The following is a 112,026-nucleotide window of genomic DNA, read 5'->3' as shown; positions in this document are numbered from 1 at the left end:
ATCCATCACCAGGGCGACCGCTGGATCGCCTATATCGGCCACCACGGCGGCACCGATGACGTGCCGGCGCCCGTCAATCCGATGACGGGCCAGGCGGAGCCGAACGGGACCTCGATCGTCGACGTCACCGATCCCGCGCATCCCAAATATCTCAGGCATCTGCCGGGGCAGGAGGGCAAGTATGAATCCGGTGGCGCGCAGATGGTGCGCGTGTGCGACGGCAAGACCTTGCCGAAGGGTGATCCCAATGCGGTCTACATGCTGCGCACCTTTGGCAGTGAGGCGCATGAGATCTGGAATGTCGCCGATCCCGCCAATCCCGTGCTGATCACGCGCATCGGCGGACTGAAGGACACGCACAAGAACTGGTGGGAGTGCGACACCGGCATTGCCTATCTCGTCTCGGGCGCGCCGGACTGGCGCACGCGGCGCATGACACAGATCTACGATCTCTCCGATCCCGCCCATCCGCAGAAAATCCGCGACTTCGGCCTGCCCGGCCAGGAGCCCGGATCGACCGGCGCGGTGCCGACCGAACTGCACGGGCCGATCTCGACCGGGCCCAACGGCAACCGCGTCTATTTCGGTTACGGCACCAACAAGGGCGGCATTTTGCAGATCGTCGATCGCGAGAAGCTTCTGACCGGGCCGAAGGAGCCGACGCCGGACAATCTGCGCTTTCCCGAGATCTCGCGGATGCCGATGTCCGCGTTCAACGGCGCGCACACCACATTCCCCATGCTCGACATGCCCGTCGCCGAATTCGCCGAGGACAAGGACGGCAAGACCCGCGACATCGTCATGATCGTCGACGAGGCGATCCTGAACGAATGCGGCGAGGCGCGTCAGATGGTGTGGTTCGCCGACGTCACCACCGAAGCGCGGCCGATGATGATCTCGAGCTACACCGTGCCGGAGGCGGGCGGGCAGTTCTGCCAGCGCGGCGGCCGCTTCGGCTCGCATTCCTCGAACGAGAGCATGGCGCCGGTCTACTACAAGAAGATGGCCTTCATCGCCTTCTTCAATGCCGGGGTGCGCGCGCTCGACATTCGCGATCCCTATCATCCCAAGGAAGTCGGCTATTTCATCCCGGCGATCACGCAGGCGACTGACAAGCGCTGCATTCCCGTCGAAGGCGGCGAACGCTGCAAGGTCGCGATCCAGACCAACAATGTCGAGACCGACGACCGTGGCTACATCTACATCGTCGACCGCGCCAACACCGGCCTGCATATCCTGGAGCTGACCGGGCCGGCACGCGCCGTCGCCGGCCTGCCGAAGAACTGACGATGCGGCGCGCGGCGACGATCGCGCTCGTGCTTGCCGCGCTCGGCGTATCCGGCGTCGGGGCCTATCAGCTGGCGCCGTCGCCCGCGCCGGCATCAGCGCATTGGCGCGAACTCGCCTGGCCGTTCCCGCGCGACGGCTGGCCCGCGGGTCGCGCGTTTCGCTGCGAGGGCGGTGGCTGCGACGGCGCCGAGCTCTATATCCGCGCCAAGCGCGGCTTCTGCAATTGCGATCGCGGCGTCGCCGATGACGACGAGGTCGATCGCGTTGCCGATATCGATCTGATCACCCCACGCTTTACGGCGACCGCGCCGGGCGAGGCGGTGCGTGTCGGCGAGATGCACGGACGTGCGCGTCGCTATGATCTCGCGATCTCTGACGGTGCGAGCCACGCCGCGGTCGGCGTTGCGCTCTCGCGCCGCTGCGATCTCTTCGTCGCGGCGGCGCAGGGGCGGGGCGACGCCAGCGCGATGCAGCATGCCGCGCTCGCATTCCTGGAGACACCGCAGATGAAAACGTGGGTGACGGCGGCGCTGGACGGAAAGTAAGTGCCATGCATTAATACCCACAAACGCCCCAAGCCGAGTCCTCCCCATGATGTCCATGCAAGCCTATCTCGCCTTCGTCGCCGCCTGCATTGCGCTGGCGCTGCTGCCGGGACCGATCGTCACCCTCGTCATCGCCAATGGTCTGCGCTACGGCACGCGCTCGGCACTGACCAACATTCTCGGCGTGCAGATAGGGCTGTTGATCGTGATCGGCGTCCTTGCGATCGGCCTCACCACGCTGATGGCGACGATGGGCTATTGGTTCAACTGGGTTCGCTTTGCAGGTGCGGCCTATCTGGTCTGGCTCGGCATCAAGCTGATCCGCTCTCCGGTCGAGGGCGTCTCCGCTGACGAGCCGCCGCCGCCCCCTCGCGGAGGCTTTCTGTTGCAGGGCTTTGTGGTCGCGCTGTCGAACCCGAAGCTGCTGGTGTTCTTCGGCGCGTTCATTCCGCAGTTCATGGACATGAGCAAGGATCACCTGTCGCAGGTCCTGGTGCTCGGAATCACCTTCATGGTGCTTGCCGGCTTGACCGACGGAATCTACGCGCTGCTTGCCGGTCAGGTCCGCGGCTTTTTCTCGGCACGCCGCACCCGCATGGTGTCGCGCGTGTCGGGCGGCTTCATGATCGGCGGCGGCATCTGGCTGGCGCTGATCCGGGCCAAGTGAGCAAGACGTAAAGCAAGCGAGCCTGCCGGTTGAACCTTCGTCCGTGGCGGTGCGTCCAAGGAAGCATTGCCGCCGACGAAGGATATTGCCGTGCCGAATTTGCCCCCGCTCGTCTACGCGATGCTGCTCGCGCCGCTCGCGCTGATCCTGATTGCCGCCATTGTGAAGACCTGGCAGGCCCGTGAGGCACGGAGCTGGCCGCAGGTATCAGGCAAGGTCGTCACGTCAGTCGCGGAGGTGCGCGAGGTCAGGGTGTCCGACGACGAGCGCGAGGACGGCTACCGCATGGAGAGCCGCAACTTCGCCAATGTCGCTTACGAATATTCGGTGAGCGGCCGGAAACTGAGCTGCAACCGCATCTCGATCGGCGAGGACCTCGGCAATTTCCAGGTGGCCGAGAAGCTCGCGAAATACCCCGCCGGCAGCATCGTCATGGTCTACTACAATCCGCGCCATCCCGATCAGGCCGTGCTGGAGCGCGACCTGCCGAAGGGCCTGTGGGGCTGTCTCGGCATCGGCTCGGCGATTGTGGTCGCCATCATCTTCGGCTCGGCGTTCGGCCTCAACCAGAGCTACGCCTGGCTCGCGCATCACATCGGCCGGCCTGATTTGGCGGGCATGGTCGTGGGCTTCGGCGCGTTCGGCCTGGTCATCGCGCTGATGGCCTGGGCGGTGCGGCGGCAGGCCTCGATGGCGACGCGCTGGCCGGTGGTGCCGGGCACGATCAAGCTGTCGGAGATGGAAGAATACCACGAGGCGAGCGAGCCCGGCGAAGCCCGCGGTGCCGAGATGTTCGGCAAGCGCGTGACCTACACCTACAGCTACCAGAATGTCCGCTATACCAATGAATGCGCGCGGGTCGCGGCGGGCACGCCACAGGCCTCCAACAAGATGCTGGAGAAGCTGATGTCGCGCTACCAGGACGGCGCGACCGTGGAGGTCCACGTCAATCCCGACAACCCGGCCGAGGCGACGCTCGATGCCCGCGGCGACGGTCGCATCGCCTATGTGCTGTGGGGCATCGCCGCGATTTTTGCCGCGCTCGCGCTGTTCGTCGCGACACGGGGCGGTTGAGCTAAATCCTGGGCCGCATACTCCGCTGCGCTCCCTCCCCCCTTGCGGGGGAGGGCGGGGGAGAGGGGTAGCCAAGCAAAAGGTTTATGCGTCGTCGAAAGCCGCGCGCGCCGCAATGAGAGAGTCCCCGTGTGGTACCCCTCTCCCTAACCCTCCCCCGCAAGGGGGGAGGGAACACACCGCGTGTCGTGGCGACACCTCACCTTGTCAACAGCTCCGGCTTCAACTCCATCTCGATCTCCGCGAAGATCCTTGCCAGCCGCTCCGCCCATTGCTGCTGGCCGGATTGATCTGCGATCAGGTCCTGGCGGATCTCGATGCCGGTGTTGACGAGGCCGCGAGCCTCGCCGTGCACGGGGATGGTGTAGTCGCTGAGATCGCTCACCGCATAGGGCTCGTTGTCGCCGACGACGAGATCGCCCTCGGCGCGCAGATGCTTCAGCAACATCTGCGGCAGCACGGTGTCGCGGTTGTACAGCGCGCCGATGTGCCAGGGTCGCGCGACGCCTGCGTACACAGGCGTGAAGCTGTGCAGCGATACCAGCACGGTCGGCCGCCTGGCATGTATCCGGCTGTCGATCACCGCGTCGATGCGATGATGATAGGGCTCAAAGATCTCGCGCCGCCGCGCCGCGCGCTCGCTGTCGGAAATGCCCTCGTTGCGCGGGATGGTGGTCGCCTCCGATATCACGGGGATCGAGCTTGCGACGCCGGGCGACCGGTTGCAGTCGATCACGAGGCGCGAATAGCGCTGCGCGACGAGATGCGCGTTAAGCATGTTTGCAAGCCGATCGGCGACGCCGGCGATGCCGATGTCCCAGGCGATGTGCCGCATTAGCTCGCCTTCCGATACACCGAGATCGCCGAGCGCACGCGGCAGAATGCGGCCGTAATGGTCCGATGTGAGCAGGAAGGGCGATGTGCCTTCTGCATTCACCTCATGCACTGGCGGAATATCGCCTTGTCCCAGGAGTTGATCCGTCGCCTCGGCTGTGTTGAAAGCCATCCTGATTGCCTATGGAAAAAGCAGTCGCCCCGGAAATTGGGCAAAGAATCATTCACAATGGGTCTGCCCAAAATCACCATGATCTGCTGACGATGCCGCTGCTGACGATTCACCACAAGACCGAATATCGCTACAATCGTCCCGTGGCCTTCGGCGAACACAGGTTCATGCTGCGCCCAAGCGACGGCCATGATCTGCGCGTGCTTGACTCCAGGCTCATGATCTCGCCGCAGCCGATGTCGCTGCGCTGGATCCACGACGTGTTCGGCAATTCGGTGGCGATTGTTGATTTCGACGCGCGCGCGGACCGTCTGATCTTCGACTGGCACGTCACCGTCGAGCACAATCCGGTGGAAGAGTTCGCGCTGACGCCGGACGATCCCGCTTACTTCTATCCTTTCGTCTATGACGACGCGGAATTGCCGGATCTCGTCCAGTACATCACGCCGCAATATCCCGATCCCGGCGGCAGGATCGCGGAGTGGGTACGCGGTTTTTTCGATGAAGATGCGCCGGCGCCGAGCTTTTTGCTGCTGAGCCGCATCACACACGCCATCCGCAAGCAGTTCAACTACCAAAGGCGTCACGAACCCGGTACGCAGACCCCGTTCGACACCTTGCGGTTGGGCACCGGCACCTGCCGCGACTACGCGCTGTTCATGATCGAGGCGCTGCGCCGTCTCGGCATCGCCGCGCGCTTCGTCTCCGGCTACATCTTCGTGCCCGAAGACATCGCGCAGCACCATGTCGGCGGCGGCTCGACTCATGCCTGGGTGCAGGTCTATCTGCCGAGCGCGGGCTGGATCGAGTTCGATCCCACCAACGGCATCGTCGGCACCCGCGACCTCATCCGCGTCGCGGTCGCCCGCGACCCGCGTCAGGCCATCCCGCTGCACGGCATCTATATCGGCACGCAGGACGCTTTCGATGTCATGGAGGTGAACATCAGCGTGGTCTCGGACGAGGAACGCAGCAGCGCGGAGCTTGAGGCGGAGCCTTTGTAGGCGAGGGTACGCCGACCTCTGCATCGTCGTCCCGGCGAAGGCCGGGACCCATACCGCGGAATCTATCGATGCGGATGGTCGGAGTACCGGACGACGACTCTTCGCCAAACTTCTCCCTGTGGCTATGGGTCCCTGTGTCTTTGAAGTCTGTCAGGATGGGTTGGGCGGGAAGCCGTTGGGTCCTTGGCGCTTGACGCCGTGAGCCGGCTCGGCCTCCCGCCCGTTCCATTACCAACCTGAACAGTTGCACGAGGCTGCGGCAACAGACCTCGCATCACAGGGACAGGCACCGTGATCATACCTCTTCGTTACGTCGGAATCGACGTCTCCAAAAAGCATCTCGATATCTTTGATGAAGCTGACGGTGTGCCCAGGCGCATCGCCAACGCGGCACAGGCCATCACACAGCAGGTGGCGCGTTGGCGATGCGATGCGCTGATCGTCTTCGAGGCCACGGGTACCTATGACCTCGCGCTTCGCGAGGCCCTGGGCCAGGCCGGTGTCCGCTTCGCCCGGATCAATCCGGCTCGAGCTCGCGATTTTGCGCGGGCCAGCGGCCAACTTGCCAAAACCGACCCGATCGATGCACGGATGCTGGCGGCTTTTGGCCGGGTCATGCAGCCGGCAACCGAGCAGGCCGCCAATCCCGCCCGCAACGCCTTGTCGAGGCTTGCAAAACGGCGGGATCAGCTGGTTCTCATGCGCGCGCAGGAGAAGAACCGGCGCAGCGAGGCTGACGACCGCGCCATGGCCGAACGGATCAGCCGCCTTATCGAGGTTCTCGACGGCGAAGTTGCCGAGATCGAAGCCGACATCAAGGCGCTGACCAAGGCCGAGCCGGAGATCGCGGACGATGCAAAGTTGATCCGCTCGCTTCCGGGTGTGGGTCCCGTGGCTTGCATGCAGCTCATCTCGAAGATGCCGGAACTCGGACGTGTTGGTGCAAAACAGATCGCGGCACTCGCGGGCCTTGCCCCCTTCAACGTCGACAGCGGCGTCTTCCGTGGCAAACGCAAGATCGCCGGCGGTCGAAAGCGCGTTCGTGACGCCCTCTACATGGCTGCCCTCAACGCGGTTCGCCGGGCCGATCCGTTCAAGGCCTTCTACGCACGACTGCGACAGGCCGGCAAACCAGCCAAGCTCGCTCTCATTGCCGTCGCCAGGAAGCTCCTAACCGTCCTCAACGCCATGATGCGCGACAGGAAGCCCTACCTTCAGACCGGGCCGACATAACAGTTGCCGGCCTTCGCCGGGACGACAGGGGAAAATGCGGCTCTGTCGCTCCGCATCATTGCCAGCTATAGAGCCCCATGACCTCCGATCGTCTCTTCGTCTACGGCACCCTGATGCGCGGCTTCGATCATCCGATGGCGCGGCTGCTGGCGCAGCATGCGGATTTTCTGGGCGAGGCGAGCTGCCGCGGCCGGCTCGTGCTGGTGAAGCATTATCCGGGATTGCTGCTGTCCGACGCGCCGTCGGAGCTCGTGCACGGCGAGCTCTTCCGCTTGCGCGCCGGCGACGAGCTCTTGCGCGAGCTCGACATGTACGAGGCCTGCGGCGAGGGCTTTCCGGAGCCGACGGAATATCTGCGCCAGCTGATCGACGTGACCGGCGCCGACGGCGCGACCGCGCCGGCCTGGACTTACGTCTACAATTGGCCCGTCACCGATCTGCCGCACATCGAATCCGGCCGCTTCCTCGACCACTAAGCCGACAGCACTTCCTTCACCACGCGCACGTCGACCTCGCGCTCGACATAGCTCCACTCCTCGGTTTGCCTGAGCATGCCGACCAGCTCCTCGAACAGCGAGGCATGGGCGGGCGCGAACTCGAACCAGGTCAGGAAATCGAAGGGCTCGCCGAGGTCGCGGCAGTGATAGAGCTGGCGCGCGATTGCGGGCAGAAAACGAAGACTGCTGGCGATGTGGTGCGACTTGTCTTCAAAGATCTCGCGGCGTTCTTCTTGCGTCAGATCCCACCATGCCTGCGACTTGCGGATCGGGATCAGCGCCGCGCTGGTTGCTTCCAATCGGCCGAGGCCGGCCTGCACGCTCACGAGCTGCTCCTTCTCGGCGCGCTCGGTGTAGCGCAAGCTGCTGGGTACACCGACCAGGCGCCAGGCATTGCGCGAGGGGACCAACGGCAACGCCACGGCCTCGCTGTCGTTGACCGACAGCGCCGGCATGAAGGGCAGGGGCTCGCCCGTCACAGGCGACATCGAGGTCACCCGCCAGCCCCCGCTATGGCCACCCCGAAAGGTCCTGAACATGGCCCATGGAAGCGTGGAACCGGCCGGGGTTCAAGCTTTTCCCGTCATTCCGGGCCCGCGCATCGCGCCGGAAAGGGCTGTGAACAGCGCGTATAATCCTGACAAACCTGACTTTTGGCCGGCCCGCGCCTATATCCCTGATCCTTCGCCCGACTCACTTCGGTTCGCGCTACACACAGCCCATGGCCATCCGCTTCACGCCCCAATTCCTTGACGAGCTGCGCGCCCGGCTTTCGGTCTCCGAGGTCGTGGGCAAGCGCGTCAAGCTGAAGAAGGCCGGACGGGAGTGGAAGGGGCTGTCGCCGTTCCAGCAGGAAAAGACGCCGTCCTTCTACGTCAACGACCAGAAGGGTTTTTATCACGACTTCTCCTCCGGCAAGCACGGCGACATCATCACCTTCGTGATGGAGACCGACGGCCTGCCGTTTGCCGAGGCGGTCGAGCGGCTCGCCGGCATGGCCGGCCTGGCGCTGCCGGCGGTGACGCCGGATGCGGCGCGGCACGAGCAGCGGCGCCGCACGCTGCACGACGTCATGGAGCTCGCGGCGAAATTCTTCTCCGAGACATTGGCCTCGCGTGTCGGTGCGAAGGCGCGCGGCTATCTCGCGGACCGCGCGATCTCGCCGGCGACGCAATTGCAGTTTCGGCTGGGCTATGCGCCGCCGCCGCCGGAGCGTTTTGCGCTGAAGGAGCATCTCGGCAAGCTCGGCGTGTCCGTCGAGGACATGATCGAGACCGGGCTGCTCGTTGCCGGCAACGACATCCCGGTGCCCTACGATCGCTTCCGCGATCGCGTGATGTTTCCGATCACCGACTTGCGCGGCCGCGTCATTGCGTTCGGCGGACGCGCGCTGGAGAAGGACGTCCCGGCCAAATATCTGAACTCGCCGGAGACGCCGCTCTTCCACAAGGGCGACAATCTCTACAATCACCAGACCGCGCGCAAAGCCACCCATGACGGCAGCGCGCTGATCGTGGTCGAAGGCTATGTCGACGTCATCGCCATGGTCACCGCGGGCTTTGCAGGCGCCGTCGCGCCGCTCGGCACTGCGCTGACCGAAAACCAGCTCGCGCTGCTGTGGAAGATGGCGGACGAGCCGATCCTCTGCTTCGACGGCGACCGCGCCGGACAGAAGGCCGCGTATCGCGCCGCCGATCTCGCGCTGCCGTTTCTCGCGCCAGGCAAGAGCCTGCGTTTTGCGCTGCTGCCGGAGGGGCAGGACCCCGACGATCTCGCGCGCTCCGGCGGTCGTGGCGCGATCGAGGAGGTGATCGCGGCCGCGCGTCCACTCGCCGACATGATCTGGTCGCGCGAGCTCGAAGGCGGCAATTTCGCCACGCCCGAGCGCCGCGCGGCGCTGGAAGCGCGCATCAAGGAATTGTCCAACGGCATCCGCGACGAGGTGGTCCGGCGCTATTACCGCGACGAGTTCGTCGAGCGGCTCCAGCGCGCCTTCTCGCCCGATGGAGGTCGCGGCGGCTTCGCCGGCCGGGGCAATTTCCGCCAGGGGGGCGGCGGCCGCCCGTTCCAGCCCCGCGGCGGGGGGCAGGCGAATCGATTCGGCGGTCAGGGATTCGGTGGAGGCCGCCGCGGCCCGCCCGGTCCGACCCCGCTCCCCTCCGGCCCCTACCAGGCGGCGAGCCCCCAGCTTGCGGCCAGCCCGATCATGCGGGGCCAGCGCAGCGCCATTTCGCGCCGCGAAGCCCTGATCCTGCAAAGCCTGATCAACCACCCCTGGCTGCTGGATGATCACCTCGAAGAGGTGGCCGCCCTGGAGTTCGCCCACCCCGAGGCCCACAAGCTCAGGGCCGGCATCATCGCCGCGTTTGCCAACGACCATCACCATTCGCCCGACCCCGGCGAGCAGGCCGAAAAGATGCGGGCCGATATCGAGAAGGGCGGATTTGCGCAGCTTCTTCAAAGGGTTGAGGGTGGCATCACCACCGCGGCGGTGTGGGGCGCCCGCGAGGGCGCGGCCCGCGACGACGTTCTTGCCACCTGGCACCAGCTTGTTGCCTTGCATCGGCAATACCATTCACTACTTAGAGAGCTGAAGGACGCCGAGCTGGCCTTGGGGGAGGACCCCAGCGAGGCCAATTTGGCGTGGCTGCGTGACGTCAAGGCCCGGCTGGCCGAGGTCGACGGTACCGAGGCCCTGATCGAGGGTTTTGGCGAGCTGTCGGGCCGGTTCCAGAAGAGCGTGTGATGAAAGAATCATGCGGACGGCTGAGGCCGGAACCGCTAAAAGACTCGCCAAATCCAAGGTTTGGCGGCAAAAACAGGGTTAATCGAGGCTTAACGGTCTTGTAGCACTTTGGCCCCCAGGCGGCCGCAGGCAGAACAGACGCGTCAGGAATGAATCCGCGCAATAGCTGTTGGCACTTCACCTGCATCCGCTGCGACAAAGAGGCTCACGAAGCGTTAGGCAAATCCGGCGAGAGAAAGGTCGGGGTGGCGAGATGTGTGCGCGCCGCCCTTTCCGTGTCGAGATCTGACGAAGCGAGAGCGTCGAACAACAGGTTCAAGTGAATTCACGCGGGCGGGCCGGTGTGCCCACTGCATGAAGCGCGTTTAGGAGCAATGGATGGCCACCAAGGCAAAGACGCTGCAGGCGAAGGACAAGGAAAAAGACGACAAGGCAGCGGACGCGCCGGAGAAGGACTCCCAGGACGCGCCGTCTCCCTTGCTCGATCTGTCCGACGCGGCAGTGAAGAAGATGATCAAGCAGGCCAAGAAGCGCGGCTTCGTGACCTTCGATCAGCTCAATGAAGTTTTGCCGTCCGACCAGACCTCGCCCGAGCAGATCGAGGACATCATGTCCATGCTCTCGGACATGGGCATCAACGTCACCGAAGCCGACGATAGCGAAGGCGAGGAAGACAAGGACGAGGGCGGCGAGGACGAGACCGACAACGAGCTCGTCGAGGTCACCCAGAAAGCCGTCACCGAGGTCAAGAAGAGCGAGCCGGGCGAACGCACCGACGACCCCGTCCGCATGTATCTGCGCGAAATGGGCACCGTCGAGCTGCTCTCGCGCGAAGGCGAAATCGCCATCGCCAAGCGCATCGAGGCCGGCCGCGAGGCGATGATCGCGGGCCTCTGCGAAAGCCCGCTGACCTTCCAGGCCATCATCATCTGGCGCGACGAGCTCAACGAAGGAAAGATCTTCCTTCGCGACATCATCGATCTCGAAGCAACCTATGCCGGCCCCGATGCCAAGGCGGGCATGAACACCGCGATGATCGCCGGTCCCAATGGCGAGAACGGCGAAGCGTCGGCCGAAGGTGGCCAGCCTGCCGCCGACGGGGCGCCCGCGCATGTCGCGCCGCCCGCAGCGCCCCCGTCGCCGACCCCGTTCCGCGCCGCGCAGCCCGCCCCCGGCGCTGCGCCGGGTGGCGAGGACAAGGATCCGGGCGAAGCCGCCGCCGAAGCCGACATGGACGAGGACGACGAGTTCGAGAACCAGATGTCGCTTGCGGCGATCGAGGCCGAGCTCAAGCCGAAGGTCGTCGAGATCTTCGACAAGATCGCCGACAGCTACAAGAAGCTGCGCAAGCTTCAGGAGCAGGACATCCAGAACCAGCTCCAGAACGAGTCGCTCTCGCCGCACCAGGAGCGCAAGTACAAGAAGCTGAAGGACGAGATCATCGTCGAGGTGAAGTCGCTGCGCCTGAACCAGGCCCGTATCGACTCGCTGGTCGAGCAGCTCTACGACATCAACAAGCGCCTCGTCTCGCATGAGGGCCGCCTGATGCGCCTCGCCGACAGCCACGGCGTCGCCCGCGAAGATTTTCTGCGCAACTACACCGGTTCTGAATTGGACCCGCGCTGGCTCAACCGGGTGTCAAAACTCTCGGCCAAGGGCTGGAAGAACTTCGTCCATCACGAGAAGGACCGGATCAAGGATCTGCGTCACGAGGTGCATCAGCTCGCCGCGCTGACCGGCCTCGAGATCGTCGAGTTCCGCAAGATCGTGCACTCCGTGCAGAAGGGCGAGCGCGAAGCCCGCCAGGCCAAGAAGGAGATGGTGGAAGCCAACCTCCGTCTCGTGATCTCGATCGCCAAGAAATACACCAACCGCGGCCTGCAATTCCTCGACCTGATCCAGGAAGGCAATATCGGCCTGATGAAGGCCGTCGATAAGTTCGAATACCGCCGCGGCTACAAGTTCTCGACCTACGCGACGTGGTGGATCCGGCAGGCGATCACCCGCTCGATCGCCGACCAGGCGCGCACCATCCGCATCCCCGTGCACATGATCGAGACGATCAACAAGATCGTGCGCACGAGCCGCCAGATGCTCAACGAGATCGGCCGCGAGCCGACCCCGGAAGAACTGGCCGAGAAGCTCGGCATGCCCCTGGAGAAGGTCCGCAAGGTCCTGAAGATCGCTAAGGAGCCGCTCTCGCTCGAAACGCCGGTCGGTGACGAAGAGGATTCACACCTCGGCGATTTCATCGAGGACAAGAACGCGATCCTGCCGATCGACGCCGCGATCCAGTCGAACCTGCGCGAAACCACCACGCGCGTGCTCGCCTCGCTCACCCCGCGCGAAGAGCGCGTACTCCGCATGCGCTTCGGCATCGGCATGAACACCGACCACACGCTGGAAGAAGTCGGCCAGCAGTTCTCGGTGACGCGCGAACGTATTCGCCAGATCGAGGCGAAGGCGCTGCGCAAGCTGAAGCATCCGTCGCGGTCAAGGAAGCTGCGGAGCTTCTTGGATAATTGATAAGTAAAACGAAAGGCCGCCAAATTGGGCGGCCTTTTTCTTGTACTTTGTACTTCGGCGAGTTGAATTATGCGGCCTTCTTGATCCGCGTGTTGATCCAATCCCAGGCTTCCTGCGACAGCCAGCCGTTGTAGTCGGACGTCACGCCGATGATCAGCATGCTGTCGTTCTGGTCGACATGGGACTTCAGCAGTTCCCAAATGGCCGCGGAACTGCGGTTCGTGTCGACCAGCCAAGTCGAGCCGAGATAGTGCCACCAGGCTCCACAAGACTTGATGGCATCGTACAGGCCAGAATAGTCGCGTCCAGGCTTCTTCAAGTCGTAGTTGATTGCGTAGATCATGCTAGGTTTTCCTGATTTGGGTGCCGGCGTCGATCGCCGGATACCCAAAAAGGCTCCTGTTTCAACAGGATCAGACAAGCCGAAAAAAATTTCCAGATCTTGTCCGAGCGGACGCTGCTCTGGAGCACTAGGCTCCAAAGGACGGTTTTATGGCGATAACCAGCGTATCCGCACCCGACGGTATGCTGCCGGTGGCGGAAGTCACCGAGCGTCTGGCGCACCTGTCCGATGCAGACCTTCTGCGCATCAGGCGGGCTTCGCAGTATTTGTGTTATGGAGGAGCGCGGCCAGCTGACGAACTGCGGCAAGAGGCCTTCCGACGCGCTCTCGATGGAACGAGGAAATGCCGTTGCAATCTGGGCATCGTTCAGTTCCTCATTGGTGCGATGCGAAGCATCGCCTCATCGGATCGTAAGACACAAAGTAAGAGGCCAGCTCTCTCAGTGGTGTCGCGGGTCGGCGAGGGCGCCGCGCTGGAAATTCGAGACCCCCGCCTCAGCCCGGAAGATTTGGCGCTCAAGCAAGAAATGACCGCTGTAATTCGGAATGCGGTACGTCTCTTGTTCGAAGGCGATGTGGTTGGTCAAACATTAGTCGACGGACTAATGGAGGGGATGGAAGGTCAAGAATTGCGAGAGCTTGTTGGTTTGGATGAGGTGGCCTTCGCATCAAAGCGTCGCTCCGTTCGTCGTCGCATCGACAGGGCGTTTCCAAAAGGGTGGGTCCAATGACCACCAAGACCCAAAGCGAACATCTCGACCTTCTCGTTGAGGAGTTCTTGTCGGAGCTTGAGATGCTTTCCGACGCTGAAGTCGTGTCTGAAGCAGCAGAAGATTTCGACGATCTCGATGCTGTCGTTCAGGCTCTGCGAGCAGAGGTTCAATCCGCTAAAGCCCATGTTGCAAAGGCAACGTTGGCGGCCGCACGCTCTGCTGCTGCAAGTCATAAGGAAACTGCGGCTGAAACTAAAATGGATATTGAGCGAGCCAAGAAACTGTTTGATGAATTTATATCGGCAGAGTCTGGCAGGTCTCGCTTTACTATGGCCGCGCGAAAAGGAAATGCTGGTTCTCAGGCTGACGTTATGAGTGCGCTCTCTGATTTTTGTCAGCTCCTTAGCTGTTCTCACGCTGTTCCTCGTCTAAGCTTCGGAGACGCACCAAAAGCTGAGCATCTTTTGAAGTCTCTAGGTGTATCTGAGCCGGAAGAAATAGATGTGGAAGCCATCGCTTGGCACCTGGGCGCAACCGTTCGATACGCTCCACTAGAAGGTTGTGAAGCAAGGATTATTGGGGCTGATGATTCAGCAGTTATAACTGTAAACAGCGCTTCGTCTGCCCAACGGCAGCGTTTCTCGGTTTGTCATGAGCTCGGTCATTGGATTTACCACCGTCGTCGTATGCTTTTTTGCCAAGGCGACGAGATCGAGAGGCCTAGCCCAGAAGCGGCAAATATGGAGCGCGCAGCGGACCGCTTTGCGTCCGAACTCCTCATGCCGGACTTCTTATTTAGGCCTATTTCCGGTGAATTTGGGCGCCCTACAATGGCTGCAGTACGCAAGTTGGCCGGACGATTTAACGTAAGCCAAACGGCGGCTGCGATTAGATTGGTCGAGACAAATCATGCACCGATATTGCTAATCTGCCATGGCCAGAATGGACGGAAGTGGTTCGCCCGGTCGTCAGCTGTGACTAGTGACTGGTTTCCCAAGAGCGAACTCAGTCCTGAAAGCTCTGCTTTTACGATGATTTATGGGAAGGCCCCTGATGCGATGCCCGCCAAATCAGTTAGCGCTTCTACCTGGTTTGCTAGAGCTGATGCATCAAGGTACGAGGTTGTCGAAGAATCTATAAGGGTTGCTAGCCGCGAGGTTTTGACCCTCTTGGTTTTTAAGAATCCCGGTGAGTTGTCGCGGCAGCTCGCCTAGGTGGACCGTTTCTCGGTCGATCTGCTCCAGTACTGGCGAAGCTGTTCGAAATCGGATGGCAATTGAGGTTGTGCGCCACCCACGTTCCCGCAGACGTATCTGGATTGCTTCGTTGCGCTCGCAATGATGTGGATGGAGCCGAAGCCAAATTCTTTTCCGTCCCAATCCGTTCGATCCGCTCGATCTCCAGCCCCGGCCTCCCGCTCTTTTCCGCGATCTCGCGGTCCTGCTCCCTAATGAAGTTGCGCGCGGGTTATTCGCAGTCAAGGCCGCCGAGCAATTTGGCGGGCCTAGGTCGGTCGCTTTCCTTGCGCCTAAATATCGGCAACCTTTAGAAGGTTTATCCGGCTTTCTCTCGGACTATACTTCCGACGCGAAAGGCGTATCGATGTCACCCCACTTCACCGTCTGGTACAACACCCGCTGCCCCGTCTGCGACGCCGGCATCGACTGGCAGCGCAACAAGCTGCTGGCTCTGGTGCGGGCGGGCACGGTTGAGTTCAAGGACATCAACGAACAGCCCGATGCGCTGGCGCGCTTTGGCGCCTCGCTCGATGACATCAGGCGGCGCCTGCATGCGACCGATGAGGCCGGGCAGCTCATCGTCGGCGCGGATGTCGCGATTGCGCTGTGGCGGCTAACGCCAGGGGAGGGATGGCTTGCGGCGCTGTTCGGCAACCGCGTGGCGCTGCCGTTCACCCGGTTCTTCTATGACCGGTTTGCCGATCTGTTGTTTGCCTGGAATAGGTGGTGCGGGCGCTGGTGAGCGCCGCGCCACCTATTTCTTCTTCGCCCCTCTGGGAGTTGAGGTCACTTCGCAAACAACCCGGACCGTCAGGGATTGCGCCGCGAGAACGAGATGGCATAGGCGCCGTTGCGGACATCGACCATCGGATCGTCGGACTGCTCGATCCCGTCGGTGAGTTGGCCCGGCAGGAACAGAAGCTTCTTCTGCGCCTCGTCGCTATCAGCCACGGCCTTGTCGATCGTCAGCGTGCCGAGTTCGACCAGCTTGCGATCGTCAGGCCAGGGCTTTGACGGGTCCTTGGTGGAATCGCCGGCCGCGGCCAGTTGCGCCTTGAAGTGGAAAACCACCGGTCCCTGCTTCAGGCGGGCGGGCAGTTCCTCCATCAGGAAGTCCGGCGCCTTCTTCGCAGCCTCCGCCTTGTCGAGGTGCACGATCTTCTCGGGGATCATCTGATAGCGGATGGCCTGTCGCTGGCCCGCTTTGTTGACGAACACGAACGCGTTGATGCCGAAATAGGCCTCATTGGCAAAACTGTCCGGCGTGGCGACCGTGGCCAAGGCGGCCGGGACGGTGGGATGGCTTGCCACGAACTGCTCGACCTTGGTCGGCTTGGCCGCGTCCGGCGGGCTCTGCGCGATCGCGGCGAGCAGGTCGCGAAACTCCTCGCTGGTCGACACGGGAAAGAATTTCAGCGAATTGATCACGATGTCCATGTCGCTGCCGTCGGGCAGGTGAAATTTCACCGCCAGGCCGTGCGGGTTGGCGTCGCCGGAGCCGTCAGGCAGCTTGGGCACGCCGGTGGAGTCCGAGAACCGCACAGTCACGGGAACCTCGGCGCCGCCGAAAAGCACAGCCTTGCTCAAGCCGGCGGCGTCCGCCGAGGCCTTGAATTTTCCTTCGGCCACGACGCCCTTGGCGTGATTAGCGCGAAAGCCGGCGTGGACGCCGAACACCTTGTTCATCTGGTCGACGAGCTGTTGCTCGACGGGCGCGTCCTCCGCACGCGGGGGGGCGGGGAAGGCCAGGCCGAACACGAACAGCGCGGCAACGAGCTTGCGGTTCATCATCGGGCGTTTCTCCTCTCATGATGCCTGCAACATAACAGCAAAAGTTGACGCATGAGCGACTTTCGCGAGGACCGCGACCGTGGGGCGGCAGGTCCGTAACGGGCCAAGATCGGCAATGCTCTTGACGGGTTCGTCGCCGTCGAGGGCTCAACGTGGCTCGGCATTCTCTGGTGCGGGCGCGAACAGGTTCGTCGACGCGGCTTCCTGAACGATCACTGCCGCGTCTTCCGGCAGCAGAAACCCGCGCGCCATCAGATCCTGGGCAGCGATCCGGATCCGGTTCACGTAATCGTCGCGGCCGTGATAGCGCTCTTCGATCGACAGGCGGGCGTCACCGGTACGCTCTCGTTCCGCTTTCGTCGCTGCGAATGGTGAGAAGGACCCGATCAGCATGCAGGTGAATGTCTGCGGCTGGTTCTGGGCGCCATTGGTGCCGGTCGGCACCGCGACATCCGGCAGCCGCACGCCGCCGAGCGCATTGCCGTCCTGATCGCGCTTCGGCACTTGTATCACTGCGGCGGACAGCCGAGCAGGGGCGCGCAGTGCAGGGGGCTCGCCGTCCGCGGTTTCGAGCGACATCAGTTCGCTCGCGGGCGGCTCGGTGCCGCGGCTGACCCAGGCATCAAGGTGCAGCAGGAGGGCCCGCGACAGCGGCGACCAATCGAGGCGGCCCGGCGCCAGTGTGCAGGCCGGTGCCTTGGGGGCCGGTACATGCGGGCCTCCCGCGATATCGTACATCCGCACATTGGCGGGCAGTGGCTGATCCGCGATTCCGGACGCGCCCGTTCGGCCGAGCGAAGCGCGCAGTGAATAGTAGTCCGTGGTGGAGTTCACGAGGATCATCCTTGGAGGCACCTCGCCGCGCGTCTCGACCTTGGCCGTGATCTCCCCGATCGTGAGCGGTCCGTCATTCACGCCGGGAAAATCCGGGTTGTCGAATGTGGGCGCCCCCTCGGCGCTCGACATTGGTCCAAGGCCGGTCTGCAGGATCGGAAGAAGGCCGGCGGCCGAGACGAACACATGCATTCCGTCGAAGACGCGCCGGTTGCCGATCATGTTGAAGCCGTTCAGGAGGAAGGTCTTCAGGAATCGTCCATCCTGGGACCTGCCGCTCGCGAGCACGCGATTGATCGCTCCCCTGAGCGGGTTGGGCGTTCCATCCTGGTCAGAAGCCGCATGCGCGAAGAAATCCGCGGCATCGCGGACGATCGCAAAGCCCACGCCCTCGACGAAGCGTGTCTTGCCATCGGCGTCAGCGAACGAAGGCAGGTCCGCACCCTGTCCAAGCTCCCAGAAAACCTCCGCAACCGCGAAGCCATGGTCCTGGAGAAAGCCGGTGCCCTGCTCCAGCGTGCCCGGGAGAAACCGCACATCGCGTGGCGAGTTGTAGATCGCCTCGGCCCAGACTTGCCCGCGGTTGGGTACGTCCACCAGCAACGCGCCGTTTTCCCCGCGCGGAGCCGCCGGCATCATGAGAATGATCTTCGCCGCGTAGTCGACGCGCCCACGTTCATTGCGCGGCGCCTTGTCGATCCCGGGGATGGCCTCTTGTGGCGACAGGTCGCCGCGGATCTTGCCCTGCCAGATCACATAGTCGCCGGCGCGAAATGTGCCGTAAGGCTGCTTCGACGTGAACTCGATCCGAGTCACTTCTGCGCTCGCTGGCCGCGTCGTCGAGGCCAGGCCGAACAAGCAAAATAGGAACATCACAATTCGCACGCTTCGACCGTGCGGCATGGGAATTCTCCATAGGGGATAGCGGCTGGTTTCGAGCACTTTGTGATCACGACATGCCGTATCAGAACGGACATGATGGACCGGCAACTTTTTCACCGGTCCATCGTCCATCGAGAAGGCCTTCTCACTCCATCCAATAGTCGATGTCCGTCTGATTGGCATTGATGGCGGCCTTCGGCTCGGACGGGCCATGACTGCTGATGATGCCACGTATTCCGGCGAGGCTACCCGTGCCGCCGGTAATGACGCCCGATGTCATGTTCGTAAGCTTCCCATCTCCACTGCTTTGAGCGACCAGAGATGTCCTGACAAAAAACTTCTCTCCGTTCTCCAGTATCCAAACGTTGTAGATGAGAGCTGGACCGTTGTTGTCGATGTAATCAGACATGCCGCGTGTCCACTGCTCCTTCAACCTCGAACCGTTGATGAGGGGGGCATCGTCACCATAGGTCCGCCGAATTTCGAAGAGCCGAGCTTGATGTCCGGGAATGTCGCCAACGTCGATGACGTGTTGTTGGGTGTATACGGTCTGAGTTGCCGGCGTATCATAGCTGACGTGGTGCTTTTGCTGCGCAACGGCCGCCGGCGCGGTTAGCGCCATTGCGAGAGTAATCGTCATTCCAAGCGCGATATTGCGATACATCCGTGACCTCTCATGCTGGAATCCCCCCAACGTGAAGATATCGGCGGACGTTGCTGAAAATTCCCTCATCAACCGGTCGTGACCGGGCCCCAACCAAAGCTGATTTCACCGCGCTTTTCCGAGGTGTCATAAATTAGATTGATCGCCGGCTTTGCTGCGAGCGATTTCGCCCATCAATCTTTTTTGGCTGCGCCTTAACGAGGCCGCGTCCTGGTTTGTGGACCGGCGAGGAGGTCCGTCAATGCAGGCCTATTGAGGGGGGCCAGAGCCTCTACAAACGAAAACGGCGGACCGAGGCCCGCCGTTTTTGTCTGTGCAGTCGCTGCGCGCGTCTCACGGGCGCAGCTTATTTCTTCTTCGCCCCGACCCGCTCGATCCGCTTGATCTCGAGCGCGGGGCGGCCGCCCTTCTCCGCGATCTCGCGGTCCTGCTCCATGATGAAGTTGCGCGCGGGTTCGTCGCCGTCGAGGCCGCCGAGCAATTCGCTGGGCACGCGGCGGTTGGAGCGTTGGGAATCGTCTTCATAGAAGACGTTGAAAAAGGCGAATTCGCCTTTGGGATTGGTTCCGGGTTTTTTGGCCATGGCGGCTTGTCGTCGATCAGGGCGCCGCAGTCAAATGACTTCGACAGCCGCCGGCATCAATCCGGCCGCCTTCTGCACAATCATTTGGTGATTTGTTGGCCCGATCGGAGCGCCAGGCGTCCGGAAGGTCCGATGCGACCCCGACCTCAATAAACGGCGGGCCGATAAGCCCGCCGTTTATTTTTGGTCGTCAGCGTCGCCCGGGGCTGGCAGGGCAACAACCTGAGATAGAAGGCTATCGCTTGCGCTCTGCGATGGCAAGATAAATCGTCACCGTGCTGATGTCGCAGCGAGCGCATCAGATATGCGGCGCATGTCGCTGCGGGTTCCCGCAATTCCGCAAAGCAGATGCTTGGATCATCGAAGCAGTTTGTTCATCTGGCGGTGCTCTCGCAGTGCAACGAGAGCGAGCATGCGTTGTAAGAAGTCATTGAGCTGCGAACTCGTGCCTGTTGCATGCACGTGATCTCATCCAGCGCATGCCGGCCAATGTCGTTCGTGCATTGCACACATCACATTGGTTGTGTGCTCTCTCCGTGGGATCACGGCGCTACGAGTTCCACGCGCCGGTTCAGCGCGCGGCCGGCGTCCGTTGCGTCGGAGCCGACCGGCGCCAGCAATCCGACGCCGGCGGTGCGCAGCCGCGCTTGCGCAATCCGGAAACTCTTCACCAGTTCCGCCGCGACCGCCTCCGCACGCCGCTTCGACAGATCGAGATTGTACTCATAGGCGCCCTGGCTGTCGGTGTGGCCGACGATGAAGACGTTGAGCTGAGGCTGGCCGGTCAGCAGCTTTGCGATCTGCTCCAGCGTCGGGCGGCTCTCCGGCTTCAGCACCGCCTTGTCGGTGTCGAAATAGATGCCGTAGAGCGCGATGTGGCCGGTTTCGCCAAGACCTTTCGCCATCGCCGCAGCGTCGACCATCTTGTTGGCGATGGCGCCCAGCTCGGCGATCGTGACCTGCGCGGTGATGTCCTGGTTGTTCTGGCTGACGATGACGCTCGCATAGGTCTCGCGGCCGCCTTCGGTCTTGCGCCCGGCAAAATAGCGATAGTTGAAGCCGTCGACCCACATCTGCGGGACCGGCAGCGTGTCGATGGACTCGGTGAAGGGAATGGCGCCGCAGGCGTCGGTGTCGCAGGCCAGCAGGGTCTCGTAGCCGGCTTTCGCCAGCTGCGTCTCGAAATTGCGGGAGACTTCGAGGATCGAGGGGCCGGGATTGGTGCGGTAGGCGATGCGGACAATGCGGCCCTCGAGCCGTCGCGCGTCGGTCGGCTGACCATCCCTGAAGGCGGCGGCCTGCATCCGCGTCGCGTCAAAATCCTTCACGACATAACCGGTGATGACGCTGCTGGTGAAGCGGCCGATGCCGGGATAGTCGCGGCTGCCGGCGACATCGCGCGTCTGCGCCGAGGCGGCCACGACATGGAGCGAGAGCAATGCGAGGACAGCAAGCATCCGGCGGGGAAGGGGCATGGTCATCTCGATCGGTTGGGGGACGGGGCGAGCGCTGCCCTTTAGTCGCGCGCTCGGCCTGTTCGGTTCTGGCGGGATCGGTTCAACCGGAGCAATCCGCCGACGGGGTGCGTGGCGCGAGCAGGCACTCACGCCGGAGTCTCCGATGCTGACACCATACGCCTGTTTTGCCCGACGGGTCAACTTGAATTCGGAAAAATCGTATTCGATCGTCGCGCGCCTACGGTGCATGGGATTGTTTTGCGATTTTCGTCTCAGTGCAGCTGGCCGCGGTCCCCAAGATGACCGGCTGCGTGCCGCTTTGACGCGAATCCAGTTCCCGGGCATGATCGCCCGCCGCCTTCCGCGCATGGTTCCTGAGGATTTCCCCGCATGTTGAGATACGCGCTCGCCGTCGCTTCGATCGTTTGCCTGGCCGGCGGTTCGGCCGAGGCCGCGCGCTGCGGCGGCGACTTCAACAGCTTCGTCGCCGGCATGACGGCGGAGGCGCAGGCCGCGGGCGTGTCGGCGGGCGTGACCAGCGCGGCGTTCGGCGGCATCACCCAGGATGGCGCCGTGCTCGCCTTCGACCGGCGCCAGCGCTACACGTTCAACAAGAGTTTTGAGCAGTACGTCTCGACCCGCGTCGGGCCCGGCCGCATCAATGGCGGTCGCGCACTGCTGCAGCGTCACGCCGCGCTGCTCTCGCGCATCGAGCAGCAGTTCGGCGTGCCCCGACAGATCCTGGTCGCGATCTGGGGCCTGGAGAGCGATTTCGGCAAGGGCGACATGGGCAAGCTGCCGGTGATCCGCACGCTTGCCACGCTCGCGCATGATTGCCGCCGCACCGAGCTGTTCCAGGGCGAACTGCTCGCCGCGCTCAAGATCGTGCAGCGCGGCGACCTGCCGCTGCGCGACCTGATCGGCGCCTATGCCGGCGAGATCGGCCAGACCCAGTTCCTGCCGTCGTCCTACATCAAGTATGGCGTCGATTTCGACGGCGACGGCCATGTCGACCTCCGCCACAGCGTCGCCGACGTGCTCGCCTCGACCGCGAACCTGCTCCACTCCAACGGCTTCAAGATGGGCCAGCCCTATGACGAAGGCTCGGCCAATTTCGACGCGATGCGCGAGTGGAACAGGGCGGTGATCTACCGCAAGACGATCGGGTATTTTGCAGATCGGCTGGTGGGGCAGTAGTTTCGCGAAAGTTCACTCCGCCGTCGTCCTGGCGAAAGCCAGGACCCATTACCCCAGGGAGGAGTTTGGCGACGACTAGCCGTCACGGATTTTCACTGAACAACTACCAACTTTCGCCAAACTGAACTCGGTGGCTATGGGTCCTGGCTTTCGCCAGGACGACGGCGGAGGGCCATCGCGCTCACCTCACTTCCCCTTCGCCATCTTCTCCAGCTTCCGCTGCAGCGGCGCCCAATACGTTGCCGGGCGGAAGCGCTGCAGGATGTCCATGAACCTGGCATCGTTGCCGATCAGGATGCGCGGCTCGTTTCGCTCGATGCCCTTGATGATGCGCAGCGCCGCGTCCTTCGGCGTCGTCCGGGCCGCGGTCTCGAACCGGTCGATCATCTGGGCGCGGCGGGCGTTGTCGGTGACGCCAACGCCGGTGCGCGATGAGCGCGCGATGGAAGTGGCGACGCCGCCGGGATGCACCACCGACAGTTTGACGGCACTCCCCGCGACCGCGAGCTCATGCCGCACGCTCTCGGAAAATCCGCGCACCGCGAATTTCGCCGCCGCATAGGCCGATTGTCCGGGCGGCGCGATGATGCCGAAGATCGAGGAGACGTTGACGATATGCGCTTCTGCCCGCGTCTTCAGATGCGGCAGGAAGGCGCGGGTACCGTGCACCACGCCCCAGAAATTGATGTCGAACAGCCAGTCCATCTGCGCCTGGTCGATCTCCTCGAACGTCCCCATCAGTGCCACGCCGGCATTGTTGACGAGGATGCCGAGCGCGGGATGCGCTGCGATGACCTCGCGCGCGAATTGCGCGATGTCAGCGGGGTTGCTGACATCGACGCGATGCACGCTGATCTTGCGCTGTCCGCCGATCTCGGCGGCGAGCGATTTCAGCCCAGCCTCGTCGCGATCGGCGAGCGCGAGGTCGCAGCCGCGTTGTGCAAGCTCGATGGCGAGCGCACGGCCAATGCCGCTCGCCGCGCCCGTGATGGCGGCCGCGCCGCGAATCGCCGTCATGATGCCTCCCGTCAACCCCGAACCAGGGAACTACGATTTACATTTTTTCAGATAGGAACCGAAACCTAAATCAGGTTCCATCTTTAACATACGATACTTGAACGGCGGCAAGCAGCATTGGGAGCCACCGATGGGACAATCCAAACCGTTTACGGCCACAGCCCTCATCGTCGAAGACGACGCCATGCAGCGGGAGATGCTCAGTCTGCTGCTCGAAGAAAGCGGGTATCAGGTCATCCAGTGCGAGAGTGCGGAAGCCGCCGAGCGTGTGCTGGACCAGAGCGCCGGCGCACTCTGCCTGATGCTGACCGACGTGCAGCTCGCCGGCCGCATGAACGGCGTCGAGCTCGCGCACGTCGCCAAGGACCGCAATCCGAAGCTCGATGTCGTCGTCACGTCTGGCCGCCCGCTGAGGCAGCCTTTGCCCGACGGTGCAAAATTCTGGGCCAAGCCCTGGGCGCCGCTCGACGTCCTGCGCGAAGCCGAGATCGCCCAGCTGAACTGAGGCGCGTTCGCGCTTCGGTTTCCTGTCCGGCGGCGCGGCTGACCGTGTCGTGACTTCTCGGCAAACGGCAGGGGTGATAGGGACAAGGCATGTCCTGGTCCTTCCTGCTCACCTCGCTCATCGTCGTCGCCTCGCCCGGCACCGGCGTGCTTTACACCCTGGCTGCGGCGCTGACCCGCGGCTCGCGCGCCAGCGTGGCGGCGGCCTACGGCTGCACGCTCGGGATCGTGCCGCACATGGTCGCGGCGATGCTTGGGCTCGCCGCCGTGCTGCACACCAGCGCGCTCGCCTTTGCCGCGCTGAAATGGTGCGGCGTGGCCTATCTGCTCTACATGTCCTGGCAGGCGCTGCGCGAGACAGGTGCGCTTGCGGTCGACGGCGAGATCAAGGAGCGCTCCAGCGGCCGGGTCATCGTCACCGGCTTCCTCATCAACATCCTGAACCCGAAGCTCTCGATCTTCTTCCTCGCCTTCCTGCCGCAGTTCATCGCGGCGGACGAGGCGTCCGTGCTGGCGCGGATGCTGGAATTGAGCGGCGCCTTCATGGCCATGACCTTTGCGGTGTTCGTCGTCTATGGCCTCTGCGCGGCGTCCGTGCGCGAGCGCGTCATCTCCCGTCCCGGCGTGATGGCCTGGCTGCGCCGCTCCTTTGCCGCAGGCTTTGCCCTGCTTGGCGCCAAGCTCGCCTTCGCCGAGCGGTAGCCAATAAAAAAACGGGCCTTGCGCCCGCCGATTTTAGCCTTATCCGGAGCCCGGGCAGAGCGAGGCTCCACCCGGGCGAAATCAAAAGAAGCTGCGTTACTTCTTCTTCGCAGCCTTCTTGGCCTTCTTCTTCGTCGCCTTCTTAGCCTTCTTCGCTTTCTTAGCCATAGGATCCTCTTAAGGGTTAATGGTGAAACGCGACACGAGGAACGCTCGGCGGAGGGCCAGCCTCGCAACATCCTCGATGACGAACTCAGCAGATTCGCGCGTCCATGCCCCGCGCTGTCACATCTGTGTCATTGCGTTATCCACAGCTCAGATGCATTTTTGGGTGATTTCGGCCCGCGAATCCGCATCGCAGAGCATGCCGACGCGACCGCGATGCACGCCAGCGACGTGCCTAACGATCCGATAATCGGGACGCGTCGTTCATGAATCCAAAACCAAGGGCGCGTTTTGGACGAACGAAGTGAGGTTCCGTTAAGCGCAATCCGCGCATGATCCTCCGCAAGAACACGGGGACGGGTCATGGACGAGTTTCTGCCAGTGACAGGGGGCGGGACGCTGCGCGTATCGCGGGCGCCATGCTGAACGTACCGACACTTTGGATGGTCTTCGTCGTCAATTTCTCGGCGCTCGGCCTGATCTGGGCCTATGTGACGCGCTCCTATCCGAAATTCGAGGCGGCACGATACTGGATGGCGTCGGCCTTCGTCGGCGCCGCCGGCTCGCTGACGGCGCTGGTCCGCCTGTTCGTCGATTCTCCCATCCCGCTTGTGTTCGGGGCCGCCGGCATCATGGCGGCGAGCTGCCTCGCGGCCATGGGCATTCAGCGCTTCTACGACCGGCCGGTGCATCTGCGCCTTATGCTGACGACGGGGATCCTGAGCCTCGCCGGCGTCGTGATCTTCATGGTCGGTTTCGACCAGATGCAGCTGCGCATGCTCTTCTACACGGTGGGGCAAGGCCTGCCGCTGGTGCTGTCGCTGCGCCTGTTGCTGTCGCCGCCCGAAGGCCGCGTCAGCCCGGGGGCGCGGCTGTCGGGCATCGTGATCCTCAGCATCATCGGGATCTTCGTGATACGCGCGATCGGCAACATGCTCGGTTACGATTTCTCGGCGAGGGCGGGCGGCCAGACCCACGCCGTCATGGTGCTGGTGCTGCTCTTCCTGTCGATGACGCTCAATTTCGGCTTCCTGCTGATGGCGATGGACCGCTTGCGCAACGAGGTCGCCGACCTCGCGCTGCTCGACGATCTCACCGGCGTCGCCAACCGCCGCCATCTGTTGCAGCGGTTGTCGGAAGAATGCGCCCGCTCGGAGCGCAGCGGCGAGCCGTTCTCGCTGCTGGTGATCGATCTCGACGGCTTCAAGACCATCAACGACACCTATGGGCATGCCGCGGGCGATGCCTGCCTCCAGCACTTCACCCTGATGGCGCAGACGCGGCTGCGGCCCGGCGACATGCTCGCCCGCACCGGCGGCGACGAGTTCTGCGTCGTGCTGCCGTCCTCCTCCATGCGCGAGGGCGCGCTGATCGCCCGCCGCATCCTCGAGGTCTGCCGCCAGGATGCCGCCGGCTGCGCCGGCAACGACATCCCGATCGCGATCTCGATCGGCGTTGCGGAGTGGGACCGCGGCATCGGCCAATTCCCGGATCGGCTGATCGCCCATGCCGACCACGCCCTCTATGCCGCCAAGAAGAACGGCAAGAACGATTTTGCGGTCTATGATCCCGCCCCGCCACTCTCGCCCGAGCCGGTCGAAGCCGCGCGCAAATTCGCCTGAATCCTGCTAGGCTCGGGGTCCCTTGTTGGATCCCCGTAATGCTGTCCCGCCTTGTCGCGGCAATTCTCGCCGCCGTTCTGATCGCTCCCGCCGCCGCAATGGACGCCGAGCTCACAAGGCTCGCGCGCAGCACCGGCACGCCCGACATTCCCGGGTTGAAGATCGTCTGGCTCGCGCCATGGGGCGATGTCGCCAACGCTCATGGCTGGCGCAACATCATCGTGCACCAGACCGAAGGGCCGACCGGCTCGGCGCGCGGCGGCGCGCAAGAGCAGTCGAAGAACCCGACCCGGCGCGGCGTGATGGTCTGGGTCGAGACCGACGGTACGGTCTACTGGTCGGTCGCGGACAATCTGGTGCCGACCCATACCGACGGCGCCAACCGCAACGACAACAAATACATCGACAACAGCGTGACCTATCATCAGGTCGTGCGCGACAATTCGATCGGCGTCGAGTTCGCCGGCAACTATCCCGATGTCACGATCGGCCCGACGGCGGCACAGGTGGCGGCCTGGAAGATCCTGGTCCAGGTCCTGCGCGCGCGTTACGATATCCCGCTCGACCACGTTTACGCCCACAACTGGATCGACTTCAAAGACGCCCGCTATTGCGAAGGCTGCTGGCTCGCGACGCTGGCGCGGACCTGGGGCGAGTGATCTAGCGGGCACCGGAGGTCGAAAACCTCCGGTGCCCGACAGCATCGTCATCCCTGGGCCGACCGGAGCCTTCCCTGTTCAAGGAAATGCCTTGGGAAGATCGGCCGCAGGCTTCGTGACGATCTGGTGCGCATCGCGCCAGATCACCTCGCGCTGGCGTGAGGTCGTGATCACGCGCACCGGCAGGCCGCCCTCTTCGAGCAGCCAGGCGCAGTAGCGCGCGCGACTGACGGCCTCGCGTGCCCCGGGATCGAACCAGCAGATACCCCAGATCGTATCGCGCCGCTTGAAGTGCCGTGCGATACGTCCGGGCAGCGGCAGATGCTCCGCGAACCAGGTGAACTGGTCCGAGAGTTCGTGCCGGATCCAGTCCGGACAGTTGTTGCGCTGGATGTACCAGGATGCACGAAAGAAGCCGCTCTCCACGCGGCTGTGCGGGTGGATGAGCGGTGTAACGAACCGCAAATACATGACGACACGGCGCGACGCATTGTTGCGTCACGCCCCTCGTAACCAGATGGATGAATGGGAAGCAGCCGCGAAAGCCGCGTTCAGCTCAGGACCGGTTGCCGATCAGAGATGGGCTGCGGTCGGAACGTATCGATCTACAAATCATGCCGCCTCCCTCGAAAGCGCTGAACAAAAAAAGGGCGCGACGCCGCGCCGGGGCGGCAGGACATACACCAGCAGGCGTGCTGCGACAAGCGAGATTGATTGGAGTGATCGTTGCGCGCCGAAATGACAGGCCTACACCGGCTGCGCCATCCAGCCGAAGAGGCGCCGGATCAGTCCCGGCTGCTCCGGCAATTCCGGCGACTCGTCTGCGGCGAGTACGCGTTTGAGGAAGTAGTCCAGAAACACCATGTCGTTCGGCTCGGTGACGGTGAATGTCTCCTCGCCGAAATAGACGCTGTAGTTGAAGAAGAACGGGCCCATGATCGGGATCGTCGCGGTCGAGGCATAGTCCTTGGAGATCACGAACTCACTGGGATCGAGCCCGTGGTCGCGCATCGCCTGCTCGACCAGCGGCAGCTTGCGCATGAACTGGGCGGAGAAGCCGCCGACGGTGGATTGCAGGATGATCGACACGGTGTGTCCGTTCTCTGGATGAGGCCCGACAAGATTGGGTCGGTTGACCCGTCGCGTGCGTTCAAGATGCCTCGCCGGCGTGCCCTGCGACCATGCTGCAGCTCACACACAACAAAAAAGCCGGCGTTGCCGCCGGCTTTTGTCTTGTCTCGATCCGCCAATTCGTGGGTCGCGAAAGCCCTCGCTTAGTGAGCGGCTTCCAGCGCGGCCTGTTCGGCCCTTGCGATCGTGCCCTTGACCGCGGACTGCACCTTCTCGAAGGCGCGGACCTCGATCTGGCGGACGCGCTCGCGCGACACGCCGAACTCGGCAGCAAGGTCTTCCAGCGTCATCGGCTCATCGGCGAGGCGGCGGGCCTCGAAGATGCGGCGTTCGCGCGGGTTGAGCACGCCCATGGCGCCGTTCAGCGCGTCACGGCGTTCGTCATACTCCTCGTGCTCGGCCAGCAGGGCTTCCTGGTTGGGCGAATTGTCGACCAGCCAGTCCTGCCATTCGCCGGCTTCGCCGTCGTCGCGGATCGGAGCATTAAGCGACGCGTCGCCACCGAGGCGGCGATTCATGTCGATCACGTCCTGATCGGTGACGCCGAGACGCTTGGCAATGATCTTCACCTGGTCGGGGCGGAGATCGCCCTCGTCCAGTGCGTTGATCTTGCTCTTCGCCTTGCGCAGGTTGAAGAACAGCTTCTTCTGGTTCGCGGTGGTGCCCATCTTCACGAGCGACCAGGAACGCAGGATGTACTCTTGAATCGACGCCTTGATCCACCACATCGCGTAGGTGGCGAGACGGAAGCCCTTCTCGGGCTCGAAACGCTTCACCGCCTGCATCAGGCCGACATTGCCTTCCGAGACGACCTCGGAGATCGGCAAGCCGTAGCCGCGATAGCCCATGGCGATCTTGGCCACGAGCCGGAGATGGCTGGTGACGAGTTGGTGTGCAGCGTCGCGATCATCGTGTTCGCGCCAACGCTTGGCGAGCATGTACTCCTGCTGGGGTTCCAGCATCGGGAACTTGCGGATTTCGCCGAGGTAGCGGGAAAGGCCGGATTCTCCATTGAGGACCGGCAGAGCAGCGGTACGGGCCATTGTTAAGCCCCTCCAAAGGTTCAGGCCCCCGATAGCGGCGGGCCAGGCAGACGACCGCTTGGTTAAAGCCGGCCGTAGCTGCGATGTTCCACGTTGGTCATTTCCAACGCAGGCGCAATATACCCCATCGGGGGTCAAAAAGGGAAGGATTGCTGACGTCACGTCCCCGTGTGGCAGCTATAACTTTTTGTAAGGTAAGGGTTTTCTCAAAGCCCCTGCGTCATAGCGCCGCTTTCAGAGCGCCTTCCAAGAGAAGCAAATCCTCCGGCAGGCTCGCCTCCCAGTGAAGAAGTTCTCCGGTTCGGGGGTGCTCGAGTACCAGCAAATAAGCATGCAAGGCCTGCCGCCCAAGCGCCGTTAAAGCCGCTTGCGACTCGGGGCCGAGCTGGTTCGCCTTCGTCTTGAAATGTGGGCCATAGACCGCGTCGCCCATCAGGGGGTGGCCGATATGGGCGAGGTGGACGCGGATCTGATGGGTGCGCCCGGTCTCGAGCTCGCAGGCCAGCAGCCCCGCGATCGGCTTGCCGTCGCGGCCAGCAAAACTTTCCAGCAGCTCCCAATGCGTCACCGCCTCGCGGCCGCCCTGGCGCACCGCCATCTTCTCTCGCGCATGGGGGTGACGGTCGATCGGCGCGTCGATTGTGCCGCGATGCCGGCCGGGCAGTCCCCAGGCGAATGCCATATAGCCGCGCCGCATCGGCCCGGTGCGGCCGTGGTCGGCGAATTGGGCGGTCAGCGAAGCATGCGCCAGGTCGTTCTTGGCCACCACCATTAGCCCGGTGGTGTCCTTGTCCAGTCGGTGCACGATGCCGGGCCGGCGCACGCCGCCGATGCCCGACAGCGAGCCTCCGCAATGGGCAATCAGCGCATTCACCAACGTACCCGTCTCGTGCCCGGCGGCGGGGTGCACCACCAGCCCCTTCGGCTTGTTGATGACGACGATGTCGTCGTCCTCGAATACGATATCGAGGGCGATATCCTCGCCCTTCGGCTCCGGCGGGGCCGCCTCCGGCACGTCGATTATGATCGTATCGCCGGATGCGACGTGATAAGCGGGGTCGCGGACCTCGGTGGCCTTCAGGCTCACCGCGCCGGCCAAAATCAGGGCCTTGAGCCTTGATCGCGACAGGTCGGGAAGGCGCGCCGCCAGCACGCGGTCGAGCCGGGCCGAGCCCTCGTCGCCTTCGACCGTGACCTCCAACCGTTGCGCTGAGCCTGAGCTATCCATGACGACGTCTGATACCGCTGTTCCCGAACCGACCCCCGAGCAGGCCGCGCTGTTTGCGCGGGTGCGGCGGATGATGCTGATCGCGGGGTTGACCTCGGCGCTGGCCATCTGCGCCGTCCTGATCGCGGTGGGCTACCGCCTTTTCAGGTCGGAGGGAAGGGCGGCTGAGCCGTTGAGCGACATCACGGCCACCCTGCCGAAGGGCGCAAAAATCGTCTCCACCGGCGTGGCCGGCGACCGCCTCGTGGTCACGCTCGATACCGGCGGTGTCATCGAGATCCGAACCTTCGATGCGCACACCTTGAGGCCGGCCGGAAAGCTGAAATTTGCCAATGAGCCGTAAAACGGCAGTTCAGTCCTTGCGGCCGACAAATTTCGAGGCTATTGGCTAGCCCTCACGCTCCCTTCGTCTAGCGGTTAGGACGCGGCCCTCTCAAGGCTGAAACAGGGGTTCGATTCCCCTAGGGAGCGCCATTTCTCGAAATCACCACCCCTCCGTCTCGATTTGGTTGTTCCTCCCGCGGGGTGAGCCTGTGGCCTTGGCGATCAACATTCGCGCCGACAACAGTTCAGCGGACGAGATCGAGCGGCTGTGGGATCAGGTTGGCGCATTCGAGGCCACGCCGTCGATGCGTGCGCTCGGCTACCGTCCGCATTTTACATTTGCGATCTATGACGGGCCCGCGATCGACGAAGAGACCGCATGGGACGCCATGCAGGCAGCCGTTGCTGGCGAAACGCAACTGCGCATTCGCTTCAAGCGCATTCGGTGGTTCGAAGGCTCTCCGCTTGTGCTCTGGGCGGAGCCGGCGGTCGACGAGGTTCTGGCTCGCATCCATGGCGCTGTCAGCGCGGCAATCGATCCAGCGCATTGTCGTCCTCATTACCGGCCCGGCGCATGGGTCCCGCATTGTACGCTCGGCACGGCCATCGCCGATGAACGGCGCAACGATGCCATCGCCTTTGCGCGGGCGTTCGATCGCACCATCGAAGTGATGTTCGACGTGGTGGATTGCGTTGTGTTTCCGCCCGTGCGGATCGTCGCCGAGCGGAGATTGGCGTCGTAGTTGGTTATCGCGTCACGACCGGGCGATCATTTTTCACCTGTCGCGATCGAGGTGATTCTCATCACAGCTGTCTTCGGCGCATGCGTGCATCCTGTTCGTGATCGCGGGATGGCCCGCGTCACCAACTGGAGACCAATATGAAACGCTCTGACGATACCGGCTTTGAAAACCGCGAGTTGTCCATCGACGAACTCGACGGCATTGCTGCAGCTGGGCTGTGGGGCTGGATCAAGCATGAAGCGGTTGCTGCCGCAAAGTGGGTTGGCTCGGAATTCGCCGCAGCCGAGAACGCGGTGGCCTCTGCTCTGGGCAGCAGCCACATCAACATCACCATTCACAGGCAGAACTGAGAAGCTGCGACCTCCGGGCCCTCGGGTCCGGAGGTTTTGCACGTTGATTCCAAACCTCATTCCCGGATCAGCCGAACCACGTCCTGCCTCAGCAGATAGAACGACACTGCCAGCAGAACGACGTCCTTCATCAGGAAGGGGACGTTGCCCGTCATAGCCGGGAATCCTCCTGCCGCAGCATCCCATCCGTCCGGCATAAACGGAATGATCGTGACCGTCGCGATGAAGGTGCCGGTCGAGCCGAGGGCGCCGACGACGCCGAGCCGTTTGTCCCAGAAGCCCGCGAGCAGCAGCGTCCCGAACGTCCACTCCGAGGCGCCGAGGAAGTAGCTTGCGCCGGCGTGACCGAAGAGAGGATAGAGCCACCAGATCAGCGGTCCGTTGCTGATAAACGGGACCAGTCTTTCGAACTCGTACGGAAACCATTTCTGATAGCCGAAGAAGAGAAACATGATCACCATCGCGGCCCGGACGACGTGGTAGTCGAGATCTTCCGCAAGCAGGCCGGAGTTTCGCAGCGCGCGGACAAACGGATTTTGCATGTTGCCGATCATCGCGGTCATTGTCGTGATCCTTTCATTCAAGATCTGACTGGGGCGGTCGCTTCACGCGATCGCGGGGAAGTCGATCTCGGTGTCGTTGATGCGGTTGAACACGTTGGTGAAGACGGTGGTCGCGAACGCCAGGCTGATCTCCACCAGTTGCTTGTCGGTGTAACCGGCAGCCTTGATGGCAGCGAAGTCGTCGTCGTTGACGGTGCCACTGGATTGCGCGAGCTTGCGAACGAAGCGGGCGAGCGCATCGCGCTTGTCGTCGCCGGTCGCCCGGCGCTCGCGGATATTCTTCAATTCTTCGGGCTTCAGGCCCGCGAGCTTGCCGAGCAGGCTGTGTGCGGCGACGCAGTAATCGCAACCGGCGACTTCTGAGATGACGAGCTTGACGGTTTCCTGGTCGCGCTTCGATAGCGAACCCGAAGCGAGCACGCTGTCGGCGAGCAGGACGGCCTTGAGCGCATCCGGCGCGTGGGCGCCGATCGCGGCAAAGGTGTTTGGCACGCTGCCAATCGCCTTCTTGATCTGACCATAGACTTCAGCGGTCGCGCCGGTGGCGGTTTCGAGATCGGGGACGGAAAGACGGGACATGTTGGCACTCCTTGGTTTGGGCTGGTGAATGATTGCGGAGTGACAATAGGGGTCGAAATTGATACTTCAAATGTCGATAAATCTCGATTACATGCTCAATCGTCTCATGACGAGGTCAACTCGAGGGAAACCGTGACGGATTGGTTGAGCCGGCTGTTCGAGATGATGCCTGTGCGTGGGCGGCTCGACCTGCGCTGCGCTTACGGTGCGCCATGGCGTATCGACCAGGGACCGGGCGAACCGAACGAAATTCCGTATCATGCCGTGTTAGCCGGCTCGGCTGTACTGGAAGATCCGTCGGGCGGGCGGCCGCTGAAGCTCGAGCGCGGCGACATCCTGCTGCTCCCCAGCAATCCCCGACACGTCATGCACGACGGCAGCGGGGCGGCGCCACTGCCGGCGCGCAATCGCACCTCGCTTAATTTCACGATCAGCGAAAATCCCGGCTCGGGGGAACGGCTCGATCTGTTGTGCGGACATTTCGCCATCGCGCCGCCGCACGACCGCCTGCTGCGCAGCTATTTACCGCCGCGCCTCGTCGTCCATGCCAGTGCTGACGCTGGCGACGGAGACACGGCGGGTCAACTTGCCGGCCTTGTCGCCTTGATGCGTCGGGAGTCGGCAGACGATCGTCTCGGCGGCCGCGCGATGTTGAACGCACTGTCGAGCGCGATGTTCGCGCTGGTGCTGCGGCTCGCCAGCCTCACAGATGATGCGCCGCGGGGTCTGCTTGCCTTGGCCGGTCATCCGCGCCTTGCACCGGCGGTGGCCGCCTTGTTCAAAGAGCCGGCGCGCGCATGGTCGTTGCCCGAGCTGGCGCGTCTGTGCGGCATGTCGCGCGCCACGCTCGTGCGGCAATTCCAGGAGAAGCTCGGGCGTTCGGCCGCAGATCTCCTGACCGATATCCGGATGGCGCTCGCAGCGAACGAGCTGAAAAAATCTTCATTGTCGACCGGCGCCGTGGCGGAAGCTGTCGGGTATCAATCCGAAGCGGCATTCCAGCGCGCCTTCAAGAGCCACATGGGCATCACGCCGGCACAGTGGCGCAAAAGCCAGCAACCTGGCCGGGACGTTCCCAAAAGGCCCACAGCCTTATCCGGTTCGGCCGCTCCAGCATGATGCATCGGCGTCCGTGGCGGTGGTCGTTGTCCCGAAAATCTGTCTCTATGCCCCACGAATGCCTCCGGAGCTGCTGCCGGACCTTCGGAGGTTGGGGTGATTTGCTTGGCGGAGTGACGATATGAGCGGATTGGTGATCTCTGGCGGCCGGGTGGTGGATCCGGCGAGCGGAATGGACGCCGTTGGCGATGTGGCAGTGGTGGACGGCAAGATCGCCGCCGTTGGCTCCTCGCTTGGCGGCGCCGAGCGGGTGATCGATGCCACCGGGCTCGTGGTCGCGCCCGGCTTCATCGATCTGCACGCCCACGGCCAGTCGATCCCCGCCGACCGCATGCAGGCGTTCGACGGCGTGACGACGACGCTCGATCTCGAGGCCGGCGTGCTGCCGGTCGGCTCCTGGTACGAGCGCCAGGCCCGAAAGGGCCGGGTGCTGAACTACGGCGCTGCCACCAACTGGGCCTTCGCGCGCATCGGCGCGATGACGGGCTCCAACGCGGAAAGCTCGCTGGAGGCGTTCGGCAACGCCATGCGTGATCGCCGCTGGATGGACAATGTTGCAACCGATGCGGAGGTCGCCGGCATTCTCGAGCGCCTCGGGCGCGGATTGAACGAGGGCGGCATCGGCATCGGCATCTTGAACGCCTATGCGCCGGGCGCCGGCGTGCAGGAGCTGACGGCGGTGTGCCAGCTCGCGGCCAGGCTGGACGTGCCGACCTTCACCCACGTCGCCTATATGTCGCGGATCGACCCCGAAAGCGCGGCGGAGGCCTATATTCGCCTGATCGGCTATGCCGGCGCGACCGGCGCGCACATGCACATCTGCCACTTCAACTCGTCGAGCAAGACCGACATCGAACGCTGTCGCGTGCTGATCGAGAAGGCGCAGGCGCAGGGCCTGCCCATCACGGTCGAGGCTTACCCCTACGGCACCGGTTCGACCGTGCTGGCGGCGGCGTTCTTCAGCGATCCGCAGTTCGTCGAGCGCAATGGCACCGGCTACGATTCCGTGCAGCGCGTGACCGATGGCTATCGCTTCCACGATCGCGAGGAGCTCCTCAAGGCGCAAGCCGAAGATCCGTCCTCGCTGGTGCTCTGGCACATCCTCGATACCGAGCACAATGCGCATCACCGCGATCTGCTCGACATGTCGGTGCTCTATCCCGGCGGTGCGATCGCCTCCGACGCGATGCCGTGGACGACGTCGGACGGCAAGACCTACACCGGCGATGCCTGGCCGCTGCCCGACGATGCCACCTCGCATCCGCGCTCGGCCGGCTGCTTCACGAAGTTCCTTCGCGAATGGGTGCGCGAGCGCAAGACCGTGTCGCTGCTGGAAGGCGTGCGCAAATGCGCGCTGATCCCTGCAGAGATTCTGTCGCAGAGCACGCCCGCGATGCGCGCCAAGGGTCGGCTGGCGCAGGATGCCGATGCCGATATCGTGGTGTTCGACTACGAGAAGCTTTCGGATCGCGCGACATTCACCGCGATGAACCGTCCGTCGGAAGGCGTCCGTCATCTCGTGGTCAGCGGCGAGATGCTGATCACCGACGGCGTGCTCGATGTGGCCGCGCGGCCCGGCCGGCCTGTGCGCCGCCCCGTCGTCGGGGGCTGATCCATGCCGGTCCCCATTCTGCTGGTGACGGGCTTTCTGGGGGCGGGCAAGACCACGGTCGTCAATCATCTGCTGGCGCATGCCGAGGGGCGGCGGATTGCCGCCGTGGTCAACGACTTCGGTGCGATCAACATCGATGCGGAGCTGATCGCGGGCGCGAGCGACGGCGTGGTCAGCCTCAGTAACGGCTGTATCTGCTGCTCCCTCGAAGGCGATCTGCTCCGCACCCTGTCGACGCTGCTGCGGCGTGATCCGAAGCCCGAGTATATCGTGATCGAGACCAGCGGTGTCGCCGACCCCGCCGATATCGTCCGCAATCTCATGGACCCGGTCATCCTGCGCGAGGCGCCGCTGGAGACGGTGCTTTGTGTGATGGACGCGGCCACGCCGCCTTCTGCCCTCGATGACGCCCTGCAGCGCTCGCAGCTGCGCGTCGCCGACATCGTGGCGTTGAGCAAGCTGGATCTGGCGGACGAAGGCGCGGGCGCGCGGATGCGCGAAGCCATCCGGGCGCAGCGTGTGCCCGCATTGGTGGTCGATGCGAAGTACGGCGAGCTTCCATCCGCGCTGCTGTTTCCCGCGAGCGATCGTGCGCCTGCGCCGCGCGAGCCGGGGCCGAAACGACCGGCCGAAGAACGCTTCGAAACGCTGAGCTGGACCTCCGATCGGCCGCTCTCGCTGCCGCGTCTGCAGCAGGCGATCGGCAAGCTCGCGCCGAAGCTTGCGCGCGCAAAGGGGCTGTTCGAGACGGTTGAGCAGCCCGGACGTCTGATGGTGTTTCAGTTCGCCGGCGGCCGCGCGACACTCGCGCCGGGTGAACCGCCGGGCGAAGACGTGCCGCGGGTACGGATCGTCTTCATCGCCGAACTCGGGGTGCTATCGAAAGCTGAGCTCGACGAGACCATGGCGGCGTGTGTTGCAGCCGGGTGAAGTCAGGCGATAGACTTGATCGCTCCCGTTGTCAGCCGTCGCGGGCCCTCTTGCCGCGCCGATCCGAGGCCGAACCATGTCCTCAAATGTTCCATCCGCCCCTGCCGATGCAGCTTCACGCCGCGCTGCCAAGCCGGCCATCGCCTATCCGGCCGGGACGATGACCGGGCCGGATATGGCGACGCTCGAAGCCGCGCGGCAGACGATGGTCAAAACGCGCGAGATCATCGTGCCGCCGCGCGATGCGAGGCCATTTCGCGTGGCGCACGGCCAGTTCTTCCGCATCGTCAGCATCGAAGGCCCTCAGGTCGGCGACCTCAATCTCTGGAACGGGGGCGATCTCGCCGAACGTTTCTTCAGCGGCAAGACGCGGGCGCTTCATGGCACGCATGTCGGCCTCGGTGACCGGCTCTGGAGCACGATGCCTTATCTTCGGCCGATGGCGACCATCAGTCACGATACGCTCGGCTGGTACGGTTTCGACGCGGACGGCGCCGGCATTCACGATGTCATCGGCACGCGCTGCGATCCCTACACCAATCTCCTGTTGAACGGCACGACGTACGATTTCTGCTGTCACTCCAACCTGTCCCGCGCGCTGGCCGCCGAATTGAAGCTCGATCCGGCCGCGGTGGAGCATCATGTCCACGATGTGCTCAATGTCTTCATGTGCACCGGCTTCACGCAGGACACACACCAATATTTCATGAAGGCAAGTCCGGTCCGCCCCGACGACTTCATCGAGTTTTTCGCGGAGATCGACCTGCTCGGAGTGTTGTCGGCCTGTCCCGGTGGGGATTGTAGCGCAACCCATTCCAGCGATGTCGCAGCGTGCCATCCGCTCAAGATCGAAATCTTCGAGCCGGATCGAGCGACGCTCAATGGCTGGGCCTGGCCAGCGCCGAGTGCGTATCACCGTCACCACGGCGTGCATGCGGGAAGCTGAGCTTTAATCTTCCACAGGCAGCCGATCCCCGTGCACATACCACTCCGCACGCGACGTCCAGTGGACGTGACGGTCGGGTGTCGCGCCCAGCGGCTCGTCGAACGCGCCGGCATGAATGATCGCCTCGCGTCCGCTGCGTGTGAGATGCGGCATCGGGCTGCCGCAGGTCCTGCAGAACGCGGTGGCAAAACTCCGCGCGTTGGGCAGATCGTAGCGTGTGACGGATGCCTCGCCGCGCAGCCAGCGCAGTGCGCTCGCCTCGACGATCACCTCGCAAGCATGTGCGGTCCCGGTCGCCTTGCGGCAGCGCGAGCAATGGCAGTTGAGGAAACGATCGAACGGACCCTCGACCTCGAAGGCGACCTCGCCGCACAAGCAGCTTCCCCGGAATGCGGTCATGTCGTCCCCTCCGCCTATGCGCCCGCGTTGATCGGGGCGATGCCTGGCGGAGGCTGGCTCCGCCGCTCATCAGACCCTTCCGGGCGGCAATTCTCAAGAGGGCGGCAGGTCCGGCACGCTCAAGCGAATTGCGCGATGCCGTGGCCGACGGACCAGTTCTCCGCGGGAGCATCGAGCACGTTGACGAAGACGTCTTCGGGGCGGATGCCGGGATTGTCGCCCAGCAGTTCCGCGATCCGGCAGTACAGCGCCTTCTTCTGCTCGGGCGTTCGTGAGGCGAATACGGTGATCTGGATCAGAATGGCGTCGTCGCTGCGCTTGACGCCATAGGCATCGCCACAGCGGAAGTTTGCAGGCGACAACTCGCTGATGGTCATGAACTCGTCACCCTCCGGCACGTTCAACGCCTCGCGCATTGCGCGGTAAAGGCCGTCGAGGATCGCCTGCCGGTAGGCGTCCGGCTTTCCGGCCCGCATGGAGATGTGAAGCAGAGGCATCAGCTGGTCCCTTTGCATGCGGCCGCGACCGGCCAGGACGCATGCAAGCGCCGGCCGTTCGGCCCATTGACGAAACGGGCTATCAATCTCATTTTATTTTTGACACGATGTCCAGAAAGCATGTTTTTGACGTCGTGTCAAATATGCGCCGACAAAGGAGCATGATGTGAGGCCGCGCGAATTCGACCACGACGACGTCCTGCGCATCGCGTTCGATCAGTTCTGGCGCAAGGGCGTGCGCGGCTCCTCGCTGTCCGACATCGCCCGCGATGCCGGCGTTCAGCGCGGCAGCCTCTACAATGCGTTCGGCAGCAAGGAGGCGTTGTTCCTGCAGGCCTATGAGCGTTACGCCGGCGACTATCTCGTCGCCCTGCAGAAGGCGCTCGGCACGGGCTCATTGCGCAAACGGCTCACCGCGTTCTTCGATCTGACCATCGCCAATTTCCGCTCAGGCTCGCCGCCGCGCGGATGTCCGACGACGCGGGGGCTGATGGAGCTCGGCGCCGCCGAAGGCGAGGGGCTCGACGAAGAGGCGCGGCGCGCTTTTGCGAACCTGGTGTCGCGCATCACCGCGCTGGTCGAGGACACCTTGTCGGCGGGCGCCGAGCGCGGCGAGTTCAGCGGCAACCCGGCGGCCGCAGCGCTGCACATCATCACGGTCACGCGCGGTCTTGCGGTGCTGGAGCGTGCGTTCGGTGACGAGCCGCAGCTGCGCAAGATCGCGGCCCACACCATCGATCTCGTGCTCGGCAAGGGCGCTCGCTAGGCCTCAGCAGAATGCGAGCGCGTTGACGGCCTGCGTGGCCGCGCTCTCCTGCTCGATCCCGACCAGCTGGCCGACGGCGGTCTTGAGCTCGCCTGGCTCCCTGCGGCGCGCAACGGCCAGGAGCCGCATCAATTCCGCCTCGTCCTTTGACAGCCGCCGGCACGACGGCGGCATGAAGCAAAGATCGCAGGGACGTCCGCTGCGCAAGATTCTGACCAGCGCGGCCACGCGGGCGACCAGCAGCGGGCTGTCGGAAATGCCGGGTGCCTCGTCGGCGAAGCGATAGGCGGCCTCCCAGCAATCGGACGCGCCGGTCGCATAGGCTGCCCCGATGAACCGGAACAGCGAGAGCGCCGTGCGGCAGAAATCATCGCAGCCTTCCATGCTTCGCGGATTGTCCTGCATCATGACCGACCTCGTCAGTGCAATGTCGGGCTTCCGACGAACCAGCTCTTCATCGCCATCGTCCGTTCGACGTTGGGCGTCCGAAACTGCCGATCCGGCAGGATGAGACCGGCCATGCGGAAGATCGTCGCAAGTCCCCTGACGGGGGCGAGCGCCCAATCCGCGCCGACCGGAAGCAGCCAGCTCTCGAACTGCTCGCGCGCGATATCGATGCGCTCCTCTTGCGCCGCTGCGATCGCGTGCAGAATTCCGTGCTCGCTCTCCGACATCTTCGGGCAAGTGGGGCAATGCACTTCGATGGCGGTATGCGCCGTGCACGCAAAGATCTCGATGATGGCCTCGAGAGAGAGCACGGCATCGCCGACGCGAAAATGGTCGTAGACCTGCTGGATGTCGGCCGCGGTCGGCACGGCGGTCCCGCTTCGCGCCTTCGCGCGAAATCCCCAGATGAAGAGCCGCTCGCCCGCGCTCAGCGCCGGAAGGTCAAGCGTCCTGGTGTCTGTCGATTGATACATGGAGCCTCTGGCAAATGGCTGCGCCTTGCGCCGATCGTTCTGCCAGGGGCGCGTGCAAGTCAACGCCGGGAAGGCCGATATCGAGGTCTTCTAGAAACGCGCACGCATCGGAAGCTCCTTGTCTGGAGCGATTCCAATGCAGTCGCAAACGATCGATGAATTCTAAAGTGCGCTTACACGAACGCGACGTCGATCTTGTTGTCCGACTTGGAGAGCATGCGGCAGGCGCGCGAAAGCCCGTCGCTGGCGATCGCGAGCTTGAACTGCTCGGGGATGTCGGTGGTCGAGATCACCTCGATCGTGGCTTCGTCATCGGCGAGTGCGCGCACCGTGCAGTCGAAGGTCGAGCGGCCTGCGTTGAAGGTGATCTGGCCGGCCTTGAACACCCGCCGGCGCGCGGGAGAGATCGACGGTGCGGCATCGACCCAGGCGATCACGCGATTGCGGCCGGCATTCTTGGCGGAATACATCGCGAGATCGGCGTTGTGCAGGGCGTCGTCGAAATGCTGGCCGGGAAGCAGCGATGCGGCACCGAAGCTGCAGGTCACCGGGACCGGGCCGCAGGGCGTGTCGACGCTCTCGGCCGCGATCGCCAGGCGCACCTTCTCCAGCGTCGTCATGGCGCCGGCAAGATCGGTGTGCGGCAGCAGAACGGCGAACTCCTCGCCGCCGATGCGGCCGATAATGTCGGAGCCGCGCAGATTGTTGCGGCAGGTCGCGATGATCGACGCCAGCACGGCATCGCCGGCGGCGTGACCGTGGCAATCGTTGACCTGCTTGAAGTGATCGACGTCGAGCACGGCGAGCGTCAGCTTGTGGTGGTGCCGGTTGGCGAGCGACGACAGGCGCTGCGCTTCCGTACGGAAGGCGCGGCGCGACAGCGCGCCGGTCAGATTGTCCTGCATGCTGAGATTGCGCAGCAGCAGCTCGTCGACGGCGATCGCTGCGAGATCAACCAGAACCGCGAGCTCCCCCGCCTCGAACTCGCGCGGCTTTGTATCCATCACACAGAGCGTGCCGATGTTGACGCCGGAGATCTTGAGCTGCACGCCGGCATAGAAACGGATGAACGGATGTCCGCGGACGAAGATATTGTCGGTGACGCGGGGATCCTCGTAGGTGTCGGGAATGACGAGGGGGGTATCCTGCGCGATGGCGAGGCTGCACAGCGCCGGGCGGCGATCGGTCTCGCGATCGGCCATGCCGACCTCGGCCTTGAACCATTGCCGGTGTCCGTCGATCAGCGTCAGCGTCGACATCGACACGCCAAAAATCCGCTTGCTCAGCGCCGTCAGGCGATCGAACGCAGCCTCCTTCGGCGTGTCGAGAATGTCGAGCGACGCGAGCGTGTCGAGGCGGCGGGCTTCGATGGTGGGCGTGATTGGCATTGTGTCTGGCTCCGGTGGCGCAGTTATGCGCGGGCCGATTAACGCCAAATTGAGCCGCGGGATGTCGGGAACCCGAATGCTTAAGGCTTTGCTAAGACGGGCGGGATAAAATGGCATATCAGCCCCGCCAATTCTTGCGAGCACCAATGATTTTCTCCCGCATCAGTTTCAAGCTGGTCCTCATTGTCGGCATCAGCCTTCTCGGCATGATCGCGCTCGCGCCAATCGCGCTGTCGACGCTGCGCAGCCAGATGATCGCCGACCGTCAGGCCAAGACGCAGCATATGGTCGATGTCGGCTACGGGATTCTCGCGCATTACCAGAAGCTCGAGAGCGAGGGAAAGCTCACGCGTGAACAGGCGCAGGCCGGCGCCATGGCCGAGATCAAGAGCCTCCGCTACGACAAGGTCGAGTATTTCTGGCTCAACGACATGACCCCCAAAATGATCATGCATCCGATCAAGCCCGAGCTTGACGGCAAGGATCTCGCGGGGATGAAGGATCCCTCCGGCAATGCGCTATTCGTCGGCTTCGTTGACGTCGTCAAGAAGCAGGGCGCGGGTTTCTACAGCTATCTCTGGCCGAAGCCCGGCTTCGACCAGCCGGTCGGGAAGATCTCCTATGTGAAGGGTTTTGCGCCCTGGGGCTGGATCATCGGCACCGGCATCTATCTCGACGACGTCGACGCCGTGTTCCGGCAGGACGCGATGACGTTCGGTTTTGTCTGTCTCGCGGTGTTCGTGCTGGTGCTCGGCGCGTCGTTCGTGATCGGCCGTAGCGTGACCAGGCCGCTCGCGAAAATCACGGGCCTGACCGAGCGCCTCGCTGCCGGCGACAGCGCCTTCGAGGTGCCCTACACCAACCTCAGCAACGAGGTCGGCGGGCTTGCCAAGGCGCTCGCCGTGTTCAAGGACAACGCGTCGGCGGTCGGCCGGATGCATGCCGAGCAGCAGGAGACGAAGCAGCGGGTCGACGACGAGAAGCGCAAGACGATGACCGATCTCGCCGGCAAGTTCGAGGCGAGCGTCCAGGCCGTCGTCCGCGACGTCTTCAACGAGGCGCGGGCGATGCAGCAGGCCGCCCAGGGCATGTCGGAGACCGCTGATAAGGCGACCGACCGCGCGAGCTTCGTCGCCACCGCGTGCCAGCAGGCCTCGAGCAATGTGCAGACGGTGGCCTCCGCCGCCGGCCAGTTGTCATCCTCGATCACCGAGATCAGCCAGCGCGTCGCGCAGGCAGCAAGTGTGGCCGACAAGGCGGCGGCCGACGGCCAGCGCACCAACGACACCGTGCAGGGGCTGGCCGCGGCCGCCCACAAGATCGGCGAGGTCATCGACCTCATCAACCAGATCGCCTCGCAGACCAATCTGCTTGCGCTCAATGCCACCATCGAAGCCGCGCGAGCGGGCGAAGCCGGCAAGGGCTTTGCGGTGGTCGCGAGCGAAGTGAAATCGCTGGCGAGCCAGACCGCGAAGGCGACCGACGAGATCGGTGCGCAGATCTCCGCGATCCAGGCCGAGACCAACCAGGTCGTCGGCAATATCGAGAGCATCCGCGCCACCATCATGGAGGTCAACGAGATCTCCTCGTCGATTGCGGCCGCGGTCGAAGAGCAGGGCGCGGCGACGCAGGCCATCGCCCACAGCGTGCAGGAGGCGGCGTCCGGCACCGACCAAGTCTCGCAGAACATCTCCGGCGTGACCGATGCGACGGCGGAAACAGGCGCGGCTGCAGGGCGCGTGCTACAGTCGAGCGGACGCCTGACCGAAAAGCTGCAATCGCTGGAGAACGAGGTCAGCGCCTTCGTTGCCGGCGTGCGGGCGGCCTAGTATAGCGGGGGATGGGCCAAAACTCCGATCGCCGCGCGCGCATCCTCCTGATCAATCCGAACAGTCTCGAGGCGACCACGGCAATGATGGTCGCGATTGCGACGTCTGTCGCCGGCGATGGTTTCGACATCAAAGGCGCCACGGCGACGCGTGCGCCCTCGATGATCGTGACACCCGAAGCGCTCGACACTGCCGCCCCCGAGGTCGAAGAGATCGCACGCGCGCATCAGGGCGCTTGCAACGGCATCATCGTCTCGGCGTTCGGCGATCCCGGCCTCGTGGGAATCAGGTCGGCGATGAAGCTGCCCGCGGTCGGCATCGGCGAGTCCGCGATGCTGGAAGCTGCCGAAGGCGGCCGCCGCTTCGGCGTCGCGACCACGACGCCGCTGTTGAAAGCAAAGATCGACGCGCTGCCCGACGCGTTGGGATTGCGATCCCGCTATACCGGCACCCGCTTCGCCGACGGCGATCCGCAAGAGTTGATGCGCCATCCTGCCCGGCTGCGTGCGGCGCTCGCCGGAGCGGTCGAGGCCTGCATCGCGCAGGACGGCGCGGAGGCTGTCATCATCGGCGGCGGGCCGCTCGGCGAGGCTGCGCGCGAATTGCAGCCGACGTTCACCGTGCCTGTCATCGCGCCGATCCCGTCGGCCGTCAGGCGCATCATGCGCCTCGTGACGGTGTAGTTTTTCCGCGGCGCGGCATCGGCCGCGACGTGGAAAACTGTTTTCCTTGACATGACCTCTGCCGTGCTCGACCTGTAACCATGTCGATTGGCGGCATCGCGCGTGCCGCAGCGAACAAGAAAAGCACACGGGAAAGACGTCATGAGTGCAGGCCTCACCGAAAAGGACTACCTCGCCACCTTGCGCGGCCTGTGGGAGAAAGCCTGGCCGAAGGGCATGCCGCGCTCGCCGAACTATCTGCACGGCGAAGTTCCCCTGACGGAATATCTGCGCGCCTGGGCGAAGCAGAGCCCGGCGCGGCCTGCGGTGATCTTCTACGGCCATGTCACGACCTATGCGGAGCTCGACCAGCAGAGCGATCGCTTTGCGGCGCTGCTGCAGGCCAAGGGCGTGGGCAAAGGCGATCGTGTCGCCGTCTTCCTGCCGAACTGTCCGCAATTCCACGTCGTGTTCTTCGGCATTCTGAAGCTCGGCGCGGTCCATGTTCCCGTGAGCCCGCTGTCGCGCGCGTTCGAACTGTCCTACGAGCTCAACGACACCAAGGCCGAGGTGATCGTGGCGCTGGACCAGCTCATCCCCGTGGTGGAGCAGGTCCGGGGCGAGGTCAGCCTGCGCGAGGTCATCGTCACCAGCTTTGCCGATGTCGTGCCGGCAACGCCGGCATTTCCGACGCCGGACTCGATCCGTATGCCGCGGATCGCAATCCCGGGCGCGACCGATCTACTGCCCGCGCTCGCCGCACTGCCGGCGCCATCGTCGCTGCCGCCGCCCGGTCTCGATGAAGTCGCCGCACTCAATTACACCGGCGGCACCACCGGCATGCCCAAGGGCTGCGTCCACACCCATCGCGACATGGTCTATACGGCGGCCGCCAATTACGGCATCTCGGTGCTGTCGGACGAGAGCAGCGTCTTCCTGTCGTTCTTTCCCGAGTTCTGGATCGCCGGCGAGAATTTCGGCCTGATCTTCCCGCTGTTCTCCGGCGGGACGCTGATCCTGCTGGCCCGCTGGGACGCCGTCGGCGCGATGGCCGCGATCGACAAATACAAGGTCACGATCACGGCGATGCCGGTCGATGGCGCGGTCGAGCTGATGGATCATCCACGCTGGAGCGAGTTCGATCTGTCGTCGCTGAAGCAGGTCCGCGTCGTCTCCTTCGTCAAGAAGCTCAATGCCGACTATCGCAAGCGCTGGAAGGATCTCACCGGCACGATCCTGATGGAGGCGGCCTGGGGCATGACGGAGACCCACACCTCCAACACGTTCACATCAGGCTTCCAGGACGACGATTTCGATCTCAACAACCAGCCGATCTTCGTCGGTCTGCCGGTGCCCGGCGCCGAGTTCAAGATCACCGATTTCGAGACCGGTGCATTGGTGCCGCTCGGCGCCGAAGGCGAGATCCGCGTGCGGACGCCGTCGCTGCTCAAGAGCTATTGGAACAAGCCGGAGGCAACCGCGGAGTCGCTGATCGATGGCTGGCTGCGCACCGGCGACATCGGCACCATCGACAAGGACGGATTTCTGCACTTCCTCGGCCGCCGCAAGGAGATGCTGAAGGTCAAGGGCATGAGCGTGTTTCCGCCGGAGATCGAGGCGCTGCTCGGCCAACATCCGAAAGTGCTGGGCTCCGGCGTGGTCGGGCGCGACGATCCCGACAAGGGACAGGTGCCGGTGGCCTACATCCAGCTCAAGCCGGAAGCGGTCGGCACGATCTCCGCGGCAGACCTGCGCGCCTGGTGTGCCGAACGCATGGCGGTCTACAAGATCCCGGAGGTGTGCATCATCGAGGCGCTGCCGTTGACGGCCACGGGCAAGGTGAAGAAGCAGGACCTCAACCCGAACCAGCCTGCTTCAGTCTGAGTGAGAGACCGATGTCGTTCAAAAAGCTCCTGATCGCCAATCGCGGCGAGATCGCCATCCGCATCGCGCGCGCAGCGGCCGATGCCGGCATCACGACGGTTGCGATCCACCCCGCCGATGACGCGCTGTCGCTGCATGCGCGCGTGGCCGATGAGGCGGTCGAAATCCCCGGACGCGGCGCGCGGGCCTATCTCGATATCGAGGCCGTGGTGAAAGCGGCCAAGGGCGCCGGCTGCGATGCCGTGCATCCCGGCTATGGCTTCCTGAGCGAGAACGCGGCATTCGCCAAGACCTGCACTGACGCAGGGATCACCTTCGTTGGACCAAAGGTGATGGCGCTCGAACTGTTCGGCGACAAGGTCGCCGCACGACAACTGGCAAAACGCTGCGGTGTGCCGATCATTGCCGGCACCAGCGGACCGTCGTCGCTCGACGAAATCACGGCGTTCTTCATCTCGCTCGGCAGCAACGCGGCGATCGTGATCAAGGCCATGGCCGGCGGTGGCGGCCGCGGCATGCGCGTGGTGGAGAACGCGTCCGATCTCGCGGAAGCCTATGCGCGCTGTCAGTCCGAAGCCAAGGCCGCGTTCGGCTTCGATGGGGTCTATGCCGAGCGGCTGATCCGGCAGGCCCGCCACATCGAGGTGCAGATCATCGGCGACAGGCACGGCGCGATCTCGCATCTCTGGGAGCGTGAATGCACCATCCAGCGCCGGCACCAGAAGCTGGTCGAGGTGGCACCGAGCCCGTCGCTGAGCGAGACTTTGCGTGGCCGCATCATCGAGGCGGCCAGGCAGCTTGCGACAGCGGCGTCGTATGACAATCTCGGCACGTTCGAGTTCCTGGTCGACGGCACCGCCGAGGACAGTTTTGCCTTCATCGAGGCCAACCCGCGGCTCCAGGTCGAGCACACCGTGACGGAGGAAGTGCTCGGCCTCGACCTCGTCCGCGCCCAGCTCGCGGTTGCGGCGGGCGCTTCGCTGGCCTCGCTTGGCCTCGCGCAAGGATCGATCCCGAAGCCGCGCGGCTATGCCATGCAGCTCCGCGTCAACATGGAAACGCTGGACGAGACCGGTGCGACGCATCCGACCGGCGGCGTGCTCGCCGTGTTCGAGCCGCCGTCAGGTCCCGGTGTCCGCGTCGATAGCTTCGGCTATGCCGGCTACAAGACCAGCGCGGCGTTCGACTCCCTGCTGGCCAAGGTCATCGTGCATACGCCGGGTGAAGCCTGGCATGACGTCGTGGCAAAGGCTTCGCGCGCTTTGCGCGAGTTCCGGATCGACGGCGTCGTCACCAACATCGCGTTCCTGCAGGCCGTGCTGGCGCATCCCGACTTCAGGACCAATCGCATCGCGACTGATTTCATCGATCGCAATATTGCGAAGCTGGTCGAGGCGGCGGATGGCGCGGCCAAGCCGCTGTATTTTGCCGCAGCCGAGCGTAGCGGTGCTCACGCCGCCGAGGCGCATGTCGCGCAGATCGTGCCGGAAGGCGCGGTGATGGTCGCGGCACCCCTGCAGGGGACCATCGTCACCATTCAGGTGACGGAAGGCGAGATCGTGCGTCCTGGCCAGCAGCTCGCCGTGATCGAATCCATGAAGATGGAGCATCTGGTCATGGCCGAGCAGGGCGGCCGCGTCATGAGACTTGTCGCCGGCGACGGCGTCACCCTGATGCATGGGGAGCCGATCCTGTATCTGGAGCCGCTCGACGTCGCCGCCGATCACACGGCGGCGGAAGCCGACATCGATCTCGACCACATCCGTCCCGATCTGGCCGAGCTGATCGCGCGCCAGGCCAACACGCTCGATGCGAACCGCCCGGCCTCGGTCGAGCGCCGTCGCAACACCAACCAGCGCACCGCGCGCGAAAACGTTGACCAGCTCGTCGACGACGGCTCCTTCATGGAGTACGGCAGCCTCGCGATCGCGGCGCAGCGCCGCCGCCGCAAGCTCGACGATCTCATCAAGAACACGCCGGCCGACGGCCTCGTGATGGGCGTGGCCACCGTCAATGCCGAAAAGTTCGGCGGCGAGGCCGCGCGCTGCATCGTCGTGGCCTATGACTACACCGTGCTCGCGGGCACGCAGGGCCACATGAACCACAAGAAGATCGACCGCATGCTCACGCTGGCAGAAGACTGGCGCGTGCCGCTGGTGTTTTACGCCGAAGGCGGCGGCGGCCGGCCCGGCGACACCGACCGGCTCGGCATGACCGGCCTCGACGGCCCGTCCTTCGTGCAGTTCGCAAAGCTCTCCGGCCTCGTGCCTGTGATCGGCGTGGTCTCCGGCTATTGCTTCGCCGGCAACGCCGCAATGCTCGGCTGCTGCGATGTCATCATCGCCACCAAGAACGCCTCGATCGGCATGGGCGGCCCCGCGATGATCGAGGGCGGCGGGCTCGGCGTCTATCACCCGGCCGAGGTCGGTCCGGTCTCGTTCCAGTCGCCGAACGGCGTCATCGACATCGTGGTCGAGGACGAGGAGGAGGCGACGCGCGTCGCGCAAAAATACCTGTCCTATTTCCAGGGTGCGATGAGCGATTGGGAAGCTGCGGATCAGCGCCTGCTCCGCCGCGCCATCCCCGAGAATCGTCTTCGCGTCTACGACATCCGCAGCGTGATTGATCTCGTTGTGGACAAGGACAGTGTGCTGGAGCTCCGCCGCGACTACGGCGTCGGCATGATCACCGCGCTGATCCGCATCGAAGGCAAGCCGTTCGGCCTGATCGCCAACAACCCGCGCCATCTCGGCGGCGCCATCGATGCCGACGCCGGCGACAAGGCCGCGCGCTTCCTCCAGCTCTGCGACGCCTTCGATCTGCCGATCGTCTCGCTCTGCGACACGCCCGGCTTCATGGTCGGTCCGGAAGCGGAGAAGACCGCGATCGTGCGCCACGTCTCGCGCATGTTCGTCACCGGTGCGAGCCTCACCGTGCCGCTGTTCGGCATCGTGCTGCGCAAGGGCTATGGGCTGGGCGCGCAGTCGATGATCGGCGGCGGCTTCCACGCCTCGTTCTTCACGGCGGCCTGGCCGACCGGCGAGTTCGGCGGCATGGGCCTGGAGGGCTATGTCCGCCTCGGCTTCCGCAAGGAGATGGAGGCGATCGCGGACCCGGAGGAGCGCGAGACCTATTACCGCAACAAGGTCGCCGAGCTCTACGCCAACGGCAAGGCGGTCTCGATCGCCTCGGTGTTCGAGATCGACAACGTCATCGACCCCGCCGAGACGCGGCGGTGGATCATGGCGGGGCTCCGTTCGGTGCCGAAGCCGCCGGTGCGGACGGCGAAGAAGCGGCCGTGCATCGACACCTGGTGAGGGCAGTGCAGCAATAGCCTGCGTCCCGGTTCCCGATTGACATCCCCGCCTGTGCTGCCAGACTTTGCACAATAATACAGGGTGGAGACGTCCGCGATGGCCAGCCTTTCGGCCTCGAACCATGTCGCCCGTGTCTTGTCCGTCGCCAGCCACGTGGCCGACGTCGACGCCTCTTCGCGCATTGAGAACTCGTGGCGGCGCTGCCTGATCAGCCACAAGCTCGATCCTGCCCGGCAGGGCCCGCCGCAGACACTGACCGAGGCCGAGGTTCGTCACGTCGCTGAGCCGCTGGAAGAGACCATCCGGCTGCTGACGCCGGAGCTCGACGATCTCGCCCGCGTGCTGCGGGACGCCGGCTATTGCGTCAACCTCGCTGACGCGAACGCGACCATGCTGTTCAGCCGCCTGCCGGGCGAGGCCGACGCACGGATGTTCATGGACTGGAAGATCTACACCGGTTCGAATTTCGCCGAGACGTTCGAGGGCACCAACGGGCTCGGCACCTGCCTCGCGGAGCAGAAGCCGATCCTGGTGCATCGCGACGAGCATTTTCGTGCGCAATGGCACATGTTCTCCTGCGCGGTGGCGCCGCTGTTTGATCAGGCCGGGCGCCTCGCCGGCGCGGTCAACATCACCTCTTGTCGGGAAGATCTCGAACGGGCCGCGCATCAGCTTGCGCTCGCGGTGACGATGGAGGCGACGCGGCGGATGGAGGGCGCGATCTTCCGCGATCATTTCCGCAACGCCTGGATCGCGACCGTGCCGGGTGATGGCGGCAGCGGCCTGCTTGCCTACGATGACGATCGTCGCATCGTCGGCGCCTGCCGGTCGGCGCGCGCATTGCTGGGCCTCACCGACGGCCTGATCGCGTCGGGCATCGATCTGGCGCGCTACATCAAGCTTGATCACGCGCGCAACGCGGACGAGATCGTCGAGCTGCGCCGCGCCGATGGCCGTCCGCTGGGGCAAAGCCATGTCGCCCCGCCCCTGCGCGCAAAATCCACCATGCTTCGCCGCGATGCGCCGGTCGATCGCTTCGACGCGCTGCATCGGCTCGCAGGCGGCGATCCGGGCCTCGTCAAAAGCGTGAAGCGGCTGCGGAGCATCGGCGATCACAATCTGCCGGTGCTGCTGCATGGCGAGACCGGCGTCGGCAAGGACGTGTTCGCGCGCGCGATTCATGCCGCGAGCAACCGTGCCCGTAACAACTATGTCGCGCTGAACTGTGCGGCGATGCCGGAGAGCCTGATCGACGCCGAGCTGTTCGGCTACGAGGCCGGCGCCTTCACCGGCGCGCGGCGCGACGGTTCGAAGGGCCTGATCGTGCAGGCTGACGGCGGCACGCTGTTTCTGGACGAGATCGGCGACATGCCGATCGCGCTGCAGACCCGCTTGCTGCGCGTGCTGGAGAACCGCGAAGTCTGGCCGCTCGGCGCGCTCAAGCCGGTGCCGGTGGATATTCGCCTGATCAGCGCCACCCATCGCGATCTCGGCCGCATGGCCGAGGAGGGGGCTTTCCGTGCCGACCTCTATTTTCGCCTGCGCGGCATGGAGGTGCGGCTGCCGGCGCTGCGCGAGCGCGCTGATAGGGATGACATCATCCGCCAGATCGCGCGCGAGGAGGCACCGAATTGCCGCCTCTCGGGCGAAGCCTGGTCGCTGCTCTCGGCCTATTCCTACCCCGGCAACATGCGCCAACTCCGCCACGTGCTCCGGCTTGCCGGCTGTACGGCGGGGGATGGCGTCATCATGGATGCCGACCTCGATCTGCCGCCGTTCGGCGGGAGAACGGCGGGGATTGATCTCGAAGCGGCCGAGCGAGCCACGATCATCGAGGCGCTCCGCAAGCACGGTGGCCGCGTCACTGAAGCCGCCCGCGCGCTAAAACTCAGCCGCGCGACGCTGTATCGCAAGATCAAGCAGCTGAAGATCGAGACGGCGCAGTGATCTTTCTTACCCTCTCCCCTTGCGGGAGAGGGTGGCTCGCCGCGCTAGCGGCGAGACGGGTGAGGGGTATCTCTCCGCGAGTCCAACTCTGATTTGAACGAGTAGAGAGATACCCCTCATCCGGCGCTTCGCGCCATCTTCTCCCGCAAGGGGAGAAGGAAGGGCACCGAGCTCGGCGCTTCCCTCAGGAAAAATCCGTCCAGCTCAAATGCCGCGAATCGAGATCGCCGACTGAAACGGTCTCGCGGATTTCGTGGGGGACGTGGAAGCTGCTGCGCAGATACACGAGCGGCGCGGCGCCGTCGGAATGCGAGACGTAGCGGACTTCGCCGACGAAAATCGAATGCGTCCTGGTCTCGAACTCCTGCGCCAGTACGCAGTCGAACGCCGCGACCGCATCGGTCAGCACCGGTGCGCCCGTGGCACCTCGGGTCCACTGGCCGAACGCAAAGCGATCGTCGCCGTTGACGCCCTTCTGGCCGCTGAAGGTCAGCGCCAGCAGCGCGTGATCCTCGTGCAGGAAGTTGATCGCGAAGGCGCCTTCCTCGCGGATGCGGGCGTGCGCGCTGGCGTTGCGGTTGACGCAGACGATCAGCGACGGCGGATTGTCTGACAATGAGCATGCCGACGTCACCGTCAGCCCGGTGCGCTTGCCGTGCTCGGCGCCGACCGTGACCAGTGCGACCGCACCGGCGCATTGGCGCATCGCCTGCTTGAAATCCTTTGCGTCGACGCTCACGCGGAAATCTCCGAAGTAATGGCGGGTGCGACACGATTGCGCCGCACCCGCATCCGGTCAAGCTGCCTTCTTCGCGGAGCCGAGATGCTTCAGGCGCGGCATCACCTCGTTCTTGAGCAGCGAGAGCGAGTGGTGCCAGGCTTCCGGCTTGTGCTTGTAGTCGAAGCCGAACACGCAGAGCACACCGAACCCGCCGACCTCGTCGTAGATCTTCTCGATCTTTTCGGCCACCGTCGCGGGCGAGCCGACGACCCAGTTCCGCTTGGCGCAATATTCGACGGTGACGTCGCTATCGGGCACGTCGGGCGTGTGCTTCAGATAGTCCTTGAAGCCGAAATGGCCGAGCAGCGGCAGGAAGTATTCGCCCATCATCCGGCCCATCATGTCGCCGGTCGAGAGCCTCCAGGCCTCTTCGTCGGTATCCGCGACGAACACCTCGCGCACCAGGCGCCAGTCCGCGCGGTTCGGCTTGCGTCCGGTCTTGGCGGCGCCGATCTCGACCGAGTCCCAATGGCTGCCGACATAGGCCGGGTTGAGGTTGAGGCTCATCGGGATGAAGCCGCGCTCGCCCGCGAGCTTGAGCGTGTCCGAGTTCTTCGACAGCCCGGCAACGCCGATCGGCGGATGCGGCGCCTGCAACGGCTTGATGTGAGGCTTGAGGAAGTCGAACATCGTGTCCGGCTTGGTCACGGTCCAGAACTTGCCCTTGTAGGTGAAGGGCGCGGGATCGGACCAGAGCTTCAGGATGATCTCCAGCGCCTCGCGGGTCATGTCACGGTTCTGCCCGCTCATGCCGTCGACGTTGAACATCGCCCAGTCGCTCGGCAGGCCCGAGGCCGCCACGCCGAAATTCAGCCGGCCTTCCGAAAGATGGTCCAGCATCGCGACGCGGTTGGCGAGCTCGGCCGGATGGTGATAGGGCAGCAGGAAGCCACCTGGTCCGATGCGCAGGCGCTTGGTCTGCATCAGGGCTTGTGCGATCAGCAGGTCCGGCGTGGGATTGGGTTCCCAGGGCGCGGTATGGTGCTCGCCGATCCAGGCTTCCTGATAGCCGAGCTCGTCGAGCCAGCGCAGGACCTGCAGGTCCCAGTCATGTCCTTCCTTCAGGCCGCACTCCGGCGGATGCGAAGGCATCGTGAAATAGCCGATCTCCATGGGTTTCCTCATCTGATGTTGACGCGTCTTGCTGCGCGTTCGCTGACGTGAACAGGAACAGCTTCAGCAAGCGGTGTGCCAGCGTGGGAGGCGCCCCAGACCCGCGAGAAAACGCTGGTTTAGGGCCGCAATAGCCGATATCCCGGGGCGGATTTGCAAAGCGCCGTCTCATTGTCGCGAGACGCCGTCTTGGCCGTGAGACTCGAGGATACGATTGGAAATGACCGATCCCGCTTTTGTCGCGGTGGACTGGGGCACCAGCAGCTTCCGGCTCTGGCTGGTCGACCGCACGGGCCACGTGCTGGCCGAGCGCCGCAGCGGCGAGGGCATGTTGGCCGCGGCCAAGGCCGGCTTCCCCGGCGTGCTGCAATCGCACCTTGCCGCAGTCGCGGCGCCCGCTGATCTGCCCGTGCTCGTCTGCGGCATGGCCGGTGCCAAAACCGGTTGGGTCGAGGCCGGCTATGTCGATACGCCGGCGCCGTTGTCAGCGGTTCTGAAGCAGGCCGCGCGCGTGCCGGGCGAGGCGCGCGACATCCGCATCCTGCCGGGCATCGCGCAGCGCGACACAGTCGCGCCGGACGTGATGCGCGGCGAGGAGACGCAATTGCTTGGCGCGCTCGGCCTTCATGCCACGGGCGAGGCGCTGGTCTGCATGCCTGGGACCCATTCGAAATGGGTGCGGGTGAAGGATGGCACCGTCGCGCATTTCTCCACCTTCATGACCGGTGAGCTCTTCAGCGTGGTCTCGCGCGAGACGATTCTGTCGCTCGCAGTCGCCGGCGCCGATGACGCCGAGGATGTCGCGAGCTTCAAGGCGGCGGTGAAAGCCGCATACGAGGCGCCGGCTTTCGCGGCCAATCTCCTGTTCACCGCAAGGTCGCGTCAGTTGCTGTTCGGCGGCACGCCGGCTGCGGCGCGTGAGACACTGTCGGGCACGTTGATCGGCGCCGAGCTCGCCGCAGGCCTTTCCGGCACGGTGCCGAAAGCCGGCATCACGCTGATTGCCTCGGGGCGGCTGGCGGATCTGTACCGGCTGGCCTTCGATGCGCTGTCGGTCAACGTGAACCCGATCGATGCCGATGAAGCGGTGCGCCGCGGCCTGTCGATGGCGGCTGCGGCGATCTGGACGAAGTCAGAAGGATCTTTGAGATGAGAGTTCCCTTTCCGCCGATGAAGCGGCCCCTGGTCGCGATCCTGCGCGGCGTCAAGCCGGAGGAGACCGAGGCCATCGTCGGCGTGCTGGTCGAGGCCGGCATGACCGCGATCGAGATTCCCCTGAACTCGCCCGATCCGTTCCGCTCCATCGGGCTCGCCGCCAAGCTCGCGCCATCAGGCGTGCTGATCGGCGCCGGCACGGTGCTCACCGCGGCGGATGTCGATCGCCTCAATGATGTCGGTGGCAAGCTGATGGTCTCGCCGAATGTCGATACCGAGGTGCTGGCGCGTGCGCATCAGCACGGCATGGTGACGCTGCCCGGCGTGTTCTCGCCGACCGAGGCGCTGCTTGCGGCTCGCTCCGGTGCATCCGGCCTCAAATTCTTTCCGGCGAGCGTGCTCGGCGCGTCCGGCATCGCCGCGATCAGCGCGGTGCTCCCCGCAGGCGTGATGATCGCCGCCGTCGGCGGCGTCTCCGACCAGAATTTTGCAGAATACATCAAGGGCGGCGTGACCGCATTCGGGCTCGGCTCCAGCCTCTACAAGCCCGGCATGTCGGCCGCCGATGTCGCCGCGCGTGCGAAGGCGACGATCGAGGCCTATGATCGGGCGATTGCGAAAGACTGATCGAGCAATAAACAAGCCGTGATGTCGTCACGGTCGTGCGTTGTCCTATCTTGCTGCAATAGCGAGATCAGGAGACCGACATGGCGATCAACAACATAGCCGATCTGTTCGTGGCAACGCTCGAACAGGCCGGCGTCAAGCGCATCTACGGCATTGTCGGCGACAGCCTGAACGGTCTCACCGAGGCGCTGCGCCGCCGCGGCACCATCGAATGGGTGCACGTGCGCCACGAGGAGGTCGCGGCCTTCGCGGCCGCTGGCGAAGCCGAGATGACCGGCAGCCTCGCGGTTTGCGCCGGCTCCTGCGGCCCGGGCAATCTGCATCTGATCAACGGCCTGTTCGACGCACATCGCAGCCGCGTGCCGGTGCTGGCGATTGCCGCACAGATCCCGTCGGCCGAGATCGGCGGCGGCTATTTTCAGGAAACCCATCCGCAAAATCTGTTTCGCGAATGCAGCCATTATTGCGAGCTGGTCTCGGATCCGAGCCAGCTGCCTTTCGTGCTGGAGAACGCGATCCGCGCGGCGGTGGGCCTGCGCGGCGTCGCCGTCGTCGCCATGCCCGGCGACGTCGCGTTCCGCAGCCCGCCGAAGCGCGCGCTGTCGACCAATCGCGGGCTTGCGCTCGCAGCGCCCAAGATCGTGCCGCAGGCCGACGAGCTGAAAGCGCTCGCGGATCTGTTGAATAGCGCCGAGCGCATCACGCTGTTCTGCGGCCGCGGCTGTGCCGGCGCGCATGCGCCCCTGATGCAATTGGCCGAAGCGCTGAAGAGCCCGATCGTGCATGCGCTCGGCGGCAAGGAGCACGTCGAATACGATAATCCTTACGACGTCGGCATGACCGGCTTCATCGGCTTCTCCTCAGGCTACGCCGCCATGCACGCCTGCGACGCGCTGGTGATGCTGGGAACGGATTTTCCCTACAAGCAGTTCTTCCCGACCGATGCGAAGGTTGCGCAGATCGATATTCGCCCGGAAAATCTGGGACGGCGCACCAAGATCGATCTCGGTCTCGTCGGCGACGTCAAGCTGACCATCGAGGCGCTGCTGCCGCTGCTCAAGACCAAGACGCAACGAAAGCATCTCGACGACGCCATCGCGCATTACAAGAAGGCGCGCGAAGGCTTGGACTCACTCGCCAAGGGCACGCCGGGAGCCAAGCCGATCCATCCGCAATATCTAGCAAAGGTGATCAGCGACCACGCGAGTGACGATGCCGTCTTCACCGCCGATGTCGGCACGCCGACGGTGTGGGCCGCGCGCTATCTCAACATGAACGGCCGCCGACGGCTGATCGGCTCCTTCGTGCACGGCTCGATGGCCAACGCCATGCCGCAGGCGATCGGCGCGCAGGCCTCGCAGCCCGGCCGCCAGGTGATCTCGCTGTCGGGCGACGGCGGCTTCACCATGCTGATGGGCGATCTGATCACGCTGACGCAGATGAAGCTGCCGGTGAAGATCGTCGTCTTCAACAACGGCGTGCTCGGCTTCGTCGCGCTGGAGATGAAGGCCGCAGGCTTCGTCGACACCAATGTCGATCTGGAAAATCCCGACTTCGCCGCGATGGCGCGCGCGATGGGCATTTTTGCGAAACGCGTCGAGGACCCCGGCGAACTCCCCGGCGCGATGAAGGAGATGCTGGCCCACAATGGCCCGGCGCTGCTCGACGTCGTCACCGCCAAGCAGGAGCTGTCGATGCCGCCGACCATCACGGCCGAACAGGTCAAGGGTTTCAGCCTCTGGGTGCTGCGCGCTGTGATGAGCGGCCGTGGCGACGAGGTCATCGACCTCGCGAAGACCAACCTTCTGTCGCGATGATTTCGGCTGAGGCGGCTCGGTTCACCCCTCCCCGATGGGGAGAGGTGAACAAGGGGACTAGCTGCGCTTGGCCGACGGCACAGGCAACCGCTCATGGCGGCGCTGGAAGCGCTGCCAGTGCAGCACGAGGCCGATCAGCGCCGCCGGCACGAAGCCGAGCGCGATCAGGAAATGCGGCAGTTCCTTCGGCGAGATGAAGGCGATGGCGATGTCGGAGATCAGCCAGAGCGCTGCGAACATCACCGCGAAATCCGTGCGCGGGCAGCGCAGATAATAGAACACGGCGGTGATGACCACGGCGGGCCCGATCGCGATGGCGATCATGACCGCGGTCAGCTCCTTCGGCGTCACCGCGTCGAGCACCATCGAGGCCAACAGCCAGATGGCGGCAAACATGGCGATGATGTCGATCGGATGCCGCAACCCAATACCTCTCGCGGGAACGCGCTATCGTTGTGTCCCGAATCCCGGTCGTCAAGTAAAATACGCCTATTCCTCGTCATTTCCCGGCGTCGGGCGCAGCATGAAATGGCCGAAAGCTGAGGCGATCGGCTTGCCCGGATCGTCCTGCCAGGCCCGCGCCTCGAAGGCGACGATACGCCGTCCCTGTTTCACGATCGAGACATTGGCAATGGTGTCCAGCGCCCGGCCGGATCGCAGGTAATTGACGGTCAGCCCGATCGGCTTCGGCAGCGTCGCGATCCCGAGCTCGCGCCGCACGCCGAGGATCGCGGTGGTCTCGAGGAAAGCGCCGGTCATGCCGCCGTGGATGGCGGGGAGGATCGGGTTGCCGATGATTTTGGGCGAGAACGGCATCGTCAGCGTGCCGTCATCATTGACGCGAATGCCGAGGCAGCGCGCGAACGGGCTGTTGGCGAACGGGCCGTCCGGATCCTCCGGTGCTTCCAGCGTCGGGATGCTGCGCGAGTCCATTCGGCGGTCCGCCAGCATGTTGGTGCGGTTGGCGCCGATCATGAAGCAGCCGGTGGCGGTCGCCACCGGATCGTTCTCGGACTCCTGGTAAGCCGTGGAGCGCACGAAGGCGATCGAGCGCGTGGTGCGATAGCAGACCGAATGCGCCTTGATGGCGAGCCCGGGGGTAGCCGGCTTCTGGTAGTCGATGCGCAGGTCGAGTGTCGCGATTGCGCTGGTGCCGTCGAGCGCGAGCTGAACCGCCATGCCGCAGCTTTCGTCGAGCATCGCGGTGACGACGCCACCGTGCAGCACACCGGTCTCGGTGTCGCCGACGAAGACGGGGCGATAGGGCAGGCTCGACCAGGCTTCGCCCGGCGCGAACCGGTCGAGCTGGAGCCCGCTGATATGGCCGTAATCGGAGCGGCGGCCCTTGATAGCTTCGGCGAGTTCCTCGAAAGGAAGCGTGGTCGATGAGATGGACATGATGACGTTCTAGACCACTGTCGGGGACGGCGCAAAAGCCGGAAATGCGCCCCGCGCGGCAGATCTGCCAGGAACCGGTTTGGCCTCGACAGAGCGCGCCGAAGCAACGATGGTGGGCGCTTCGCCTGTCGACCTGCCCCAAGGAGTGCCCATGGCCGATCCCGAAACGCCCGCCACCAGCCAGGGGCTCGTCACCATTTCCAGTTCGAGCTCGGAGCGGGCGCCGATCATCTATTTCGACGGCGCGTCCTGCTTCGGCCATCACAACGGTGCGATCCAGATCGAGCTCGCCGCGAATTTGCTGATGCCGATTGGTGCCGCCGTCAGGGTCGACGTGGTCCAGACCGCGCATCTGCGTTGCAGCCCGGCCGCGGCGCTGGCGTTGCGCGAAGCGCTCGACAAGGCGCTTGCGATGCTCAAGCTCGGACAGCAGCAGCCGGACGAAGCGATCCCGGCCGTCAAGAACTGAGCAAGAACTGAGCAGGAACCGAGATTGACAGCCATCCGCCTTTACGTCACCTTCCGCGCAGGTTGATACGACCTGCCGGTTGCGCCCTCCGTGGAACGGTGAATGTATCGAGCCCTGATCGGCCCCCCTTTGCCCGAGCGACCGGGTCAGCAACGCAACCACCTGACACACCTGGATCGCTCATGCAGAGGACGAACCGATGCGCGATTTTCGCGATGCCAAGGCTATGGCGCAGACCCTGCGCGACTCCCTGACCACCAAGGCCGTCACTATCAGCCACAGCGAGAGCCTGGAGCTGGTGTCGAAAATGCTCGGCGTTGCCGACTGGAATACGTTGTCGGCGCTGCTTCACGCCGAGCGCCGTGAACCGGCGCCGCCGATTGTAAAGTTCAAGAGTTCGACAGCGGTCTATCCCGCGGTCCCCCTGCGGGACTTCGTGCCGTTCCCGGGCGCGACCTTCCCGCTGTTCGTCGGGCGCGAGAACACTGTGCTCGCCCTCAACCATGCATTCGAGAACGAACGCGAGATGGTTTGCGCAATCCAGCGCGATAGCGGCGTCGACGAGCCGCGATTTGCCGACATCTACGAGGTCGGCGTGCTGGTTCAATTGGTCGAGCTCGAGCGGCTGCAGGACGGTTCGATCAGGGTGCTCACGCGCGCACTCCGTCGCGTTGCGATGCGCAGCTTCGCGGCGCTGTCCGGTGGCTATCGGTCGGAGGCTTCCGAATTGCAGGAGAGTCCGCCCGCTGACGCACCCGATCTGATGCGCCGGACCATTCTGCGTTTCGAGGATTACGCAGCCGCCCACGGCCTGCTGATGCCTGACATCTGGCTGTTCTTCGATCAGACGCGCGATATTGGCCGCATTGCCGATACCATGGCGATGCGCATGAGGTTGCCGGTCAGGGACAAGTACGAACTGCTGGCAATCCTCGATCCCGTCAAGCGGCTGGAAAAGATCGACAGGCTGTTGGACGTGCCGGCTCGCCCGTTCGGTCCGGCCTATGATGCCACGCGACGCCGAGCGCTCGTTCTTGCCGAACAGCGCCGTCATCAGTTTGCGACGCTGGAGCACCTGCTATTGGCGCTGACCGAAGACGGCGATGCCGCGCCTGTTTTACAGGCCAGTAACGCCGATCTCGGCCTGCTCCGGCAGAACCTCACCGACTATATCGACAAGGAGCTCGCGCACACCGTAATCGAGACCGGCACCCCGGTGCCGACCGCCGCATTCCTGCGCGTCGATCGTCGCGCCGCACTTCTCGCCCAGGAGACCGGCAACCCTGAAGTGACGGGCACCAATGCACTCGTCGCTCTGTTTCCGGAGACGCGAAGCCCCGCGGCGCGCATGCTCGCCGACCAGGGCGTGTCACGCTTTCGCGTGGACAAGGCCATCGCTCGAAGCGCTGGCAAAGAAAAAGGCTAGCTCACGCCTTCGTCACATGCACCTTCGCGGTCTTCCCGCCGTTCCACTTGCCGTCGAGCGCGCGCTCGATCTGGGCGGCGAGTTGCAGCAGCAGGCCGTCATTGGCCTGCTTCGCGATCGCCTGGATACCGAGCGGCAGGCCGTGGTCCTGGGCCGCCATCGGCATCGAGATTGCCGGCATGCCGCAGAGATTGGCGAGCGGCGTGAAGGCGAAGAAGCGCCAGAGATTGCCGAACCAGTCGAGCACATCCGGATTGTCGGAGATGGTGAGATATTCCTTGGTGCCGACCTTCGGCGTCGGCAGCGCCGTGATCGGCGTCAGGATCACGTCCCACTGCTCGAAGAAGCTGCCGAAGCCGCGCGAGGTGGTGTTGAAGACCGCCTGCATCTTCGCCCGGTCGGCGAAGCTCGTGTGCAGGCCGGCTTCCCAGATCCGGATGTTCATCGGCTCGATCAGATCTTCCGGCGGACGCTCCAGCCCGCGCGCGGCGAGCATGTTGGAAATCACCACGGAAAAGTTCGAGATGTAGCAGGTGGTCTGCGCCGCGAAGGCGGCGCGGAAATCGAGCTCGGGCAGTGCGTAGTCGACGTGATGGCCGAGGCCCTCGAGGAAGCGGCCGGTCTTCTCCAGTTCGGCGGCGATCTCGGGCGTCGCGGTGTAATCGCCCCAGGTGTGCGACAGCGCGATGCGCAGCTTGGACGGATCGCGCTTGATCATCTCGCCGTAAGGCTGCGCCGTGGTCCAGAACGGCATGAACTCGCCGGGCGCGGGGCCGCGGGCGTGGTCGACGAAAGCGGCGGTATCGCGCACCGTGCGCGACTGGCAGCCCTGGATCGAGACGAGGCCGGTGAGGTCGGACATGTGCGGCGCGAGCGAGAACACGCCGCGCGACACCTTCAGCCCGATATTGCCGTTGACGCCGGCGGGAATGCGGATCGAGCCGCCGCCGTCGGTCGCGTGCGCGATCGGCACCACGCCGGCCGCGACCATCGCCGCACTGCCGGCCGACGAGCCGCAGGTGGTGTAGTCGGTATTCCAGGGATTGCGGGTGACATAGACGGCCGGGTTGTCGGCGGAGCTGCACACGCCGAATTCCGGCGTCGTCGTGCGGCCGATCAGGTTCAAGCCTGCCTGGCGGAATTTGCCGGTCAGGAATGTATCGGCCGTGGCGCGATTGCCGCGCATCAGCAGCGAGCCCATTTCCTGGAGCCGGCCCTTCATGGTCGGACCCAGATCCTTCATCAGGAAAGGCAGGCCGGCGAACGGACCTGCGAGATTGGCGCCGTCCTTGGCGGGATCGGCGATCACGTCATCGAACAGCTCGACCACGCCCGACAGCGTCGGATTGACCTTGGCCACGGCGGCCGCGGCCTGACGTGCCAGTTCCTTTGCCGTCAGCTCGCCGTTGCGGACGCGCGCCGCAAGGCCGACGCCATCGTGCTGCGTCCATTCGTTCCAGCTCATCGGCAAAGTCATGAAGTTCAAATCCCCTTGGGTCGCGGCGCCACCTTTTTCGCAAGGGCCCGCGTGAATCAACTGAGCCGGCGCGAAGGGCAGGGTTGCGCCGGACGGAGAGGTCGGGGCGCTTTAAAGCAGCCTTGCGATCGCCGCAACCGGTCCACCGCCGGCGGGCCCCTGGTGCTCGGCGCCGCCGGAGACGTAGACCGCGCCGGTGCCGGCAAGGCCGGCGATCAACCCGCCGACCGCCGCGCGGGCATGGCGTGTCGAGCTGATATCGGTGTCCTCGAGCATGGTGTGGCGGAAGCCGCGCACGGTGCCATCCGGCGAGGCCTCGGCCTTGGCGAAGATGTTGACGAGCTCGCGGCCGGTGCTGGTTTGCGGCGCGATGTCAAGGCCAACACTTGTCAATGCGGATACCACCGCAGGCGCATCGATCGCGTCGCTCATCACGGCATGCCCGATCTCGAATTCGCTTGCGGAGCCTTCCGAATTGCCGAGCACGATGACCACGTTGTGCATCAGCTCGATCCCTGACGAGGTCGAGGCCACCTTCGAGAACAGATCGTAGCGGTGCAGCACGTCCTGGTCGCGAAGATCGGGAGATATCTCGCCGAGCGCGACTGCAACCCCGAGCGCGGAGGCGCCGCGCGAATAGGCCATCGAGCTGTAGGCGCTGATCGTCGCCGTCTTGCTGCCGCGCGCGCTCGCGGCCTCGACACGCTCGCTGGTCAGCAGCGGGCACTTGATCTGGACGAAATGGACGTCAGCGGCATCGCTGATGCGGGCATCTGCCATCGCGGCCTTCACCGCCTTGGCGGTCTCGGTGATCTGTGCCGAGCGGCCGAGCTCTTCGGGCAGGAAATCGCGGGTCTGCGCCATGCCGATGCTCAGGCGCTTGCCGGAGATGCCTGTGAGCGGCTTCGCAACCTGCTGGCGCGTGAACACCGTGATGTGCGGGCTGAGCACGCCCTCGGTGCCGCCGGACATCACGAACGCGATGCGCTGCTCGACCTCGTGCGGCGTCAGATCGAGCCTTGACGCCAGCGCCGCGCACAGCGCGGCGACGGCATATTCCCGGGTGAAATCGTTGACGCCGCCATTGCCCTCGGTCTTGCCAAGGATCGCCAGGATGGAGGTCGGGTCAATCGCGCCTGAAACGATCAGGCTCATGAGGCCGGAAACGTCGCCGGGGCCCTTGGTGGCGACCTTGAAGACGCCGACCGATGTCGTCCGCATGGAGTGTCCTCGTGGGAAGTTCGATGGTCCGGCAGGCCCAACCAGCCGTGGACGCGGGGTGGATGTCAATCCCCGATGTCGTCCTGGCGAAAGCCAGGACCCATACCGCGTGATCCATCGATTGCGCTCGATATCAGTACCAAACGACGAGTCTTCGCCAAACAACTCCCCTCGGGTGAAACGCGCCGCGAGGGTGCAGAAGGTGTGTCTGCGAGGCCGTAGGATGGGTAGAGCGCAGCGAAACCCATCATGTCTCCGATTGGAAGAAGAGTTGATGGGTTTCGCAAGTGCTCTACCCATCCTACAGGACTTCATGTGTGCCCCGCGACATCCCCACGATTGTGGCGAGACCGCATCGGTCCCACAAAAAAAATCCTCTGTCGACGGTTGCGCGCCGCACCTTGATGAATCAACCTCGGTTGGTCCATAAGCGGCGTCCCGCGGCCGGATTTCGGTTTGCGTCGCGTGCTTGGATATAGAGGGATTCTCGCGTGGCAAATATCAACCAGAAAATTGCGCAGGAGCTTGGGGTACGGGCAGAGCAGGTCGAGGCGACGGTGGCGTTGCTCGACGGCGGCGCCACGGTTCCCTTCATCGCGCGCTACCGCAAGGAAGCGACCGGTGCGCTCGACGACGCGCAATTGCGCACCCTGGAGGAACGCCTGGGCTATCTCCGCGAGCTGGAAGATCGCCGCAAGGCGATCCTCGAATCGGTCCGCGAGCAGGGCAAGCTCGACGCCGCACTCGAAGCCTCCATCCTCGCCGCCGACAGCAAGGCGCGCCTCGAAGACATCTATCTGCCGTTCAAGCCGAAGCGCCGCACCAAGGCCGAGATCGCCAAGGAGGCCGGCCTGGAGCCGCTCGCCAACCAGCTGATCGCGGAGCCTGGCAACGATCCCAAGGTCGTCGCCGAAGGCTTCATCAACGCCGAGAAGGGCGTTGCCGATGCGGTGGCCGCGCTCGACGGCGCCCGTGCCATCCTGGTCGAACGTTTCGACGAAGACGCCGATTTGATCGGCGTGTTGCGCGAGGAGATGTGGACCAACGCGCGCATGGCCTCGAAGGTGCGCGACGGCAAGAAGACCGAGGGCGAAAAATTCGCCGACTATTTTGAGTTCTCCGAGCCGCTGACCAAATTGCCCTCGCACCGCATCCTCGCGATGTTCCGCGGCGAGAAGGAAGAGATCCTCGATCTCCAGATCCAGGCCGAGGCCGAGGTGCCGCCGGCGGGTGTCCCGGGCGCCTATGAATTGAAGATCATGAAGCGGTTCGGCATCGCCGACCTCAAGCGCGCCGGCGATCGCTGGCTGATCGACACCGTGCGCTGGGCCTGGCGCACCAAGATCCAGGTGCATCTCAATATCGATCTGCGCATGCGGCTGTGGAATGCGGCCGAGACCGAGGCCGTCCGCGTGTTCGCCTCGAACCTGCGCGATCTGCTGCTGGCGGCGCCCGCCGGCACCCGCGCCACCATGGGTCTCGATCCCGGCTACCGCACCGGCGTCAAGGTCGCCGTCACCGATGCGACCGGCAAGGTGGTCGATACCGCCGTGATCTATCCGCACGAGCCGCAGCGGCAGTGGAACGAGTCGCTCGCGATCCTCGGCAAGCTCGCGATCAAGCACCGCGTCGAACTGATCGCGATCGGCAACGGCACCGCCTCGCGCGAAACCGACAAGCTCGCGGGCGATCTCGTCAAGGGCCTCGCCGAGCTGAAGATGTCCAAGATCGTGGTGTCGGAAGCCGGCGCGTCGGTCTATTCGGCCTCGGCCTTCGCCTCGGAGGAATTACCCGATCTCGACGTCACCCTGCGCGGTGCGGTTTCGATCGCCCGTCGTCTGCAGGATCCGCTCGCCGAGCTCGTCAAGATCGAGCCCAAGGCGATCGGCGTCGGCCAGTATCAGCACGATCTCGGCCAGGCCAAGCTCGCCAAATCGCTCGATGCCGTGGTCGAAGACTGCGTGAACGCGGTCGGCGTCGACGTCAACACGGCTTCCGCGCCGCTGCTCGCGCGCGTGTCGGGCGTCGGCTCGGGTCTGGCGCAGAGCATTGTCGCGCATCGCGATGCCAACGGTCCGTTCAAGTCGCGCAAGGCGCTGAAGGAAGTGCCACGGCTCGGGCCGAAGGCGTTCGAGCAGTGCGCCGGCTTCCTGCGCATCCTCGGCGGCGAAGACCCGCTCGATGCCTCCGGCGTGCATCCGGAAGCCTATCCGGTGGTGCGCCGGATTCTCGCCGCGACCAAGAGCGACATCAAGGCGCTGATTGGCTCCAGCGAGGTCGTCCGTACGCTGAAGCCGAAGGATTTCGTCGACGAGACCTTCGGTCTGCCGACCGTCACCGACATTCTGCGCGAATTGGAAAAGCCCGGCCGCGATCCGCGTCCGGCGTTCAAGGCCGCGGTGTTCAAGGAGGGCGTCGAGGAGATCAAGCATCTCCAGAAGGGCATGATCCTCGAGGGCACCGTGACCAACGTCGCCGCCTTCGGCGCGTTCGTCGACATCGGCGTGCACCAGGATGGTCTCGTCCACATCTCGGCGATGTCGAAAACCTTCATCAAGGATCCGCGCGAGGTGGTGAAGCCCGGCGACATCGTCAAGGTGAAGGTGCTGGACTTCGAGGTCGCCCGCAAGCGCATCTCGCTGACGCTCCGGCTCGACGACGAGGTCGGCGCCAAGAAGGACGCCCCCGGCATGCAGCGCGACAACACGCGCAACACCAACCGCATGACGTCATCGGCCCCGCGCCAGCAGGAATCTTCCGGCGGTGGCGCGCTCGCCGAAGCGATGCGTCGTGCGGCCGAGAAGAACAACGGCAAGCGGGCTTAGCCTCCCTAACACCCGCGTCAGAATCTGGCGCATTTGTAAGTTGAAGGAGAGGGCTCTTTCTTCTCATCTGATCCTCCCCGCGCGGCGCGTGTTGCCGCGCTGCATGGAGGATTTCCGATGAACAACAGACGTCTCACTCGCCTCGTCGCGGCGACCGTCGTCGCGGCGCTGGCACTTGCATCGCCCGTTCTCGCCCGGGGTGGTGGTGGCGGCGGCGGTCACGGCGGCGGCTTTGGCGGTGGTGGCCATTTCGGTGGTGGAGGGATGCACGTCGGCGGTATGGGCGGCGGCATGCACTTCGGCGGCATGGGCGGTGCTCATTTCAGCGGCGCCCGCTTCGCCGGCTCGCCGATGGCGGCCCACGCTGCCTTTGGGCCGCGCTTTGCCGGTGCCCCATTAGCGACCCGCGCGGCCTTCGGGCCGCGTTTCGCCGGTGCCGGCTGGCACGGCAGGCCGTTCATCGGCCGCCACGCCTTCTTCTTCCGACATCATCGCTTCCACCGGTTCGCCTTCATCGGTGCGCCCTTCTACTACGCCAATTATTACGACGACGGCTGCTGGCGCAGGAGCTTGACGCCCTATGGGTGGCAATGGGTCAATGTGTGCGGGGAAAATTGGTACTAGCATCGCCGTACCGCACCATTGTCGCGATCGCCACCAGGCAGTTCCGCTCAGCCCCGGAACGGGATAGTCTGGTGGCGATCGTCGCTCGGAGTTTGCCATGACCGGAGGCCACCGTCGCATCCTGGTCGTCGAGGACGATCCGGAAACTGCAGGCCAGCTCGTCGAGGAGCTGACGATGTCCGGCTATGACGTCGACCTCGCCGCTACGGGGCGTGAAGCCCTCAGTCACGGCGTTGCGCGCGACTATGCCGTGATCACGATCGACCGCATGCTGCCCGACATCGACGGCATCGCCGTGATGCGGCAGATGCGCGATGACGGCGTTGCCTCGCCCTTCCTGATCATCTCCGCGCTCGGCGAGGTCGATGACCGTGTGCGCGGCTTGCGTGCCGGCGGCGACGATTACCTCGTCAAGCCGTTTTCCTTCGTCGAGTTGCTCGCCCGCCTCGAGGCGCTCGGCCGCCGCAGCGAGACCATCGCCAAGGAAACGATTTTGCGTGTCGGCGATCTCGCGGTGGATCTGATCGCACGCAATGCCAGCCGTCGCGGCCGCAAGATTCCGCTGCTGCCGCGCGAGTTTCAATTGCTCGAATATCTCGTGCGCAACGAAGGCCGCGTCGTCTCCCGCGCGATGCTGCTCCAGCATGTCTGGGACCTGCATTTCGATCCCTCCACCAACATCATCGACGTCTATGTCGGACGCGTCCGTCGCAAGGTCGACGATGCCCAGGCCTATCCATTGATCCACACCATTCGCGGCATTGGATATTGCCTCCGTGCTCCTGGCTGACACGCTTCGTTCCTCGACCTTCCGCCTGGCGCTGATCGCGATCGCGATCTTCGGCCTGATCGTCGCGGCGATCATGGCCTATGTCTATTTCGGCACGCTCGCCTTTGTGCGGAGCCGGGTCGGCGATGTCGGCGACCACTCAGGCTTCGTCGCGATGCTCGAGCTGGCGATGGTCGCAGTTGCGGTGCTGCTGGTCGTGCTGGCCGGTCTCGCCGCCGTGCTGGTGACGCGACGCACGGTCGGGCGGATCGAGGAGATCAACGCCACCAGCCGCGCCATCATGCTGTCCGGCCTCGACCGGCGCATTCCCCTGCGCGGCAGCCATGACGAGTGGGACCGCGTCGCCGAAAACCTCAATCAGATGCTCGATCGCATCGAGACGCTGATGGGCGAAGTCAAGCAGGTCAGCGACAATGTCGCCCATGATCTGCGCACGCCGCTGACGCGCATGCGCGGCCGGCTGGAAAAGGCCTATCACCACGAGCGCAACAGTGAAGCCGATGCCGCGCTGATCGGCGATACCATCGCCGACCTCGATGCGGTGCTCGGCATGTTCGCCTCGATCACACGGATATCGGAGATCGAGACCCGCGCTCGCCGCAGCGCGTTTCGCGCGCTCAATCTTGCGGAGATCGCCGGCGAGGTCGTCGAGCTCTATGACGCCGCCGCCGAACAGGTCGCGACGCGCATGAGCCTTGGCGGTGACCGCGACGTTGCCGTAACCGGCGATCGCGACCTCTTGTTCGATGCCATCGCCAATCTGGTCGACAACGCGATCAAGCATGGCCGCGCCGGCGGACAAGTGACCGTGACCTGCCGTTATGCCGGCACCAGCGCGACGATCGCCATCGCCGATGACGGTCCGGGCATTGCCGCCGACCAGCATGATCACGTCTTCAAACGCTTCTACCGGCTCGAACAGAGCCGCTATACGCCCGGCAACGGTCTGGGCCTGAGCCTGGTCGCGGCGGTATCGCGCCTCCACGGCGCCGAGATCGCGCTGCGTGACAACGCGCCGGGCCTGACCGTCGAACTCAAATTCCCGATCGCGCTATAGCTCGATCACGCCGCGGCGCGCCGCATGCGCGACGGCGTCGGTGCGGCCGGTGGCATCCAGCTTGTCCAGCAGCGAGCCGACATGGAATTTCACGGTGTGCACGGAGATGCTGAGCTGCCGCGCGATCATCTTGTTGGAGGCGCCTTCCGCCATCAGCGCCAGCACGTCGAGCTCGCGCTGCGTCAGTGCGATGTCTTCCGGCATGACGCGCGGATCGCGCGCGACGACGCTCGCCGTGGCGGTCTCGCCGGGTGCAGCAAGGCGAAGCCCCGCGACACTGCCGAGCAGTGTCGCGAGGCGGTCGGCCAGCGCGGGATCGTCGATCTCCAGGGACAGCACGATCTCGGGTGCGTTGTCCTCGCTCACGCCTCCGGCCTTTCGCCGATCGTGACCTTGAAGCTCGCCGGCTCGCCGCCGCGACGGATCGCGACATCGACCACCTGGCCGACGCTCGCCGGGCCCAGCGTCCGCAACAGCGCGCGCACGCCGGACAGCTTCTGGTCATTGACCGCGACGATCACGTCGCCCTGGCGGATGCCGGCTGTGGCGGCGGGACCCGCCTTGTCGACATTCATCACCATCGCGCCGATGCCGTCGTCGAGCCGCAGCGGCTGCAGGCCGAGCCCGAGATACCCGCGCGCGATGCGGCCGCGCGTTTCGAGCTGCGCCGCAACCCGCTCGATCGTCGCCGTGGGAATCACCAGCACGCGCCGCGGTCCGAGCACGGTCATGCCGAAGGCCTCGCCGGAGGCATCGACGGCGAGGCCGCCTTCCTGGCTCGAACGCAGGCGGACATCGAGCTCGATCCGCGTATCGATCTCGCCGCCGCGCAGGGAGCGCCAGCCCTTGCCGGATACCGATACCATCCCGAGCGCCGCGCTCGGCGCATCGCGATTGGTGGCGACCACGACCGATAGCGCGCCGAGGGCGGGGACCGTCGCGGCGAGCCTGACCGGCGCGAGGTTGGTGTCGGCGCGCAGCAACGCGATATCGGTGGTGTGGTCGCGGCCGACGATGGTGGCCAGGGCCGTGCTGCCGTCGGCAAGCACGATCTGGACCTCGCCCTCGTCCGCCAGCGCCTCGTCGGCGGTCACGATCAGGCCGGGCTTCCAGACGAAGCCGGTCGAGCGGGAGCGATGCGAATGCACGGAGACGACGGACGGCGCGATGCGCGCCACGACATCCGCGAGCGCGGACGATAGCGAGGTGAGAGGAGTGAAGTCGGTCATGGAAGGCTCCTGTAAGCTGTCCACAATCTGGGATGTCGCGGGCCATTGCGAAACTGGCCGGGTGGCCAGTCCGCCCTGGGTCCGGCCGACGAACATGTGATTGGGAGCCGCTCACGGGAACGTGTAGCAATCCCCGAATTGCGCGATATGGCCTCAAGGATGTCAGCGAGCCCCGACCGATGACCATCGACCTCACCCGCCGCACCCTGCTTCAACTCGCCGGTGCCAGCTCGCTCGCGATGGCGGCCGCGGCCGCCGCGCGCGCCGAAGGCAATCCGCAAGGCGGCGGGCCGACCTATGCCAGCCGTACGCCGATGCGGGTCGGCATGGTGACGCTGCGGGTGAAGAATCTCGACAAGGTCGCCGACTACTACCGCGACGTCATCGGGCTCACCGTGATGGAGCGCTCCGGCGCCGCCGCGAAGCTCGGCACCGCCGGTATCACGCTGCTGGTGCTGGAAGCCCGTCCCGACGCCGCGATCGAGCCGCGCAACGCCGCCGGCCTCTACCACACCGCCTTCCTGATGCCGACGCGAAAAGACCTGGCGCGCTGGCTGGTGCACGCGGCCTCGCACCGCGTGAAGCTGTCGGGCTTTGCCGATCACCTCGTCAGCGAGTCCGTCTATCTCGACGACCCCGAAGGTAACGGCATCGAGGTCTATGCCGATCGCGATCCCTCGCAATGGCAGTGGAGCGAGGGCAGCGTGCAGATGGCGACCGACGAGCTCAATATCCCCGACCTGCTGTCGCTGACCAACACGCGCGTCAGCGACTATGCGAAGGCGCCGGACGGGATGCGGGTCGGCCACATGCATTTGCGTGTCGGCGATCTCGCGCAGGCCCAGAGCTTTTACCACGGCACGATCGGCCTCGACCCGACCCGCAGTCGCAACGGCGCCGCGTTCCTGTCGTCGGGGCGCTATCACCACCATCTCGGCATGAACGTCTGGCAGAGCCAGGGCGCAGGCCAGCGCGACGATGCCATGACCGGGCTCGCCTGGTTTTCGCTGGTGACGGAGAAGCAGGAGTTGCTCGCCGCGCAGGAAGAGCGCCTGCGCAAGGGCGGCGCCCGGGTGGCGCAGCTGCCGGATGGCGTCGAGGCGGTCGATCCCTGGGGCACACGGGTGCGGCTGCTCAAGGTGTGAGCGGCCGCGCTGACCAGCTTGGTCAATGCCGAAGCATCGGTCGCGCGGCCGCGCCGAGGACGTTGTCCCAGCGGTAGGAATAGCCGACGCCGATGATGTAGTCCGGCGAATTCCGGTTGAGGCCGAAGGCCAGGTGGAAATCGATCTGCTCGGTCCGGTTCAGTAGATAGCCGCCGCCGACATTGAGCAGCGCGGTGCTCGCGCCGCGTGATGGCGTGTCGCTGACATATTCGGCGAACAGCGCCAGCTTCTCGCTGACCTTCCGCTCGATCACGAAGGTTGCTTCGCTGGTCTGGTGGTTGCCCGGATCCGACGGCCGGAAGAAGCTCGTGAACATGCCGCTGATGCCCCAGCCGCCGCCGAGCTCGTAAGACCAGGGGAATTGCAGATAGGGTTGAAGGCCTGCGCCGGTGATCGCGGGCGTGCCGGTCGGCAGGCCGACGCCGAACACCACCGAGAGGTTCGCAGGCTCTGGCAGTCCGCTGACCTGCCACTTCACGCCAGGCGTGACATTGGTGAAACCGGTATCGACCATGCCGGTCAACCGCCCGACATAGCTCGGCACGTCGACCAGCACTTCGAGGCACGGCGCGATGCCGAAGCGAAGACGGCTGTTGCTGCCGTCAAGGCCCTGGCCGGCGCTCTGGCTGGACGTGTTGAGGCCGTTCTCGATCTGGATGCTGCCATCAGGCACGACCAGGCTGGAATTGGTCACGTCAGGACGATCGGTCGCGATCTCCGATTGCGGCGCGGGGCATTCACCGGCCCGAGCCATGCCGGGACATAGCGCCGCGGCGAGGAGGCCGGCGCAACACAACAACGCCCGCCAACGCTGCAGGACAATTTCCCAAACCACAAATACGCTCTTCGAAAGCAGGTCGCTTGCTGGCAATAGGACCCCATGGTAGCACGCGTTGGATCGCGCGCCTGCCAGACAAGACTCGCTTCCCCGGATTTTATTCCCGACATGACCGATTTTCGCGGCGTTTTTCCCTATCTCGTCTCGCCCGTCGGCACTGACGGCGCGGTGCGAACGGACGTGCTCGCAAGGCTCTGCGACGATTTGATTGGCGCCGGCGTGCACGGGCTGACGCCGCTGGGCTCGACCGGCGAGTTCGCCTATCTCAACGCCGCGCAGCGCATGGCGGTGGTGCAGACCACGATCGAGGCTGCGAAGGGCCGCGTGCCCGTGGTGGCCGGCGTTGCGTCGACCTCGACGGCCGATGCGGTGGCGCAGGCGCAGGCCTACCAGAAGCTCGGCGCCAACGGCATCCTGGCGATCCTCGAAGCGTATTTTCCTCTCGCAGACGCCCAGGTCGAATCCTATTTCCGCGGCATCGCTGATGCCGTGGACATTCCCGTCGTGATCTACACCAATCCGCAATTCCAGCGGTCCGACCTCACGCTCGATGTCATCGCGCGCCTCGCCGAGCATCCGCGCATCGGCTACATCAAGGACGCCTCGACCAACACCGGACGCCTGCTGTCGATCATGAACCGCTGCGGCGATCGCTTGCGCGTGTTCTCGGCCTCCGCCCACATCCCGGCCGCGGTGATGTTGATCGGCGGCCTCGGCTGGATGGCGGGCCCGGCCTGCATCATCCCGCGCCAGAGCGTGGCACTCTACGATCTCTGCCAGGCCGGCCGCTGGGACGAGGCCATGGCGCTCCAGCGCAGGCTGTGGCGCATCAACGAGGCCTTCGCCCGCTTCAATCTCGCGGCCTGCATCAAGGCCGGTCTCGCGATCCAGGGCTATGACGTCGGCGACCCCGTCCCGCCGCAGGCAGCTCTCACCGCGGAAGCGCGCAAGATCGTGGAAGCGGCGCTCAAAGAGTTGGCCTAACCCCTCTCGCTATGCCGAAATCGCGGGATTTCCGCCTAAAACCGCAGCTGGTCTCGCCTGCCTCGATCCGCTAAAAGGCGGCCGCACTTTGAGGCTTAGAGGACCCAGCGGAATGAACATTCTTCCCGGCAATTTGCGTTTCGGAGCGGGCCAGCCCGTCAAGCGTTTGGAAGACCAGCGGCTGCTCACCGGGAAGGGGCAATTCATCGACGACAAGCCGGAGGACGGCGCGTTGTGGTTGCACGTGCTGCGCTCGCCGCATGCGCACGCGAAGATCCTCTCGATCGACACCAGCGCCGCGGTATCGATGCCCGGCGTCACCGCCATCTACACCGGCGCCGATCTGATCAAGGACGACGTCGGCACCATTCCGACCCTGAGCATCTTCAAGCGCCCCGACGGCAAGCCGATGACCGTGCCGCCGCGACGGCTGCTCGCCCATGAAATCGTGCGCTACACCGGCGAGGCGGTGGCGGCGGTGGTGGCTTCGTCGCGTGCGGAAGCCCAGAGCGCGGCTGAAGCGATCGTGGTCGAATACGACGTGCAGCCCGCCGTGGTCGACCCCGTCGAGGCAGTCAAACCCGGCGCGCCGCTGGTGTGGCCTGAGGCGCCCGACAACATCGTCGGTGCGATGAGCTATGGCGATGCCGCCAAGGTGGATGAGGCCTTCGCCAAGGCCGCGCACACGGTCGAGCTCGATCTCGTCAGCCAGCGCCTGGTGCCGTCGGCGATGGAGCCGCGCTCGACCATTGCCGAGATCGACAAGAAGACCGGCCGTCTCCTTCTGCATGTTCAATCGCAGACCCCGGCCTCGACCCGCGACGTGCTGGCGGAAGCCGTGCTGAAGCGTCCCAAGGACAGCGTGCGCGTGCTCGTCGGCGACATCGGCGGCGGGTTCGGCCAGAAGACCAACCTCTATCCGGAAGACGGCATCGTCGCCTATGTCGCGACCAAGCTGAACAGGAAGATCCGCTGGCGCGGTGACCGTACCGACGAATTCGTCGGTGGCACCCATGGCCGCGATCTCACCTCGACGGCGTCCTTCGCGCTGGACGAGAAGGGCAAGGTGCTGGCCTATCGCGTCACCTCGATCGGCTGCACCGGCGCCTATTCCTCGGGCGCAGCCAACATCATTCCGCTGGTGCTCGGTCCGTTCGTGCAGACCGGTGTCTACGATTTGCCGCTGGTGCATTTCGAGGTCAAGTCGGTGATGACGCACACCGCACCGGTCGGTGCCTATCGTGGTGCCGGTCGTCCGGAAGCCGTCTTCATCGTCGAGCGACTGTTCGACGCCGCCGCGCGAAAAATCGGCATCGATCCGCGCGCGATCCGCAAAGCCAACTACATCAAGCCGGCGCAGCTGCCCTACACCAACGCCGCCGGCCAGGTTTACGACTCCGGCGCCTTCGCCCACATGCTCGACCGCGCCGTGAAGCTGGCCGACTGGGACGGCTTTGCCGCGCGCAAGAAGGCCGCGAAGAAGAAGGGCCTGCTCTATGGCCGCGGGCTCACCTCCTACATCGAATGGACCGGCGGTCGCGCCCACACTGAAAAGGTCAGCCTGCATGCGACCTCGCAGGGCCGCGTCGTGCTGCATTCCGGCACCATGGCGATGGGGCAGGGGCTGCAGACCACCTACACCCAGATGATCTCCGATACGCTCGGCATTCCCATGGACAAGATCGACGTCGTCCAGGGCGACACCGATCTCGCGATGGGTTTTGGCAGCGTCGGCTCCCGCTCGCTGTTCGTCGGCGGCACGGCGGTCGCCGTCTCCTCCAACGACCTGATCCAGAAGGCGCGCGAGAAGGCGGCGAACGTACTCGAGACCTCGGTCGAGGACATCGAGTACCAGGGCGGCATGCTCACCGTGGTTGGCACCGACCGCCGCATCAGCCTGTTCGATATTGCCGAGAAGGAAACCGGCGCAAAGCTCAGCGTCGATTCCGAAGGCGAGGTCGACGGTCCGAGCTGGCCGAACGGCACGCATATTTGCGAGGTCGAGATTGATCCGGAGACCGGCGTGTCCAAGGTCGTGCGCTACACCACCGTCGACGACGTCGGCGTGGCCGTGAACCCGATGCTGGTGACGGGGCAGATCCATGGCGGCGTCGCGCAGGGCATCGGTCAGGCGCTGTACGAGGGTGTGTCATACGATGCCGACGGCCAGCTCCTGACCGCGAGCTACCAGGATTACTGCATCCCGCGCGCCGATGACGTCCCGCCGATCGTGGTGACGCTGGATGATTCCGCGCCCTGCCGTACCAACCCGCTCGGCGCCAAGGGCTGCGGCGAATCCGGCGCCATCGGCGGCCCGCCCTGCGTCGCCAACGGCGTGATGGATGCGCTGGCCGAACTCGGCATCAGCCAGCTCAACACGCCCCTGACGCCGCAGAAGATCTGGAAGGCGATCAAGGATGCGAAGGCTGCCTAAGTATAGTCTCTGCTGTCAGAGCAACCACAACTGTCGTCCCGGGGCGCGCGCAGCGCGAGCCCGGGACCCATAACCACAGGGCGGAGTTTGACGCGAAGCCGGTCACTCCGAGTTCCTCGTAACCACATCTCCCTGTGGTTATGGGTCCCTGATCTGCGCTTCGCTTGTCCGGGACGACGGCGGAGTGTGGAGCGCCAGTCTCGCTAAATCCCCAGCATCATCTTCGCAATAATATCGCGCTGGATCTCCGACGTGCCGCCGAAGATCGTGTAGGCGCGGCCGTTGAGATATTCGGGCACCACCGTCAGCATGTCCTCCGGCAGCGCCGGCTCGTGGTTGAGCTTGTAGAGCGGGCGCATCGGTTCGACGGCGAGGGCATCGTGGCCGATCACGTCGACGCCGAGCTTCGTCACGGCTTGCCGGATCTCGCTGTTGCGCAGCTTCAGAATCGATGACACCGCGCCGGGATTCTGGCCGGTCTGGAGCGCCGAGAGCACGCGCAGCTCGGTCATCTCCAGCGCGTCGATGTCGATCTCGACCTCGGAGATGCGGGACGCGATATCAGGGCTGTCGATTGCGCGTCCCGTGAGATCGGACTCCGCGAGTTCGGTGATGGCGCGCAGCCCTTCGCGCAGCTTGGCGGATGCGATGCCCGAGCCGCGCTCGAACTCGAGCAGGTATTTGCCGTAGGTCCAGCCCTTGCCTTCGTCGCCGACGCGGTTGGCCACGGGCACGCGCACGTCGTCGAAGAATACCTGGTTGACCTCGTGGTCGCCGCCGATGGTGAGGATGGGGCGCGTCGTAATCCCCGGGGTCTTCATGTCGATCAGAATGAAACTGATGCCGTCCTGCTGCCGCGGGCCGTCGCTGGTGCGCACGAGTGCGAACATGCGGTTGGCGTGGTGTGCATGCGTAGTCCAGATCTTGGTGCCGTTGATGATGTAATCGTCGCCGTCGCGCACCGCGCGGGTCTTCAGCGAGGAGAGATCGGAGCCGGAGCCCGGCTCGGAATAGCCCTGGCACCAATAGTCCTCACCGGAGAGAATGCGCGGCAGGTAAAAATTCTTCTGCTCGGGCGAACCGAAGCCGATGATGACGGGCCCGACCATCTTCACGCCCATCACGTTGACATTGGGCACGCCGGCGCGCGCGCATTCGCTCTCGAAGATCCAGCGCTGCGCTGGCGTCCAGTCCGGGCCGCCGTGATCCATGGGCCAGCCAGGCGCGCCCCAGCCCTGCTTGTGCAGCGCGCGCTGCCAGGCCATGCCGATATCAGGATCGGAGAACACCGACGGCGTCAGCGCGGTGGCGCGTTTCATCTCCTCGGTGAGATTTTTGGCGATGAAACCGCGCACCTCGCTCTGGAAGGCGCGCTCCTCGGCATTGAACGACAGGTCCATGATGCGCTCCCGGTGTCAGGCAGGTTGAGTGGTGCGGCCGAGCTGGGCATGGCGGCCGTAATGATGCGCGCTGCCGCCGAACAGCGTGTCGAAGGCGACGAGCCGCTTGAAATAGGCGCCGACCTCGAGCTCCTCGGTGACGCCCATGCCGCCGTGGAGCTGGATCGACTGCTCGCCGACGAAGCGGGCGCATTTGCCGATCTTCGCCTTCGCAGCCGAAGCGGCGCGGGCCCGTTCGACCGGCGCGCTATCGGCCTTCAGCGCGGCGCGCAGGGCCATGGAGCGGGCTTCGTCCACCTGGATGGCCATGTCGGCGAGGCGATGGCGGATCACCTGGTTGGCGGACAACGGCCGGCCGAATTGCTTCCTGATCTTGGTGTAGTCGAGCGTGGTGTCGAGCAGCGTCTGCATGATGCCGACGGCTTCAGCGCCGAGCGCAGCCATGGTGCGGTCGACGGCCCATTCGATCGCCGGCAGCGCGTCCTTGCCATCGCCGAGCAGGGCATCTGCCGGCAGCTGCACATCGGAGAGCTCGATGTTGCAGGCGCGCCCGCCGCCGAGGCGCGGATAGTCGGAGATCGAAAGCCCCGGCGCCGTCGCCGGCACCAGAAACAGGCCGATCCGCCCCGATGGTCCGTGATGATCGTGCAGATGCGCGGAGACGATGATCTCGTCGGCGGCATGGCCGTCGAGCACGGCGATCTTGCTGCCGGCAAGACGCCAGCCCTGCGCCGTCTTGGTCGCTGATGTCGCGACCTTTGCCAGGTCGAACCGCGCGGCGCGCTCGGAATGCGCAAACGCGAGCTTCAATGAGCCGTCTGCGATCTTGGGCAGGCTCGCCTGCTTCTGCGCGGTGCTGCCGCATCGCTCGATCAGTGCAGCGCCGAGCACGACCGTTGCGACATAGGGCTCGGACACCAGCCCACGGCCGAACGCCTCCATCAAGATGCCGATCTCGACCGGCCCGCCGCCGAGCCCGTCAAACTCTTCAGGGATCGGCAGCGCCAGCCAGCCGAGCTCGGCGAACTGCTTCCACACCGCGGGGCTGAAGCCGAGTGGATCGTTGGCCGTCTTGCGGCGGTGGTCGGCATCGTAGCTCTCGGCCACGAAGCGTTCCGCACTCTCGCGCAGCAGCCGTTGCTCGTCGGTGAGATTGAGATCCATGTCCTTACTCCGCGGCCGCCGGCTTGCGCACGGAGGGGTGCAGTCCGGACGGGTCGACCACCATGCCGAACTCCTGAAGATTGTGGGCGTGACAGAGTTGATGCAGCGCAAAGGCCTGGTCGATCGCGGCGGGCTGGCCCATCACGTCGACGGAGCGGTTCACGGCCTCCTTGGTCAGCTTCAGCGCAAAGGACGGCTTTGACGCGATCCGCCGCGCCAGCTCCATCACGCGCGATGAAAGCTCCGCGCGTGGTACGACCTGGTTCACCATGCCGAGCTGATGCGCCTCCTCGGCGCTCCAGCTGTCGGCCGTGAACAGAAATTCCTTGGCCTTGCGCGGGCCGAGCTCCCAAGGGTGCACGAACCATTCGACGCCGCAGACGCCCATGGTGACGACGGGGTCGCAGAACTGCGCGTCGTCGCTGGCAACGATGAGGTCGCAGGCCCAGGCCAGCATCAAACCACCGGCGATGCACTTGCCATGCACCTCGGCGATGGTCGGCTTCGCCAGGTTACGCCAGCGCCGTGTGATCTGGAGATATATTTCCTGCTCGCGTGCGAAACGGCCATGGGCGTTGGTCTCGGCAAAGCCGCCCCAATTCCCGATCGGCGGAAAATCCGCGCCGGCGGCATTCTTAGCCCCGGGACGCAGATCGTGGCCGGAGGAGAAGTGCGGCCCGTTGCCGGCGAGGATGATCACCTTGACCGCGTCGTCCTGGACCGCCGCGTCGAAGGCGGCGTTGAGGTCGTAGGTCATTTGCAGGTTCTGCGCATTGCGCGCTTCGGGCCGGTTCATGAGGACCCTGGCGATCGCCGGCTCCGGCCGCTCCACGAGGATGGTCTCGAACGAGGACATGGCGCGCTCCCCTGGATTTTTCGTCTTGTTTGCTTGGAGTTGACTATGTCGCCCGGTGATAGGCAAGAGGCTTGCGTCAGCCGGCTGCTTTCGGCGCCGTCCGTCGGGACATCTGGCGTCCTGCGCGCTCAATCTGGTAGTTTGCCCTCGATTCCACCGGGAGAAATTTCCATGCGCAAGATCCTGACCGTGCTGGCGGCACTGGCCTCGCTCAGCCTGACGAATTGCGGCTACAACGCGATCCAGAGCCAGGATGAGCAGATCAAGGCCAACTGGTCCGAGGTGGTGAACCAGTATCAACGCCGCGCCGATCTCGTGCCCAATCTGGTTAATTCGGTGAAGGGCTTTGCGCAGCAGGAAAAGGACGTGCTGCTCGGCGTCACCAATGCCCGCGCCAAGGTCGGCAGCATCCAGGCGACGCCGGAGGTGTTGAACGACCCTGCCGCGCTCCAGAAGTTTCAGGCCGCGCAGGGCGAGCTCTCCAGCGCATTGTCCCGGCTGCTCGTGGTCACGGAAAACTATCCGCAACTCAAGTCGGATGCCCTGTTCAAGGACCTGATGTCGCAGCTCGAGGGAACCGAGAACCGCATCACGGTCGCGCGCAACCGCTACATCAAGGCGGTGCAGGACTACAACGTCACCGTCCGATCGTTCCCGAACAACCTCACGGCGATGATGTTCGGCTACAAGGAGAAGCCGAACTTCTCGGTCGAGAACGAGAAGGAAATCTCGACCGCACCGAAGGTCGATTTCAACGCGCCTGCGCCCGCACCGTCGAAGTAAGCGCGTCCGGCTCCGATGCGCGCGCCACTCACCACTGTCATTCCCCGCGAAAGCGGGGAATCCAGTACGCCGCGGCTTCTCCGCAACCTGCTGGCGTCTCTGGAATACTGGATCGCCCGGTCAAGCTGGACGATGACACTGAGGGTGTGGCGCGCAACGATCGTTGCAACGTTCTTCCTCGCCTTCGCGTTTGCAGCCGCGGCCGACGTCGCGGTGCCGCAGCTCACCGGCCGCGTGGTCGACCGGACCGGTACGCTGTCGAGCAGCGATGTCGCCGCGCTGTCGCAGAAGCTCGCTGATTTCGAAAAGCGGAAGGGCAGCCAGATCGCCGTGCTGATCGTGCCGACGACGGACCCGGAGACGATCGAGCAGTTCTCCATCCGCGTCGCCGAGGCCTGGAAGATCGGCCGCAACAAGGTCGACGACGGCGCGATCCTCGTCGTCGCCAAGAACGACCGGCATCTGCGCATCGAGGTCGGTTACGGCCTCGAAGGCGCGCTCACCGACGTGACCTCGCGGCGGATCATCGACGAGGTCATCACGCCGAAATTCAGGGAGGGCGATTTCGCCGGCGGCATCTCGGCCGGCGCCGAGCGGATGATGCGCGTGGTTGACGGCGAGCCGTTGCCGGCGCCCTCACGCAGCGTGAATTTTGCCAATCTCGACGATATCGGGCCGCTTGTCCCCGTCGCGCTGTTCGGCTCGCTCGTTGTTGGCGGCTTCCTGCGCGCGCTATTGGGGCGGCTGCTGGGCTCGGTCGCGACCGGCAGCGTGATCGGCCTCCTGGCGCTGCTCATCATCGGCTCCGGTGCGTTAGCGCTGCTCGCGGGGATCATCGGCTTCGTGCTGTCCTTCATCGCCGATCTCTTCCCGGCATCGACGGGGTCGTCGCGCGGTGGGACGTGGTCGGGCGGCTCCTCGTCGGGAGGCTGGAGCAGCGGATCGTCGTCGAGCGACAGCGGCAGTTTTGGCGGGGGCGGCGGCAGCTTTGGTGGCGGCGGCGCCTCGGGGAGCTGGTAGTCATGGGCATTGGGCGCATCACCCGGCATCTCTTCCAGCACCATTGGCGTGCGAGGCAGGCGTTTCCGCAAGACGTGCTCAACCGCATCGAGCAGTCGATCAAGAGCAGCGAAACCACGCATTCCGGCCAGGTCCGCTTCGTCGTCGAAGGCGCGCTCGACGGCCGTCCGCTGTTCCGCAACCAGCATGCCCGCGAGCGAGCGCTCGACCTGTTCTCGCATTTGCGGATCTGGGACACGGCGCACAACAACGGCGTGTTGATCTACCTGCTGCTCGCCGACCGCGACGTCGAGATCATCGCCGACCGCGGCATCGACGCGAAGGTCGGCGCCGCCGGCTGGGAGACGATCTGCCGCGCGATGGAAGCGGAGTTCGGAGCCGGCCAGTTCGAGCGTGGCGTGATCGACGGCATCGCGGCAGTGTCGCGGGAGCTGGCGAAGTATTTCCCGCCGGCGGGCCCGCACCCGAACGAGCTGCCGGATGAGCCGGTGGTGATGTGACCCTTTGTCGTCCTGGCGAAAGCCAGGACCACAGGTGTGGCTCAATCATCCAGCTTGTTCAGATCCCGCACCGACTGCATGATCGGCTCGAAATTCGAGCGCGCATCCAGCGCATCGAACAATTGCGCGGTATCCTCCAGCAGGCCGTGCGACCGCGCAATGGCGATGCGCACGTCCTCCTGCGGCGTGTCCGACAGCCTCCCATGCCCTGAAAGAAGGATCTTCGTGTTCAGCCCCTTGATGCGCTCCAGCGACTGGATGTAGTCGGCGATGCTGCCGGAGCCGAACACGCCGCCCATCACGCCGCCGGGCATCAAGGTGTCGGCGGCAAACAGCAGGCCCTTGTCCTGCTCGAACAGCGTGATGCAGGCCGAGGTATGGCCCGGCGTGTACATCACGTTGAGGCGGAAATTGCCGAGGTCGATCAGATTGCCTTCCTCGAGCCAGATGTCGATATTAATCGGCACGTTCGGCTCGTTGAACATCTTGCGCAGCATGGAAAAGTCGTCGCGCAGCATGATCTTGTTGGCGGCAAGCCGATGGGCGGCGACGTAGGTGCGGCGCTCGTTGAAGTGCCAGGCCGCGCCGATATGGTCGAGATGCTCGTGGCTCAGCACCACCATGTCGATTGTCTCCGGCGGGCATCCGACGAAGTTCAGGCATTCGACCATCGCCGGATAGTTCGAGGACAGGCCGACATCGATCAGGATGGTGCGCGCCGAGCCGCGCACCAGATAGGCGTTGGCCGCGCGGTTGGAAAATCGGATCTGGTAGACGTCATCGGCCGCCTGGATCAGCGAGCAGGTGTCGTTCTTCATCAGGGTCGGGAATGCGGTCGGCTTCCGCTTGCTTCATGATTGCGCTGTCCGGTAGGTGACGGCGTTGGAGGCGCGCAGGCGTTTCGACAGCGCATCCATCACCATCAGCGCGAACGCCGGTTGCTGGCTGACGAGATAGACGAAGCGCGCGTGGTTGATCCGCATCACCTTCGTGTTCGGCGCCGATGCGATCGCGGTCGCCGAACGCGCCGAACCGTCGATCACGGCCATCTCGCCGAAGAACTCGCCCTTGCCGAGCTTGATGATGCTGGTCTTGTGCGCGCCGTCGACCTTGGCGATCTCGACCTCGCCGTCGAGCACGACGAACAGCTCTCGGCCGGTCGAGCCCTCCTCGAAGATGACGTCATCGACAGCAAACGCGTTGATGCATTTCTCGATCGTCATGACACCCCCAAACGCCTTCTGGCTGACGGGACGGGCTCATGTTAGCCGCGGAACAATGACGGGCAAACAACCCCTTCGGCTAAGGCGCGCGGCCTACCGCAAGGCAGCATCGGCTGACAATTTGTTGCACGGCGCCACGCCGGTTCCACTTTCCCGACCCAATTCGGCCTCGGACGAGTTCCTAAAATTTCGGTAAGCGGGTCCCGAGGTAAGGAATTCGCAAGCAATGAAAGTTACCAAAAAGTCAACCCAGACTGGAGTATTTGAGCCGTGAGCGAAGCAATGCCCGAATTGGCCGGCCAGGAAGCCGCCGACGCCGCCGCAACCGCGCAGGCCGTCGAGGCTGCCGCCGGCATCGAGGCCCCCTCGATCGCCCCCGACCATGAGGCGCCGCCGAAAGCGGACGCTCCGCAGGTCGAGCCGCCGAAGATCGAGCCGCCGCGGATCGAGGTGCCCAGGATCAGTGCCTCACCGCAGGCCGAGACCAAGCCCGAGCCGAAGCCCGGCAAGCTCATTGTCATGGCGCCCTCGGAGCGGTCCTGGGATCGTGAAGAGTTTGCCCCGCATGTGAAGGCCGACGAGGTGCGTGACACCGGCAGCAAGCGCCGCTTCTCGGCCATGGCCGCCGTCGTGGCGATCGCAGCCTGCGTCGGCGCCGTCAGCGGCGCGCTCGCGACCGCCGGCATGATGCATTTTGCCAGCCCCGCGCCGGCGCAGATTGCCGATACCAGCGCGCTGGATGCGTCCGTCTCCCGGATCGATGCCGACATCGTCGCGCTCAAGGCCAATGTCGAGCACAATTCGAAGACCGGCGTCAGCCAGCTCAATCGGGCCAACGACCGTCTCGACAAGCTCGAGAAGGCGCAGGCCGAACCGATGGCCAAGCTCGTAAAACTGTCCGAGACCGTCGACAAGCTCCGCGCGACGCCGCCGGCAGCCCCCGCGCAGCAGGCCGCAGCCGCGGCGCCCGCGAAGGAGACCACCGGCTCGATCGCACCGGCCCCGACCCAGGTCGCGACGGCCGCTGCCGCCCCGGCTCCCACGCCGGCCGCGCCCAAGACCGAGGTCGGCCGCCTGCCGACGGTCGACGGCTGGAGGCTCCGCGACGTCGCCAATGGCGGCGCGCTGATCGAGGGCCGGGATGGCCTGTACGAGGTCTATGCCGGCGATCCTATCCCCGGAATTGGCCGCGTCGACGCGATCCGCCGCCAGGACGGCCGCTGGGTGGTCGTCACCAGCAAGGGTCTGATCGTCTCGCGCTAAGCGACCGATATCTGAACTTTCAAGGAGGCGCTTCACCACGATGTGAAGCGCCTTTTTGCTTGAATAGGCCTGCTCACGCGGTGTTAGTGAAGGCATGAGCCGCGCCTTGCGAATTCTCGTTGCTGTCCAAATTCTTCTGGCTACCACGCTGTTGTTCGGCGCAGGCATGCCGTCGATAGCTGCGGAGATCGGACAGCTCGCACGCGGCACCGCGATCACCGATCCCGATCTGCTCCGCAAGCTCGACCAGAGCGATGCGCTGTCGATTTCCCGCCTGCTGCAGCCTGAGCGCAACGCGAATGTTCCGCTGACCAGCGATCGGCTGTTCGCCTCGCTGCCGCAGCTGAAAGCGATTCCGCCGGCGATCGATGCGGAGTTCGATCGCTACATCGCGCAGCACAAGCAGGCTTGGCCGAGCGAGACCATCGGCGTCGGCGAAGGTTTCGACGTCCAGTTGTTCGATCGGGCCAATCTGACATCCGCCAACACGCGCTTCGTGCTGGCCGGCATCGTCAACCGCATGGACCGCGCCTATGTCTCGGAGGAATCCTGCGGCGAGATCCGGCTGATCTATCGTCTGGCACGGTTCGAGACAAAACCGGATGGCAGCAACACCGCGACGCGCCTGCCGATGACGTTCAATCTCGTGATGAAGGCGCGCGATGCAGGCCAGACGGATCCGAGCGGCAAGCCCATCACCTGCGCCGAGGTCGCGCGGCGCTGGCTGGACAATGGCGATTGGCAAGGACTGATCGGCAGCCACACTGTTCCCTATGATGCAATGATCGATCGCATCGAGACCAACATCCAGGTCTCGATCGCGCCGAAATCGGCGCTGCACGATTTCCGCTCCGACTATCTGCTCAAGGTGTTCAAATACGACGCGGCCACCAGGACCTTCCAGGAATCGACGCTGGAAAACCAGATCGACCGCGATCGTATCCTTGCCGATGATGCGCTCCGGCGCGACTTCAAGGCCTGGCTCCTTGCGCCAATGAATCTTCGCGAGTTCGATCGCGGCACCGTGCTGATCCCGGAGAAATTTCTCGCCAAGGCTGCCGTGGCGCCGACACCGGCGGGTCTCGACGCCTCGACGATGCAGCCGGAATTCGGCTTGATGCAAGGGGAAGAGAAAGGCGAGGGCAAAGGGGGAGACAAGAGCGATCCCGTCTTCACCGACAATGACGTCGTCGACGCACTGAAGCAGGCCGCGGCACGCGGCATCACCATGGAGAACATCCGCTCGGTCGCGGGCTTCCAGCGCCGCCTCAACGATGTCACCTGCTCGGGCTGCCACCAGACCCGCGGCATCGGCGGCTTCCATTTCCCGGGCGTGGACTGGCTTTCGGATAACGCGTCGAATTCCACCATCGTGCCGGCCTCGCCGCATTTTGTCGGCGACCAGCCCCGCCGCCGCGACATCCTGGCCGCCTTTGCCGCCGGCAAACGCCCTGATTTCTCACGCGGATTTGCCAGCCGGCCGCAGACCCGCGGGGCCCAGGAGCTCGCCGGCACCGAGTATCAGGACGGCTGGGGCGCCCATTGTTCCCTGCAAAATGCGGGATCGGGAACGCCCGATAAGAGTTTTACGTCATGGACCTGTGCTAAAGGTCTCACCTGTCAGGCTGCGGCGGCCTCGAGCCGCATTGGCATGTGCTTCATCAAGACGCGTTAGGGCGTGATCCGGAAAAGTGTGTAGCGGTTTTCCGAGAAGATCACGCACAAGATAAAGCCCTCAACCGATTTGGATGACCCATGACGGATACCAGCGACGCCGACAAGGAGCGCAATCGCGAGATCGCGCGCAATGAGGAAGCCAAACAGGTCACCGGCAGCATCCGCGTCAGCACCTGGGCTGTCGCGGTGGTCGTCATCATCGGCGGGATTTTGTTCACGCTCGGCTGGCTGGCGCTGAAATAGCTCCAGCCCTCACTTCGCGTAGTTCGTCATCCGCTTGCCCGGAAGCAGCTCATACGCCGGTTTCCAGCCCGGCAGCGCGGCCATGCGGCCGAGCCAGGCGTGGACGGCGGGATGGCTCGTCGCGAAATCGAAACCGTGCTCGTCGCTCGGATAGTGCAGATAGGCCATCATCGAGATATCGGCAACGGTTGGCCTGCTGCCGATCGCGAAGGCATTGTGCTGGAGATGTCCGTCCAGAATGCCGAGGAAGTCGTCGAGCCGCCGGCGGAAGTGCTTCAGCACCTGCGGATCGTTTGTCTCGGTGAAGGCCCGCATGAAGCGGTAGGTCGCCATGTAGCCGGTGAGCTTGTGGTTGTCCCAGAACAGCCAGCGCAGCAACTCGAACTTTTCCGCTTCCGTCTCGGCGCCGAAGCGGCCGTATTGTTCTGCAAGCTTGAGCAGGAGAGGCGCGGTCTGCGTCATCTTCACGCCGTCGACCTCGAGCACGGGAATCTCGCCCATCTCGTTGACGGCCTTGCGCCACTCCGCCGTGCGCGTGACGCCGCCGCCGAAATCAGTCCATACCGGCTCGAACGTCTCACCGCAAAGCGTCAGCATCAGCGCCAGCTTGTAGCTGTTGCCGGATTCCGGGAAGTAGTGCAGGCGGTAGCTGGGCATGGGACCTCACGGGACGGCTAGTTGTAGAGACAAGTTATCACCTCAGCGTCGTCCCGGCGCAGGCCGGGACCCATACCGCGTGATTTATCGATCGTGGTCAGTGGGAGTACCGAACGACTAGTGTTCGCCAAACTGCTCCCTGGGGTTATGGGTCCCGGCCTGCGCCGGGACGACAGCGGAGTATGTGGCGCAGGCTTTGCCCCTTACCTCACAGCCCCCTTACCCCACAGCCCCCTTCGCACGCAGCTGCTTGATCGTGGCCTCGTCGTATCCCGCATGACGCAAAATCTCGTCACTGTGCTCGCCGACGCCGGGCGGCTTGCGCGGTTGCACCTTCTTGGTGCCGTCGATCCAGATCGGGCTGTTGATGGTGAGCATGGTGTCGTTCTCGAACGGCACCAGCACCTCGTTGTCGAGCATCTGCTTGTCGTTCGGGATGTCGTCGAGAATGCCGACGATGCCGAACACCAACCCGTTGCCGTCGAGGATTTTTCGCCATTCGGCGAGGTCCCTGGTGGCGAAGGTCTCGTCAAAGATCTTGATCAGCTCGATCGAGCGGGCGTGGCGGTCGGGCTTGGTGGCGAAGCGCGGATCGGTGATCAGGTCCTCGCGGCCGAGGCACTTGGCCAGCGTCGGAAACTGCTTTTCCTCGCTCAGCAGCGACAGGATCAGCCAGCGGCCGTCTTTGCACTGATAGTGGTTGGCGACCGCGTTCAGCGCGCGCTCGCGCGGCCGTCGCTCGGCGAATTTGGCGCCGCTCAGCTTTGCCTGTGCCAGTACGCTCGCCGCCCAGATGCCGTTCGCCATCAGGTTGGAGGCGACATGCGAACCCTTGCCGGTCTTCTCGCGTTGATAAAGCGCGGTGACGATGGCGCTGTACAGCGCCATCGCGCAGGGATGGTCGCCCATGCCGGCGACCGAACGGGCCGGTGTCGTGTCGATGTCGGCGCGGACGAGGTCCATCAGGCCGGAGCGCGCCCAATAGGCGTTGCTGTCGAAGCCGGGCTTGTTGGCTTCCTCGCCCTTCTCGCCATAGCCGGTGAAGGAGGCGTAGATCAGCCGGTCGTTCAGATGGGCGAGGTGGTCATAGGTGATGCCGAGCTTGGTCCGCACCGGCGGCGGCATGTTGGTGATGAAGACGTCGGCCTCCTCGACCAGTCTGTAGAGCACGGCCTGTGCCTCGGGCTTGGAGAGGTCGAGCGCGATGCTCTTCTTGTTGCGGGCCTCCAGAAGCCAGGCGTAATTGTGCTCACTGCTCGGATAGCCGGGAATGTTGGGCAGATTGCGGTAGGGGTCGCCGGCACCGGGCGGCTCGATCTTGATGACGTCGGCGCCGAAATCGGACAGCACGGTCGCAGCCGCGGGCGCCGCGATGAAGCTCGCGCAGTCCAGAACCTTGAGACCTGCAAAAATGCCCTTTTCCATCGCGGCGTTGCTCCCTCGCTCTTGTTGTTTCCCGCTGGCTGGAATTCTTTAATCCCCGTCAGCACAGTCATTTGACCGATGTTCTGGCCGGATGCAACGCCGTCCGGCCACCGCTTTCTCGGGGGCGTCATGCCAGACGGTTATGGCAATCCGCTCGCTCCGGTTGTACAGATTCCTTCATTGCGCGAGCGTCTCGGGCAACTCGCCAGGCTTGGGTGATCCGATGATGTCGATTTCTTTCGTCCGTCTGGCGGCGCCGGTCGTGTTGATCGGCTGGTTCTGCGGGGGCGGTTCGGTCTGGGCTGGCGATCTCGAAGATTGTGGCGGCCCGCCGTCCGAGAAGGTCGAGCCGGCGTGCTCCGCCATCATTGGCGATCAATCGCGCGCCGCGGATGATCGGTTGCGCGCCTATGTGAACAGATCGCGCCTGTTCATGGGACGCTCGAACCTCGATGCGGCGCTGGCCGACGCGGATGCTGCGGTCCAGCTCAACCCGAAATCGGTGCCCGCCCTGCTGTCGCGCGGCTATGCCCGGCAGCGGAAAGGCAATGCCGACGGTGCGCTGGCCGATGCCAACCAGGCCATCGAGCTCGACCCCAAGAACCCGAATGCGTTTGCATTGCGGGGAGGATTGAAAATCGACCAGAAGCAGTGGACCGACGCGGCTGCGGATTTCAGCCAGGCCATCACTCTGCGGCAAGACTACGCGCCAGCCTATGTCGGGCGCGCGCGGGCCTCTATCGAGACGTCGCAACTTGACCAGGCCATGAGCGATCTCAACACCGCGATCTCGATGAATGCGAGCCTGCCCAGCGCCTTCTTCTGGCGTGGACAGGTCTATCGCCGCAAGGGTGACATCGACCACGCCATCGAGGATTTTTCACGCGCGATCGCGCAGACGCCGCAGCCCGATCGGGGCTCCTATTTCGCGCGGGGACAGCTGTTCAACGCCAAGGGCGATTACGCGCGTGCGATCGCGGACTTCGACAAGGTGCTGTCGGTGGCCCCGAACGATCCTGCGGCGCTTCAGCAGAAGCAGTCTGCGATCGCCATGCAGGCCGAGCTTGCGAAGGTGCATGGCGGGCAGCCCGCTGTCGTAGCGCCCAAGGAGGCCGCTGCCGCCCCGCCGCCCGTCGCGCCGCAACCGACCGCTCCAATGGCGATCATCCCGAAGGGAACCTTCCCGGCGCTGCCGCCGTCTTTGACCGAGGCAGCGCAATTGATCACGCAGAAAAAATATGCCGAGGCCCTGCCGCGTCTCAACACGGTGCTCGCGGCCGATCCGAACAACCAGGCCGCGCTCAAGTTCCGGGTCGCTGCGAACCTGTCGCTCTCTCATTTCGCGGAGGCGCGGACCGACATCGATGCGCTGCTCAGGATGAAGCCGAACGATGGACCGTTGCTGGTGTCCCATGCTGTCGCTTCGATCGGAATGAAGCAGTTCGACCAGGCGACAGCCGACGCCAATCAGGCGCTCAGCGTCAATCCGAACGATGCGGCTGCCTATATCTGCCGCGGCATGGCATACCGCCTGACCGGAAAGTTTCAGGACGCTCTTGCCGATTTCGACCGCTCGATCTCGCTCAACGACAAGGACTACATGGCCTACGCCGAGCGCGGTCAGGCCTATATGGGCCTCAACCAGATGGACAAGGCGGTCGTCGATTTCGACCATTCGCTGGTCCTCAACCCCGTCAACGACACCGCGCGCGCCGCACGAGGCCTCGTGCTGCTGCTGAAGGGGAATAGCGCGGAGGGCCTGGTCGACGTCAAGAACGCGCTCGACCGCAATCCCAACAACCAGGTTGCCGAGCTCGGCCAGGGCCTGGCAATGCTGCTCTCCGGGCAATTCGACCGTGCGATCGTGGCGCTCGACCAGATTGTCGGCAAGCAGCCGGCGCTGGATGCATTCGTGCGGACGCTGCGTGCGCGCGCCTATCTCGGCAAGAAGGATGCCGCCGGTGCCATGACCGACCTCAATCTGGTGCTGGGGACGCGCCCCGACGATGCAGACGCGCTCAGCCTGCGCGGCATCGCCTTCACGTCGATGAAGCAATACGACAAGGCTTTGGACGATCTCGGCAAGGCGATTGCGCAGAAGCCGACGATCGAGCGCTATTTCGCGCGCGCGGGCGTCTACGAGGCCAAGGGCGATGTGGACAAGGCCACCGGCGATTATCGCAGCGCCACCCAGATGAATCCGGCCAACGTGTTCGATATCGCGGCGCAGGCCCAGTCCAAGCTGAAGATCCAGCAACTCTCGAAGCGCATCCCTTGCGGCAGCTCCGGGCGCGGCAGCAAAGACGATACCTGCCTCTAGCCGGAAAACGCGACGGAGCGAGATGGTATGGCTTCGTCAGGCCGCGACGGACACGCGGCTGGTGAACAAGCCGATGTTGGAGTCGCCCCAGGCTTTCAACGCCGTCAGCACAGGCGTCATGCTTCTTCCCAATTCCGAAAGACTGTATTCCACCTTCGGCGGTACCTGCGGATAGACCGTTCGTACAATCAATCCGTCCATTTCGAGTTCGCGGAGTTGATTTGTAAGAGTCCTGTGCGTGACGGCAGGAATTCGCCGCTTGATTTCGTTGAAGCGAACCGTCCCTTCCAGAAGGTGGAAGAGGATGACGCATTTCCATTTTCCATCGATGAGGCTGATGGCGGCTTCGACCGTGCAGCCCGGGGCGCAATCGAAGCGCGAGTGCCGAGGTTTGGCCATGACGGTATCCCTTTCGATACTAGTGGCAATTCTTGTGCGTATCGCAAGATCTGAGGCTACCGGGTAACTGTGGTCCGGACAAGTCGGCGACTGCCGCATGCGAGCGGAAGCCGCAGTCCTCGAAATATCCAAGCCTTCATCAACAACAAAGATGCCCAAGGGAGAGAAACACATGAGACGTGTGAGGCGAGATCTGATCTGTGCATCGATAGCCGTTGTGTGTCTCGGTGGAGCGGCCCAGGCCCAGGAGCAGGGCGGTAAGGCGGAGATCTTCGCCAGGCTGCCTCAGTCCGTCGGCAACATTGCGTTCACGCCGGACAATCAGCTGATCTTCAGTCACCATCCGTTCTATGAGCCCGATCTGAGAGTGGCCCGGCTCACGTCGCCGACGACTTTCGAGCCCTTTCCGAATGCCGAGTGGAACGCGCCAAGGAAGGGAACCGATCAATACCTCGACAACGTGCTCGGCTTGCGATCCGACGAAAGCGGGGTCGTATGGATCATCGATATGGGGTTTCGGACCCCGATTACGCCAAAGCTCGTCGGCTGGAATACGCGAGCGAACAGGCTCGAGCGAATCTACTACATGCCGGAGCCGGTCACGGTGACGGGATCTCAACCGCAAGACATCGTGATCGATCAGAAGCATCGCAAATTCTATATCGCCGATGAAAACATCGGGCCGGGAGGCGACGGCTCTCATGCGGCGATCATCGTGATCGACATGGACACCGGTGCCGCGCGGCGCGTGCTGGATGGCGATCGATCGACCGTTCCCGAAAATATCCCGATCACGGTGGACGGCAACGAGCTGACCGTGCCGGGCAAGGACGGCAAGCAATCCATCATCAAGGTCGGCTGCGACGGCATCACGATGGACGTCAATTCGGAGTGGGTCTACTTCGCTCCGCTGAGCGGCCGGTCGCTTTATCGGATCAAGGCCGCCGATCTCGGCAACGAGAAGCTCGGGTCCGAAGAATTGAGCAAGCGGGTCGAACGCTATTCCGACAAGCCGAATAATGGCGGGCTATCGATCGACTACGCGGGAAATATCTACCTGACCGCCGTTGAAACCAGGTCGATCGGCATCATCGGGGCGGACCGGAAATATCGAACCTATCTCAATGATGCCGACATGGTGTGGCCGGACGGCATTACGGCGTCTCCCGACGGGTACATGTACGTGTCCGCGTCCCAGGTCTCCGCAGCCGCGATGTTTCACAACGGCAAGGCAGAGAACAAGACGCCCTATCTGATCTATCGGTTCAAGCCGGAGGCCGCGGGCTACATCTCCCGTTAGGGTGCGGGCGGGTCGCCGGCCAGCAGGGCGGCATTGCCGCCGGCGGCCGCGGTGTTGATGGTCACGGTCTGCTCGGTGGCAAAGCGCGCGAGATAATGCGGGCCGCCGGCCTTCGGGCCGGTGCCGGACAGGCCGTTGCCGCCGAACGGCTGCACGCCGACCACGGCGCCGATCATGTTGCGGTTGACGTAGATGTTGCCGACCTGGACACGGTCGATGATGGCCTCGACCGTGTCGTCGATGCGGGAATGCACGCCGAGCGTCAGCCCGTAGCCGGTGCGCTCGATCGCTTGCAGCACGCGTTCGAGGGTCTCGGCGCGGTAGCGCACCACATGCAGGATCGGGCCGAACACCTCTTCGGTGAGCTGGCTGGCATTCTTGAGTTCAAAGATATGCGGCGCGACGAAGCAGCCCTCAGGCGCGTGACCTGCAAAGTGCAGCCGCGCCTCTTTCTTCATCCGCGAGATGTGCGCATCGAGCCGCTGCTTGGCCTCGTCGTCGATGACAGGGCCGACATGGGTCGCGACGTCGGCGGGGTCGCCGATCTTCAACTCGCGCGCCGCGCCCGCGATCATCTCGATGATGCGATCGGCGACGTCCTCCTGCACGAACAGCAGCCGCAACGCCGAGCAGCGCTGGCCTGCGGAACGGAACGCGGAGGTGACGACGTCGTCGGCGACCTGTTCGGGCAGCGCAGTGGCATCCGCGATCATGGCGTTGATGCCGCCGGTCTCTGCGATCAGCGGCACGATCGGCCCATCCTTGGCCGCAAGCGTCCGGTTGATGTGGCGCGCAACCTCGGTCGAGCCGGTGAAGACGACGCCGGCAATATCCGGATGTGCGGTCAGCGCGGCGCCGATGCGGCCGTCGCCGGTGACGAGATGCAGCGCGCTTGCGGGGATACCAGCCTCATGCAGAAGGGCGATAGCCTCGCGCGCGATACGCGGCGTTTGCTCCGCGGGCTTTGCGACGACGCTGTTGCCGGCCATCAGTGCAGCCGTGACCTGGCCCAGGAAGATCGCCAACGGAAAATTCCATGGCGAGATCGCCACGAAGACGCCGCGGCCGCGCATGGTAAGCGCATTGCTCTCGCCGGTCGGGCCCGGCATCGCGACCTTGCCGCCGAACAGTTTTCGGCCCTGCGCCGCGTAGTAGCGACAGAAATCGGCGGCTTCGCGCAGCTCGGACAGCGCGTCGTCGAGCGTCTTGCCGCCTTCGCGCTGAAGCAGCCCGATGAAATACGTGCCGCGGCTCTCCAACAGATGCGCGGCCTGCTCCAGCGCCGCCGCGCGTGTCGCCGCAGGCGTCCGGCTCCAGGCCGCAAAGCCCGCGCGGGCTGCGGCGATCGCTGCGCCTACCTGCTCGGGCGTTGCGTCGGCGACCGGCCTGAGATCGGTCGTGCCAGCCTTGACATCGGCGAGCATCCGGTCGAGCGCCGCGCGCTCGCCGAACTCGATCCCGGCTGAGTTATGCCGCTCCGGCGCAAAGAGATCGCCCGGCAGCGGGATTTTGGCGTGATGGGCGTGATCGGGACGAACGATGAGATCGACCGGGCGCTTCAGCAGCGCCGGGACGGGGACGCGGTAATCGGCCGCCTGCGCCACGAAGGAGGAATTGGCGCCGTTCTCGAGCAGCCGGCGCACCAGATAGGCGAGCAGATCGCGATGGCTGCCGACCGGTGCATAGGTGCGGTAGGAGATCTCAGGATGATCCTTGGCGAGCTGCTCGTAGAGCGCCTCGCCCATGCCGTGCAGGCGCTGGAATTCGAAGCTGCCGGCATCGCCGGCGAGCTCCAGCACGGTTGCGACGGTGAGCGCGTTGTGGGTCGCGAACTGCGGGAAGATGCGCGGCCGCAATGCGAGCAGCTTCGCCGCGCAGGCGACGTAATTCAGATCCGTCATCGCCTTGCGCGTGAACACGGGGTAGCCGTCGAGCCCGCGCTCCTGCGCGCGCTTGATCTCGGTGTCCCAATAGGCGCCCTTGACCAGCCGCACCATCAGCTTGCGGTCGTGCGCACGTGCAAGCTCGTGGACGTAGTCGATCACTGCGCTGGCGCGCTTCTGATAGGCCTGGATTGCGAGGCCAAAGCCGTCCCAGCCTTCGAGCGAGGGATCGGCGAGCGTTGCCGCGATGACGTCGAGCGACAGCTCGAGCCGATCGGCTTCCTCGGCATCGACGGTGAAGTTGAGGTCATACGCCCTGGCCCGCCGGGCCAGATCCAGCAATTGCGGCACCAACTCGGCCATCACGCGCGCGCGGCTGATCGCCTCGAAGCGCGGATGCAGCGCCGAGAGCTTCACGGAGATGCCGGGCCGGTCGGGCAGGGGATGGTTGCCCGCCGCCTTGCCGATGGTTTCGATCGCGCTGGCATAGGCGTCGAAATAGCGCTTCGCGTCCGCTGCGGTTCGCGCGCCTTCGCCGAGCATGTCGAAGGAGTAGCGTGGCCTCTCTCCCGAGCGCGGCTTGCCCCGCTCCAGCGCCTGCTCGATGGTCTCGCCGAGCACGAAATGATTGCCCATCAGCCGCATCGCCTGGCGCGTGGCGGTGCGCACGGCCGGCGCGCCCAGCCGCTTCACCAGGCGGCCGATGGTCCCGTCGGGCGTCTCGCCGGGCTGGATCACGCGCGCCGACAGGCCGAGCGCCCAGGCCGAGGCGTTGACCAGGAACGCCGTGGACTTGGTCTCGTGATGGATGAAGTCGCCTTCGCCGAGCTTGTCCTCGATGAACTGGTCGGCGGTGCGCGCGTCCGGCACGCGCAGCAGCGCTTCCGCCAGCACCATCAGTGCCAGCCCTTCCTTGGTCGAGAGCGCGAACTCCCGCAGCATGTCCTCGACGCCGCCGAGCCGGTCGTCACGCTTGCGGATCGCCTCGATCAGCCGGGTGGCGGTGCGGTCAATCCGCGCCTCCTGCGGCGAGCTTAGATGTGCAGACGGAAACAGGCGCGCAGCGATGTCGGCATCGTCGGGCGCGTAGGGGGCGGTGAAGGGCGGCGGAATGTTCGGCATGGCGTGTCCTGTGGCTGAAATCCAGGATAAAGCCCGCATAACCGTAGTTCGATAGACAAATTAGTCGATTTGCCTTAGAAAATGAAGTTCTCTGGAATGGTAGCCGCATAAAATATGGAACTCGATCGAATCGACCGGAAGATCCTCTCGATTTTGCAGGAGGATGGGCGAATCGCCAATGTCGAGCTGGCGGAGCGCATCGGGCTGTCGCCGACCTCGGTCGGCGAGCGGCTCAAGCGCCTGCAGCGCGAGGGCTTTGTCGAGGGCTACGGGGCGCGGCTCAATCCGCACCGGCTTGGGCTCGGCCTGCTGGTGTTCGTCGAGGTGCTGCTCGACAAGACCACGCCGGACAATTTCGAGCGCTTTGCGCGCGCGGTGAAACTCGCGCCCGAAGTGCTCGAGTGTCACATGGTTGCCGGAGGCTTCGACTATCTAGTGAAGGCGCGGCTGGCCGACATGACCGCGTACCGGCGCTTCCTCGGCGAGACGCTGCTGTCGATGCCGGGTGTGCGCGAGACGCGCACCTATGCGGTGATGGAAGAGATCAAGCGCGACGCACCGTTGCCGGTTGGCTGACGAAATGCGGTCGCGATTGTCACTGCTGCGGCGTTGAAATGGCGATCTCTACGGGCAAATAGTTTCCGCGCGCAGTCGCAACGCCTGTCGTCGAATGCACTGATCGTCTTCTAAAATTTTTTTGGCCCAACTCCCGGACAGATCCGGGAGGCAGCGAAGGCTGGCGGGCTTATACTTTGAGGTTCTCTGCGGATGTCTTGCCCCGGTTTGCGATCTCTTCATACTCAACCGTCTGGCCCTCATTGAGGGAGGACAGACCGGCTTTCTGCACTGCCGAGATATGCACGAACACATCCTTGCCGCCCGACGCAGGCTGGATAAATCCATAACCCTTGGTCGGGTTGAACCACTTGACCGTACCTTTAGCCATCACGACTTCTCCGCGGGTCTTCCTCCGAGATCACGAACCGCCAGTCCCCGCCAACCGGCCGGTTCGGTCCTAACAGGATACGCGGAATGTGGCGGGCTTGGTAGATCAAACCATATCGACATTTCGCGGAAATTCGCTCAACTTCGCGGCGTTTTTGCCGGTTTTGCCCGTTTCGCGGTCAATTCTCGCGGACGCACCGCGCCCTCCGTCAATAAGTCGCGGCCAGATAGTCCACGATCTTGCCGACGTCGGCATCGTCGATCGGTGCGCCATAGACCTTGATCATCTTGGTCACCTCGGCCTGCCAGAACGCTTTCTTGTCCTTCATCGGCGGCTGCGTGGCGATGTAGTCGGACGAGTGGCAGGCGGCGCAATTGCCCTGCACGACCTCGAGATTGGGGCCCGGCTTGAAGGCTGCGACCTCATCCGGCGTCTTGTAATTGACCGGCGCGGCCAGCGCCGAACCCACCGCGGCAATGGCGGCAAGCGTGATGGTGAGGAGAACGGTGCGCTGCATGATCATTCTCCTCAGGCCACGCTGACGCGGATGGTTTCGACGACGTTGCGCAAGTATCCCGCCGGGTTCCAGCGCGGCGTCTCCGGCTGCGTCTCGCCGGCATTGCTGGTGGCGCGCACCCTGAGCTCGACCTGGCCCGCGGCAAGCTTCACCGGCAGTTTCCATTCGCGGAATGAGTAGTTGCCGAGATCCTTGCCGAGCTTGGCGGAGGCCCAGGTCTTGCCGCCATCGGTCGAGATCGAGACGTCCTTGATGCCCTTGCCGCCGTCGAAGGCGATGCCGCGCAGCGTCGTGCGCCCCGCCTTCAGCTTGGCGCCATCGGTCACGCTGGTGATGAAGGAGCGGATGGTGAAGCGGTTGATCGGGATCGTCGCCTTCGGCGCGGTGCCGGGCTCGATCGAATTGTTCGGCGTGTCCGGGATGCGATAGGCCGACTTCATCCAGAAGCCGTCATAGATCGTGTCGACGACGGTGATCTCGTTGAGGTGCTTGACCCAGTAGGTGCCGTAATAGCCGGGCACGACCAGGCGCAGCGGGAAGCCGTTGAGGAACGGCAGCTCGTCGCCGTTCATGCCGTAGGCCAGCATCACCTCGCCGTCGGTGGCGTGCGCGAGGTCGAGCGCCTTGGCGAAGTCGGGCGTCTTGTCGCTCACCGGGCCGTCCATGCCTGCGAATACGACCTGCTTCGCACCCGCCTGCACGCCCGCCATCTCCAGCACCGCCTTCAGCGGCACGCCGCGCCAGCGCGCATTGCCCATCGCGCCATTGCCGAGCTGGCCGCCGGCAACGCGCGGCTCGACGAGGCCACGGCTGTTGCCGGAGCACTGGTTGACGGCGACGATCTCGGTCGCCTTCATCTTGCGGATGTCCTTCAGCGACAGCTTCAGCGGCTTGTCGACCTTGCCCTTGACCTCGAGCGTGAACGTGTCGGGATCGAGATCGTAGGGGAGGCCGGCGAGGTGATAGCGCACGAAGAACGCGTTGTTCGGCGTGATCGGGCCGTCGTTGAACACCGCGAACGGCGTCTCGAGTTGCGGCGGCCGGCTCGTCAGCCCGATCATCGGCCGCTTCTGCGGATATTTCACCAGCGGCCGCTCGCCATTGGCGAAGGGCAGCGTCACGGTGTCGAGTGCCAGCGCTCTGGTGGAATTCAGTGTGGCCGCCATAGCGGCAAGGCCCGCTCCTTTGAGCAGGTCGCGTCGATCGAACATTCAGGTCTCCTCCCGGAGCTTTTCGTTGGCTCGCGGTCATCACCGCGAGGCCCGCGCCCATCTGTCGCAACGACTCATGCGAAGTCAATTCGTGCTTTCGCAGCAAGCCCATGCCGTTGCGCTGCAGCAACGCGGTGTTACGCCGCGACGCGTTCGCCGCCGGCGATGAGGGCGGACAAGGTCCTGGTGTCGGTGACGACGCGCACGACCATCGGTTCGTCGCGGCCGCGGATCGCGACCTCCTGCTGCGGCAGCGCATCCTCGTGCAGGCCGGCGGTGCGGCGGACCTCTTCGGAGACGATCGCCTCGCAGGCGAGCGTCTTGGTCATGTCCTGAAGCCTGGCCGCGACGTTGACGGCGTCGCCGAGTGCGGTGAAGACGATGTGGTCGCGATAGCCGATGTCGCCGATGATGACCTCGCCGCCATGCACGCCGATGCCGAAGCGGATCGGCTGGCGCAGATCGTGGCTCAAGAGCTCGTTGAGCTCGTCGACATGGGTCGCGATGCCGGCCACCGCCTTCAATGCTTGGCGGCAGGCGGTGTGCGGATCGCTGGTGAGGCCGAACAGCGCCAGCATGCCGTCGCCGACGAACTGGTTCGGCTGGCCGCCATTCTCGATCACGGCCTGCGACACCGCGCCGAGGAAGCGGTTGACGATGAAGACCGTATCGAACGGCAGCCGCTTCTCGGCGAGCTGTGTCGAGCCGCGCATGTCCACGAACAGGCTGACGAGATAGCGCTCCTGGCCGATTCGGGCGGGCGCGGATGCATGCGCGTTGGCCGACAGCGTGTGCGGCATGAACAGCTGGAAGAAGGAGAGATCGGTGTCAGGCCGCAGCTGGCAGGCAAGCCGGATCGAGGGATCGGCGGTGCCGACGCGCGCCAGCACGAAGGCCTCGCGCTGCGACGGTTCGGGCAGGGCGCCATGGTCGCCGATGATGCGGATGCGGCAGGTCGAGCAGCGCGCACGGCCGCCGCAGACGCTGGCATGCGGCACGTTGTGGCGCAGGCTCGCTTCCAGCACGGAGAGGCCCTTGGGGACCCGCACCGTCTTGCCGTTGCCGTAGGACAGCGCGATCATGCCGCCGCGCCGCTCGCGCCAGCCGCGTACGCCACGCCCGAGCAGCACCAGCCCGAGCAGGCCGAAATAACCCATCGTCAGTCCGCCGGTGATGCGGTCGAGCGTAGCGGCCTGCGCGAATGTGCCGACCTCGCGCTGCGTATAATTCTGCTTGCGCCAGTCAGCATCCTCGCTGTCGGCGGCGACACTCCGGCCACCCTGGTAGATGCCGAGCAGCGCCAGCGTCGGGATCAGCACGGCGGCCGCCAGCAGATACGGCGCCGCGCGGATGAAGAAAGGCTTGAGCCGGAGCCAGAAGAAGATGCCGATGCAGCCGTGCACCCAGGCGACGATCAGCAGGAGCGTCATCGTCCAGAGCCGGGCCGGCGCCACGACGAAGAACAGATACAGCTCCTGCGGATAGAGCTTCTCGTGCCCGTACAGCGTCTGGCCCAGTCGCACGCCGATGACATGCGCCATCACCAGCGCCGGGATGCTCAAGCCGAGCACGAGCTGCAGCGGCTCGATCGTCCGCCAGCGGAACTGGCGGCGTTGGTACAGCGCGTAGACACCGAGCCCCATATGGGTCAGGGCTGCGCCATAGAACACGATCGCGACCGGCAGGAACTGCCAGAACGCCATGTGGTAGGAGACCCCGACCTGCATGGCCTCGACCGAGATGTTGCCGAGCGCATGGTTGAGGAAATGGCTGACCACGTAAGCGAACAGGATGACGCCGCACACCAGCCGCACCTGCCGCGCGCTGGTCGAGCGGACGAGTTCGGGCAATCGTGAAAGGGCGGTGGCGGCCATGATTCGCTTGTACCAGTTCACTGATGAGAACAGCCAGTAGAGAGTTAAATTCCGCGGGTGAATGGCCCCTCCGATCACATGCGCGGCAAGGTTACCTAACGGTAAGTCTCGCGGGTTGGCAAAGTCTCGTAGGGTGGGCAAAGGCGCTCTTGCGCCGTGCCCACGCATCCTCAGGTGGTGGGCACGCTGCGCTTTGCCCACCCTACGAGTCCGCCCGAGACGGCAGACATCGACCGCAACACCGGCCACATTGACTCCCCCTCCCAAGTCGGGGAAAAGCGCGGCCGTGACGATCGCTCCCGACATTACCGTGAAGCCCGACGGCGCGTCGCGCCGGCCGCTTGTCGTGGCCGCGCTGGTGATCGCCGCGATGACGGTGCTGCGCATCGTCTATGCTTCCGCGATCGAGCTGCGCACCGACGAGGCCTATTACTGGACCTGGTCGAAGGAGGCGGCGCTGAGCTTCCTCGATCATCCGCCCGGCATTGCCTGGCTCATCAGGTTCGGCACCGCGATCTTCGGCGACACCGCGCTCGGGGTCCGCTTCGGCGGCATCGTCGCGATGCTGGTGACGCAGCTTCTTCTCGCCGACATCGTGCGCCGCCTCACCCATGATGTGCGTGCGGTCGTGGCGGCGGTGCTGATGCCCGAGGCCGCGCTCTATTACGGCCTGCTGATGGCCAAGGTCGCCCCGGACGTCGCCTTGGTCCCGTTCGCGGTGGCGATGATGTGGTCGCTGGTGCGGCTGGCGCAGAGCGGGGATGGACGCTGGTGGCTCGCGGCCGGCCTGTTCGCCGGCCTGTCGCTGCTGTCGAAATTCACCGCCATCATGTTCGCGCCTGCGGTCGCCGCCTTTCTGCTGGTGCCGGATTGGCGCTGGCGCTGGCTGCGCAGCCCCTATCCTTATCTTGCGGTGCTGATCGCGATCGCCGTGTTCTCCCCGGTGCTGATCTGGAACGCGCAGCACGACTGGGCCTCGTTCCGTTTCCAGGGCGTGCGCGCCACCGCCAATTACGGCATCTCGCTGCGCACCGTCGGCGATTTTATCGGCCTGCAATTCGGCCTCGTCGGTTTCGTCGTGCTGCCTGTGGTGCTGTTGGGCCTCGTGATGACGGCGTGGCGCGGCTATCGCAGGCGCGAGCCGGTCGCGATCCTGCTGTCGACCGCGGTGCTGGTGCCGTTCGCCTATTTCTTCTTCAAGTCACTGACGCTCAGGGTTGGCGACACCTGGCCGATGTTCATGTGGCCGGTCGGCTTCGCCGCCGCCGCGGTGAACCTCGCGATGATGCCGAAAGACGGCTGTTCGGCGCGGTTGATCCGGTCGAGCATCTTCTGGATGAAGACGGCGCTGGTGTCGGGGATCGTCTTCGTCGTGATCGTGTTCCTCTATTACGTCGCGGCGCCCTGGAATCTGCTCGGCAAGATGGATCCGGTCGGCGCCGAGGCCGGCTACGAGCAGGTCGTTGCGCGCGCACAGGCCGCACTGGATGAGACCGGCGCGACCTGGATCGCGACCACGGATTACCGCACCTACGCGATGATGCGCTGGCTGTTCCGCGGCCGCGTGCCCGTGGTCGAAATCAACGAGCGCGGCCGCTTCCAGGATTTTCGTGATCCCGGCATGGACCGGATCAAGGGGCAGGCGGGGATCTATGTCGGTCGCCAGCCCGACGATCATTCGCCGCTCTGGGAGCAGATCCCCGCGACGCACACGCCATTGGGGCAGGTCGAGCGCCGCTGGCGCGGTGTCCTGATCGATACCTACACGATCGACAAGCTCACCGGATGGACCCCGGAGCTCTCTCCGCCAAAGGACTCGCCGCTGTTCCAGTGGCGCGTGCTGGCGGGGGAGTTCGAGAAGCGTGCGCACGCCTAGCGCGGTTCTTACCCTCCCCCTCCAGGGGAGGGTACTACTCCTCGTCCTCTTTTTTCCGCAGCAGATCCGTCGCCAGATCCGACAGCTTCGGCGGCGGCAGGGCTGCGAATGGCAGCGGTCGCGTGACGTCGATCGCCGCCAGCCCGAGCCGCGCGGTCAAGAGCCCGTTGAGCATGCCTTCACCGAGCCGCTGCGACAGCTTGGCCGCGATCCCGTGCCCGAGCATCTGCTGCACCAGGCTGTCGCTCGCGGCGAGACCGCCGGTGATGGCGAGATGGGCGATGACGTGGCGGAGCAGGCGGATCATGCCGAGCGTGCCGGGCCGGCCGCCATAGAGCCGGGCGAGTTGGCGGATCAGGCGCAGCGAAGCCACGAACACGAACAGCACGTCGAACAGCGCGCGCGGCGAAACGGCGGTGACGATCGATACCCGCTGCGCCGCCGACGACACCAGCCGCCGTGCTTCCGCATCCAGCGGCGACATCAACTCGCGCTCGGCGAGCCGGATCATGTCGGCGCCGTCGATGATCTCGCCGGCATGACTTTCGAGCGCGGCACGGGCGCGCGCAAGCTGTGGATTCTGATGCGCGATCGCGATCAGATCCTGCACGATGGCGCGGCTTTCCTTGCGATCGTCGCTGGCGAGCACCTCGGCGGCACGCCGGTGCAGTTTTTCGATCGTGGCCAATCGTGCGAGGCCAAACGCCTCGCGCCCGATCACCACCGCGAGCGCAAGCGTGGTGACGAAGGCGAACGCAAGCCCGACGAAGCCAAGGCTCTCGCTGCGCGCAAACAGATCCTCGACCAAACGCACGACGCCGAGCCCGGTGCCGAGCAGCGTCAACCCGGCGACGCCGGACCAGAACAGCGCGCCCCAGGGAAAGCCGCGCCGTGCGGTGCGCGCCGTTTCGATCGGCACCGGCAATGTCGCCGGATCGGGCTCCGGCGTGATCTGGATCGTGGCGCGACCGAGCCGGCTCGTCTCGTCGGCCTCGGTCACGACGACGCCGGGATCGTCGAGCCGGAATGTCGCCGGCCGCCGCGGCTGGGATCGGTCGTTCATGCGAGCTTGTCTCCGATCAGGAACTGCAAGGCACGGTCGAGGCGGATGTGAGGCAGCGCGGGCTCGTCCGTTCCCTCGCGTTCGAGCTTTGGCGGACGGAAGCGCAGGAAGCGGAAATCGCTTGTCTCGGCAGCTTGCGTCGACAATCCGCGGAAGGCATCGGTGCCGTTGAAGAGCGGTTCGGGGTCCAGCGGCAGGTCGCCCGGAAAAGTCGCAACTTCCGTGTTGCCGTCAAAGAACTCACCGCCGGCGCTTTCGCCTGCGGCCGGCGTTCCCAGGATCGAGGGCAATTTGTCGCGGCCACGGGTGACCTGGGCTTCCCGGGTGGCGCGGACGGCGGCGAGCGCCACCACATCGATTTGCGCGCCGGTATTTTCCGCACGCGCGAGCGCCCGGGTCACCGCGCGGCGCAGCACGGCCTCGAGCCGGTCGTGGCTGGAATGATGCAGATGATCTGCCTTCGTCGCCGCGAACAGGATGCGGTCGATGCGCGGCCTGAACAGGCTGGAGAGGAGCGTGCTGCGGCCGATGTTGAAGCAGTCGAGAATGCCGGCAAGCGCCGCTTCGAGATCGTGCAGCGCCTCGGGTCCGGAGTTGAATGCGGACAGCGCGTCGGCCAGCACGATCTGGCGATCGAGCCGCGCAAAATGATCCCGGAAGAACGGCCGCACCACGACGTCCTTGTAGGCCTCGTAGCGACGCACCATCATCGCCCACAGCGATCCCTCCGGAGCCTGGCCACCGACGGGCACGTCGAGCGGCGCAAAAGTCAGCGCGGGCGTGTCGGCGAGACTGCCGGGCATCAGGAAGCGGCCGGGCGGCAACAGGCTCATGGCAAACCGCTCGTCGCGGCAGGCGCGCAAATATTGAGTGAAGAGCTTTGCGGCGGTCAGCGTGGCCTGCTCGTCCTCGCGCGCTTCGGGCTTGAGCGTTGCCAGATGGGCGTGCCAGTCCGAGGCAAGATGTGCACGCGGCGCTTCGCGCGAGAGCGCCAGGCTTTCCGTCGACCATTGCTCGAAGCTCTTCTGCAGCAGCGGCAGGTCGAGCAGCCATTCGCCGGGATAGTCGACGATGTCGAGCGTCAATGTGCGATCGGCGCCGTTCGGGCGCTGATAGTCGATGACGAGACGCAACTCGCTGATGTCGACGGTCGAGCTCGGCCAGCGACGCTCCTCGATCAGCGCGCGCAGATGACTTTCATAGGAGAAGCGCGGCACGGCGTCGTCCGGCTGCGGTGCCAGATGCGCCCGCGCGATACGGCCGGAGGCATAGGCTTCGAACACCGGAAACCGGCCGCCGCGCGTCAGCCCGTGGATCAGCGCGGTGATGAATACGGTCTTACCGGCACGCGACAGGCCGGTGACGCCAAGCCGCACCGTCGGGTTGAAGAAGTGCTCGCCATAGTCGATCAGCGCGCGGGCCGACAGGCGCGCTTCTTCGATCATATCCTGGAAACTGAATGCCATATGAACGTGATTGATCTCGGGCGGGCGGAACAGTGATGCCGTTCACAAAAGTGGCAATTGCGTGAGGAAAATCAAGCTTCATACTTCCACCGCCTTTGTCGGCAAATCAACCGATTGAACGACGCGCCGGTCCCGAAAGACCCATAGAACAGTGGCCTTGTATTTGCTTTGCGGATTGCCATGACCGTCTTCAGATTGAAACAGCTCGCCTCCCATTCGGTGCATGCCGCGGCCGACGTGGTCGGCTGGCACTACGACCGCGCCGAACTGATCGCCGACGGTGTCATCCACGCCATCGGCGTGCTCTCCGGCATTATCGCTGCGACCGTTCTCGTCGTGCTCGCGGCGGTCTATGCCGATGCCACCGACATCGTCGGGGTCTCGATCTATGTCGCCGGCCTGCTGTCGATGCTGGTGCTGTCGGCGAGCTATAACCTCTGGCCGGTCTCGCCGGTCAAATGGCTGCTGCGGCGGTTCGACCATTCCGCGATCTATCTCCTGATCGCCGCGACCTACACGCCGTTCATCCTGGAGGTGAAGGACAGCGTGTTCGCGTTGGCGCTGCTGGTCTGCGTCTGGTGTGTCGCAATCGTCGGCATCGTGCTGAAGCTTCGCTATCCCGGCCGGTTCGACCGTGTCGCCGTCGGCATCTATCTTGCGATGGGCTGGAGCGGCGTGATGCTTTACGGCCCCGTGGTCAAGGCGCTGCCCGCGCTGGCGCTGGGCTTCGTGCTGGCGGGTGGTATTCTCTACAGCCTCGGCGTGATCTTCCACGCCTGGCGGCGGCTGCGCTTCCAGAATGCGATCTGGCACGGCTTTGTCTTGGCCGGCGCGGCATGCCATTATACCGCGGTGCTCGACCTCGTGTTGAGCTAGCGAAGTTCCGCGCAGCGGCATAAGCAGCGCGGTATCAAGACAAGAGGAGACGTCGCATGCAGGTGACCGGCAAGGTCGTGGTTGTCACGGGCGGCGCAAACGGCATCGGCAAGGCGCTGTGCGAGGCCTTTCACAAGGCGGGCGCGGCCAAGGTCGTGGTCGCGGATATGGATGCCGCCAACGCGCGTGCTGTCGCCGCGACGGTCGATGGCGCAGCCTTCAAATGCGACGTCGCGCAGGAAAAGGAGATCTCTCACGTCATCGAGGAGACCGAGCGGCAGTTCGGTCCGATCGCGCTGTTCTGCTCCAATGCCGGTATCGGCGGCGGCTTCGATCCGATGTCGGTCAATGCCGGCGGCGCCTCCGACGAGCCCTGGCAGCGCTCCTGGGCGATCCACGTGATGGCGCATGTCTATGCGGCGCGGCACCTTATTCCCCGCATGAAGACGCGCGGCGGCGGCTATTTCCTCAACACCATCTCGGCCGCGGGCCTGCTGTCGCAGGTCGGCAGCCCGGCCTATTCCACGACGAAACACGCCGCGGTCGGCTTTGCCGAAAATCTCGCGATCTCGCACAAGGCCCACAATATCAAGGTCTCGATCCTCTGCCCGCAGGGCGTCGACACCAACATGCTGCGCTCGATCCCGAAGGGCCCGCAATCCGGCGACGGCGACCTCACGCCCGAGCAGGTCGCCAAGGACGTGCTCGCCGGCCTCGATCAGGAGACCTTCCTGATCCTGCCGCACCCCCAGGTGCTCGGCTACATGCGCAAGAAGACCGAGAACTACGACCGCTGGATCGGCGGCATGGCCAAGATCCAGGCGAAGATGCGGGAAGAGTTCGGGAAGTAGCCGACAGGTCTGCTTGCTTGAGCCATGCCTGCGCCAAAACGATCAGTGTCGTCCCGGCGAACGCCGGGACCCATAACCCCAGGGAGAAGTTTGGCGAAGACCGCCAGTTACTCTTTCCCACGGTACTGATACCTGCGCTTTATCGATAGATCACGCGGTATGGGTCCCGGCCTTCGCCGGGACGACAGCGGTAGTTAGGCCGTCGTCTCCGCCTCATCCTCCCCCCGGCTTTGCCTGAGCGCCCGCGCATAGAGCGTCATCCCCTCGCGCACCGTGCGCTGCTCCGCCTCCGTCAGTGCGGCCAGCGCGCCGCGCACCTGCTGCCGGCCGAACGCATGCAGCGCCTCCAGCGTGCGCCGGCCCTTCGCGGTCAGCGACAACAGCTTGCTGCGCGCATCAAGCTCGTCCGGCGTCTCCCTGAGCTCACCGCAATCGATCAGCTTGCGGACCAGGCGGCTGACGCTGGATTTTTCCAGCCGCAGGAAATCGCCGAGCTCGCCCGAGGTCAGCGGGCCGCGGATGCCGATCTCCAAAATTGTGTGCACCGCTGACGGCGGATAGTCCGAGGCCGCCACCGTCGCATCCATGAAGCCGAGCTCACGCACCATCAGGCGCGAGGCGGCGCGGATGTCATCGATCAGCGCGAGTTCAGCCATCTTGACTCCCGGCATATAGTTGTATCATACAACTATATGCGCGCAACGGCGCGCGCAAGCGTTTTGGAGTGGGCCATGAGCGGAACTTTGCCAGCCGGCGAGCGCATGAGGGGCAAGGTGTGCCTCGTCACGGGGGGCGGCAGCGGCATCGGTCGCGCCACCGCGCTGCGGATGGCAGCCGAGGGCGCCGAAGCGGTCGTTGTCGCGGGCCGGCGCGAGGCCGAGATCGAGGCCTCCGCAGCCGCGTGCCGTGACCTCGGTGCGCAGGCCATCCCGATCCAGACCGATATCACGCGAGAGGACGACGTCGAGCGTCTGGTGCGCACGGCGGTTGAACGCTGCGGCCGGCTCGATGTCGCCTTCAATAATGCCGGTTTCCAGGAACGCCGTGCGCCGCTGGAGCAGCAGGGTATGGAGATCTACGACAGCGTGTTCGACACCAATGTCCGCGCGCTATTCCTGTGCCTGCGCCATCAACTGCCGGCGATGCTGGCGAATGGCGGCGGCAGCATCGTGGTCAACGCCTCGGTCAGTGGCGTGCGCAATCCCAATCCCGGCTTCTCGCTCTACTCGGCCTCGAAGGCCGCTGCGATCTCGCTGACGCGTTCGGCGGCGATGGAAAATGCCCCGCGCGGCATCCGCATCAACGCCATCGCGCCCGGGCGTGTCATCACCGACATGATGCTGAGCGCCGGCGTCGGCGACGTCGCAAGCGTTGGCGCCGGCTTGCCGCTGCGGCGGATGGGCACGCCGGAGGAGGTGGCGGAGGCCGTGGTGTGGCTGTCGTCGGATGCGTCGTCGTATGTGGTCGGGCATGTGTTGGCGGCGGACGGGGGATTCTTGGCGGCGTGATGGTGGGCGCGAGCCAAAATCTTGCTGTCGTCCTGGCGAATGCCAGGACCCATTACCCCAGGGACCAGTCGTAGCGCGAGATCGTTATGACCAGCCGTCGCCAAATTAAAGGCGGTGGTAATGGGTCCTGGCTTTCGCCAGGACGACGATGTGGAGGAGCGCGTCTTAGTGCTTCTGCCCGTACAGCACCGGCACCGCCGAATCCACGACGACCTCCACAAGGCTGGTGCCCTCGTGCGCCATCCCGCGCTTGAGTGCCTCGCCGAGCTCTGCCGCCTTCGTCACCCGCACCGCGTGGCAGCCCATGCCTTCGGCGAGCCGCACGAAATCGATGCCCGGCAGCTCCAGGCCCGGCACGTTGCGCACCTGCATCACCTGGCTGAACGAGCGCATCGCGCCGTAGCCGGAATTGTTGATGACGACGATGGTCAGCGGCAGCTTGCGCTGGGCCGCGGTCCACAGCGCCTGGATCGAGTACATCGCCGAGCCGTCGCCGATCAGGCAGACCGTGCGGCTGTTCGGCTTGCCGAGTGCCATGCCGACGGCGGCGGGCAGCGAATAGCCGAGGCCACCGCTTGCCATGGTGTAGAAACTGTCCTGGCCACGCATCGGCAGAAACTTCTGCATTGCCGGCCGATGCGAGGGCACTTCCTCGACCAATGATGCGCCATCCGGCATGGCCTGCGACAGCGAGTGCAGCAGGAACTCGACCGGCAGCGGATCGGCGGCCTGCGGTGCCGGCGGCAGCGTGCGGCCCTTTGGCGTGGGACGTTTGCTGTCTGGCAAAAGGTCGAGCAGCAGGCTCAGCGCCGGCTTCATGGTGGCGATGATGCTGGTGCCTGATGGCGTCACCGCGGCGGCATCCGGATCATCGGTGATCTGGAAGATGGTCGCACCGCCGTCGAAAATCGCGGCATGGCCCTCGACATGGAAGGTGAAGACGGGCGCGCCGATCACGACGACGAGATCGTGCTCGCGCAGCGCGTCGGAGAGCTGCGCCGGCGAGGCGTGCAAAAACCCCGCGAATTGCGGATGCCGCTCAGGGAACGAGCAGCGCGCCGAGAACGGGCTGACCCAGACGGCAGCCTTCGCCTTCTCGGCGACGCGCACCATCAGATCGACCGCGCCAGCGCGGTCGACGCCGGGGCCGACGACGAGGGCAGGGTGCTTTGCGGAGCCGAGCGCGGCAACCAGCGCCTTGATTGCTTCGGGCTCAGGCCCGAGCTCGCGGCTGACCTTGCGTGCCTCGACCGGCGCGGTCGCATGCGTCCAGTCGTCGATCGGGATCGAGACGAAGGTCGGCCCGCATGGCGCCTGCATCGCGGTGTAATAGGCCCGCGCGATCGCGGCGGGCACGTCCTCGGGCCGCGCCGGCTCGACGCTGTACTTCACATAGGGCCGGGGAAACTCGGATGCGCGCTCCGCATAGAGGAACGCCTGCAAGGGCAGGATCGAGCGGGCCTGCTGGCCGGCGGTGATCACCAGCGGGGTCTGGTTGCGGTGCGCGGTGTAGATATTACCGAGCGCGTTGCCGACGCCGGCCGCCGAATGCAGGTTGACGAAGCCGGCATTGCGCGTCGCCTGCGCATAGCCGTCGGCCATGCCGACCGCGGAGGCTTCCTGCAGCGCGAGCACGTAGTCGATGTCGTCGGGCCAGTCGCTTAGGAACGGGAGCTCGGTCGAGCCCGGATTGCCGAAGACGCGTTTGATGCCGAAGGAGCGCAGCAGGTCGAGCGTCGCCTGCTTGACGGTGACGGACTTGCTGCCGGTCTTGCCGTTTTTTGTCATCGTTTCCGTCCCTATCGATTCCCCATCCTGAGGAGTGCGAAGGCGCGTCTCGAAGGATGAAGGCCCGGCTGTGGCCTCGCCCTTCGAGACGCCGCTATGCGGCTCCTCAGGGTGAGGGTCTAGATCGTCACGTCGCCGCCCGCAATGACGGCGGCGCCGTCACCACACCGCCGTCCCCTTCATGGTCGGCTGCCCCTCCGCGTTCGCGGTCCACAGCTCCAGGCCCGCCTCGGTCTCGTTGGCGTTGATCGAGAATTCCGTGCCCTCGAACAGCGGCTGCAGCCCGCGATAGGTGAACTTCTTCGGCGCCGTTCCGCCGTGCAGCTTCGCCGCCATCTCGATGATGAGCGCCGCTTGCAACGGGCCGTGGAAGATCAGGCCGGGATAGCCCTCGACCTTGGTGACGTAGTCGCGGTCGTAATGGATACGGTGGCCGTTGAAGGTCAGCGCGGAATAGCGAAACAGCAGCACGGGATCGGAGACATGGGTTTCGCGGTGCTGCGCCGTCGGCGGCGGAGGCGGGGCCTTGCCGCCGGCGGGCGCGCTGCTCGTCATCTCGCGGTAGACGATATCCTGCCGCTCACGGATGGCGGTGCCGCGGGGTGAAGAAATGCTGTGCTCGACCGAGACGAAGCATAGCGTGCCGGTCGAGCCTGATTTCACCTGCACCTCGGCGATGCGCGAGGTCCGGGTCGCTTCATCGCCGACCCGCAAGGGCTGCAAAAACTCGATCTCGCCGCCGGCCCACATCCGGCGCGGCAGCGGCACCGGCGGCAGGAAGCCGCCGCGGGTCGGGTGGCCGTCGGGCCCGAGCATCGACATCGAAAACACCGGCTGTGCCAGGCACCAATGCACCGTGAACGGCGCGGCGTCGCCCGCTTTGGGCTCGCCGACCTCCTGGAACAGCGTCGCGCGCAGGCCTTTCACCAATTGCGCGGTGACGATGTCGGTCGCCGCTTCGCTGCGGCCGATCCATTGCCGCAGATGATCGATGTCGAGCTTTCCGGTCATGACGCCTCGCTCTGTTACTTCTTCGATGGATTTTCGCCGATCGCCGGCACAGCGCCGTACGCGCGGGTCTCGCCGACGATGATCGGCGCCGGCGCGGGATAGCTGACGCGGCCGTTCGGCGTATCCACCTCGATCCGGCGCAGATGCGGATGGTCGGTGAGGTCGGTCATAGTGTTGACCTCGGCGAAGGCAATGTCGGCGTCCGACAGCCGCGTCAGCAACTGGTCGCGCGTCAGGCTGCCAAAACTGTCCGCGACCGTCTTGTCGGTGAAGTCGCGGTTGCGCACGCGCTCGACGCCATTGGCGACGCGCGGATCCTTTGGCAGATCGGGCTGGTCCAGCACCTCGGCGCAGAGCGTCTTCCACTCGCGCTCGCTCTGGATCGAGATCAGAATGTCCTTGCCGTCCCTGGAGGTGAACACGCCATAGGGCGCGATCGAGGGATGGCGCAGGCCCATGCGCTTCGGCGGATTACCGGCCTCCGCGTTGAGCAGCGGCACGGTGCACCAGTCCGCCATCACGTCGAACATCGAGATGCGGATGTCGCAGCCCTTGCCGTTGCGCCCGCGCGCGATCAGCGCCTCGAGAATTGCAGCATGGGCCGTGGCGCCGGTCGCGACGTCGACGATGGACATGCCGACGCGCGAGGCGCCGTCGGGATTGCCGGTGATCGAGGCGAGACCGCTCTCGGCCTGGATCAGCAGGTCATAGGCCTTGCGGTGCGCGTAGGGGCCCTCGTCGCCGTAACCGGTGATGGTGCAGGAGATCAGCTTCGGATAGTCCTTCAGGAGCCGCTCGCGCGAAAAGCCGAGCTTGTCCATCGAGCCCGGCTTGAGGTTCTGCACCAGCACGTCGGCGCTCGCGATCAGCTTCTCCAGCTCGGCGCGTCCCTCCTTGGTGGCGAGATCGACCACCGCCGATTGCTTGCCGCGGTTGAGCCACACGAAATAGCTGCTCTGGCCCTTGGCCGCCGCGTCATAGCCGCGGGCGAAATCGCCCTCCGGCCGCTCGATCTTGATCACTTCCGCGCCGGCGTCCGCCAGACGCGACGAGCAGAACGGCGCCGCCACGGCCTGCTCGACCGCAATCACCCTGATCCCGTCCAACGCTCCCATGATGCGACCTCAGTACGAGCGGGGCATGCCGAGCACGTGCTCGGCGACAAAGGACAGCACCAGGTTGGTCGAGATCGGCGCCACCTGATACAGCCGCGTCTCGCGGAATTTGCGCTCGACGTCATATTCCTCGGCGAAGCCGAAGCCGCCATGGGTCTGGATGCAGGCGTTCGCCGCCTCCCAGGACGCATCGGCCGCCAGCATCTTGGCCATGTTGGCCTCCGCGCCGCAGTCGAGCCCGGCTTCGTATTTGCGCGTCGCCTCCTTCACCATCAGCTCGGCCGCGCGCATCGAGGCGTAAGCCTTGGCGATCGGGAACTGAATGCCCTGGTTCTGGCCGATCGGCCGGCCGAAAACGCTGCGCTCCTTGGCATAGTTGGTGGCCTTGGCGATGAACCACTTCGCGTCGCCGACGCATTCGGCCGCGATCAGGATGCGCTCGGCATTCATGCCGGAGAGGATGTAGCGAAAGCCCTTGCCTTCCTCGCCGATCAGATTCTCCGCCGGCACCTTCATGTCGGTAAAGAACACCTCGGTGGTGGCGTGGTTCATCATGGTGCGGATCGGGCGGATCTCGAGGCCATTGTTCTTGGCCTCGCGCATATCGACGATGAACACCGACAGACCATCGGTGCGCTTCTTGGCCTGCTCCTTCGGCGTGGTGCGCGCCAGCAGCACCATCAGGTCGGAGTGTTCGGCGCGGCTGGTCCAGATCTTCTGGCCGTTGACGATGTAGCTGTCGTTGCCTTCCTTGCGCGCAAAGGTCTTGAGCGAAGAGGTGTCGGTGCCGCTGGTCGGCTCGGTGACGCCGAAGGCCTGCAGCCGCAACTCGCCGCTGGCGATCTTCGGCAGGTACTTTGCCTTCTGCTCGTCATTGCCGTGACGGAGCACGGTGCCCATCGTGTACATCTGGGCATGGCAGCCGCCGCCATTGCAGCCTGCGCGCTGGATCTCCTCGAGGATCGCGGCCGCGGCGGACAGCTTCAGGCCCGCGCCGCCATATTCCTCGGGGATCAGCACCGAGAGGTAACCGGCCTGCGTCAGCGCGTCGACGAAGGCCTTGGGGTAGGCCATCTCGCGATCGAGCTTGCGCCAGTATTCGCCGGGAAACTGCGCGCAGAGCTTTGCGACGGCTTCGCGGATGTCGGCGTGATCTTCGCTGTGGTGTTCTTCAATCATGGCGTTTCCCGTCTGGTACGGCAGTTAAGATAACGCCGGCCGATCCTCTGGCGTTGTGAAAACATCGCCAGCCCCCTATGCTCATTTGCTATAGCGTATGGAGTAGCCTTCCAGGATTGGCAAGCATGGATTTCCGGCAGCTCAGGACCTTCAGTTGCGTGGCGGAGCTCGGCAGCCTGAGCAAGGCGTCCGACACGTTGCGCGTGGCGCAGCCGGCGCTCTCGCGGCAGATCAAGTTGCTCGAGCACGAGCTGCGCACGGAACTGTTCACCCGCAACGGCCGCGGCATGGTGCTGACCGAGGCCGGACGGCTGCTGCTGGCGCGCACCTCCGGCATCGTGCGGCAGATCGACCAGATCCGCGACGACATCCAGTCGGCCAAGGGGCCGCCATCCGGGCAGGTCGTGCTCGGCCTGGTTCCGACCGTGAGCTGCGTGCTGTCGGCGCGGTTTGCGCGGCGCTGCGTCGAAAAATATCCCGGCATCTCGCTGCGCATCGTCGAAAGCTACAGCGGCCATATCGTCGAATGGCTGCATCGCGGCGAGATGGATCTCGCCATCCTGTACGGCCGCTCGGCCGATCTGCATCTCAATGTGCAGAGCCTGGGGCGTGACAACATCGTCGCGGTCGGTCCGCGCGGCTGCGGTCTCGCGCGCAAGAAGACCATCGATATCGGCTGGCTGCTGCGGCAGCGGCTGGTGCTGCCCAGTCATTCGCACGGCCTCCGTGCGCTGATCGAGCACGCGGCCGCCCAGCGCAAGATCAAGCTCAACGTCCAGCTCGAGGCGGATTCGTTCCGCGTGCTGACGAGCCTGGTCGAGGAGGGCCTCGGGTTTGCGCTGCTGCCGCCATCGTCGGTCCACGCCGAGGTCGCGGACGGCCGGCTGGAAATCGCTGCCGTCTCCAAGCCGATGTCACGCGAGCTCATTTTCGCCTCTCCGAT

The 112,026-nt window shown here is 64.7% G+C and carries 106 protein-coding genes and 1 tRNA gene (2 of these 107 only partly in view); 58 read left to right on the top strand and 49 right to left on the bottom strand.

Annotation, left to right across the window (positions count from 1 at the left end; all coding sequences use genetic code 11):
• The 4 genes from QA645_RS36535 to QA645_RS36520 form a co-directional block, all read left to right on the top strand.
• Positions 1-1,287 carry the 3' portion of a hypothetical protein gene (locus QA645_RS36535; protein WP_283046017.1) on the top strand. The gene continues 159 nt to the left of window position 1, outside the view, so 1,287 of the gene's 1,446 nt are visible here — the last part of the coding sequence; its start codon lies beyond the left edge, outside the window; its stop codon occupies positions 1,285-1,287.
• A gap of 2 nt (positions 1,288-1,289) precedes the next feature.
• On the top strand, positions 1,290-1,835 hold the full coding sequence (locus QA645_RS36530) for a hypothetical protein (protein WP_283046016.1): 546 nt from the start codon (positions 1,290-1,292) through the stop codon (positions 1,833-1,835).
• A 49-nt stretch (positions 1,836-1,884) separates the two neighbouring features.
• A complete protein-coding gene (locus QA645_RS36525; RefSeq protein WP_254135539.1) occupies positions 1,885-2,502 on the top strand; it encodes a LysE family translocator in 618 nt (205 codons plus the stop codon).
• A 90-nt stretch (positions 2,503-2,592) separates the two neighbouring features.
• Complete coding sequence (locus QA645_RS36520) at positions 2,593-3,576, top strand: DUF3592 domain-containing protein (protein WP_283046015.1); 984 nt, start codon at positions 2,593-2,595, stop codon at positions 3,574-3,576.
• Between the two features lie 199 nt (positions 3,577-3,775).
• Here the strand turns inward: QA645_RS36520 and QA645_RS36515 are convergent, their stop codons facing one another.
• Positions 3,776-4,582: an N-formylglutamate amidohydrolase gene (locus QA645_RS36515; RefSeq protein WP_283046014.1), complete on the bottom strand. Its 807-nt coding sequence runs from the start codon at positions 4,580-4,582 to the stop codon at positions 3,776-3,778.
• A gap of 92 nt (positions 4,583-4,674) precedes the next feature.
• On the opposite strand from QA645_RS36515, the gene QA645_RS36510 reads away from it, so the two are divergent.
• From QA645_RS36510 to QA645_RS36500, 3 genes are all read left to right on the top strand, one after another.
• Positions 4,675-5,586, top strand: coding sequence for a transglutaminase family protein (locus QA645_RS36510; RefSeq protein WP_283046013.1), 912 nt, complete (start codon positions 4,675-4,677; stop codon positions 5,584-5,586).
• Between the two features lie 291 nt (positions 5,587-5,877).
• A complete protein-coding gene (locus tag QA645_RS36505; RefSeq protein WP_283046012.1) occupies positions 5,878-6,819 on the top strand; it encodes an IS110 family transposase in 942 nt (313 codons plus the stop codon).
• Between the two features lie 77 nt (positions 6,820-6,896).
• On the top strand, positions 6,897-7,295 hold the full coding sequence (locus QA645_RS36500; protein ID WP_254134275.1) for a gamma-glutamylcyclotransferase family protein: 399 nt from the start codon (positions 6,897-6,899) through the stop codon (positions 7,293-7,295).
• On the opposite strand, the gene QA645_RS36495 is transcribed toward QA645_RS36500, so the two are convergent.
• Entirely contained in the window at positions 7,292-7,855 is a 564-nt protein-coding gene (locus tag QA645_RS36495) for a chlorite dismutase family protein (protein WP_283046011.1), read from the bottom strand. The genes QA645_RS36500 and QA645_RS36495 overlap by 4 nt on opposite strands.
• A gap of 188 nt (positions 7,856-8,043) precedes the next feature.
• Between QA645_RS36495 and dnaG the strand changes: the two genes are divergently transcribed.
• Together dnaG and rpoD are read left to right on the top strand one after the other, a co-directional pair.
• Positions 8,044-10,062, top strand: coding sequence for a DNA primase (dnaG, locus tag QA645_RS36490; protein WP_283053490.1), 2,019 nt, complete (start codon positions 8,044-8,046; stop codon positions 10,060-10,062).
• Positions 10,063-10,440: 378 nt separating this feature from the next.
• Positions 10,441-12,588: an RNA polymerase sigma factor RpoD gene (gene rpoD, locus QA645_RS36485; RefSeq protein ID WP_254195528.1), complete on the top strand. Its 2,148-nt coding sequence runs from the start codon at positions 10,441-10,443 to the stop codon at positions 12,586-12,588.
• 67 nt (positions 12,589-12,655) lie between these two features.
• On the opposite strand, the gene QA645_RS36480 is transcribed toward rpoD, so the two are convergent.
• On the bottom strand, positions 12,656-12,931 hold the full coding sequence (locus tag QA645_RS36480; protein ID WP_283046010.1) for a hypothetical protein: 276 nt from the start codon (positions 12,929-12,931) through the stop codon (positions 12,656-12,658).
• Between the two features lie 149 nt (positions 12,932-13,080).
• Between QA645_RS36480 and QA645_RS36475 the strand changes: the two genes are divergently transcribed.
• The 3 genes from QA645_RS36475 (at position 13,081) to QA645_RS36465 (ending at position 15,624) form a co-directional block, all read left to right on the top strand.
• The gene (locus QA645_RS36475) at positions 13,081-13,662 is read left to right on the top strand and encodes a hypothetical protein (RefSeq protein ID WP_283046009.1); all 582 of its coding nucleotides are present in this window, start codon (positions 13,081-13,083) and stop codon (positions 13,660-13,662) included.
• A complete protein-coding gene (locus QA645_RS36470; protein WP_283046008.1) occupies positions 13,659-14,858 on the top strand; it encodes an ImmA/IrrE family metallo-endopeptidase in 1,200 nt (399 codons plus the stop codon). The genes QA645_RS36475 and QA645_RS36470 overlap by 4 nt, the downstream gene beginning before the upstream one ends.
• A 388-nt stretch (positions 14,859-15,246) precedes the next feature.
• A complete protein-coding gene (locus QA645_RS36465) occupies positions 15,247-15,624 on the top strand; it encodes a DCC1-like thiol-disulfide oxidoreductase family protein (RefSeq protein ID WP_283046007.1) in 378 nt (125 codons plus the stop codon).
• A gap of 68 nt (positions 15,625-15,692) precedes the next feature.
• On the opposite strand, the gene QA645_RS36460 is transcribed toward QA645_RS36465, so the two are convergent.
• From QA645_RS36460 to QA645_RS36440, 5 genes are all read right to left on the bottom strand, one after another.
• Positions 15,693-16,673, bottom strand: a complete 981-nt coding sequence (locus tag QA645_RS36460) for a catalase family peroxidase (RefSeq protein ID WP_283046006.1) — start codon at positions 16,671-16,673, stop codon at positions 15,693-15,695.
• Positions 16,674-16,820: 147 nt separating this feature from the next.
• Positions 16,821-18,521 carry an alpha/beta hydrolase domain-containing protein gene (locus tag QA645_RS36455; RefSeq protein ID WP_283046005.1) on the bottom strand — a complete coding sequence of 567 codons (1,701 nt, stop codon included), beginning with the start codon at positions 18,519-18,521 and terminating at the stop codon, positions 16,821-16,823.
• Between the two features lie 13 nt (positions 18,522-18,534).
• Positions 18,535-19,053 (bottom strand): hypothetical protein, encoded by a 519-nt coding sequence (locus QA645_RS36450; protein WP_283046004.1) that lies wholly within the window; start codon positions 19,051-19,053, stop codon positions 18,535-18,537.
• A gap of 346 nt (positions 19,054-19,399) precedes the next feature.
• On the bottom strand, positions 19,400-19,636 hold the full coding sequence (locus QA645_RS36445; RefSeq protein WP_254134265.1) for a hypothetical protein: 237 nt from the start codon (positions 19,634-19,636) through the stop codon (positions 19,400-19,402).
• 542 nt (positions 19,637-20,178) lie between these two features.
• Positions 20,179-21,117, bottom strand: coding sequence for an OmpA family protein (locus tag QA645_RS36440; protein ID WP_283046003.1), 939 nt, complete (start codon positions 21,115-21,117; stop codon positions 20,179-20,181).
• Here QA645_RS36440 and QA645_RS36435 point away from each other — a divergent pair.
• Together QA645_RS36435 and QA645_RS36430 are read left to right on the top strand one after the other, a co-directional pair.
• Entirely contained in the window at positions 21,110-21,490 is a 381-nt protein-coding gene (locus QA645_RS36435; protein ID WP_283046002.1) for a hypothetical protein, read from the top strand. The two genes, QA645_RS36440 and QA645_RS36435, sit on opposite strands and share 8 nt — an antisense overlap.
• Positions 21,484-22,290, top strand: a complete 807-nt coding sequence (locus tag QA645_RS36430) for a lytic murein transglycosylase (RefSeq protein WP_254134263.1) — start codon at positions 21,484-21,486, stop codon at positions 22,288-22,290. The genes QA645_RS36435 and QA645_RS36430 overlap by 7 nt, the downstream gene beginning before the upstream one ends.
• 186 nt (positions 22,291-22,476) lie before the next feature.
• Here QA645_RS36430 and QA645_RS36425 read toward each other — a convergent pair whose 3' ends face one another.
• Positions 22,477-23,307, bottom strand: a complete 831-nt coding sequence (locus QA645_RS36425) for an SDR family NAD(P)-dependent oxidoreductase (RefSeq protein WP_283046001.1) — start codon at positions 23,305-23,307, stop codon at positions 22,477-22,479.
• 130 nt (positions 23,308-23,437) lie between these two features.
• Here QA645_RS36425 and QA645_RS36420 point away from each other — a divergent pair, with 130 nt between their 5' ends.
• The 4 genes from QA645_RS36420 (at position 23,438) to QA645_RS36405 (ending at position 26,959) form a co-directional block, all read left to right on the top strand.
• On the top strand, positions 23,438-23,812 hold the full coding sequence (locus tag QA645_RS36420; RefSeq protein WP_283046000.1) for a response regulator: 375 nt from the start codon (positions 23,438-23,440) through the stop codon (positions 23,810-23,812).
• A gap of 89 nt (positions 23,813-23,901) precedes the next feature.
• On the top strand, positions 23,902-24,513 hold the full coding sequence (locus QA645_RS36415; protein WP_283045999.1) for a LysE family translocator: 612 nt from the start codon (positions 23,902-23,904) through the stop codon (positions 24,511-24,513).
• 584 nt (positions 24,514-25,097) lie between these two features.
• A complete protein-coding gene (locus QA645_RS36410) occupies positions 25,098-26,300 on the top strand; it encodes a GGDEF domain-containing protein (RefSeq protein WP_283045998.1) in 1,203 nt (400 codons plus the stop codon).
• Positions 26,301-26,338: 38 nt separating this feature from the next.
• Entirely contained in the window at positions 26,339-26,959 is a 621-nt protein-coding gene (locus QA645_RS36405; RefSeq protein ID WP_283045997.1) for a peptidoglycan recognition family protein, read from the top strand.
• A 78-nt stretch (positions 26,960-27,037) separates the two neighbouring features.
• Here the strand turns inward: QA645_RS36405 and QA645_RS36400 are convergent, their stop codons facing one another.
• From QA645_RS36400 to QA645_RS36385, 4 genes are all read right to left on the bottom strand, one after another.
• Positions 27,038-27,430, bottom strand: coding sequence for a hypothetical protein (locus QA645_RS36400; RefSeq protein WP_283045996.1), 393 nt, complete (start codon positions 27,428-27,430; stop codon positions 27,038-27,040).
• Positions 27,431-27,706: 276 nt separating this feature from the next.
• Positions 27,707-28,048, bottom strand: a complete 342-nt coding sequence (locus QA645_RS36395; protein ID WP_283045995.1) for a hypothetical protein — start codon at positions 28,046-28,048, stop codon at positions 27,707-27,709.
• A 185-nt stretch (positions 28,049-28,233) separates the two neighbouring features.
• On the bottom strand, positions 28,234-29,133 hold the full coding sequence (gene rpoH, locus QA645_RS36390) for an RNA polymerase sigma factor RpoH (protein ID WP_234683649.1): 900 nt from the start codon (positions 29,131-29,133) through the stop codon (positions 28,234-28,236).
• A 220-nt stretch (positions 29,134-29,353) separates the two neighbouring features.
• Entirely contained in the window at positions 29,354-30,361 is a 1,008-nt protein-coding gene (locus QA645_RS36385) for an RluA family pseudouridine synthase (protein ID WP_254134255.1), read from the bottom strand.
• Between QA645_RS36385 and QA645_RS36380 the strand changes: the two genes are divergently transcribed.
• The 4 genes from QA645_RS36380 (at position 30,360) to QA645_RS36365 (ending at position 31,778) form a co-directional block, all read left to right on the top strand.
• Positions 30,360-30,704 (top strand): hypothetical protein, encoded by a 345-nt coding sequence (locus tag QA645_RS36380; protein ID WP_283045994.1) that lies wholly within the window; start codon positions 30,360-30,362, stop codon positions 30,702-30,704. The genes QA645_RS36385 and QA645_RS36380 overlap by 2 nt on opposite strands.
• A gap of 56 nt (positions 30,705-30,760) precedes the next feature.
• Positions 30,761-30,835, top strand: a tRNA-Glu gene (locus QA645_RS36375).
• Between the two features lie 59 nt (positions 30,836-30,894).
• Positions 30,895-31,428 (top strand): 2'-5' RNA ligase family protein, encoded by a 534-nt coding sequence (locus tag QA645_RS36370; RefSeq protein ID WP_283045993.1) that lies wholly within the window; start codon positions 30,895-30,897, stop codon positions 31,426-31,428.
• Between the two features lie 137 nt (positions 31,429-31,565).
• A complete protein-coding gene (locus tag QA645_RS36365) occupies positions 31,566-31,778 on the top strand; it encodes a hypothetical protein (RefSeq protein ID WP_283045992.1) in 213 nt (70 codons plus the stop codon).
• A 56-nt stretch (positions 31,779-31,834) separates the two neighbouring features.
• On the opposite strand, the gene QA645_RS36360 is transcribed toward QA645_RS36365, so the two are convergent.
• Together QA645_RS36360 and QA645_RS36355 are read right to left on the bottom strand one after the other, a co-directional pair.
• Positions 31,835-32,341 carry a DUF417 family protein gene (locus tag QA645_RS36360; RefSeq protein ID WP_283045991.1) on the bottom strand — a complete coding sequence of 169 codons (507 nt, stop codon included), beginning with the start codon at positions 32,339-32,341 and terminating at the stop codon, positions 31,835-31,837.
• A 42-nt stretch (positions 32,342-32,383) separates the two neighbouring features.
• Positions 32,384-32,920 (bottom strand): peroxidase-related enzyme, encoded by a 537-nt coding sequence (locus tag QA645_RS36355; protein ID WP_283045990.1) that lies wholly within the window; start codon positions 32,918-32,920, stop codon positions 32,384-32,386.
• A gap of 162 nt (positions 32,921-33,082) precedes the next feature.
• On the opposite strand from QA645_RS36355, the gene QA645_RS36350 reads away from it, so the two are divergent.
• The 4 genes from QA645_RS36350 to QA645_RS36335 all read left to right on the top strand — a co-directional run bounded on the left by QA645_RS36350 (position 33,083) and on the right by QA645_RS36335 (position 37,527).
• Positions 33,083-34,039, top strand: a complete 957-nt coding sequence (locus QA645_RS36350) for an AraC family transcriptional regulator (protein WP_283053488.1) — start codon at positions 33,083-33,085, stop codon at positions 34,037-34,039.
• Between the two features lie 121 nt (positions 34,040-34,160).
• Complete coding sequence (locus QA645_RS36345) at positions 34,161-35,651, top strand: amidohydrolase family protein (protein WP_283045989.1); 1,491 nt, start codon at positions 34,161-34,163, stop codon at positions 35,649-35,651.
• A 3-nt stretch (positions 35,652-35,654) separates the two neighbouring features.
• The gene (locus QA645_RS36340; protein ID WP_283045988.1) at positions 35,655-36,581 is read left to right on the top strand and encodes a GTP-binding protein; all 927 of its coding nucleotides are present in this window, start codon (positions 35,655-35,657) and stop codon (positions 36,579-36,581) included.
• Between the two features lie 76 nt (positions 36,582-36,657).
• Entirely contained in the window at positions 36,658-37,527 is an 870-nt protein-coding gene (locus QA645_RS36335; RefSeq protein WP_283045987.1) for a DUF1989 domain-containing protein, read from the top strand.
• A gap of 3 nt (positions 37,528-37,530) precedes the next feature.
• Here QA645_RS36335 and QA645_RS36330 read toward each other — a convergent pair whose 3' ends face one another.
• Positions 37,531-37,926, bottom strand: a complete 396-nt coding sequence (locus QA645_RS36330; protein WP_283045986.1) for a GFA family protein — start codon at positions 37,924-37,926, stop codon at positions 37,531-37,533.
• Positions 37,927-38,045: 119 nt separating this feature from the next.
• Positions 38,046-38,423, bottom strand: a complete 378-nt coding sequence (locus tag QA645_RS36325; protein WP_283045985.1) for a tautomerase family protein — start codon at positions 38,421-38,423, stop codon at positions 38,046-38,048.
• A 166-nt stretch (positions 38,424-38,589) separates the two neighbouring features.
• Here QA645_RS36325 and QA645_RS36320 point away from each other — a divergent pair, with 166 nt between their 5' ends.
• Entirely contained in the window at positions 38,590-39,189 is a 600-nt protein-coding gene (locus tag QA645_RS36320; RefSeq protein WP_283045984.1) for a TetR/AcrR family transcriptional regulator, read from the top strand.
• Positions 39,190-39,192: 3 nt separating this feature from the next.
• Here QA645_RS36320 and QA645_RS36315 read toward each other — a convergent pair whose 3' ends face one another.
• The 3 genes from QA645_RS36315 to QA645_RS36305 form a co-directional block, all read right to left on the bottom strand.
• Positions 39,193-39,597, bottom strand: coding sequence for a hypothetical protein (locus QA645_RS36315; protein ID WP_254134199.1), 405 nt, complete (start codon positions 39,595-39,597; stop codon positions 39,193-39,195).
• An 11-nt stretch (positions 39,598-39,608) separates the two neighbouring features.
• Positions 39,609-40,109, bottom strand: a complete 501-nt coding sequence (locus tag QA645_RS36310) for a hypothetical protein (RefSeq protein WP_283045983.1) — start codon at positions 40,107-40,109, stop codon at positions 39,609-39,611.
• A gap of 173 nt (positions 40,110-40,282) precedes the next feature.
• Positions 40,283-41,497 carry a sensor domain-containing diguanylate cyclase gene (locus QA645_RS36305; RefSeq protein ID WP_283045982.1) on the bottom strand — a complete coding sequence of 405 codons (1,215 nt, stop codon included), beginning with the start codon at positions 41,495-41,497 and terminating at the stop codon, positions 40,283-40,285.
• A 146-nt stretch (positions 41,498-41,643) separates the two neighbouring features.
• Between QA645_RS36305 and QA645_RS36300 the strand changes: the two genes are divergently transcribed.
• The 5 genes from QA645_RS36300 to QA645_RS36280 all read left to right on the top strand — a co-directional run bounded on the left by QA645_RS36300 (position 41,644) and on the right by QA645_RS36280 (position 51,136).
• Positions 41,644-43,326: a cache domain-containing protein gene (locus QA645_RS36300; protein WP_283045981.1), complete on the top strand. Its 1,683-nt coding sequence runs from the start codon at positions 41,644-41,646 to the stop codon at positions 43,324-43,326.
• A gap of 11 nt (positions 43,327-43,337) precedes the next feature.
• A complete protein-coding gene (locus QA645_RS36295) occupies positions 43,338-44,009 on the top strand; it encodes an aspartate/glutamate racemase family protein (protein ID WP_283045980.1) in 672 nt (223 codons plus the stop codon).
• A 141-nt stretch (positions 44,010-44,150) separates the two neighbouring features.
• Positions 44,151-45,872, top strand: a complete 1,722-nt coding sequence (locus QA645_RS36290; protein WP_283045979.1) for an AMP-binding protein — start codon at positions 44,151-44,153, stop codon at positions 45,870-45,872.
• Positions 45,873-45,883: 11 nt separating this feature from the next.
• Positions 45,884-49,189: a carboxyl transferase domain-containing protein gene (locus QA645_RS36285; protein WP_283045978.1), complete on the top strand. Its 3,306-nt coding sequence runs from the start codon at positions 45,884-45,886 to the stop codon at positions 49,187-49,189.
• 96 nt (positions 49,190-49,285) lie between these two features.
• Entirely contained in the window at positions 49,286-51,136 is a 1,851-nt protein-coding gene (locus QA645_RS36280) for a sigma-54-dependent Fis family transcriptional regulator (RefSeq protein WP_283045977.1), read from the top strand.
• Positions 51,137-51,320: 184 nt separating this feature from the next.
• On the opposite strand, the gene QA645_RS36275 is transcribed toward QA645_RS36280, so the two are convergent.
• Both QA645_RS36275 and QA645_RS36270 read right to left on the bottom strand, forming a co-directional pair.
• Complete coding sequence (locus tag QA645_RS36275) at positions 51,321-51,875, bottom strand: flavin reductase family protein (protein ID WP_283045976.1); 555 nt, start codon at positions 51,873-51,875, stop codon at positions 51,321-51,323.
• Positions 51,876-51,932: 57 nt separating this feature from the next.
• Complete coding sequence (locus QA645_RS36270; RefSeq protein ID WP_283053486.1) at positions 51,933-53,030, bottom strand: LLM class flavin-dependent oxidoreductase; 1,098 nt, start codon at positions 53,028-53,030, stop codon at positions 51,933-51,935.
• Positions 53,031-53,250: 220 nt separating this feature from the next.
• Here QA645_RS36270 and QA645_RS36265 point away from each other — a divergent pair, with 220 nt between their 5' ends.
• From QA645_RS36265 to poxB, 3 genes are all read left to right on the top strand, one after another.
• A complete protein-coding gene (locus QA645_RS36265) occupies positions 53,251-54,183 on the top strand; it encodes a 2-dehydro-3-deoxygalactonokinase (RefSeq protein ID WP_283045975.1) in 933 nt (310 codons plus the stop codon).
• Positions 54,180-54,812 (top strand): 2-dehydro-3-deoxy-6-phosphogalactonate aldolase, encoded by a 633-nt coding sequence (locus tag QA645_RS36260; protein ID WP_283045974.1) that lies wholly within the window; start codon positions 54,180-54,182, stop codon positions 54,810-54,812. The genes QA645_RS36265 and QA645_RS36260 overlap by 4 nt, the downstream gene beginning before the upstream one ends.
• An 80-nt stretch (positions 54,813-54,892) precedes the next feature.
• Complete coding sequence (poxB, locus tag QA645_RS36255) at positions 54,893-56,629, top strand: ubiquinone-dependent pyruvate dehydrogenase (protein WP_283045973.1); 1,737 nt, start codon at positions 54,893-54,895, stop codon at positions 56,627-56,629.
• Positions 56,630-56,686: 57 nt separating this feature from the next.
• Here poxB and QA645_RS36250 read toward each other — a convergent pair whose 3' ends face one another.
• Together QA645_RS36250 and QA645_RS36245 are read right to left on the bottom strand one after the other, a co-directional pair.
• Positions 56,687-57,052, bottom strand: a complete 366-nt coding sequence (locus QA645_RS36250) for a hypothetical protein (protein WP_283045972.1) — start codon at positions 57,050-57,052, stop codon at positions 56,687-56,689.
• Between the two features lie 66 nt (positions 57,053-57,118).
• Positions 57,119-58,027: a PaaI family thioesterase gene (locus QA645_RS36245; RefSeq protein WP_283045971.1), complete on the bottom strand. Its 909-nt coding sequence runs from the start codon at positions 58,025-58,027 to the stop codon at positions 57,119-57,121.
• A gap of 151 nt (positions 58,028-58,178) precedes the next feature.
• Here QA645_RS36245 and QA645_RS36240 point away from each other — a divergent pair, with 151 nt between their 5' ends.
• Complete coding sequence (locus QA645_RS36240) at positions 58,179-58,496, top strand: hypothetical protein (RefSeq protein WP_283045970.1); 318 nt, start codon at positions 58,179-58,181, stop codon at positions 58,494-58,496.
• Between the two features lie 199 nt (positions 58,497-58,695).
• Positions 58,696-59,922, top strand: coding sequence for an LON peptidase substrate-binding domain-containing protein (locus QA645_RS36235; RefSeq protein ID WP_283045969.1), 1,227 nt, complete (start codon positions 58,696-58,698; stop codon positions 59,920-59,922).
• A gap of 1 nt (position 59,923) precedes the next feature.
• Here QA645_RS36235 and QA645_RS36230 read toward each other — a convergent pair whose 3' ends face one another.
• A complete protein-coding gene (locus QA645_RS36230) occupies positions 59,924-61,399 on the bottom strand; it encodes an amidase (protein ID WP_283045968.1) in 1,476 nt (491 codons plus the stop codon).
• Between the two features lie 111 nt (positions 61,400-61,510).
• Positions 61,511-62,620 (bottom strand): ring-opening amidohydrolase, encoded by a 1,110-nt coding sequence (locus QA645_RS36225; RefSeq protein ID WP_283045967.1) that lies wholly within the window; start codon positions 62,618-62,620, stop codon positions 61,511-61,513.
• 491 nt (positions 62,621-63,111) lie between these two features.
• On the opposite strand from QA645_RS36225, the gene QA645_RS36220 reads away from it, so the two are divergent.
• From QA645_RS36220 to QA645_RS36205, 4 genes are all read left to right on the top strand, one after another.
• Positions 63,112-65,445: a Tex family protein gene (locus tag QA645_RS36220; protein WP_254195499.1), complete on the top strand. Its 2,334-nt coding sequence runs from the start codon at positions 63,112-63,114 to the stop codon at positions 65,443-65,445.
• A 117-nt stretch (positions 65,446-65,562) separates the two neighbouring features.
• Positions 65,563-66,069 carry a hypothetical protein gene (locus QA645_RS36215; RefSeq protein WP_254134177.1) on the top strand — a complete coding sequence of 169 codons (507 nt, stop codon included), beginning with the start codon at positions 65,563-65,565 and terminating at the stop codon, positions 66,067-66,069.
• Positions 66,070-66,166: 97 nt separating this feature from the next.
• Positions 66,167-66,859 carry a response regulator transcription factor gene (locus QA645_RS36210; RefSeq protein ID WP_254134176.1) on the top strand — a complete coding sequence of 231 codons (693 nt, stop codon included), beginning with the start codon at positions 66,167-66,169 and terminating at the stop codon, positions 66,857-66,859.
• The gene (locus tag QA645_RS36205; protein WP_254195497.1) at positions 66,846-67,916 is read left to right on the top strand and encodes a HAMP domain-containing sensor histidine kinase; all 1,071 of its coding nucleotides are present in this window, start codon (positions 66,846-66,848) and stop codon (positions 67,914-67,916) included. Before QA645_RS36210 ends, QA645_RS36205 begins: the two co-directional genes overlap by 14 nt.
• Here QA645_RS36205 and QA645_RS36200 read toward each other — a convergent pair.
• Both QA645_RS36200 and QA645_RS36195 read right to left on the bottom strand, forming a co-directional pair.
• Positions 67,911-68,282 (bottom strand): helix-turn-helix transcriptional regulator, encoded by a 372-nt coding sequence (locus QA645_RS36200; protein ID WP_283045966.1) that lies wholly within the window; start codon positions 68,280-68,282, stop codon positions 67,911-67,913. The two genes, QA645_RS36205 and QA645_RS36200, sit on opposite strands and share 6 nt — an antisense overlap.
• Positions 68,279-69,145: a S1C family serine protease gene (locus QA645_RS36195; protein ID WP_254195496.1), complete on the bottom strand. Its 867-nt coding sequence runs from the start codon at positions 69,143-69,145 to the stop codon at positions 68,279-68,281. The genes QA645_RS36200 and QA645_RS36195 overlap by 4 nt, the downstream gene beginning before the upstream one ends.
• Positions 69,146-69,324: 179 nt before the next feature.
• On the opposite strand from QA645_RS36195, the gene QA645_RS36190 reads away from it, so the two are divergent.
• The gene (locus tag QA645_RS36190) at positions 69,325-70,290 is read left to right on the top strand and encodes a VOC family protein (RefSeq protein ID WP_283045965.1); all 966 of its coding nucleotides are present in this window, start codon (positions 69,325-69,327) and stop codon (positions 70,288-70,290) included.
• 22 nt (positions 70,291-70,312) lie between these two features.
• Here the strand turns inward: QA645_RS36190 and QA645_RS36185 are convergent, their stop codons facing one another.
• Positions 70,313-71,065: a transporter gene (locus tag QA645_RS36185; RefSeq protein ID WP_283045964.1), complete on the bottom strand. Its 753-nt coding sequence runs from the start codon at positions 71,063-71,065 to the stop codon at positions 70,313-70,315.
• A gap of 192 nt (positions 71,066-71,257) precedes the next feature.
• Here QA645_RS36185 and QA645_RS36180 point away from each other — a divergent pair, with 192 nt between their 5' ends.
• Positions 71,258-72,133: a dihydrodipicolinate synthase family protein gene (locus tag QA645_RS36180; protein WP_283045963.1), complete on the top strand. Its 876-nt coding sequence runs from the start codon at positions 71,258-71,260 to the stop codon at positions 72,131-72,133.
• Positions 72,134-72,245: 112 nt separating this feature from the next.
• Positions 72,246-74,567, top strand: a complete 2,322-nt coding sequence (locus QA645_RS36175) for a xanthine dehydrogenase family protein molybdopterin-binding subunit (RefSeq protein WP_283045962.1) — start codon at positions 72,246-72,248, stop codon at positions 74,565-74,567.
• A 203-nt stretch (positions 74,568-74,770) separates the two neighbouring features.
• Here the strand turns inward: QA645_RS36175 and QA645_RS36170 are convergent, their stop codons facing one another.
• Genes QA645_RS36170 through QA645_RS36160 form a run of 3 tightly spaced genes read right to left on the bottom strand, consistent with a single transcriptional unit; the run spans position 74,771 to position 77,987 of the window.
• Positions 74,771-75,967 carry an acyl-CoA dehydrogenase family protein gene (locus QA645_RS36170; protein ID WP_283045961.1) on the bottom strand — a complete coding sequence of 399 codons (1,197 nt, stop codon included), beginning with the start codon at positions 75,965-75,967 and terminating at the stop codon, positions 74,771-74,773.
• Between the two features lie 15 nt (positions 75,968-75,982).
• A complete protein-coding gene (locus tag QA645_RS36165; protein WP_254134167.1) occupies positions 75,983-77,131 on the bottom strand; it encodes an acyl-CoA dehydrogenase in 1,149 nt (382 codons plus the stop codon).
• Between the two features lie 4 nt (positions 77,132-77,135).
• A complete protein-coding gene (locus QA645_RS36160) occupies positions 77,136-77,987 on the bottom strand; it encodes an enoyl-CoA hydratase (RefSeq protein WP_283045960.1) in 852 nt (283 codons plus the stop codon).
• Positions 77,988-78,158: 171 nt separating this feature from the next.
• Here QA645_RS36160 and QA645_RS36155 point away from each other — a divergent pair, with 171 nt between their 5' ends.
• The 3 genes from QA645_RS36155 (at position 78,159) to QA645_RS36145 (ending at position 80,290) form a co-directional block, all read left to right on the top strand.
• Positions 78,159-78,770 carry a LemA family protein gene (locus QA645_RS36155; protein ID WP_254195490.1) on the top strand — a complete coding sequence of 204 codons (612 nt, stop codon included), beginning with the start codon at positions 78,159-78,161 and terminating at the stop codon, positions 78,768-78,770.
• A 132-nt stretch (positions 78,771-78,902) separates the two neighbouring features.
• Positions 78,903-79,790: a YgcG family protein gene (locus tag QA645_RS36150; protein WP_283045959.1), complete on the top strand. Its 888-nt coding sequence runs from the start codon at positions 78,903-78,905 to the stop codon at positions 79,788-79,790.
• A gap of 2 nt (positions 79,791-79,792) precedes the next feature.
• Positions 79,793-80,290 (top strand): TPM domain-containing protein, encoded by a 498-nt coding sequence (locus tag QA645_RS36145; protein WP_283045958.1) that lies wholly within the window; start codon positions 79,793-79,795, stop codon positions 80,288-80,290.
• Between the two features lie 41 nt (positions 80,291-80,331).
• Here QA645_RS36145 and QA645_RS36140 read toward each other — a convergent pair whose 3' ends face one another.
• Positions 80,332-81,108, bottom strand: coding sequence for an MBL fold metallo-hydrolase (locus QA645_RS36140; RefSeq protein WP_283045957.1), 777 nt, complete (start codon positions 81,106-81,108; stop codon positions 80,332-80,334).
• A 33-nt stretch (positions 81,109-81,141) separates the two neighbouring features.
• On the bottom strand, positions 81,142-81,513 hold the full coding sequence (locus QA645_RS36135) for a cyclic nucleotide-binding domain-containing protein (RefSeq protein WP_283045956.1): 372 nt from the start codon (positions 81,511-81,513) through the stop codon (positions 81,142-81,144).
• 282 nt (positions 81,514-81,795) lie between these two features.
• On the opposite strand from QA645_RS36135, the gene QA645_RS36130 reads away from it, so the two are divergent.
• The 3 genes from QA645_RS36130 to QA645_RS36120 all read left to right on the top strand — a co-directional run bounded on the left by QA645_RS36130 (position 81,796) and on the right by QA645_RS36120 (position 84,696).
• Positions 81,796-82,776 carry a hypothetical protein gene (locus QA645_RS36130; RefSeq protein ID WP_283053484.1) on the top strand — a complete coding sequence of 327 codons (981 nt, stop codon included), beginning with the start codon at positions 81,796-81,798 and terminating at the stop codon, positions 82,774-82,776.
• A 94-nt stretch (positions 82,777-82,870) separates the two neighbouring features.
• Positions 82,871-84,451 carry a hypothetical protein gene (locus tag QA645_RS36125; RefSeq protein WP_283045955.1) on the top strand — a complete coding sequence of 527 codons (1,581 nt, stop codon included), beginning with the start codon at positions 82,871-82,873 and terminating at the stop codon, positions 84,449-84,451.
• Between the two features lie 80 nt (positions 84,452-84,531).
• Entirely contained in the window at positions 84,532-84,696 is a 165-nt protein-coding gene (locus tag QA645_RS36120; RefSeq protein WP_200469919.1) for a hypothetical protein, read from the top strand.
• A 9-nt stretch (positions 84,697-84,705) separates the two neighbouring features.
• On the opposite strand, the gene QA645_RS36115 is transcribed toward QA645_RS36120, so the two are convergent.
• Positions 84,706-85,353 carry a glutathione S-transferase family protein gene (locus QA645_RS36115; RefSeq protein WP_283045954.1) on the bottom strand — a complete coding sequence of 216 codons (648 nt, stop codon included), beginning with the start codon at positions 85,351-85,353 and terminating at the stop codon, positions 84,706-84,708.
• A 219-nt stretch (positions 85,354-85,572) separates the two neighbouring features.
• A complete protein-coding gene (locus tag QA645_RS36110; RefSeq protein WP_283045953.1) occupies positions 85,573-86,778 on the bottom strand; it encodes a CoA transferase in 1,206 nt (401 codons plus the stop codon).
• Between the two features lie 223 nt (positions 86,779-87,001).
• On the opposite strand from QA645_RS36110, the gene QA645_RS36105 reads away from it, so the two are divergent.
• A complete protein-coding gene (locus QA645_RS36105) occupies positions 87,002-89,098 on the top strand; it encodes a tetratricopeptide repeat protein (RefSeq protein WP_283045952.1) in 2,097 nt (698 codons plus the stop codon).
• A 36-nt stretch (positions 89,099-89,134) separates the two neighbouring features.
• On the opposite strand, the gene QA645_RS36100 is transcribed toward QA645_RS36105, so the two are convergent.
• Entirely contained in the window at positions 89,135-89,497 is a 363-nt protein-coding gene (locus tag QA645_RS36100; RefSeq protein WP_283045951.1) for a helix-turn-helix domain-containing protein, read from the bottom strand.
• 172 nt (positions 89,498-89,669) lie between these two features.
• On the opposite strand from QA645_RS36100, the gene QA645_RS36095 reads away from it, so the two are divergent.
• Positions 89,670-90,797, top strand: coding sequence for an L-dopachrome tautomerase-related protein (locus QA645_RS36095; RefSeq protein WP_283045950.1), 1,128 nt, complete (start codon positions 89,670-89,672; stop codon positions 90,795-90,797).
• On the opposite strand, the gene putA is transcribed toward QA645_RS36095, so the two are convergent.
• Entirely contained in the window at positions 90,794-93,802 is a 3,009-nt protein-coding gene (putA, locus tag QA645_RS36090) for a bifunctional proline dehydrogenase/L-glutamate gamma-semialdehyde dehydrogenase PutA (RefSeq protein ID WP_283045949.1), read from the bottom strand. The genes QA645_RS36095 and putA overlap by 4 nt on opposite strands.
• A gap of 114 nt (positions 93,803-93,916) precedes the next feature.
• On the opposite strand from putA, the gene QA645_RS36085 reads away from it, so the two are divergent.
• Positions 93,917-94,378 carry an Lrp/AsnC ligand binding domain-containing protein gene (locus QA645_RS36085; protein ID WP_194464197.1) on the top strand — a complete coding sequence of 154 codons (462 nt, stop codon included), beginning with the start codon at positions 93,917-93,919 and terminating at the stop codon, positions 94,376-94,378.
• 169 nt (positions 94,379-94,547) lie between these two features.
• On the opposite strand, the gene QA645_RS36080 is transcribed toward QA645_RS36085, so the two are convergent.
• The 4 genes from QA645_RS36080 to QA645_RS36065 all read right to left on the bottom strand — a co-directional run bounded on the left by QA645_RS36080 (position 94,548) and on the right by QA645_RS36065 (position 98,350).
• Positions 94,548-94,748 carry a cold-shock protein gene (locus QA645_RS36080; protein WP_008134691.1) on the bottom strand — a complete coding sequence of 67 codons (201 nt, stop codon included), beginning with the start codon at positions 94,746-94,748 and terminating at the stop codon, positions 94,548-94,550.
• A gap of 208 nt (positions 94,749-94,956) precedes the next feature.
• A complete protein-coding gene (locus QA645_RS36075) occupies positions 94,957-95,265 on the bottom strand; it encodes a cytochrome c (protein ID WP_283045948.1) in 309 nt (102 codons plus the stop codon).
• 11 nt (positions 95,266-95,276) lie between these two features.
• Positions 95,277-96,476, bottom strand: a complete 1,200-nt coding sequence (locus tag QA645_RS36070) for a molybdopterin-dependent oxidoreductase (protein WP_283045947.1) — start codon at positions 96,474-96,476, stop codon at positions 95,277-95,279.
• Between the two features lie 137 nt (positions 96,477-96,613).
• Positions 96,614-98,350: an adenylate/guanylate cyclase domain-containing protein gene (locus QA645_RS36065; RefSeq protein WP_283045946.1), complete on the bottom strand. Its 1,737-nt coding sequence runs from the start codon at positions 98,348-98,350 to the stop codon at positions 96,614-96,616.
• Between the two features lie 370 nt (positions 98,351-98,720).
• On the opposite strand from QA645_RS36065, the gene QA645_RS36060 reads away from it, so the two are divergent.
• A complete protein-coding gene (locus tag QA645_RS36060) occupies positions 98,721-100,226 on the top strand; it encodes a glycosyltransferase family 39 protein (RefSeq protein WP_283053482.1) in 1,506 nt (501 codons plus the stop codon).
• A gap of 34 nt (positions 100,227-100,260) precedes the next feature.
• On the opposite strand, the gene QA645_RS36055 is transcribed toward QA645_RS36060, so the two are convergent.
• Positions 100,261-101,289 (bottom strand): TIGR01620 family protein, encoded by a 1,029-nt coding sequence (locus tag QA645_RS36055; RefSeq protein ID WP_283045945.1) that lies wholly within the window; start codon positions 101,287-101,289, stop codon positions 100,261-100,263.
• Positions 101,286-102,755 (bottom strand): YcjX family protein, encoded by a 1,470-nt coding sequence (locus QA645_RS36050; protein WP_283045944.1) that lies wholly within the window; start codon positions 102,753-102,755, stop codon positions 101,286-101,288. Before QA645_RS36050 ends, QA645_RS36055 begins: the two co-directional genes overlap by 4 nt.
• 180 nt (positions 102,756-102,935) lie before the next feature.
• Between QA645_RS36050 and QA645_RS36045 the strand changes: the two genes are divergently transcribed.
• Positions 102,936-103,631 (top strand): hemolysin III family protein, encoded by a 696-nt coding sequence (locus QA645_RS36045; RefSeq protein WP_254195478.1) that lies wholly within the window; start codon positions 102,936-102,938, stop codon positions 103,629-103,631.
• 56 nt (positions 103,632-103,687) lie between these two features.
• Entirely contained in the window at positions 103,688-104,482 is a 795-nt protein-coding gene (locus QA645_RS36040; RefSeq protein ID WP_254134147.1) for an SDR family oxidoreductase, read from the top strand.
• 194 nt (positions 104,483-104,676) lie between these two features.
• Here QA645_RS36040 and QA645_RS36035 read toward each other — a convergent pair whose 3' ends face one another.
• Positions 104,677-105,138 (bottom strand): MarR family transcriptional regulator, encoded by a 462-nt coding sequence (locus tag QA645_RS36035; RefSeq protein ID WP_283045943.1) that lies wholly within the window; start codon positions 105,136-105,138, stop codon positions 104,677-104,679.
• Positions 105,139-105,213: 75 nt separating this feature from the next.
• On the opposite strand from QA645_RS36035, the gene QA645_RS36030 reads away from it, so the two are divergent.
• The gene (locus tag QA645_RS36030; RefSeq protein WP_283045942.1) at positions 105,214-105,990 is read left to right on the top strand and encodes a glucose 1-dehydrogenase; all 777 of its coding nucleotides are present in this window, start codon (positions 105,214-105,216) and stop codon (positions 105,988-105,990) included.
• A 165-nt stretch (positions 105,991-106,155) separates the two neighbouring features.
• On the opposite strand, the gene mdlC is transcribed toward QA645_RS36030, so the two are convergent.
• The 4 genes from mdlC to QA645_RS36010 form a co-directional block, all read right to left on the bottom strand.
• A complete protein-coding gene (gene mdlC / locus QA645_RS36025; protein WP_283045941.1) occupies positions 106,156-107,778 on the bottom strand; it encodes a benzoylformate decarboxylase in 1,623 nt (540 codons plus the stop codon).
• Positions 107,779-107,937: 159 nt separating this feature from the next.
• A complete protein-coding gene (locus QA645_RS36020; RefSeq protein ID WP_283045940.1) occupies positions 107,938-108,789 on the bottom strand; it encodes a MaoC family dehydratase N-terminal domain-containing protein in 852 nt (283 codons plus the stop codon).
• Positions 108,790-108,803: 14 nt separating this feature from the next.
• Positions 108,804-109,904, bottom strand: coding sequence for a CaiB/BaiF CoA-transferase family protein (locus QA645_RS36015; protein WP_254134142.1), 1,101 nt, complete (start codon positions 109,902-109,904; stop codon positions 108,804-108,806).
• A gap of 9 nt (positions 109,905-109,913) precedes the next feature.
• Positions 109,914-111,083, bottom strand: coding sequence for an acyl-CoA dehydrogenase family protein (locus tag QA645_RS36010; protein WP_283045939.1), 1,170 nt, complete (start codon positions 111,081-111,083; stop codon positions 109,914-109,916).
• Between the two features lie 125 nt (positions 111,084-111,208).
• Here QA645_RS36010 and QA645_RS36005 point away from each other — a divergent pair, with 125 nt between their 5' ends.
• On the top strand, positions 111,209-112,026 hold the 5' portion of the coding sequence (locus tag QA645_RS36005) for a LysR substrate-binding domain-containing protein (protein WP_254134140.1). 103 nt of this gene lie beyond the right edge of the window; 818 of the gene's 921 nt are visible here — the first part of the coding sequence; its start codon is at positions 111,209-111,211; its stop codon lies off the right edge, out of view.

The organism is Bradyrhizobium sp. CIAT3101, from assembly GCF_029714945.1.
Taxonomy (GTDB): domain Bacteria; phylum Pseudomonadota; class Alphaproteobacteria; order Rhizobiales; family Xanthobacteraceae; genus Bradyrhizobium.
The sequence above is the reverse complement of the archived record's forward strand: the minus strand, read 5'-3'. Positions and strand labels throughout refer to the sequence as shown.

Excerpts from the sequence above, each read along its gene's own strand:
- QA645_RS36530 (WP_283046016.1), top strand. The coding sequence starts at position 1,290 with ATGCGGCGCGCGGCGACGATCGCGCTCGTGCTTGCCGCGCTCGGCGTA.
- QA645_RS36525 (WP_254135539.1), top strand. The coding sequence starts at position 1,885 with ATGTCCATGCAAGCCTATCTCGCCTTCGTCGCCGCCTGCATTGCGCTG.
- QA645_RS36515 (WP_283046014.1), bottom strand. The coding sequence starts at position 4,582 with ATGGCTTTCAACACAGCCGAGGCGACGGATCAACTCCTGGGACAAGGC.
- QA645_RS36510 (WP_283046013.1), top strand. The coding sequence starts at position 4,675 with ATGCCGCTGCTGACGATTCACCACAAGACCGAATATCGCTACAATCGT.
- QA645_RS36500 (WP_254134275.1), top strand. The coding sequence starts at position 6,897 with ATGACCTCCGATCGTCTCTTCGTCTACGGCACCCTGATGCGCGGCTTC.
- QA645_RS36495 (WP_283046011.1), bottom strand. The coding sequence starts at position 7,855 with ATGTTCAGGACCTTTCGGGGTGGCCATAGCGGGGGCTGGCGGGTGACC.
- rpoD (WP_254195528.1), top strand. The coding sequence starts at position 10,441 with ATGGCCACCAAGGCAAAGACGCTGCAGGCGAAGGACAAGGAAAAAGAC.
- QA645_RS36480 (WP_283046010.1), bottom strand. The coding sequence starts at position 12,931 with ATGATCTACGCAATCAACTACGACTTGAAGAAGCCTGGACGCGACTAT.
- QA645_RS36475 (WP_283046009.1), top strand. The coding sequence starts at position 13,081 with ATGGCGATAACCAGCGTATCCGCACCCGACGGTATGCTGCCGGTGGCG.
- QA645_RS36470 (WP_283046008.1), top strand. The coding sequence starts at position 13,659 with ATGACCACCAAGACCCAAAGCGAACATCTCGACCTTCTCGTTGAGGAG.
- QA645_RS36465 (WP_283046007.1), top strand. The coding sequence starts at position 15,247 with ATGTCACCCCACTTCACCGTCTGGTACAACACCCGCTGCCCCGTCTGC.
- QA645_RS36460 (WP_283046006.1), bottom strand. The coding sequence starts at position 16,673 with ATGATGAACCGCAAGCTCGTTGCCGCGCTGTTCGTGTTCGGCCTGGCC.
- QA645_RS36455 (WP_283046005.1), bottom strand. The coding sequence starts at position 18,521 with ATGGACGATGGACCGGTGAAAAAGTTGCCGGTCCATCATGTCCGTTCT.
- QA645_RS36450 (WP_283046004.1), bottom strand. The coding sequence starts at position 19,053 with ATGTATCGCAATATCGCGCTTGGAATGACGATTACTCTCGCAATGGCG.
- QA645_RS36445 (WP_254134265.1), bottom strand. The coding sequence starts at position 19,636 with ATGGCCAAAAAACCCGGAACCAATCCCAAAGGCGAATTCGCCTTTTTC.
- QA645_RS36435 (WP_283046002.1), top strand. The coding sequence starts at position 21,110 with ATGGTCATCTCGATCGGTTGGGGGACGGGGCGAGCGCTGCCCTTTAGT.
- QA645_RS36440 (WP_283046003.1), bottom strand. The coding sequence starts at position 21,117 with ATGACCATGCCCCTTCCCCGCCGGATGCTTGCTGTCCTCGCATTGCTC.
- QA645_RS36430 (WP_254134263.1), top strand. The coding sequence starts at position 21,484 with ATGTTGAGATACGCGCTCGCCGTCGCTTCGATCGTTTGCCTGGCCGGC.
- QA645_RS36425 (WP_283046001.1), bottom strand. The coding sequence starts at position 23,307 with ATGACGGCGATTCGCGGCGCGGCCGCCATCACGGGCGCGGCGAGCGGC.
- QA645_RS36420 (WP_283046000.1), top strand. The coding sequence starts at position 23,438 with ATGGGACAATCCAAACCGTTTACGGCCACAGCCCTCATCGTCGAAGAC.
- QA645_RS36415 (WP_283045999.1), top strand. The coding sequence starts at position 23,902 with ATGTCCTGGTCCTTCCTGCTCACCTCGCTCATCGTCGTCGCCTCGCCC.
- QA645_RS36410 (WP_283045998.1), top strand. The coding sequence starts at position 25,098 with ATGCTGAACGTACCGACACTTTGGATGGTCTTCGTCGTCAATTTCTCG.
- QA645_RS36405 (WP_283045997.1), top strand. The coding sequence starts at position 26,339 with ATGCTGTCCCGCCTTGTCGCGGCAATTCTCGCCGCCGTTCTGATCGCT.
- QA645_RS36400 (WP_283045996.1), bottom strand. The coding sequence starts at position 27,430 with ATGTATTTGCGGTTCGTTACACCGCTCATCCACCCGCACAGCCGCGTG.
- rpoH (WP_234683649.1), bottom strand. The coding sequence starts at position 29,133 with ATGGCCCGTACCGCTGCTCTGCCGGTCCTCAATGGAGAATCCGGCCTT.
- QA645_RS36380 (WP_283045994.1), top strand. The coding sequence starts at position 30,360 with ATGACGACGTCTGATACCGCTGTTCCCGAACCGACCCCCGAGCAGGCC.
- QA645_RS36385 (WP_254134255.1), bottom strand. The coding sequence starts at position 30,361 with ATGGATAGCTCAGGCTCAGCGCAACGGTTGGAGGTCACGGTCGAAGGC.
- QA645_RS36365 (WP_283045992.1), top strand. The coding sequence starts at position 31,566 with ATGAAACGCTCTGACGATACCGGCTTTGAAAACCGCGAGTTGTCCATC.
- QA645_RS36360 (WP_283045991.1), bottom strand. The coding sequence starts at position 32,341 with ATGACCGCGATGATCGGCAACATGCAAAATCCGTTTGTCCGCGCGCTG.
- QA645_RS36355 (WP_283045990.1), bottom strand. The coding sequence starts at position 32,920 with ATGTCCCGTCTTTCCGTCCCCGATCTCGAAACCGCCACCGGCGCGACC.
- QA645_RS36350 (WP_283053488.1), top strand. The coding sequence starts at position 33,083 with ATGATGCCTGTGCGTGGGCGGCTCGACCTGCGCTGCGCTTACGGTGCG.
- QA645_RS36345 (WP_283045989.1), top strand. The coding sequence starts at position 34,161 with ATGAGCGGATTGGTGATCTCTGGCGGCCGGGTGGTGGATCCGGCGAGC.
- QA645_RS36340 (WP_283045988.1), top strand. The coding sequence starts at position 35,655 with ATGCCGGTCCCCATTCTGCTGGTGACGGGCTTTCTGGGGGCGGGCAAG.
- QA645_RS36335 (WP_283045987.1), top strand. The coding sequence starts at position 36,658 with ATGTCCTCAAATGTTCCATCCGCCCCTGCCGATGCAGCTTCACGCCGC.
- QA645_RS36330 (WP_283045986.1), bottom strand. The coding sequence starts at position 37,926 with ATGACCGCATTCCGGGGAAGCTGCTTGTGCGGCGAGGTCGCCTTCGAG.
- QA645_RS36325 (WP_283045985.1), bottom strand. The coding sequence starts at position 38,423 with ATGCCTCTGCTTCACATCTCCATGCGGGCCGGAAAGCCGGACGCCTAC.
- QA645_RS36315 (WP_254134199.1), bottom strand. The coding sequence starts at position 39,597 with ATGATGCAGGACAATCCGCGAAGCATGGAAGGCTGCGATGATTTCTGC.
- QA645_RS36310 (WP_283045983.1), bottom strand. The coding sequence starts at position 40,109 with ATGTATCAATCGACAGACACCAGGACGCTTGACCTTCCGGCGCTGAGC.
- QA645_RS36305 (WP_283045982.1), bottom strand. The coding sequence starts at position 41,497 with ATGCCAATCACGCCCACCATCGAAGCCCGCCGCCTCGACACGCTCGCG.
- QA645_RS36300 (WP_283045981.1), top strand. The coding sequence starts at position 41,644 with ATGATTTTCTCCCGCATCAGTTTCAAGCTGGTCCTCATTGTCGGCATC.
- QA645_RS36295 (WP_283045980.1), top strand. The coding sequence starts at position 43,338 with ATGGGCCAAAACTCCGATCGCCGCGCGCGCATCCTCCTGATCAATCCG.
- QA645_RS36290 (WP_283045979.1), top strand. The coding sequence starts at position 44,151 with ATGAGTGCAGGCCTCACCGAAAAGGACTACCTCGCCACCTTGCGCGGC.
- QA645_RS36285 (WP_283045978.1), top strand. The coding sequence starts at position 45,884 with ATGTCGTTCAAAAAGCTCCTGATCGCCAATCGCGGCGAGATCGCCATC.
- QA645_RS36280 (WP_283045977.1), top strand. The coding sequence starts at position 49,286 with ATGGCCAGCCTTTCGGCCTCGAACCATGTCGCCCGTGTCTTGTCCGTC.
- QA645_RS36270 (WP_283053486.1), bottom strand. The coding sequence starts at position 53,030 with ATGGAGATCGGCTATTTCACGATGCCTTCGCATCCGCCGGAGTGCGGC.
- QA645_RS36265 (WP_283045975.1), top strand. The coding sequence starts at position 53,251 with ATGACCGATCCCGCTTTTGTCGCGGTGGACTGGGGCACCAGCAGCTTC.
- QA645_RS36260 (WP_283045974.1), top strand. The coding sequence starts at position 54,180 with ATGAGAGTTCCCTTTCCGCCGATGAAGCGGCCCCTGGTCGCGATCCTG.
- poxB (WP_283045973.1), top strand. The coding sequence starts at position 54,893 with ATGGCGATCAACAACATAGCCGATCTGTTCGTGGCAACGCTCGAACAG.
- QA645_RS36245 (WP_283045971.1), bottom strand. The coding sequence starts at position 58,027 with ATGTCCATCTCATCGACCACGCTTCCTTTCGAGGAACTCGCCGAAGCT.
- QA645_RS36240 (WP_283045970.1), top strand. The coding sequence starts at position 58,179 with ATGGCCGATCCCGAAACGCCCGCCACCAGCCAGGGGCTCGTCACCATT.
- QA645_RS36235 (WP_283045969.1), top strand. The coding sequence starts at position 58,696 with ATGCGCGATTTTCGCGATGCCAAGGCTATGGCGCAGACCCTGCGCGAC.
- QA645_RS36230 (WP_283045968.1), bottom strand. The coding sequence starts at position 61,399 with ATGACTTTGCCGATGAGCTGGAACGAATGGACGCAGCACGATGGCGTC.
- QA645_RS36225 (WP_283045967.1), bottom strand. The coding sequence starts at position 62,620 with ATGCGGACGACATCGGTCGGCGTCTTCAAGGTCGCCACCAAGGGCCCC.
- QA645_RS36215 (WP_254134177.1), top strand. The coding sequence starts at position 65,563 with ATGAACAACAGACGTCTCACTCGCCTCGTCGCGGCGACCGTCGTCGCG.
- QA645_RS36210 (WP_254134176.1), top strand. The coding sequence starts at position 66,167 with ATGACCGGAGGCCACCGTCGCATCCTGGTCGTCGAGGACGATCCGGAA.
- QA645_RS36195 (WP_254195496.1), bottom strand. The coding sequence starts at position 69,145 with ATGACCGACTTCACTCCTCTCACCTCGCTATCGTCCGCGCTCGCGGAT.
- QA645_RS36190 (WP_283045965.1), top strand. The coding sequence starts at position 69,325 with ATGACCATCGACCTCACCCGCCGCACCCTGCTTCAACTCGCCGGTGCC.
- QA645_RS36185 (WP_283045964.1), bottom strand. The coding sequence starts at position 71,065 with ATGGCTCGGGCCGGTGAATGCCCCGCGCCGCAATCGGAGATCGCGACC.
- QA645_RS36180 (WP_283045963.1), top strand. The coding sequence starts at position 71,258 with ATGACCGATTTTCGCGGCGTTTTTCCCTATCTCGTCTCGCCCGTCGGC.
- QA645_RS36175 (WP_283045962.1), top strand. The coding sequence starts at position 72,246 with ATGAACATTCTTCCCGGCAATTTGCGTTTCGGAGCGGGCCAGCCCGTC.
- QA645_RS36170 (WP_283045961.1), bottom strand. The coding sequence starts at position 75,967 with ATGGACCTGTCGTTCAATGCCGAGGAGCGCGCCTTCCAGAGCGAGGTG.
- QA645_RS36165 (WP_254134167.1), bottom strand. The coding sequence starts at position 77,131 with ATGGATCTCAATCTCACCGACGAGCAACGGCTGCTGCGCGAGAGTGCG.
- QA645_RS36160 (WP_283045960.1), bottom strand. The coding sequence starts at position 77,987 with ATGTCCTCGTTCGAGACCATCCTCGTGGAGCGGCCGGAGCCGGCGATC.
- QA645_RS36155 (WP_254195490.1), top strand. The coding sequence starts at position 78,159 with ATGCGCAAGATCCTGACCGTGCTGGCGGCACTGGCCTCGCTCAGCCTG.
- QA645_RS36150 (WP_283045959.1), top strand. The coding sequence starts at position 78,903 with ATGACACTGAGGGTGTGGCGCGCAACGATCGTTGCAACGTTCTTCCTC.
- QA645_RS36145 (WP_283045958.1), top strand. The coding sequence starts at position 79,793 with ATGGGCATTGGGCGCATCACCCGGCATCTCTTCCAGCACCATTGGCGT.
- QA645_RS36140 (WP_283045957.1), bottom strand. The coding sequence starts at position 81,108 with ATGAAGAACGACACCTGCTCGCTGATCCAGGCGGCCGATGACGTCTAC.
- QA645_RS36135 (WP_283045956.1), bottom strand. The coding sequence starts at position 81,513 with ATGACGATCGAGAAATGCATCAACGCGTTTGCTGTCGATGACGTCATC.
- QA645_RS36130 (WP_283053484.1), top strand. The coding sequence starts at position 81,796 with ATGCCCGAATTGGCCGGCCAGGAAGCCGCCGACGCCGCCGCAACCGCG.
- QA645_RS36125 (WP_283045955.1), top strand. The coding sequence starts at position 82,871 with ATGAGCCGCGCCTTGCGAATTCTCGTTGCTGTCCAAATTCTTCTGGCT.
- QA645_RS36120 (WP_200469919.1), top strand. The coding sequence starts at position 84,532 with ATGACGGATACCAGCGACGCCGACAAGGAGCGCAATCGCGAGATCGCG.
- QA645_RS36115 (WP_283045954.1), bottom strand. The coding sequence starts at position 85,353 with ATGCCCAGCTACCGCCTGCACTACTTCCCGGAATCCGGCAACAGCTAC.
- QA645_RS36110 (WP_283045953.1), bottom strand. The coding sequence starts at position 86,778 with ATGGAAAAGGGCATTTTTGCAGGTCTCAAGGTTCTGGACTGCGCGAGC.
- QA645_RS36105 (WP_283045952.1), top strand. The coding sequence starts at position 87,002 with ATGATGTCGATTTCTTTCGTCCGTCTGGCGGCGCCGGTCGTGTTGATC.
- QA645_RS36100 (WP_283045951.1), bottom strand. The coding sequence starts at position 89,497 with ATGGCCAAACCTCGGCACTCGCGCTTCGATTGCGCCCCGGGCTGCACG.
- QA645_RS36095 (WP_283045950.1), top strand. The coding sequence starts at position 89,670 with ATGAGACGTGTGAGGCGAGATCTGATCTGTGCATCGATAGCCGTTGTG.
- putA (WP_283045949.1), bottom strand. The coding sequence starts at position 93,802 with ATGCCGAACATTCCGCCGCCCTTCACCGCCCCCTACGCGCCCGACGAT.
- QA645_RS36085 (WP_194464197.1), top strand. The coding sequence starts at position 93,917 with ATGGAACTCGATCGAATCGACCGGAAGATCCTCTCGATTTTGCAGGAG.
- QA645_RS36080 (WP_008134691.1), bottom strand. The coding sequence starts at position 94,748 with ATGGCTAAAGGTACGGTCAAGTGGTTCAACCCGACCAAGGGTTATGGA.
- QA645_RS36075 (WP_283045948.1), bottom strand. The coding sequence starts at position 95,265 with ATGCAGCGCACCGTTCTCCTCACCATCACGCTTGCCGCCATTGCCGCG.
- QA645_RS36070 (WP_283045947.1), bottom strand. The coding sequence starts at position 96,476 with ATGTTCGATCGACGCGACCTGCTCAAAGGAGCGGGCCTTGCCGCTATG.
- QA645_RS36065 (WP_283045946.1), bottom strand. The coding sequence starts at position 98,350 with ATGGCCGCCACCGCCCTTTCACGATTGCCCGAACTCGTCCGCTCGACC.
- QA645_RS36060 (WP_283053482.1), top strand. The coding sequence starts at position 98,721 with ATGACGGTGCTGCGCATCGTCTATGCTTCCGCGATCGAGCTGCGCACC.
- QA645_RS36055 (WP_283045945.1), bottom strand. The coding sequence starts at position 101,289 with ATGAACGACCGATCCCAGCCGCGGCGGCCGGCGACATTCCGGCTCGAC.
- QA645_RS36050 (WP_283045944.1), bottom strand. The coding sequence starts at position 102,755 with ATGGCATTCAGTTTCCAGGATATGATCGAAGAAGCGCGCCTGTCGGCC.
- QA645_RS36045 (WP_254195478.1), top strand. The coding sequence starts at position 102,936 with ATGACCGTCTTCAGATTGAAACAGCTCGCCTCCCATTCGGTGCATGCC.
- QA645_RS36040 (WP_254134147.1), top strand. The coding sequence starts at position 103,688 with ATGCAGGTGACCGGCAAGGTCGTGGTTGTCACGGGCGGCGCAAACGGC.
- QA645_RS36035 (WP_283045943.1), bottom strand. The coding sequence starts at position 105,138 with ATGGCTGAACTCGCGCTGATCGATGACATCCGCGCCGCCTCGCGCCTG.
- QA645_RS36030 (WP_283045942.1), top strand. The coding sequence starts at position 105,214 with ATGAGCGGAACTTTGCCAGCCGGCGAGCGCATGAGGGGCAAGGTGTGC.
- mdlC (WP_283045941.1), bottom strand. The coding sequence starts at position 107,778 with ATGACAAAAAACGGCAAGACCGGCAGCAAGTCCGTCACCGTCAAGCAG.
- QA645_RS36020 (WP_283045940.1), bottom strand. The coding sequence starts at position 108,789 with ATGACCGGAAAGCTCGACATCGATCATCTGCGGCAATGGATCGGCCGC.
- QA645_RS36015 (WP_254134142.1), bottom strand. The coding sequence starts at position 109,904 with ATGGGAGCGTTGGACGGGATCAGGGTGATTGCGGTCGAGCAGGCCGTG.
- QA645_RS36010 (WP_283045939.1), bottom strand. The coding sequence starts at position 111,083 with ATGATTGAAGAACACCACAGCGAAGATCACGCCGACATCCGCGAAGCC.